The following is a 115,343-nucleotide window of genomic DNA, read 5'->3' as shown; positions in this document are numbered from 1 at the left end:
GCTTCGCGCGGACCCGCTGGCTCGCAACGACAGTGAGTGAGATCAACAAAGAAGGAAGGCAACGTGGCGAATAAAGTCAAAGAGATCTGGAAGTCGGGCAAGGCGGTCGTCAACGCGTGGCTTGCCATACCCTCCGGCTTCTCGGCCGAGATGATCGCGCAATGCGGCTTCGACAGCGTCACCGTCGACATGCAGCATGGCGTGCAGGACTATCTGTCGATGGTGCAGTGTTTCCAGGCCATGGACAAGCATCCGATCACGCCGATGGTCCGCGTGCCCTGGAACGAGCCCGGCATCATCGGCAAGGTGCTCGATGGCGGCGCCTATGGCGTGATCTGCCCGATGGTCAACACGCCGCAGGAAGCCCGGAACCTCGTCTCCTATTCCAAATATCCGCCCAAGGGCGTGCGCTCCAACGGCCCGATCCGCGCCGGCATGTACGGCACCGCCGGCTCCTACCAGAAGACCGCCAACGACGAGATCGTGCTGCTGCCGATGATGGAGACCCGGACCGCGGTCGAGAACATGGAAGCGATCCTCGACGTCGAAGGCATCGACGGCGTCTATATCGGCCCGTCCGATCTCGGCTTCTCCTACGGCCTCGAGCCCAAGCTCGACCGCAGCGAGCCGGAGATCCTCGCGATCTACGAGAAGATCATCAAGGAGTGCGGCAAGCGCGGTCTGAACCCGGGCATCCACTGCAGCGGCGCGGAGGGCGCGGCGCGCGCCATCAACATGGGCTTCAAGCTGGTGACGCTGTCCAACGAGGTCGGCCTGATGACGACCTACGCCAAGATGCAGGTCAACGCGACCCGCAAGGATTCAGGCGGCAAGGCCTGAGCTCCGGGCGAATGGCGCATAGGGAGTGGCGAATGGCGCCGCTCCCTTTTCCATTCGCTACTCGCCGTTCGCTATTCGCCTCCGAAGGAGACTCCCATGACCGTCAGCCCCGTCATCCGCCTGCATCCCGATGATGGCGTGGTCATCGCGCGCGCGAGCCTGCCGCCTGGAACGAGCGTGGCTGACGGCGTGACCACGGTCGATCGCATTCCCTCCGGCCACAAGGTCGCGATCAAGCCGATCGCCGAGGGCGAGCCGATCAAGCGCTACGGTCAGATCATCGGCTTTGCCACGGTGCCGATCGCGCCGGGTCAGCACGTGCACGTGCACAACTGCGGCATGGGTGATTTCGCCAAGGACTACGCCTATTGCGCCGACGTGAAGCCGACGCCGAACTTCGACCTGCCGGCGACCTTCGAGGGCATCCGCCGCCCGGATGGCCGCGTCGCCACGCGCAACTATATCGGCATCCTCACCTCGGTGAATTGCAGCGCGCACGTCGCGAGCCTCGTCGCCGACGTCTTCAAGAAGAATCCCTTCACCGGCGACAACCCGCTGGCCGACTTCCCCAACGTCGACGGCGTGGTCGCGCTCACCCACAAGACCGGCTGCGGCATGACGCAGAACGAGCCCCTGGCGTTGCTCCGTCGCACGCTCGGCGGCTATGCGCGGCACGTCAATTTCTCCCACGTGATCGTGCTCGGCCTTGGCTGCGAGGTGAACCAGATCGGCGGCCTGATGGAAGAGCAGAAGCTCGCCGGCCGCCTCCGTGCGATGGACATCCAGGAGGTCGGCGGCACCCGCAAGACGGTGGAGGCGGGCATTGCCTTCGTGCGCGAGGCGCTGGCTGACGCCAACAAGGTCAGGCGCGAAACGGTGCCGGCCAGCGAGCTCACCGTGGCCCTGCAATGCGGCGGCTCGGACGGCTATTCCGGCGTATCTGCCAATCCCGCGCTCGGCGCGGCGAGCGACCTCATCGTGCGCCATGGCGGCACCGTGATCCTGTCGGAGACGCCGGAGACCTACGGCGCCGAGCACCTGCTCACGCGTCGTGCCGTCAGCCGCGAGGTCGGCGAGAAGCTGGTCGATCTCATGCGCTGGTGGGACGAGTACACGACGCGCGAAGGCGCCGAGATGAACGCCAATCCCAGCCCCGGCAACAAGGCCGGCGGCCTCACCACCATCCTGGAAAAGTCGCTCGGCGCGATGGCCAAGGCCGGCACCACCAACCTCGTGGAGGTACTGCGCTACGCCGAGCCCGTCACCAAGAAGGGCTTCGTCTTCATGGACACGCCCGGCTACGATCCAGTGGCTGCGACCGGGCAGGTCGCCGGCGGCGCCAACCTGGTCTGCTTCACCACGGGCCGCGGCAGCGTGTTCGGCTGCAAGCCGGCGCCCTCGATCAAGCTCGCCACCAACACGCCCATGTACAAGCGAATGGAAGATGACATGGACGTCAATTGCGGCACCATTCTCGAAGGCGAGGAGAGCGTCGCGCAGTGCGGCCAGCGCGTCTTCGATCTCATCCTCAAGACCGCCTCGGGCCAGCCGACCAAGAGCGAGAGCTTCGATTTCGGCGGCGCCGAGTTCGCGCCGTGGGTGCTCGGCGCGACGATGTAATTGAGCCCAGTGCGCCTTGCTGCGCAATTCTGCAGGACGAGCAGGGCCAGTCCGTAAATCTACGGAGGCGCTGCGCGGCCTCGCGGCTTCCAGCGCTCATCTATGATTAATGTTTCCTGTCGTAATCCTAGAGCGATGCGGGCCGCTCCTTCGAGGAGTGCTGCCCTTCGTGAGGATTCGTCAACGATGACGCGTGCGATACGGCCGACTGGCGTGGAAAATCTCCTCGGTGAGGAGGAGCTGATTGTATCGAAGACCGATCTCAAAGGTCGCATCACCTACGCCAATGATGTCTTCATCCGGATGGCGAAGTACTCGTGGAAGGAGCTGATGGGCGCTCCCCACAGCCTGATCCGCCATCCCGACATGCCGCGCGCCGTGTTCAAGCTGCTGTGGGACACGCTCCAGTCCAAGCAGGAGATCTTCGCCTACGTGGTCAATCTGGCGAAGGACGGCAGTCATTACTGGGTGTTTGCCCACGTCACGCCGACATTCGACGAGCGCGGCAATATCGTCGGCTATCACTCCAACCGCCGCAAGCCCGATCCTGCGCAGATCGAGCGCATCAAGCCGATCTACAAGACGCTGTGCGCGGAAGAGGCGCGGCATGCCAATGCCAAGGACGGCATGCATGCGAGCTTCGAGGCGATGGTCGGGCTGCTCAAGCAACAGGGTGTCGGTTACGATGAATTTGTGCTCTCTCTCTAAGGCGCAGGGAGCGACCGCGCTCGCGGGTGTTCTTGCAGTCGGTGCGTTCGTTCTCTCGCTTCTCGGAGTGACCGGAATCGCCGGTGCTGTTTTGCTCGGCGCGACGGTCGTGCTGCTCGGCTATGCCGTGTGGTCCCAGCATCGGACGGCGGTGGCCGTCGACGAGGTGGCTGATGTGTGCCGCAAGGCGGCGCATGGCGACCTCGAAGCGCGCATCATGAGTGAGCGGCAGGCCGGGCGGATCGGAGCGATCCAGAAATCCGTCAACGACATGCTCGACATCACCGACGCCTTCGCCCGCGAGGCCTCGGCGTCGATGGACTATGCCAGCCGCGGCAAGTATTTCCGCAAGATCCTCGCGCGGGGTCTGCCCGGCTCGTTCCGCCGCTCGGCGGTCGTCATCAACGCCGGCACCGACAGCCTCGGCCGCCGCGTTGTGGAGATCGCCGGCCTCGCGCGGGAGTTCGGCACGCATCTCGACGCGGTTGCGGGCGGCCTCATGGGCGCCGCGACCGATCTCGAATCCGACGCCGGCCAGATGGCGGCAGCGGCGGAGAAGACCAGCCGGCAGACCTCCGGCGTGCTCACTGCGTCCGACCAGGCTTCGCGCAACGTCGCCACCGTCGCCGGCGCCGCGGAGCAGCTCGCCTCTTCGATCGCCGAGATCAACCGCCAGGTCGCTGGCTCGACCGCGAGCACCGGGCGGGCGGTGGACGAAGCCAATCGTGCCGGCAGCGAGATCCGCACGCTGGCGGGCGCCGCGATGCAGATCGGTGACGTCGTCAAGCTGATCAGCGAGATCGCCGAGCAGACCAACCTCCTGGCGCTCAACGCCACGATCGAGGCGGCCCGTGCGGGGGATGCCGGCCGCGGCTTCGCGGTGGTGGCCTCCGAGGTCAAGAGCCTCGCCAACCAGACCGCGAAGGCGACCGAGGAGATCAGCGCCAAGGTCGGCGAGATGCAGCAATCGACGACCACTTCGGTTGCGGCGGTCGAGGCGATCGCGCAGACCATCGCCGAGATCAACGGCATCACGGCCTCGATTGCCGCCTCGATCGAGCAGCAGGGGGCCGCGACGCGCGAGATCGCCCGCAACGTTCACGAAGCCTCCGCCGGAACCTCGCAGGTCTCCTCCAACGTCACCGGCATCAGCGAAGCCGCCGCCGATACGGGCCGCGTGGCGAGCCGCGTCAACAGCGCCTCCGAACGCGTCCATGGCGAGGTCGAGACGCTCCGGCGCGAGGTGACGCAGTTCTTGCAGCGGCTGACGTCCGCGGCGTAGGGCCGCCCCATCAGAGGCCGTCATGCCCGGGCTTGTCCCGGGCATCCACGTTTTTGGGGACCGCAGACGAAGGCCGTGGATGGCCGGGACGAGCCCGGCCATGACGCTGTGGATGCTTTGGCGCACCAAACTCTCATGTCATAGATCGCCCCCGGGCTACGGGGCTACGAGGCGGATACTTCCTAGGCACGGCTTGCCCGTTGTTAGTGCTTGATCGCGCTGAGTTCAGGTGTTCTGCTCAAAAAAGCTGCTGGAGCATGCACCCCGTGTCGATCTACGTCGCATTACACCACGTCACGCACTACAAATACGACCGCCCGATCGACCTTGGCCCGCAGACCATCCGCCTGCGGCCGGCGCCGCACACCCGCACGCCGATCCTGAGCTATTCGCTCAAGGTCACGCCATCCAACCATTTCGTGAACTGGCAGCAGGATCCGCAAGGCAACTGGCTCGCGCGCTACGTCTTTCCGGAGAAGGCCACCGAGCTGAAATTCGAGGTCGACTTCACGGCGCAGATGACCGTGGTCAACCCGTTCGACTTCTTCGTCGAGCCCTATGCCGACAGTTTTCCGTTCGAGTACCCGAAGGATCTCAAGACGGAGCTGGCGCCGTATCTCGAGACCGTCAAGCCCGATCGCCTGTTCGCGCAGTATCTCGACGCGATACCGACTGAAGCCCCCAACACCGTCAACTTTCTGGTCGACCTCAACAGGGAGCTTCAGAAGAAGATCCGCTACATCATCCGGATGGAGCCGGGCGTGCAGACGCCTGAGGAAACGCTGTCGTCCTGCGCCGGATCGTGCCGCGACTCTGCTTGGCTCCTGATCCAAACGTTCCGCCATCTCGGCCTCGCCGCGCGTTTCGTTTCCGGCTATCTCATCCAGATCCGTCCCGACATCGATCCGATCGAGGGACCGCCCGAAGTCGAGAACGACTTTACCGATCTGCACGCCTGGGCCGAGGTCTATCTGCCCGGCGCGGGCTGGATCGGGTTCGATGCGACTTCCGGCATGCTCGCAGGCGAGGGGCACATCCCCGTCGCCGCCACGCCGCATTATCGCTCGGCGGCGCCAATTTCGGGCGGTGCCGGCTTTGCCGAGGTCGAATTCGCCTTCGATATGAGCGTGCGGCGCATCCGCGAGGCGCCGCGCATCACCAAGCCCTTTTCCGATGAGGCGTGGGCGCGGCTCAACGATCTCGGCGAGCAGGTCGACGGCGATCTCGCCGCGCAGGATGTTCGGCTCACGATGGGCGGCGAGCCGACCTTCGTCTCGGTCGACGATCTCGAAGCGGCGGAATGGAACACCGACGCCGTCGGCCCGACCAAGCGCGCGCTCGGTGACGATCTGATCCGCCGCTTGCGCACGCGCTTCGCGCCGGGCGGCCTTTTGCATTACGGCCAGGGCAAATGGTATCCGGGAGAGAGTCTGCCGCGTTGGGCCTTCGGCCTTTACTGGCGCAAGGACGGCGTTCCGATCTGGAGGAACGCCGACCTCATCGCCAAGATCGAAAATCCGCGCCGTGCCGAGGTGAAGGACGCCGAGGCCTTCATGGAAGGCACGGCGGCCCGGCTCGGCCTCGATGCCGGCTACATCATGCCGGCCTATGAGGACACCGCGTACTGGCTCCAGAAGGAGGCCGAGCTTCCCGTCAACGTCGATCCCTCCGATTCCAAACTGTCGGATCCGGAAGCCCGCGCGCGGATGGCGCGCGTGTTCAACGAGGGCCTCAACACACCGCGCGGCTTCGTGCTGCCGGTGCAGCGCTGGAACGCGCCGCCGCGCTGGCGCAGCGAGCGATGGCAACTCCGGCGCAATCATCTGTTCCTGATGCCAGGCGATTCGCCTCTCGGTTTGCGCCTGCCGATCGGGTCGCTCGGTTACGTCCCGCCCAACCAATATCCCTACATCGTCGAGCAGGACCCGATGGAGGCGCGGGACAGGCTGCCGGTGTTCACGCTCGCCGCGCGTCCGGAATCTCCGCCGCGGGCCGCGCCCGAGCATCTCAACACCTCCGTCCCGGTTCGCACCGCGATGTCGGTCGAAATCCGCGACGGCGTGCTCTGCGCCTTCATGCCGCCGGTCGAGCGCATCGAGGACTATCTCGAACTGGTCGCCGCGCTCGAAGCCACCGCGGAGGAAATGCAGCTACAGGTCCATGTCGAGGGCTATCCGCCGCCGTTCGATCCGCGCATCGAGGTGATCAAGGTGACGCCCGACCCTGGCGTCATCGAGATCAACGTTCAGCCGGCGAAGAGCTGGCGCGACGCGGTGGAGATCACCTCCGGACTCTACGAGGACGCGGCTAAGGTGCGACTCGGCGCCAACCGCTTCCTGGTCGATGGCCGTCACACCGGCACCGGCGGCGGCAATCACGTCGTGGTCGGCGGTTCGAGCCCACAGGACTCGCCGTTCCTTCGCCGTCCCGATCTCTTGAAGAGCCTCGTGCTGTACTGGCAGCGGCATCCGTCGCTGTCCTATTTCTTCTCCGGCCTCTTCATCGGCCCGACCAGTCAGGCGCCGCGCATCGACGAGGCCCGGCACGACAGCATCTATGAGCTCGATATCGCGCTCTCGCATGTGCCGCCGCCAGGCACCCAGGCGCCGCTGTGGCTGGTCGATCGCCTGTTCCGGCATCTGCTGGTCGACATCACCGGCAATACCCACCGCGCCGAGATCTGCATCGACAAGCTCTATTCGCCGGAGGGGCCGACCGGCCGGCTCGGCCTCGTCGAGTTCCGCGCGCTCGAAATGCCGCCCGATCCGCGCATGTCGCTTGCGCAGCAGCTCCTGATCCGTGCGCTGATCGCCAGATTCTGGCGCGAGCCGCAGGCCGGCAAGTTCGTGCGCTGGGGCACCGCGCTGCATGATCGCTTCATGCTGCCGCACTTCATCTGGGACGATTTTTTGGAGGTGCTCACCGAGCTGAAGCAGTTCGGCTATCCGTTCGAGCCGGAATGGTATCTGGCCCAGCTCGAATTCCGCTTCCCCGCCTTCGGCCGCATCCATCATGGCGGCGTGACGCTGGAGCTGCGTCAGGCGCTGGAGCCCTGGCACGTGCTGGGTGAGGAGGGCTCGGCCGGCGGCACCGTGCGCTATGTCGACTCGTCGGTCGAGCGGCTTCAGGTCAAGGCGGAGGGCTTCGTCGAGGGCCGTCACATCGTCACCTGCAACGGCCGCCGCCTGCCGATGACCCCCACGGGCCGCTCGACTGAAGCCGTGGCCGGCGTCCGCTTCAAGGCCTGGCAGCCGGCCTCCGGCCTGCACCCGACCATCCCCGTTCACGCGCCCCTGACCTTTGATCTGATCGATACCTGGAACGGCCGCTCGCTCGGCGGCTGCGTCTATCACGTCGCCCATCCCGGCGGGCGCAACTACGACACCAAGCCGGTCAACACCTACGAGGCCGAGGCGCGGCGGCTGGCGCGCTTCCAGGATCACGGCCACACCCCGGGTCCGATGCAACCGCCGCCCGAGGAACGCACAAGTGAGTTTCCGCTGACCCTCGACTTGCGGACCCCGCTCCTGCAATGAGTATGCTGCGGGGGCATGGAGACGCGCATGGGCGAGGGCGCAGCCGAACAGGATGACAAGGCGGGGAAGGCGCAAGGCCAGCGTGAAGGCCAGCGCCGCCTCGCGCAATGGGTCCGCGACTATAGCCGGCTGCCCGGCATCCCCGACGAATTCCTGGCGCCGGACGGCACCCCGCGCGCGGTCTGGAGCCGCTTCTTCGACGCCTTCGGCGCGCTGGCGCCCGACGAGATCGAACGGCGCTTCGGCATGGCCGACCGCCATCTCCGCGAGGCCGGCGTCACCTACCGCGCGCCCGGCGACGACGCGGACCGGCCGTGGTCGATCAGCCATCTCCCGCTTTTGATCGACGAGGCCGACTGGCGGCAGCTTTGCGCCGGCATCACCCAGCGCGCCGAGCTGCTGGAGCGCGTGCTGCGCGACATCTATGGCGAGGGCCGGCTCGTTGCCGAAGGCGCGCTGCCGGCGGCCGCGATCGCCGGCAGCCCCGAATATCTCCGTCCCATCTGCGGCGTGCCGCCGCCCGGCGGGCGTTATCTCTCGATCTATGCCGCCGATGTCGGCCGCGGCCCCGACGGCCGCTGGTGGGTGCTCGGCGACCGCAGCCAGGCGCCATCGGGCGCGGGCTACGCGCTGGAGAACCGCCTGGTGCTCTCGCGTGCCTTCTCCGACCTCTACAAGTCGATGAACGTGCCGCGCGTCGCGCCGTTCTTCGAGGCGTTCCGCGACTCTCTTCGCGCGCGCGCCGACCGCGACGAGCCGCGGATCGGCGTGCTCACCCCCGGCAGCTTCAGCGAGACCTATTTCGAGCACGCGACGCTGGCGCGCTATCTCGGCTTCCTGCTGGTCGAGGGCGACGACCTCGCGGTCAGCGACAACCGCGTCCACATCCGCACCGTGGCTGGCCTGAAACGGCTCGACGTGCTGTTGCGCCGGGTCGATTCCAACTCGCTCGATCCGCTCGAGCTCGATGCCTCCTCGCGGCTCGGGGTCCCCGGCCTGATCGACGTGCTGCGCAAGGACGGCGTCGTCGTCGCCAACATGCCGGGCTCGGGCGTCCTGGAGGCGCGGGCGCTGCTCGGCTTCCTGCCGGCGCTCAGCCGCCGCCTGCTCGGGGAAGACCTGAAGATGCCGCACATCGCGACCTGGTGGTGCGGCCAGCGCGCGGCGCGCGACGAGGTGCTGGCGCGGCTCGACGAGGTCGCGATCGAAGGCGCCTACCGGCGCGGCGTGCCCGGGTTCGACAGCAACGGTCCGGTGCTCGCGAGCGAGCTGGATGCCGCCGACCGCCAGCGCCTGGTCGACGCCATCACCGCGCGCGGCATGGACTATGTCGGCCAGGAGGTGGTGCGGCTCTCGACCATGCCGGTGTGGGAGCAGGGCCAGCTCACGCCGCGTCCGTTCGTGCTGCGCGTGTTCGCGGCCGCCACGCCCGACGGCTGGGCCATCATGCCCGGCGGCTTCTGCCGCATCGCCGAGCAGCCGGACGCGCGCGCTGTGTCGATGGGCGACGGCGCGCGCGCCGCCGACGTCTGGGTGGTCTCCGACAAGCAGGTCCCGACCGCGACGCTGCTGCCGGCGACCGACAAGGTGCGCATCCGCCGCATCGCCGGCGTGCTGCCGAGCCGTGCCGCCGACAATCTGTTCTGGCTCGGCCGCTACCTCGAACGCGCCGAGGCGACGCTGCGGCTGGTGCGCGCTTTGGGCTCGCCGAGCGGACCCAACAAGGGCACCGCGGCCTCGCTGCAATCGGCCGAACGCATCCAGCGCCTGCTGGTGGCCTGGGGCGCGATCTCGCAGACGTCGCGGACGGCGCCCGGGCGCATCACGGCCGAAGCGTTGCAGAGCGCGGAGCGTTTCGGCTCGGCACTGTCGCTGGTGCGCGCGGCACAACGCACGGCGACCTCCTTGCGCGAGCGCCTGTCGCCCGATGCCTGGCAGGTCATCACCGAGATGGCCGAGCGTCTTGCCTACGAGGTCGAGGACGAGGACAGTGTGCTCAGCGCAGCCGAGCTGACCTTGCAGGAGCTTGCGAGCTTTGCGGGCCTCGCGCAGGAGAACATGAATCGCGCCGCCGGCTGGCGTTTCCTCGACATCGGCCGCCGCGCTGAACGCGCCATCAACACCACGCGCTTCACGCGCCAGTTCGCCTATGACGAGGCCGGCGACGAGGATCTCGACATCCTGCTGACGCTGGTCGATTGCCAGATCACCTACCGCTCGCGTTACCTGCTGGCGCCGATCCTGGCGCCGGTGCGCGACCTCGCCGTGCTCGACGGCTACAATCCGCGATCGGTGGCGTTCCAGGTGACGACGCTGAACGAGCACATTGCCGCGCTGCCGAGCCTGAAGGAGCACGGCCTGATCGAGAAGCCGCAGCGGCTCGCGGTGGCGATTCAGGCGATGCTCGCGACCGCGGAGGCCGAGAAGCTCGAGGTCAAGACCCTGTTCGCGCTGGAGCAGGATCTGCTCAGCCTTGCCGACGCGATCGGACAGCACTATTTCCCGCACGGTCCCAATGCCAGCCGGCCGGAAAAGCTGACGGGGCTGGCGTGATCTACGACATTCGTCACGTCACCACCTACGAGTACGAGCATCCCGTCAGCTTCGCCCGCTGCACGCTGCGGCTGGAGCCGAGAAGCGGCGGCGGCCAGGAGCTGATCTCGCACGATCTCGAGATCCATCCGCGCCCGGCCGAGCGCAATGTGCGGCGCGATTTCTTCGGTACGCTCACCGAGAGCGTCGTGATCGAAGCCGCGCATCGCAATTTGCGCATCGACTCGCGCTCGCGGGTTTCGGTGTCTCGCAAACCGCCGGCGCGCGATGCGGTCAGCCCGCCCTGGGAGAGCGTCCGCGACATCGCGTTCGAAGCCACCAGCCTCGGGCCGTCCTCGCCCGTCGGCTACGTCTTTGCGAGCCCCCTGGTGCCGGTGCTGCGCCCGGTCAGCGCCTATGCCGCGGAGAGCTTTGCGCCCGGCGCGGGCATCCTCAAGGGCGCGGTCGATCTGATGCATCGCATCCGCAACCAGTTCCGCTACGACCCCAAGGCCACGGTGATCTCGACACCGCTCGACGAGGTCTTCGACAAGCGTCACGGCGTCTGCCAGGACTTTGCCCATGTGATGATTGCAGGGCTGCGCGGGCTCGGCCTGCCGGCGGCCTATGTCAGCGGATATCTGCGCACCATTCCGCCGCCGGGCCGGCCGCGTTTGCAGGGCGCCGATGCCACCCATGCCTGGGTGTCGTTGTGGTGCGGGCCGGAGTTCGGCTGGATCGATCTCGATCCGACCAACGATGTCCTCATCGGCAACGATCACATCGTGCTTGCGGTCGGCCGGGATTTTTCCGACGTCTCGCCGGTTGACGGCGTCATCGTCGGCTCGCAGAAACAGAAGCTCGGCGTCGCCGTCGACGTGCTGCAGGTGGAGTAGGGCGTGTACTCATAAGCGTCGGCCTACCAACGCAAAGCGGAAGCCTGCCATCTAGAATGTGATCGGCAGCTTGTTGACCCGAAGCAGACGTCGTCGTCTTAGCCATCGATGTGGCCGAGCCTCAAGCGCCGCCCGCTTGCTATTTGGAGAGAAACCAGATGGCTGGTGCGGAAATCAAGCCGAGGACCACCAGCATCAGCATGAGGCGGCCGAACTTACCCCAAATGCCAAGTTCAGAGAACTCGCGGTTCGGCATTTTGTCCAGCCAACGGCGGAAGCGAGTCAAGTGCGGTCCCAGTCCGCTTAGATCCATCCATTCCAGCATTCAAACTCTCGCTATCCGAGATATTGGCAGACGCGCGTTAACCCGAGCTTGAATCCACGTTTAGAATTGAGGCCGGTGTCTCCACCCTTTGCGAAATGCCTGCCGAGACCGAGCAAGTCCGATTGGCGGTGCAGACCGGAAGTGTTCGGGACTTAGCGAAAACGGCGCTTGTGACCCAACCCGGACATCCGGGGACTGCGCAACCTCTACCGAGGAGGCTCACGATCAACGAAATATGCCCCCCGGATACGCCTTTGGACTCATCTCGGGCTGACGGTTATTTCACCGGCTCAACCCATTCAAAATTCCGAGTTGCGTGCGCATATTGTAGCGGTAGCGCACCGCGAGGTGACTTAATGAAACGCCGCGATTTTGTCACTCTTCTCGGCGCTGCCGTAGTAGCCTTGCCCCTTGCAGTCCACGCGCAGCAACCAGCGGTGCCGCGGGTCGGCTACGTCTGGAGCGGCGTTCGCGGGACGGACGTGTACTACCAGACCGGATTCCGTCAAGGACTAGCAGACCTTGGATATGTAGTGGGGCGCAACCTGCTGCTCGAAGAACGCTACGCCGACGGAAAGCCGGAGCGCGTTCCTGCGCTGATCGCTGAACTCCTCACGCTCAACGTCGATGTTCTCGTGACCCCAGGCACACCCACTTCGCAGGCTGCGCAACGTGCAACATCCACCGTGCCGATCGTCTGCATGAGCGGAGATCCAGTCAGAGCCGGTCTTGTGGCAAGCCTTGCCCAGCCAGGCGGCAACATCACTGGGCTGTCGCAGCTCTCCGGCGATTACGGCGTCAAGTGGCTGGAGCTGCTGAAGGAGGCGGCACCGAAAATGCGTCGTGTCGCCGTGTTGTGGAATCCTGACAATCCGACGACCGCCAACCAAGTCGAACTCATGCAAAACGCGGCACCCGGGCTCGGTCTCGAGTTGACAGCCCTCTCGGTGCGGCTCGCGGAAATCGAGAACAGCTTCGCCGCGCTGGGAGAGAGCGGCCTCGATGGCGTCGTCGTCACCGACGATCCATCGCTGATACCCCTCGTTCCCCGGCTGATCGCGCTCACCGCAGAACGGCGCTTACCGGCGATCTATCCATTCCGCGATTCGGCTCAGAGAGGAGGACTGATGTCGTACTCGGCCAATCTTTTCAAACTATGGCAACGCGCCGCGGGTTATGTTGATCGCATTCTCAAAGGGGCGCGTCCGGCGGAGCTACCGGTCCAGCAGACGACGGAGGTGACCCTGAATATCAACCTCAAGACCGCTAAGGCGCTCGATCTCGACATTTCAATGACGTTGCTCGCCCGCGCCGACGAGGTGATCGAATAGATGATTGCGGCGGTGCATGAGTCCGTTCCTGGCCCATCTCCGACCTAGGGTGAGGGATGCCAACGAGCCACTATTAGAGGTGGAGCGGAATCTACAAGAGGTGCAGCGCGGGTTTATGAGTGCACTCCCTGGTAATGGTCGGCGCTTCCCTGAGTTCAGCGCACCATGGTCTCGCGATTCCACGCCTTGTAGTCGGGCGAACCTTGGGTGCGGATGGGACCGTCATAGCCGTACTCCACCATGTGCACGGTCACATAGTCCTCCCCAAGAAATGCGACGCCGTAGGATTGCGGCAGGTCGCAGGCGCTCAGCAGGCTCGTCTCGGAGAATAGCGGAAAGCTCGCATGGTTGGTGCCGCGCAGCGACGAGACGGGGACGCCGGCAATCGAGCCTGCAAGAGGCAAGTGACAATGGCCGAAGAAGACGTGGCGGATATTCGCCCGATGGCGACTGATGAGACGCCGGAACGCTGCATCGTCCAGCAGGCCGATCTGGTCGAACGGGACGAGATGCACCGGCATGGGGTTGTGGTGCATGAAGAGCAGGAATGGCCCGTCATGCTCGGCAAGCCGTGCCTCGAGCCAACCAAGACGATCTTCGCAATAGCGGCCGGCGTGGGTTTCCGGGTGGGCGGTGTCGAGGAACAGGCAGCGGCCGGCGGCGGTATCGTGGATGCCCTGGACGAAGCCGTTGTCGTCGGCGAGGTCGGGGAAGATGCTCAGGAAGGCGGCGCGCCGGTCGTGGTTGCCGATGCATAGCCGCACCGGCAGCGGATATTCGTCGAGGCGCTGCTTGAGCCATTGATAATCGGCGAGATCGCCCCAATCCGAGAGGTCGCCGGTGATCACCATCAGTTCGGCGTCATGATGATCCTTCAGCGCGTGCGCCAGCGCCAGCTCGAAATTGACCCGCGGATCGCGGCCGCCGATGGTCGAGCCGGGTGCGGTCAGGTGAATGTCGCTCAGATGAAGCAGTTTCATCGCCATCTCCAGTCATTGGTGCGGCACGGGGCGCCGATGGCGTCCCGTGCCGGCGGATGTCAGGATCTTCAGCGCGCCGCGCCGGTGGTCTTCGGCAGCAGCTTCTGCACGTCCGCGGTCATGTCGGCGAGGACGGCCTCGGGCTCCTTGGCGCGGGCGCCCGAGATGATCGAGTTGAGATGATCCTTGATCACGTCGGTGATCTTCAGGCCGTTGTCGCCGGGGAAGGCGTACCACTTGGTGAGCAGCGCGAGCTGGCTGACCGCGGTGTAGTTATTGGGGTTCTTGACGTAGAAGTCCTTCAGATAGACTTCGTTGGCGACCTTGTTCGGCGGCATGTAACCGGTGGTCTCCGCCATGATCGCGGCGCCCTTGGGGCCGGTCCAGAACTTCACCGCCTCCCAGGCCGCGTCGCGCTTGGCCTTGTCCTTGGCGAGGATCAGCACGACATTGCCGCCGGCCGGCAGCCGGCCGTTCGGAGAGACGACGTCCGGGAACGGGATCGTCTTCAGCGCGAACTTGCCGCCGGTCATCTGCGTGACCTTGTTGAGGTCCGAGGTCGAGGTGATGTGGAAGCCGGTCTTGCCGGCCGCGAACGTCGCGCGCATCGACGGCTGGTCGAGATTGGGCATGCCGGCCTCGTTGACGAGCCGCGCAATCGTGTTGATGGCGAACTTGCCTTCCGCCCCGTCGAACGCGACCTTGGTCTCGTCGGCGTTGAGCATGGTGCCGCCGCGCGCGAACACCGGCGCCTGCCACAGCCAGTTGCCGGTGATGTCCCAGGCATAGGTGACGCCGTTGGTGTCGTTGCCGAGCGCCTTGACCTTCTTGGCAAGCGCGATGAGCTCGTCCCAGGTCTTCGGCAGGTTGTTCACGTCGCCGCCGGCCTGCTTCACGAGGTCGAGATTGACGTAGACGATGGGCAGGGAGATCGCAAAGGGAAGGGCATAGACTTTGCCGCCGGCGGTGCCGATGTCGTACATCGCCTGGTGGAAGCCCTGCTTGTCGAAATCCTTTTCGGCCGCGATATAGCCGTCGAGCGGGGCCGGGATGTTCTTGTCGACCAGGACACGGATGCGGTTCAGTCCCTGGAAGGACACGTCCGGCATCTGGTTGGTGACGGCTTCGCGCAGCACCTTCTGGGTGGCGTCCTCGTAGGACTCGTAAGGCGCCCGCATGGTGACCTTGATCTCCGGGTGCACCTTGGCGAACTCCTCGGCGATGCGCTTGTGGGTCTCTGTGAACAGCTCCGGATAGGGATACTGCATCACGATCTCGGTCTGGGTCTGCGCGAGGGCAGAGCCGGCCGCAAGCGACAGAGCCGCCGCGGCGATGATGGACTTCAGCATGGATAGACTCCTGTTTGAGGTGACGCGGTTACTTGATGCCGGTGAGGGTGATGCCCTCGATGAAACGGCGCTGGGCGAAGAGAAAGGCGATGACGAGCGGCGCGATGATCACCATCGCCGCGGCCATCAGCGGGCCGTAGCTGGTGCCGGCCTCATTGTTGCGGAAATGCGCGACCGCAAGCGGCGGCGTACGCAGCTGCTCGCTGTTGAGCACGATCAGCGGCCAGAAGTAGTCGTTCCAATGCGCGACCACGGAGAAGATGCCGAAGGCGGTCACGGCCGGAATCGCGGCCGGCAGCATCACCCGCCAGACGATACCGAACTCGGAGATGCCGTCCATGCGCGCGGCATCGACGAGATCGTCGGGCACCGTCTTGAAGAACTGGCGCATCAGGAAGATGCCGAACACCGAGATCGTGAAGGGCAGGACGAGCGCGGCATAGCTGTCGAGCAGGCCGGCCTTGTGCAGCATCAGGAAGACGGGAATCGCGGTCGCCTGCGGGGGGATCAGGATTCCGAACAGCACGAGCGCGAACAGCGCCTCGCGGCCGCGGAAGCGAAGTTTCGCGAGCGCGTAGGCCGCCGGCAGCGCCACCATGACCTGCAGCACGAAGATCGAGACCGTGACGATGACGCCGTTGAGCAGGAAGCGCAGCAGATTGGCCTTGGCGAAGGCTTCGTGCAGGTTCTCCGCCAGCGCGAAATGGTGCGGGATCAGGTGCAGCTCGCTGGAAAAGATCTCGGTCTGCGGCTTGGATGCGGTCGAGATCATCCAGATGAAGGGTGCCAGCATGAGCGCGGCGCCCGCGATCAGGAGCACGTGGCGGAGGATCGCCCGGAACGGGATGGGATGCGCGTAGCTCATGTATAGTGCACGCCGCGATCGGCGAGCCTCGATTTGATCAGGGTGAGCAGGAGAACGAAGACCAGGAAGACGACGGTGATCGCCGCGGCATAGCCTGAACGGAAGAACTCGAAGCCTTCCGTGTACATGGTGTGGATCAGCACCTCGGTGGATTTCGACGGGCCGCCCTTGGTCAATACGTGCACGGTGTCGAACACCTGGAAGGACCGGATGCCGGAGATCACGACGACGAAAGTCGTGACCGGCCCCAGCATCGGCCAGGTCACGAGGCGGAAGCGGGCCCAGCCGCTCGACGCGCCGTCGATTTCGGCTGCCTCGTAGAGCTGCTTGGGAATGGAGACGAGGCCGGCGAGAAACAGCACCATGTTGAAGCCGACCGCCTGCCAGATGCCGATCGCGCACAGGGCATAGAGGGCGGTGCTGCGGTCCTGCAGCCAGGAAAAGGCCGGCAGCCCGGCGCCGCGCAACATCCCGTTCACCAGGCCGAATTGCGGGTGCAGCATGAACTCCCACACCACCGCCATGGCGATCAGGGTCGCCATGACGGGCAGGAAATAGATCGTCCGGTAGAGGCTGCGCAGGCTGGTGCCGCTCTGGATCAGAAGCGCGATGGCAAGGCCTGCGATCACGGCGCCGGGCACCACGATTACGACGTAAGCCAGCGTGTTGCGCAGCGCGGTCCAGAACACCTTGTCGGCGAACAGGTCCTGGTAGTTGGCGAGGCCGATCCAGGAGAAATGCGGCGCGCCGAGCTGATAGTCGGTGAAGGAGAGGGCGATCACGCCGGCGAGCGGACCAAGCAGCATGATCAGCATCAGCGCCGCGGCCGGCGTCACCAGGGCGTAAGCGGAGTATGTCCGCCGGCTGCCATGGGCCGGCAGCGTGCGCCGTGTCGCGCCTGCGGGAGCGATGGCCGCGCCAATGGTCATGGAGCCGTCAGACATGGGCGGGCTCACGGACGCGCTCGGGCTGCTCCAGTCTGATCTCGATCCGTTTCCCGGCCGGATCGAAAATCCGCACCGCGTCGGGGGCGAAACCGAAGGTGACGGAGCTCGCCATCGCAGGCAAATGCCTGACGTCCGCGAGCCGCGCGATCAGGCGCAGTCCGGCGCCTTCGATCGCAAGGTGCACGAAAGCTTCCGCACCGAGATTCTCCAGATGGACCACGGTTCCGGAGAAAGGACCCGCGCCGACGTCGATCCGCTCCGGGCGGACGCCGACGCGGCATTCGCCGGCCGCCGCATTGCACGAGAGCTTCAGGGTAGTCCCGAGCACGTCGATGCCGCCGTCCTTGCGGATCCGGCCGGGGAGGACGTTGATCTTGGGGCTGCCGATGAATTCGGCGACACGGATGTCGTCGGGGTCGTTGTAGATCTCTGCAGGCGTCCCGGCCTGAATCAATTCACCGCCCATCATGACGGCGATCCGGCTCGACATCGTCATCGCCTCGGCCTGGTCGTGCGTGACGTAGACGAACGTCGCCTTGAGACGGCGATGCAGCTCGGCGAGTTCTGCGCGCATATGGACACGCAGCTTTGCGTCGAGATTGGAGAGCGGCTCATCGAACAGGAAAGCCAGCGGCTCGCGCACCATGGCGCGTCCGACCGCGACGCGCTGCCGCTGTCCGCCGGACAATTGCCCGGGCTTGCGCCGCAGCAATGGCGCGATGTCGAGCTGCTCGGCGATCCCTTCGACGTCGGCCCGGATGTGCCGTTCCTTGGCGCGCCGGCCGGGCAGCAGCGTGCCGAGCAGCGGCAGCCGTTCGATCGCCGAGAGGCGCCGCATCCGCAACGGCACTGCAATGTTGTCGAAGGTACTCAGATGCGGGTAGAGCGCGTAGGATTGGAAGACCATCGCGAGGTTGCGCGCGCTCGGGCGAATGGCGTCCACGGGGCGGCCGTCGATGTGGACCTGGCCGGAATTCTGCGGCTCGAGGCCGGCAATGATGCGGAGCAGGGTCGACTTGCCGCAGCCGGAAGGACCGACCAGCGAGATGAACTCGCCGTCCTCAATTCGGAAATCAATGCCCTTCAGGACGTCGGTGCCGTCAAAGGACTTGCGGATTGCGGAAAGTTCGATCTGCGCCATGCGCGCTTGGTCCCCTGCTGGCCTTGTTGCGGCGCATGAGGAGTAGGGAGCGCATCTGACATTCACATAACGGTCAATGGCGGTCCCTATGGTCATCCCAGGTTTTGCTTTTGCCGGGTCCAGAAGACGGGGAGTATCGATTTTGGGGGTGTTGTGGTGGCGTTGACGTCGTCGCGCGTCCGGGCCGTCAATGCGGTGTTCGAGACCGGCAGCTTTGCGGCCGGAGCGAGGCGGCTGGGGGTGTCGCAGCCGGCCGTTGCCCAGCTTGTCCGCGATCTGGAGGCCGAGTTCGCGGTTGCGCTGTTCGACCGGCACGGCCAGACTCTGATCGCGACGCCGCTGTGCCGCCGGCTCTACGCAGCGACGAGCCGCATGCAGGCGATCGAGGCGGACGCACTGGCCATCCTGCAGCAGCGCGATGAGCTCACGGGAGGTGAGCTCCGCATCGGGCTCGGCAACGCCATGCCGGGCATGGCGCTGATCGCGGCGTTCCGTAATCTGTATCCGAAGATCCAGATCAACATCGAGATCGGCAGCTGGTCGGCGATCATGGCCGCCGTGGTCGATCAGCGCGTCGACGTTGCCGTCTTGCCCGAGGTGCCGCAGGACAACCGCTTCCGGCGCGAGCCCTGCGTGCAGCAGCGCGTCGTGGCGATCTGTCATCCCGTTCACGAGCTCAGTCGTGAATCGCGCGTGTCCATCGCCGGCCTCGTGCAATATCCGCTGGTCTTTCGGACCCGGGATTCCGCGACCCAGCGCGCCGTGGACAGGGCTCTCCGCGCCGTCAACCTGCGCGCCACTCCCGCGATCATCGTCAATACACGCGAGGGGATGCTGGAGGCGGTCGCCAACCGGCTTGGTGTCGGCTTTGTCTGGGAGCACGGCTCGAGCCGCATCGACCGGATCGCGAAGGTGGCGATCACGGAGATCGAGGCGGAGTCACCCGAATACATCTTCTCGCTGGCCGGCAAACGCGGCAAGCTGGTCGAGCTGTTCTATCTGGCCAGAAGTCTTTCGCGCTCGGCCGAAGGTGCCGCCATGCTGGCCGCGCCCTGATGCGGCAATCGGGCCTGGAGTCGACCCCGGCCCTCCGGCGCCTTGGTTGTGGTGTACTGTGGCGTCAACCATGATGTTGCGCGGCGGGACGGCAAGATATTTACGTATTTTTGCTCCGGAGTTTGGTGACCCGGCCCAAGATGGGCTATGCTTCCCGCTACGTCGAGGACAAGAATGAGACGTCGGGAGATGGCATGGGACACCAGCGGCGGACGGGGCTGCATCCATGATGACGCTACCGAGACTGGCGGCCGAAACCCTCGAGAAGATGCTGGGCTCGTTCATGCGTCGCCGGTACGACGAGACCTCTGCCAGGGTTCTGGAGGGATCGACGCGCACCGCGATGGAATGCATCGGCAACAGCGACGCGCTCTATCACAACATCGAGCATACGATGCTTGTGACGCTCGCTGCCCAGGCGATTCTCACCGGACGCAATCTCCACGCGCATCTTGAGGCGGAAGATTACCTCCACATCCTGATCGCCTGCCTCGCGCATGACATCGGCTATGTCCGCGGCCTGTTTCCGGAGGATGACGAAGACGGTTTCATCGTCGACGAGGCCGGGACCAAGGTGTCGCTGCCGCGCGGCGCGTCGGATGCCAGTCTGATGATGTATCACGTCGATCGCTCGAAGCTCTTCGTGCGGCGGCGGTTGCCGCCCATCCGCGGCCTCGACTCTGAGCGCATCGCCCGCGCCATCGAAGGCACGCGCTTCCCGGCCCGCGAGGGCCAGGAATACGACGAGGAAGCCTCGATCCTGCGCGCAGCCGACTTCATCGGCCAGCTCGGCGATCCCAACTATCTGCGCAAGGCCAACGCGCTCTATTACGAGTTCGAGGAGGTCGGCATCAACCGTCAGCTCGGCTACGACTCGCCCGCCGACATCGTCAACCGCTACCCGCAATTCTATTGGAACAGCGTCGCACCGCACATCCAGACCGAGATCGGCTATCTCAACAAGACCGAGATCGGCCGGCAATGGATCGCCAACCTCTACAGCAACGTGTTCCGTGCCGAACGCGACATCTCGCTGTCCGGTCCGCAGAGATAGGCCGGGTTCCTGCAGCCCGGATGAGCGCCGCGATATCCGGGGGGAGATGACGCCTGATCCCGGATCTCGCTGCGCTCATCCGGGCTACGATCGCGATCAACCGCTGAGCAAATCATGCAACAGAAAACCATTGCCACGGATGTTCTCGACATCGCCTATCGCGAATACGGCGCGCCGGACGGCTGGCCCTGCATCCTCGGGCACGGCTTTCCCTATGACGTGAACGCCTACGCGGTCGCCGCGCCGATCATCGCCGAGGCAGGCGCACGGGTGCTGGTGCCCTGGCTGCGCGGCTATGGCCCGACGCGCTTTCGTTCCGCCGAGACGCTGCGGTCCGGCGAGCAGGCCGCGCTTGGCGCCGATCTTCTAGCGTTCATGGATGCGCTCGGCATCGAGCGCGCCGTCGTCGGTGGCTATGACTGGGGCGGACGTGCGGCTTGCGTGGTCTCGGCGCTCCATCCGGAACGCGTGATCGGGCTCGTCTCCGGCAATTCCTACAACATCCAGAACATCGCCCGCGCCATGGAACCGGCCTCGCCGCCGGAGGAGGCGGCACTCTGGTATCAATATCTCTTCCACAACGAGCGCGGCCGCCGCGCGCTGGAGCGCAACCGCCGCGGCTTTGCCCGTCAGCTCTGGGCGATGTGGTCGCCCAAATGGTCGTTCGACGACGCGACGTTCGAAGCAAGCGCTGTGTCCTTCGATAATTCCGATTTCGTCGATGTCGTGATTCACTCCTATCGCCACCGCTACGCGCTGGTGGCGGGCGACCCCGCCTATGCCGCGATCGAGGCGAAGCTCGCCGCCCAGCCGCCGATCCGCGTTCCGACGATTGCGATCGATGGCGACAGCGACGGCGTCAATCCCGGCACGGCCCACCACGCGCGCAAGTTCGAGGGGTTTTTCGAGCGGCGCGTCTTCAAGGATGCCGGCCACAACCTGCCGCAGGAGCGGCCCGCCGAATGGGCCCAGGCCGTGCTCGACGTTCGCAACGCTGCCGAGCGCGCCTGATCATTGCAGGACATGGCAGACGTATTCGCTGCATTCGATCTTGATTTGCGTCAATGTTGCTGCCGATGAGGAGTGTTCTGCTGGCTGTCGTCCCGGTCCGGTTCATGCTATCTTGAATTGTGCCTCCGGGCTTTGCACAGGAGTGGCGGCCATGACGAGTGCTTCGGATACGTCTCACCAGGCGAGCCTCGGTTCGGGCATCGCCGCGCTGCATGCCAAATGGGGCTGGATCGTCGCGCTCGGCGTCGTCTATGTGATCGCCGGCTTCGTCGCTCTCGGCAGCGTCGTGATGGCGACGGTGGCGAGCGTGATCGTGGTTGGCGCGATGATGATCGTGGCTGGTGTCGCCGAGGTGATCGGCGCATTCCAGGTGAAGAGCTGGGGAAAATTCCTGATCTGGGCGCTGCTCGGCGTGCTCTATATCGTCGCCGGCTTCCTGACCTTCGCGAATCCGCTGCTCGCGGCAGTCCTGCTGACGCTGTTTTTGGGGGCATCGCTGATCGCCTCGGGCGCCGTCAGGCTCTTTCTCGCCTTCAGCATGAAACGCGAGAGCCCGTGGGTGTGGGTTGCGCTATCCGGCGCGATCACGTTGCTGCTCGGCCTGCTCATCGTGGCGCGCTGGCCCGTGAACAGCGTCTACATCCTCGGCCTGTTTCTCGGTATCGACCTGATCATGGCCGGTGCCGGCTGGATCAGCCTCGGCTTTGGCTTGAAGCGGCGAGGCTGAGCGCAGATCCCTCTTCGTCTCTCCCGTCGGGACAGGTGAAGCGAGGGCTTCATGCGCCAGGCCGACGCGGGCCATCAGCAACTCGACGCAAGACCATCTTGCGTAACTCCGCTGATCTGACGCGCTGACAATAAAGCAGCACGCCGCGCAAGCGTTGACCGCTTCGCGCGGGCGATCATCACCGGGGAGAAACCATGAGAGCCGCTTTGGCCCTGGCCGCAGCGCTGGCTGCCGGCTGCCTGTCCACGTCCGTTTCCGCGCAAAAATCCTACGGTCCCGGCGTCAGCGACACCGAGATCAAGATCGGCAACACCATGCCCTATAGCGGCCCGGCCTCGCCGCTCAGCATCACGGGCAGGGTGATCTCGGCCTATTTCGACGAGATCAACGAGAAGGGCGGAGTTGGCGGCCGCAAGCTCAATCTGATCTCGCTGGACGATGCCTTCTCCCCGCCCAAGACCATGGAAGCGGCGCGGCGCCTCGTCGAGGGCGACGGCGTCGCCTTCATCTTCGCGACCATGGGCACCGCGCCGAGCTCGGCCATCGCGAAGTATCTCAACAGCAACAAGGTGCCGCAGCTCTTCTTGATCAGTTCGGCCTCGAAGTGGAACGATCCCGCCAACATGCCCTGGTCGATGGCGCTGCCCTGGGCGCCGAACTACACCAGCGAGGCCGCGATCGACGTCGCCTATGCACGCGCCAAGAACCCGAATGCGCGCTTCGCGGTGCTCTATCAGAACGACGATGCCGGCAAGGAATATCTGCGCGGCGTCAAGGAGGCGCTCGGCGCCGACGCCGACAAGGCGATCGCGATGGCCTCGAGCTTCGAGGTCGCCGACCCAACCGTCGATTCCCAGGTGCTGACGCTGGCCAATACCAAGGCCGACGTCTTCCTGATCTATTCGGTGACGCCGCGCGCCTGCGCGCAGGCGATCCGGAAAGCCCATGAGGTCGGCTGGAGGCCGACGCGCTTCCTCGCGAGCGGCTGTGCCAACAAGGCGACCGTGATGGTGCCGGCCGGCCTCGACGCGGGCAAGGGCGTGCTGTCGCTCGGCTCGCTCAAGCCGTTCGTCGCCGAGCCCAAGGACGATCCGGCGATGACGGCCTATATCGATTTCATGAAGCGCCGCCTGCCCAATGCCGACGTCAACAACGTCGCCGGCCTCTATGGCTATACCGTCGCCGAGGCGCTGGTGGTCCTGCTGAGGCAGTGCAAGGACAATCTGACGCGCGAGAACATCATGGCGCAGGCGGCCAACCTGAAGAACGTTCCGCTGTCGCTCTTGATGCCCGGCATCACCCTCAACACCACGCCGCAGGATTTCCGCCCGATCAAGGACGGCTACATGCTCCAGTTCGACGGCAACGACTGGGTCGTGGCGAGCGAGCTCCTGCGCGGCACGTGAAGGGTAGGCCGCAGAGACGGTGCACCCTCTCCCCTTGTGGGAGAGGGTGGATGCGCGAAGCGCAGCCGGGTGAGGGGTATGGCTCCGCGAGTCGTCTCTACATTTGAACTCGCGGAAACAACCCCTCATCCGGCGCTTCGCGCCACCTTCTCCCACAAGGGGAGAAGGGAACAGGAGACCACCATGGACTTTCAACACTCTCCCCGTTCGCTCGAGCTGCAGGACCGCGTCCGCCAGTTCATGCGGACGCATGTCGAGCCGGTCGAGGAGCTCTATTACGAGCAGGTCAAGCCGGAAGCATCGCGCTACAAGACGCCGGCTGTCTTGCAGGACCTGAAGCGGCTGGCACGCGAGCAGGGGCTCTGGAACCTGTTCCTGTCCGGCGAGCATGGCCCGGGCCTGACCAATCTCGAATATGCGCCCGTGAAGGAGATCATGGGCCGCATCCTCTGGGCGCCCGAGGTGTTCAACTGCTCGGCGCCCGACGTCGGCAACATGGAGGTGCTCGCCAATTACGGCACGAAGGCGCAGCAGGAACGCTGGCTGAAGCCGCTGCTGGAGGGACGCATCCGCTCTGGCTTCTCCATGACGGAGCCGCAGGTTGCCTCCAGCGACGCCACCAACATCCAGTGCGAGATCCGCCGCGACGGCGGCGACTACGTCGTCAACGGCCGCAAATGGTTCACGTCAGGCGCGATGAACGAGGATTGCGAGATCCTGATCGTGATGGGCAAGACCGCGCCGGATCATCCCGACCGCCATCGCCAGCAATCCATGATCCTGGTGCCGAAGAATACGCCCGGCGTGCGCATCGTCCGCGACATGCTCACTTACGGCTATGACGACGCCCCGGTCGGCCACCCCGAGATCGTCTACGAGAATGTCCGCGTGCCCGCGGAGAACATTTTGCTCGGCGAAGGCCGCGGCTTCGAGATCGCGCAAGGCCGGCTCGGCCCCGGCCGCATCCACCATTGCATGCGGCTGATCGGCTGCGCCCAACGCGCGCTGGAATTGATGTGCCAGCGCGCGGTCTCGCGCACGGCTTTCGGCAAGCCGCTCGCCGAGCAGGGCTCGGTGCGCGAGGACATCGCGCACTCCTTCTGCGAGATCGCGCAGGCGCGCCTCTTGACGCTGCAGGCCGCCGACAAGATGGACCGTGAAGGCAACAAGGCCGCGCGCGACCTGATCGCGGCGGCCAAGATCGTGGTGCCCAGCATGGCCGCCCGCGTCATCGACCGCGCCATCCAGATCCACGGCGCCGCCGGCGTCTCCCAGGACACCTTCCTCGCGCGCGCCTATGTCTACGCCCGCTTCATCCGCATCGGCGACGGGCCGGACCAGGTGCATCTCGCCGCTGTGGGCAAGGAGCTGATCCGGCGTGGCGGGGTGATGGGGTAGGGCTGCGACTTTCCTGCGGCAGGCAGTCGCAAGACCCGCTCATGATTATATTGCGATCGTAGCGCAAGCGAGCAATTGCTGTGCTTCGCCTTTTGACCCTGCCGCAGACGTCACACCGTCAAACAACGTTCATGACAGACTGCGCAGCTCTTCCACGCCGATTGGCGGCTTTACGCGCCATCCGACAATGAAAGCGCGCCTTGCGAGCCCGTTCCGAACGCGAGCGATCTGCGTTCGCTCTCGATCGAGCCGAAGCCGCAGCAGGGGATCGCGAGTTCCCGAGACGGCGAGGCTCTTGTTGATGACCCAGCCGTATGGTTCGACGCCGGCGCGTCGCAAATCATCCTGAAGGGAGGCGGCCTCGGAAACCGGCGTCGTCTCCGGCAGCGCCACGAGGATGATCTTTGTGTGGTTGGGATCCTGCAGCCTCATCAACGGGGTAACGATACGTCCTGCACCGGTCGGTGCAACCTGGCTCGTCATCTGGCGGTGATAGGCGCCGGTCGCGTCCAGCAGTAGGAGCGTGTGGCCTGTCGGCGCCGTATCGAGCACGACGAAAGCGCTCCGGGCCTCCGCAACAATGTGTGAGAAGGCGTGGAACACGGCGACCTCTTCGGTACATGGCGAAGCGAGGTCTTCGAGCAGCAGAGCCTTGGCCTGCTCGTCCAGGTCCCGGCCCCGGCTCGCCATTATCTTTGCGACATACCGCTCCGTTTCAACCCGGGGGTCGATCCGGTCGACCGTCAGACCGGGCATGACGCCATCGACGACGAAGCTGACGTGAGCTGCGGGATCGGTCGTGCTGAGATGAACGGCATGACCGCGCTTGGCCAATCCCGCGGCGATGGCCGCGGCGATCGTCGTCTTTCCGACGCCCCCCTTACCCATGACCATGATGAGGCCATGCTTGCCCTGCGCGATATCATCGACCAACCGATTCAGGCCCGGCAGGTCGACCGGTTCAGTGCCGGGCTCGGTGGATACAAGCGGTGGCTGATGGGTCGGCGACAAAAGTGCCCGCAGAGCCACCAGGCCGACGATGTCGAACCCAAGCAGAGGAATTTCGTCGCGCTGCAGTTTCGTGAGCGATGCAGGCATTGCGGCCAGTGCCTCGTCCTGATCCCGCTCGAGGGCAACTGCGACGACATCGGTCGGGTCCGTGGCGTGGAAGCGCCCATTCACCACGAGAAGCTGGTTCGAGAGATTGAGCGCGTCAAGTTCGGCCGCCGTTCTGGCCGCCTCGCGGATCGCACCCCGGTCGGCGCGGGTGACCAGAATGATGGTGGTCTGCTTGGAATTGCCCAAGGCTTGGAGCGCCTTGCGAAAGCGATCCTCCTGCATCTTCAGACCTGAATGCGGCCCGAGGCAGGATGCTCCCCGATCGTTGTCCTTGAGAAAGCCGGTCCATGCCTTTGGCAGGCTCAGGAGCCGCAACGTGTGACCGGTCGGGGCGGTGTCGAATATGATGTGATCGAACCCCGCGATATCGCCGTCCAGCAGTCCCACGAACTCGTCAAAGGCAGCTATTTCGGTGGTGCAGGCGCCGGAGAGCTGCTCGCGCACGGTCGATCGCTCGTCAGGGGGAACCTCCGCTCCGAGTTGCTCGAGCACTTTAATGCGATAGTTCTCGGCCGCAGCCTCGGGATCGATATTCATCGCCGAAAGTCCGGTCGCGTTTGGCACCGGGGTGGGGCGATCGGTCAAAGTGACCTCGAGCATCTCGTCGAGATTCGACGCAGGGTCGGTGCTGACGATGAGGACGCGCAGTCCGCGGTCGGCCAGGCTAACGGCCGTGGCGCACGCAAGAGAGGTCTTGCCCACTCCCCCCTTGCCGGTAAAGAACAGATATGGTGTTGGGGCGGTCAGCGCGCGAAAGTGGGGCAATATAGGCAGTCCTCAGGCCGCAGAGGTCACGCGACATGATCCGATCGGTCCGGATGCCGCGTGAGCACTGCTCAATTCATCGATTCAAGCGCAAGCGCAATCCCCTGACCGCCGCCGATGCAGAGAGTGACGATACCCTTTTGGATACCGTCGCGCTTCATCGAATGCAGCAATCGAGTGGTCAGCACCGCGCCGCTGGCTCCGATCGGGTGACCATGTGCGATCGCACCGCCTTCCACATTGACGATGCTTGCATCGAGACCCAGGTCCTTCGCAACCGCAATTGCGATCGCCGCGAAGGCTTCGTTGATCTCGATGCGCTGGACATCCGATACCTTCCAGCCGGCCCGTTCGAGCGCCTGCTTCACTGCCGGCACCGGCCCCAAGCCGAACATGCCTGGTTCGACAGCGCCTATCCCGTAGGCGACCAGACGCGCCATCGGCAGCAAACCCTTCTTGTCGGCCCAGGCGCGATCGGCGACGATCATCGCCGACGCGCCGGTATTGAGCCCGGGCGCGTTACCGGCGGTAATGGTGCCGTCTTTACGGAAGGCTGGCTTCAGCTTGCCGAGGCTTTCCATCGTCGTATCGGGCCGGTTGTGCTCATCCTTGTCGAAATGTGCTGGACCCTTGCGGGAGGCAATTTCGACCGCAGCGATTTCTGCGGCGAACTTGCCGGCAGCCTGGGCCGCGGAAAATCGCTTTTGCGAGCGTTCGGCCCAACGGTCTTGCTCTTCGCGGGTGATCTGATGCGAGGCTGCGAGATCCTCGGTATGCCATCCGGAATGTTGCCCGGAGAAGGCGTCATTCAGGCCGTCCATCAGCATCGCATCGAAGATCTTCGCATCGCCCATGCGATAGCCCCAGCGCCCGGAACCCATGAGATACGGCGCGCGGTCCATGTTCTCCATGCCCCCGGCAACCGCGCTGTCGACGAACCCGAGCATCACCTCCTGGGCCGCGCTTGCAATCGCCTGAGCACCGGAGCCACAGACCCGGTTGACCGTCAGTGCCGGGACAGCGACGGGAACGCCGCCATTGATGGCCGCTTGCCGGGCTGGATTCATCTTGTTGCCGGCCTGGATCACGTTGCCCATGACGATGGTGCCGACATCGCCGGGCGACAGCTTTGCGCGCTCGAGCGTTGCACGGATCGCCACGGCGCCGAGATCGACAGCCGGCAAATCCTTCAGCGTGCCGCCATACGTGCCGATGGCGGTGCGCACGGGCGAACAGATCACGACTTCCTTGTTGGCCATTGGTCATCTCTCGCTTTCGGCTGCATCGCTCGGCGATGGGGCATCTTGTGGAGTTTATGAACAACTCGGCCGAGGCTCTGTTGAGATGGATCAACGGAGCGGAGGAACCAATCTGAATCAATGGTCCGATCTCGGCCTCAGGCGGGCAAGCGCTTCATCCGGCGACGGGCCGGATCAGGTGCATCTTGCCGCCTGCGCAAGGAGCGGATCAAGCGCGGCGGGGTAGGGCCAGTGGCCTCGGCGGCGCGCCGTCGAGCAGAAGCCCGAGCGGACAGGTCAACCTGGCATGATCTCGTCGAGCGGCCAGATGGGACGGCGGACTCTTCGGTAGGAAAGCTTGGTGTGGTCATTGGTGGCAAGGCCGCCGCTATCGGCCAGGATCACCTCCTTGGCCATGGGTCCGAAGGCAGCTCGGAAGTGGTGCGCAGACTTGACCGCGACGATCCGGAATTGAGCCGGTTCTGCTCCGAGAATTCGGAACATTTCCTGATCGTAGGTCTGCAGCGTGTTGGTCGAAATTGCGATGGAGATGCCGTTGACCTCGAGCAAGGCCGCGGGCCCGAGCGACATGGGCTGACCGGCATTCATCGGCCCCTCGCATACGAAGGCGCCGTCCGACAGGCCGGTCACCCGCCCGGTCAGCTTGAGCGGAGGTCCGTAGCTGGCGGGATGGCGCTTGGCACCGACAACGACATCCAGGCTGGCTCCAAGGCCCGCGGCGTGGCAGCGGGCCGCGGTTTCGGGGTCGCCGAGGACACCGAAGAGCACGCTTCCGACCTCCGCCTGTAGCAGCGCCTCCAATAGACGGACACCATCGCCGTAGGCGCCAGAACCCGGGTTGTCGCTGCAGTCAGCGATCACGAGGGGACGGGTGTCCGCGACATCCGCTGCGGCTGCGACGGCAAGCTTCGTCGCGGTCGGCAAGTCGAGCACCGCTACGGTGGCCTCGGCGCGCCGGTGGTACATCTCGTCGTTGAGCGCGGCCGCGGCCTGCCGCGCGGCCGCCTCGGCGGCGTTGTGGGAGGCATCGTAGGTGACCTGAACGCTGGGGCCGACCTCGGCAATGTCTGCGAGGCTGAAGCCCGCGCAGACATCGACGGACAAGAGGCCGGGCGTTTGCGCCTGCATGTCCGCGGCGCGCGCCAGCAGGTCGCTCATCACGCCGCCCTGGGTCCGGCCGTGATTGCATCCTTCGAGCAGAGGTCCCTGCAGGCGGAAGACTTTCGGGCGGATCGTGCCGTCCATCGCCGACTGCAGCAGTTCAGCGGCGCGGAACGCCGTCTCATACTGGTCGATATGCGGGTAGGTTCGGTAGGGCAGCATGATGTTGGCGAGCCGGCCCATACGTTCGGTGACGTTGGCGTGCAAGTCGAGCGTCACCGCAATCGGGATCGTTTCGCCCAGACGCTTGCGCAATCCTTCGAGCAGCGCACCCTCGGCGTCGTCGTCGGTCTCGGTCACCATCGCGCCGTGCAATGCGAGGATGATGGCGTCGAGCGGGCCCGTTTCGCAGGCCTCGTAGATCAGGCGCTGCAGTTCGGCCCAGCACTCGGCCGTCACCTTCCCGGATGGGGTGGCCGCGGCGGCGACCGGCTGGACCAGGGTCCAGCCGTAACGTTTGGCTGCGGCCAGATGCGCGGCGATCTCCATCCTGGTGTCGGTCAGCGCCGCGGCGATCTCGGCATCCAGGAGAAGCAGCCGCTTGCGATAGTCCTCGATCGTCGTGGGAACGATCGAAAAGGTGTTGGTCTCGTGCGCGATTTGCGCCGAGAGAACGCGTCGCGTCTGGCTCATGGGTTTCCTTCTTGGTCTTGCTTATGCCGTGGCCGGAGATGGCACTCGACGCGCCCATGGTCGTCGCGCAGAGGTTCCGGGCGCTGATGCCGGCAAACGTCCATCATGGCGGGACAGCGAGGATGGAAAGCGCAGCCGCTGGGCGGGTCCATGGGATTCGGATAGGAGATGCCGAGATGCGTGTCCGGGATGCCGAGGCCGGGCTCCGGGGTCAGAACCGATTGCAACAGGGCGGTCGTGTAAGGGTGACGAGCCTCGGCGAAGAGGCGCGTAGTCGAGGACACCTCGACGATGCGGCCGAGATACATGACCGCGACCCGGTTGGCGATATGCTCGACCACTGCAAGGTTGTGGCTGATCAGCAGGTATGTGAGGCCCAGCTCCTTCTGCAGATCGAGCAGCAGGTTGAGGATCTGGGATTGGACCGAGACGTCGAGGGCCGAGGTGGGCTCGTCGCAGATGATCACCTCGGGTTGCATGACAAGGGCGCGCGCAATGGCCACCCGCTGCCGCTGGCCGCCCGACATTTGGCCCGGATAGCTGTCGGCAACGCGACGTGGCAGTCCCACGAGGTCGAGCGTCCTGACGACCGTCCGCTCTCGTTCGGCGGAGGTGCCGATGGCGTGGACGTCCAGCGGCGCGGCGACGATCTGCGACACGGTCTTGCGCGGGTTCAGAGAGGAATAGGGGTCCTGGAACACCGGTTGGATGCGGCGGGCCCGCGCTTTCGGATCGGCTGCGGCGAGCGTCTGGCCGTCGATCAGCACTTCGCCGGACGACGGCGCCAGCAGTCCGAGCAGGATGCGCGACAGTGTCGTTTTCCCGCAGCCGGATTCGCCGACCAGGCCCAGCGCCTCGCCGCGGCGCAGGCTCAGCGACACGTCGTCGACGGCTTTCAGCGTCGCCGTCCCGCGCATCAGTCCGCGGCTGACCCGGAAATTGCGAGTGACACCGCGCAGCTCGAGGATGGGTGACTGTTCGTTCATGCCGGGACCGCTGCGCCGCCATTGGCCAGAACGCAACGCACCGCGTGCTCCGGACCGAGGGGATGGAGCGGCACGGTCCGCCGGCAAGGATCGTGCGCCTGGCTGCAGCGCTCGCGGAAGCCGCATTCCAGCAGGGGGCCGATGAGCGAGGGCACGATGCCCGGTATGCTGCCGAGATGCTTGCCGGGTTGCGTGCGCCCCGGAACCGGAATGCAGCTGAGCAGCCCCTTGGTATAGGGATGCCGGGGCGCGCCGAAGATCTCCTGCGCAGTGCCAGTCTCGACGATCTCGCCGGCATACATCACGGCGACACGATCGGCGACGCGGGCGACGACGCCGAGATCGTGGGTGATCAGGACCAGCGCGAGACCCATCTCGCGCTTCAACTCCAGCAGCAGGTGCAGGATCTGCGCCTGCGTGGTGACGTCGAGCGCTGTGGTCGGTTCGTCGGCGATGATCAGCTCCGGTCCGCACATCAGCGTCATGGCGATCATCACGCGCTGACGAAGGCCGCCGGAAAGCTGGTGGGGGTATTGGGCAAGTCTCCGTTCTGACGCCGTGATGCCAACCCGCTCCAGCAGATGCATGGCGCGCTCGCGCGCCTCTCGGCGGCCGGCGCGGCGATGACACAGCAGCGCCTCCATCAACTGGTCGCCGACGCTGTAGGCCGGGTTCAGCGAGGTCATGGGCTCCTGGAAGATCATCGCCATGCGGTTGCCGCGCAACGCCGCCATGCGTCGGTCCGACATCCGCTCCAGGTTCTGCCCGTCGAAGGTCAGCTGCGCCGCGCTACGTTGGGCCTTGCGCGGCAGGAGGCCCATCACGGCCAACGAGGTCATGGACTTGCCGCAACCGGACTCGCCGACGATGCAAAGCGTTTCGCCGCGCTTGACGTCGAAGGAGATGCCGCGCACGGCGTGCAGCATGCCGTGCTCCAGCGGCAAGTCGACATGCAGATCCTTGACCACGAGGAGCGGCGCGTTGATCGCAGTCCCGGTCGTTGCCATGCTTTCGCTCATGACCGCCCCTCCGGCGCCATGACGTCGCGCAGGCCGTCGCCCAGGAGGTTGATGGCCAGGACCAGCAGGAACAACGCGGCCCCCGGAATGGTGATGAGCCAGGATTTGACGAACATCACCCTGCGTCCCTCTGAAACCATGAGGCCCCAGGATGGAGTCGGAGGCTGCACCCCGAGGCCGAGAAAGGACAGGGCAGCTTCCAGCAGGATGGCGTGCGCCATTTCCAGGGTGGCAACGACGATCAAGGCGCCGAGCACGTTGGGTAATATCTCCGAGCAGATGATGCGCCAGACCGACATGCCCACGGCTTGCGCGGCAATCACATACTCCAGATCGCGCACCTGACGGGTGGCGCTTCGCATGACGACCGCAAAGCGGTCCCAGAGCAGGAGGCCGAGCACCAGCACCACGATGAGCAGGGAGCTGCCCGCAATGGCGACGACCGCCAGTGCGACCAGGATCACCGGCATCGAAAGACGTGTCGTGACGACGAAGTTCACCACGTGGTCGACGCGACCGCCGAAATAGCCGGCCGCGATGCCGATCGCGGTGCCGATGAGGCCGGAAATCACCATCGTCACCAGGCCGATGATCAGCGATACGCGCGAGCCGTAGATCATGCGGCTGAGATAGTCGCGGCCGAGCTGGTCGGTGCCCAGCGGATGCGCCCAGCTACCCTTGGCGGCCCACACCGGGTCGATCAATCGCCGGGTCAGGTCCTGGGCATAGGGATCGTGGGGTGCCAGCCAGGGCGCTGCCAGGGCGACGACGATGCAGACGATCAGCAGGCCGCCGCCAAACATGACGCCTCCGTGGCGGAGGGCTCGGCGGCGCATCCGCGCCCAGGGAGTGAGCGGTACGAATGTCTCGCGGGTCAGGGGTGTCGCAGTTGCATCGCTCATGGCGTCAGGCCACCCTGATCCTGGGGTCGAGCCAGGCATTGAAGAGGTCGGCGAGCAGCGCGAGGAAGATGTAGATGACGGAGAGCATCAGCACGATGCCTTGCACGACGGTGTAATCGGAGCGCTGCAGGGAGATCCAGGCAAGTTCGCCCACGCCGGGCATCGCAAAGACAGATTCGATCACGATCGAACCGCTCAGCATGAAGCCGAACTGCACTGCAGCCAGGGCAACGACCGGGATGACGGCGTTGCGCAAGGCGTGCTTGAACAGCACCTTGCCAGTCCTCAGGCCTTTGGCGCGAGCGGTGCGGATATAGTCGGAATCCAGCACCTCGACCATGCCGGCACGGGTCAGCCGCATGATCGCCGGCGCCGCATAGTAGCCGAGCGCGATGGCCGGCATGATGTAGTGCGCCACACTTCCGGTCCCCGAAATCGGCAGCAATCGCCACCACACGCCGAACACCAGGATCAGCATCAATGCAAACCAGAAGCTGGGCATGGCTTGGCCGAAAACGGCAATCCACAGACACGCGCGGTCGAGCAGGCTGTTCGGCCTGAGCGCGGCGATCACACCGAGCGGGATCGACAGCAGGATCGCGAAGGCGAGGGCGAGCCCGCCAAGCGCCAGTGTCACCGGGAGCCGTTCGGCGATCAGTTCGAGCACGGGAACGTGGAAATACACCGAGCGACCAAGGTCGCCCGACAGCACCTTGGCGGCCCAATCGAGGTACTGGACTGGTAGCGGGCGGTCGAAGCCGAACTGACGACGCACGGTCGCGATGTCGGCTGGCGTCGCCCCTTCTCCGGCCACTGCCACAGCAATGTCGCCCGAGGCGCGCAGCAGGCCGAACGCCACCACCGAAACAGTGATGGCGACCAGCAGGGCCAACCCCAGGCGTTTGACGAGAAAGCCGAACATGTCTGCCCTTCAGATGCTTGCGGCCCCGGCGGAGGCGACCGCGTGTCCCCACGAGACCCGCGCTTCGTTACTTCCAGCTGGCCTGGGCGAAATGCGGAATCTCGTCCGAGGTGGGCGTGAAGTTGAGCTCTGAAGTGTAGGCGTAGGTGTAGGGATAGGACCACAGCGGCAGCCAGTAGGCCTGGTCGGCGATGCGGTGCAGGGCCTTGGAATAGGCCTCCTTGCGCACGGCTGGATCCGTCTGCGTGTCTCCGTTCGTCAGGTCGGCCTTCACCTCGGCGTCGTTGTAGGTGTCTTCTGCATCACCTTTGAAGAACACGCCTGTCGAAGCCGAGACGTCGCCGATCGAGTTCGAGCCCCAGGTCATGAAGGCCATCTGCGACTTGCCACTGCGGATCGCATCGCGGATCGCGGCGTATTTGCCGAAGTTCAGGTTCGTCTTGATGCCGACACGCGCCAGGTCGCTGACCATTGCTTCCGCCAACTCGCGGTCCCGATAGCCATCGAGCGTGACGGAAAAGCCGTTCGGGTAGCCTGCCGCCTTCAGCAGCTCCTTCGCCTTGGCCACGTCGAAGTCATAGCGCTTGATCGTCTGGTCGCAGCCGAACTGCTCGGGGAAGCAGGCGCTGTGAACGACGCGCGCGCCGCCGGCGATCAGGTTGTCGACGATGGCCTTGCGGTTGATCGCATAGGAAATCGCCTGGCGCACCTCGATCTTGTTGAGCGGGCTGGCGCCGGCCTTGCCGGCCGCGTCGAAGGTCAGATAGCCGATGCGCATCGTCTCGGCGTCCTTGACCGTTAGGTTCGGTGCGGAACGTAGGGCGTCGGATTGGTCTTTTTCGACTTTCCAGATCCAGTCGACGCCGCCGGTCATCAGTTCGGCGAGTTGGGTATTCTTGTCGGGTATCGTGCGCATCACGAGCTTGGCGATCTGCGGCTGGCCCTTGGGGCTTTCCTTCCAGTAGTGATCGTTACGCGCGAAGGATATGGACTGCCCCTTGACGATCTCGGTCACCTTGTAGGGGCCGGTGCCGATGGGATGCGCTTCCATGCCCTCCTGGCCGACCTTCTTGGTATATTCGTTCGGATAGATCGGCAGCGGGCTGGAGAGATATTCCAGCGCGGCCGGGAAGGGCTTCTTGAGGACCAGGCGAACCTGATAGTCGCCCAGCTTCTCGGCGTGGTCGATCCACGAGATGACCGACGCGTTCTTCAACTTGGCCTCGGGGCTGGAGAAGTAGTTGATCGTGAAGACGACGTCGTCGGCGTCGAACGGCTCGCCGTTCTGGAAGGTCACGCCCTTGCGCAGGTCGAGATCCAGGATGGTCGGATTGACCCATTTCCATGATGTCGCGAGCGCGGGTTTGTATTCGCCGTGGACGGGATCACGGTAGATCAAGGTGTCCCAGATCAATCGGCTGAGGATCAGGGCGTCACGGCTGGTGCTCTGGTAGAAATTGACTGCTTCGACCTCCTGATCCAGTGCAAAGGTCAAGGTGTTGTTGGCTTTGCCGGCCATGGCGGGCGATGGGCTGAGTGTTGCGGCACCGACGGCGAGCGCGAGGGCCACTCCGGACGCGAGAGGCGGCAGGCGCCGCGAAAGTCGGAGATCCTGAAGCATCCTGTCTGCCTTTCCGTTCGGTCATGCCACCACAAGTCCCGCGTATCGGGCTATTGTATCGGTAGGCGATATTTGATATCGTTATGGCGATACCAAAGCTTCCACATTTGCTGGAACGCGTCAAACATTTGTTGCAGTGCGCTACTTTGGGTCGCAAGCACGAGGCGGGAGGAATCAATGGGACGGCCGGCAGGGAGCAGGCAGGACGATAAGGGCGATGGTCTCTATGTCGCCGCCGTCGAGCGGGCGATGCGAGTCCTGGAAGTCGTGGCCGGTCGCATGGCGCCGATGAGTCTCAGCGAGATCGGCATTGCCACGGGCTTCGGCAAGAGTTCAGCGCAGCGGCTCACGCACACGCTGACGGCGCTCGGCTATCTGGAGAAGAATCCGGAGTCGCGGCGCTACCGCTTGACGGTGCGCGCCCTCGACCTGGCGCATGGCTTTCTCATCACCGACCCGCTGATCAACGACGGTTTGCTGCATCTGATCGATGCCAGCGAGCGTACCGGCGAGACATTCAACATGGGCAAGCTCGACGGCAGCGAGATCATCTACATCGCCCGCCTGCCGGCGCATCGCATGAACGTCGCCGCCGCACTGGTCGGACGGCGGCAACCTGCCTATTGCGCCTCTGGCGGGCGCGCCATCATGTCCCAGATGCCCGTGTCCGAGGTTGAATCGTTGCTGGACTCGCGGGCGCTGCATGCTCTTACGCCCATGACGATCACCGACCGGATGCGCATTCTGGAGATCATCGAACAGGCGCGCCTCGATGGTTTTTGCGTGTCCAACCAGGAAGTGCTGCTCGGCGAGATCGGCGTCGCCGCAGCGATCACGGACGAATGGGGGCGTCCATTGGGCGCAGTGCACAGCTCGGTCTCCACCGCGACATGGACGCTGGACGCAGTGCGCGAGAAGCTGGCGCCACAGGTCATGGAAGCCGCGCGCCTGATCTCACGTCCTCGCAAGGCGCTGGACTGACAGCGTTTGCCTTGAGCGGAGATCGGCAGGCCTGATCGCCGGGGCCAGGCCACGGAGGCGCGCGGGCCGGGAGAGTGCGAAGCGGCACGCCATCACCATGATGAGATCATGCCGGTGTTTTGCCCGACGAGTCAAATCGATTCGTAAAATCCGCAATCGTCAAACCCGGTCGCCAAGCCATTGATAAAGCTGCGCCCGTCTACTGTGCATGGGGTTGTTTTTCAGTTTTTCGTTTGGAGCGTGCCCACAGCCGCTTCGCGGGCGGGCACGCCCTGTCATCCCGCCCTGGCGAGGCGGCTGTCCGCCGACCCCGAGCGCAAGTTCTGGAAGAACTTCTCCACCTCGCGCGACAGCGTGTCCGCCGTCGCCGTCAGGCTGCTCGCCGCCGTCAGCACCGAGGATGCCGCCGTGTCGGTCTCGCCGATGGCATCGCGCAGCGAGGTGATGTTGGCCACGAGCGTCTCGTTGCCCTGCGCGGCCGATTGCGCGTTCGATGAGATCTCGCGCGTCGCGGCGTCCTGCTGACTGACGGCGCCGGCGATCGCCGAGGTGACCTCGTTGATCTCGCGGACCGCGCCGCCGATCTCGCGGACGGCATCGACGGCGTTGCGGGTCGAGGCCTGGATCATCGCGACGTTCTCGCTGATCTCGGCCGTGGCCTTGGCGGTCTGGCCCGCCAGCGCTTTCACCTCATGGGCGACGACGGCAAAGCCGCGGCCGGCATCGCCCGCGCGCGCGGCCTCGATGGTGGCGTTCAGCGCCAGCAGATTGGTCTGCTCGGCGATCGCCTGGATCAGGCTGAGCACGCCGTCGATGCGCTGCGTGGCCGCTGCGAGGCTCTCGATCTCGGAGATCGACTTCTCGGTGCGCTGGCCGGTCTGCTCGACTGCGCCGGCGCTCTGCCGCACCTGGCGGCCGATCTCCACCACCGAGGCCGACAGTTCTTCGGCCGCGCCCGCCACCGCCGTGACGTTGTGCGAGGCCTGCTCGGTGGCGTTCGCCGCCGTGCCGGCGCGGCTGTTCGCATCCGCGGTGACGCGGGTGATGGTCTGCGCGGTCTCGCGCATCACCGAGGCGTTGTCGCTGAGGCCGCGCATGATCGCGCCGATCGCCTCGCGAAATTGCTCGACGGATCGTTCGATGTGGCGGGCGCGCTCCTCGCGCGCGGCGGCGTCGTGCGACACTTGCGAGGCGAGGTTGCGGTTGCGGCCCATGGCGTCCTGGAACACCTGGATCGCGCGGGCCAGTGCGCCGATCTCGTCGGCGCGGTCGGAGTGCGGCACCACGACGTTTTCGGCGCCGTCGGCGACCTGCTTGATGGTGGCGGTGATAGAGGCGAGCGGCCGGGCGATCGAGCGGGCGATGATGACGATGCCGATCGCGACGAGAGCCAGCGCCATGCCGCCGAGGCAGGTCAGCACGAACGACAATTCGCGATTGGTCTCGGTCTGCTGCGCGATCTGCCTGGCGCGCTCGGCATAGACCTTGGACAGCGCCTCGAGGTCCTTGTTCAGCGCCGAGCGCACCGCGCGGTTGGCGTCGTTGTCGCCCCATTCGCGGCCCGCGGCTGCATTGATCTCGACGCCGCGGCGCACCAGCTCCTTGCGGAACTCGACGAACTGCTCGATGCGCTTCTTGAAGGTGGCAAACTGTTCGGCGTCGTCGGCCTTGACGATGGTCTCCCAACGCTTGACGACGTCGAGGATCTGCGCGTTGAACTTGAGCAGGCCCTCGCCGTATTTCTTCACCACGGCCGGCTCGGTCGACATGTAGACGCCGCGCGATTCCATCACCACCGCATAGACCAGCGAGTTGACGCGCTCGACGTTCAGCGCGGCGGCATTCGCCGTCTCGATCGCGCTGGTCAGGTCGGCGCTGCGGCGGCTGTTGTAGTCGGACAGCATCGCGATCGCGGCCGTGAGCAGCGCGAACAGCGCGAAGATCGCGTAGAGCTTGGTGGCAAGCGTGAAACGGCCTGCCAGCTTGGTGGCATTCCCAGATCGGTCTAATGTCATGGTGTGCAGGGGCCCGGAATGGCCTGAAGCGGCCGGTGAGCGGGGTCGTGTAGAATTGATGCAAAACTTTGCAGGAGGAAGGTGGACGCGGCGTTAACGCGCCGGTCGGCATGCTTCGTCTTTGGTCGAACGAAAGGTAAGATATTTCAGCGCCTTGATCCGAAGGAATAGTTTCAGGATAGTCCTCGAGTCGGCCGTTGGCTGACCAACCCCCGGAGAGGCCCCCGTGGTCTACCGTCACAGCATCGACGCCACGACCTACACCTTCCCTGATCTGCGAGACCTGCTCGCCAAGGCGACGCCGCCGCGCTCCGGCGACCGGCTGGCCGGAATTGCCGCCGCCAGCTCCGAGCAGATGATCGCGGCGCGGATGGCGCTCGCGGATGTGCCGCTCGGCCAATTCCTCCAGGAAGCCGTCATTCCCTATGAGACCGACGAGGTCACCCGCCTCGTCATCGACAGCCATGACGCCAGCGCCTTTGCGCCGGTGGCATCGCTCACCGTTGGGGCCTTCCGCGACTGGTTGCTGTCCGATGCCGCAACGCCCGAGATCCTGCGCAAGCTCGCGCCCGGCATCACGCCGGAGATGGCGGCCGCAGTGTCAAAGCTGATGCGCAACCAGGATCTGATCCTGGCGGCGCGGAAATGCGAGGTCACCACCGCTTTCCGCAATACCATCGGGCTGAAGGGGCGGATGAGCACGCGGCTCCAGCCGAACCATCCGTTCGACGATGCCAGGGGCATCACCGCCTCGATCCTTGACGGCATTTTGTTGGGGGCCGGCGATGCCTGCATCGGCATCAATCCTGCGAGTGACGATCCTGCCGTCATCGCCCAATTGCTGCGGCTGCTCGACGAGATCATCGCGCGATTGAAGATCCCGACGCAAGGTTGCGTCCTGACCCATGTCACGACGACGCTGTCGCTGATCGGGCAGGGCGTGCCGGTCGACCTCGTCTTCCAGTCGGTCGCCGGCACAGAGGCGGCCAACCGCAGTTTCGGCATCGATCTCGCGCTCCTGAAAGAGGCGCAGCAGGCCGGGCTGTCGCTGCGGCGGGGCACCATCGGGCAGAACGTGATGTATTTCGAGACCGGCCAGGGTTCGGCGCTGTCGGCGGGCGCCCATCACGGGGTCGACCAGCAGACCTGCGAGGCGCGCGCCTATGCGGTCGCCCGCGCTTTTGCCCCGCTGCTCGTCAACAGCGTTGTCGGCTTCATCGGCCCGGAATATCTCTATGACGGCAAGGAAATCATCCGGGCGGGACTGGAAGATCATTTCTGCGGCAAGCTGCTCGGCCTACCGCTCGGGGTCGACATCTGCTACACCAACCATGCCGAGGCGGACCAGGACGACATGGACAACCTCCTGACGCTGCTCGCCGCCGCCGGCGTCACCTTCATCATGGGCGTCCCCGGCGCCGACGACGTCATGCTGAACTACCAGTCGACGTCTTTTCACGACGCGCTCTATGTCCGCGACGTCTTCGGCTTGCGCCGCGCGCCGGAATTCGACGACTGGCTGGTGCGCTCGGGAATTACAGGCGCCGATTTCCGTCTGGCCGGCGATGCAGGCCTGCTGCCCGATTTTGCCTCGCGGCTGATCGCGTGAGGCGGCCGGCCAGCTCTCCATCCGGTGAAACCATCGGCGCTCCCCGGAATTATGCTTGTGCCACAATATTGAGAAATTCCGGCGACAGCATTACCCTGTGTCTGGCTGGCAATTTCCGCACTATCGGTCGAGCGTGGCGGGGGAGCTTTGATGCGAGCTGAAAGTAACGGAACGTCCCGGCGGATTCTCTGCGTGTTTCCGCGCTACACCTCGTCCTTCGGCACGTTCGAGCATTCCTATCCCCTGACCGACGGCGTCCGCGCCTTCATGCCGCCGCAGGGGCTGCTGCTGATCTCCGCCTACCTTCCGAAAGAGTGGCAGGTCAAATTCGTCGACGAGAACCTGCGCCGCACGACGAAGGAGGAATTCGAATGGGCGGAAGCGGTCTTCGTCAGCGGCATGCACATCCAGCGCCAGCAGATGAACGACATCTGCCGCCGTGCCCATGAATTCGATCTGCCGGTCGCGCTCGGCGGGCCCTCGGTCAGCGCCTGCCCGGACTATTATCCGTCCTTCGACTATCTGCATGTCGGCGAGCTCGGCGACGCTACCAACCAGCTGATCGAGATCCTGTCGCGGGACACCTCGCGTCCCGAGGCCCAGGTGGTGCTGACCACCAGGGACCGCGTGCCGATGACGGAGTTTCCGATCCCGGCCTACGAGCTCGCCGACGTGAAGAAATACTTCCTCGGCAGCATCCAATATTCCAGCGGCTGTCCCTATCAGTGCGAGTTCTGCGACATCCCCGGCCTCTACGGCCGCAATCCGCGCATCAAGTCGCCGCAGCAGATCATCGCCGAACTCGATCGCCTGCGCGAATGCGGCATGACCGACACGGTTTATTTCGTCGACGACAATTTCATCGGCAACCGCAAGGCGGCGCTGGACCTGTTGCCGCATCTGATCGAATGGCAGAAGCGGACCGGCTACGTGGTGCGTCTCGCCTGTGAGGCGACGCTCAACATCGCCAAGAGGCCCGAGATCCTCGAGAAGATGCGCGAGGCTTATTTCGTCACCATCTTCTGCGGCATCGAGACGCCCGACCCTGATGCGCTGAAGGCGATGCAGAAGGACCACAATATGATGGTCCCGATCCTGGAGGGCGTGCGCACCATCAACTCCTACGGCATGGAGGTCGTGTCCGGCATCATCATGGGACTAGATACCGACAAGCCGAACACCTCGGAAGCGCTACTCGCTTTCGTCGAGGAGTCCCGGATTCCGCTGCTCACCATCAACCTGCTCCAGGCGCTGCCGAAGACGCCGCTATGGGACCGTCTGGAGCGCGAGGGCCGCCTGGTCGACGACGACGGCCGCGATTCCAACGTCGACTTCCTGTTGCCTTATGACGAGGTCGTCGCATCCTGGAAGCATGCGATGGCGGTCGCCTACGCGCCCGAGAAGGTTTACGCGCGCTATCAGTATCAATGCGACAATGTTTACGCGCGCCGACTCAAGATGCCGGTGCCGGACGAGATGAAGACCTGGCCGAACATCCGGCGCGGCCTCGTCATGTTGCGCAACATATTCTGGAAGGTCGGCGTGCTCGGCGACTACAGGCGCGTGTTCTGGAAGTTCGCGCTGGGACGCATCAAGCGCGGCGACATCGAAGGCCTGATCGGCTGCACGCTGATCGCGCACCATCTCATCACCTTTGCGCGCGCGGCCTCCAGCGGCAAGCAGAACGCCTCGAACTATTCGATCCGCCTGCGCGAGGCCGCCGTTCCGGCCGAATGATGCGACATGTCTGATCCGGCTCCGCCGCGCAGACCGACCCTCGATTTGCGGGCGTTCACGCCCGCGCGCGTCGCGCTCGGGCGCAGCGGCGCGAGCCTGCCGACGAGGGCGCTGCTTGATTTCACGCTGGACCATGCCCGCGCGCGCGATGCCGTGCATGCCGCCTTCAATGTGCCGCGCCTGGTCGCCGATCTCGGCGCGCTTGGGCTTGCCGTGACCGAAGTGAGGAGCCGGGCGGCCGATCGCAGCGACTATCTGCGGCGGCCGGATCTGGGACGACAGCTTGAACCCGGCTCGGCGCAGCTTCTGGCACGAAGCGCCTCGGCGCCGTGCCAGCTCGCGATTGTGATCGGAGACGGCCTGTCCGCGGCGGCGGTTCACGCCCATGCGGCGGTCGTGGTGAGGCGCCTGGTGCCATTGCTTGCGCAAGGGAATGACGTCGCGATCGGCCATGTCGTTGTCGCATCGGGCGCGCGCGTCGCGCTCGGCGACGAGATCGGCGCCATTCTCGGTGCGCGCATGGTCGCGATGCTGATCGGCGAACGGCCCGGCCTGTCTGCGCCCGACAGTCTCGGCGCCTATCTGACCTTCGCACCGAAGCCCGGCCGTACCGACGCCGAACGCAATTGCGTGTCGAACATCCACCACGCCGGGTTGAGCTGCGACGAGGCCGCCTTCAAGATCGCTTGGCTCGTCCGTGAGGGGCTCGCGCGGGAGACCACCGGCGTGGCTCTGAAGGACGAGAGCGCGGACCGGGCGCCGCGCCAGATTGGCACAGCGTCGCCGGGATGATAGGCGGTCGGGACCCGAAATCGCCGCTTCTTGATCGATTCGGCCACGCTTCGCCTGCTTGCGAGAAGACCTGTTGACCTGCTAAACCCCTCGCGGCGATTTTCCGCGCATTTTCAAAGGGCAAGCCTCCCATTGGTATGGCGTTTTCAAGCCGTTCGCGGGGCGCAATAAGCTCTCAACACCGAGCCGATCTAGGAACTGGACAAGGCATGCTCGAAAAGCACAGCGAGAATGAGGTTCATGTCGACAAGGTCGAGCAGGGACCTGCGTCCTCGATCGCCTTCGGGCTGGAGCGCCTCGGGCTGATCGCCGTCCGGGCGCCGATCGTCTCCTGCATCGTCCTGCTGGCGCTGATCGTCGGCGCCGTGTTCGGCATCCACCGGATCAAGATCGACGATTCGCTGTCGCAGCTCTTCCGTTCCGACACCCGCGAATTCAAGCAGTATGAAGAGGTGACGAAGAAGTTCCCGGCCGAGGAGTTCGACGTCCTCGTCGTGGTCGAGGGCAAGACCCTGCTGGAGCGCAGCAACCTCGAGAAGCTGCGCGATTTCGTCACCGACCTGCAACTGGTCGATGGCACGCGCGGACTGGTCTCGCTGTTCTCGGCGCGTCAGGCGCCGGCCCCGGGCAAGCTGCCGGCGGCACTTTTCCCGGCTGAGCTCCCCGAGGGCGCCGCCTATGACAAGTTCATCGAGACCGTCAAGAACAACGAGATCATCCGCGGCAAGCTGCTGTCGGAGGACGGCACGCTGGCGCTGATCGTGCTCTCGCTCGATCCTGAGGTGGTCGGCTCCAACAAGCTGACCAAGACCGTCGGCGACATCCGCGCGCTGATGAAGGAGGACCTCGGCGACACCGGGCTCAACGTGCAGCTCTCCGGCGTTCCGGTGATGCAGCTCGAGATCCGCAACGCGGTCGAGCGCGACGGGCTGACCTACAACATCCTCGGCATTCTCGCCGGCTGCATCATCGCCATCATCTTCTTCCGCAAGATCTCGTTCATGGTCGCGGCGGCATTCCCGCCGATGATCGCGATCCTGCTGGCGCTCGGCGCGCTCGGCTGGGCCAATTTCAACCTCAACATGTTCCTGAACGTGATGACGCCGCTCATCATGGTCATCAGCTTCTCGGACTCGATGCAGCTCACCTTCGCCGCGCGCGACCGGCTGATCGCAGGACAGGACAAGTTCACCGCGTTCAAGAACGCGGTGCTGGTGGTGGGACCCGCCTGCGTGCTGACGCACGGCACGGCCGGCATTTCCTTCATCGCGCTGCAATTCTCCGACTCCGACCTGATCCGCAAGTTCGGCGAGGCCGGGCTCGCCGCCACCATCATCGCGCTGGTCGCGGTGCTGTCGCTGGTGCCGGTGTTTGGCGTGCTGCTCGTGCGCAACGAGAAGGTGTTCGCCGTCAAGTTCCAGAGCGCAGATGCCGGCGTCCAGGCCTTGCGCAATTTCTGCTACTGGATTGCGGTGCGCATGGTCGGCCGTCCCGGCCTGTTCAGCCTGATCGCAGTGCTGTTCGTTGGCGGCCTTGGCGTCATCTATGGCAATCTGGAGCCGCGCTACCGGCTCGCCGACCAGGTGCCGGACAAGCGCCAGGCGGTCGCCGCCAGCGACCGGCTCGACGCCAAGCTGACCGGCGCCAACCCGGTCAACGTGCTGATCGCATTCCCCAAGGGCGAAACGCTCTATTCGCCGGAGACGCTCCAGACCATCGCCGACGTGCATGCGACCGTGGAGAAGTCGGCCGGTGTCGGCAACGTCTGGTCGCTGGAGACGCTGCGCCGCTGGCTGGCCGAGAAGGCGGGCAGCGCCGACGTCGCGACGTTGAAGGAATATGTCAACGTCATCCCCGAGCATCTGGTGCGGCGGTTCATCGATGCCGAGCAGGATGCCGTCTTGGTCGCCGGCCGCGTACCGGACAAGGATTCCAGCCAGCTCCTGCCGATCGTCGACAAGCTCGACCACGAGCTCGACGCCGTCCGCAAGAAGCATCCCGGCTACGAGATTGCGGTGACGGGTCTTGCCGCCATCGCTGCGCGCAACTCGGCCAACATGATCGAGAAGTTGAACCACGGCCTTACCGTCGAATTCGCGCTGGTCGCGATCTTCATCGGCCTCGCCTTCCGCTCCTGGGTGGTGATGTTCGCCTGCATCCTGCCGGGCATCTTCCCGGTGGTGATGTCGGGAACGGTGCTGTGGGCGATGGGCGAGGGCCTGCAATTCGCCAGCGTCGTCGCGCTCACCGTCTCGTTCGGCCTGGGCTTGAGCGCGACCATCCACTTCCTCAATCGCTTGAGGCTCGAGAGCAAGCCGGGCGTCGGCTCGGCGCTTGCGGTGGAACGGGCGACGGTGCTGGTCGGTCCGGCGCTGATCCTGACGACGGTGGTGCTGGCCTGCGGCCTCGTCGTCACCGTGTTCTCGGACCTGCCGTCGCTGCGGCTGTTCGGCTGGCTCAGCGCCTTCTCGATGGTCATGGCCCTCGTCGCCGACCTCTTCATCCTGCGACCGACGGCGATGTGGCTGATCAATCTGCACGCCAGGCTTCAGGGCCCCGACAAGCCCGCGATCTGAGCGGTTTGTCCATCGGACATGCAGCGGCGCGGTCTGGACGACCGCGCCGGAGTTTTGGCCGAGGATGCGCTATGCGGCACGATAGATCGATCGTGGAGCTTCAGCAGAAGCGGGGCGGCGATTGCGCCGCCTCCGGCGCAGCCTTGAAGGCCTCCAAATGGCCGAGTCAGCAAAGAGCCCCCGGATCGCGAGAGCCGGAGGCTGTATCCTTTCGCAGCGGGAAGGGCGTCAGCCCTTCGTCATCGTGATGTTGACGCCGCGGATCTCGCCCTTGGAGCTGATCTGCACCGTCTGCTTGCTGCCGTTGGTGCGCAGCGAGAGGTTGGCGGCAAAGCCGTTGGCCTCGACGAACACGTCGATCTGGCCGCCGCCGGCGGTGCCCTGCAGATTGCCGAAGATGTTGCGGCTGGACTCGCTCCAATTGCCGGAGATGCGCTCGCCCTGGCTCGTCACGTCGCTGGTGAGGTTGAACTTGTAGCTGTCGGACGCGCAGTGCAGCGCCTGCTTCAGGTTGAGGCCGCTGCCGCCCACCTTGTAGTCCGCCTTGCAGCGAATGCGCTCGGTGGAGCCGTCGGACAACGACACCGTGCCGGTGCCGGTCCACGCGCCGTCGAAACCGGCAAACGGTCCGGACGACTGAGCATGGCTCGCCGGAACCGAGAAGAGCAGCGCCGCCCCGATGCCGGCCGCCTTGATTGCCAATCCAGATCGCCCAAAGAATTTCATCGCAAATATCCCGTTTTGGAACGACGTTCGCTTACCCATTGAGAACGTCTCGCCACATCGAAAGTTTAGTGCTTCGAGCCAGGGTCAGGTTCAAAGCCTGGCCGCCAGAGATGGCGGGTCACGACGCCTCGCGCCAGGCTTGATCCCCCGATTTGCCATGTTTCGGCATGTTTCCGGCGGGAAAGGCAAGCCGGACAGATGCAGCGCTGCAACAGGTATGCAGTAAAACGCAGATCTTCTGAATTATGACGTAGTATCAACCTCTTACATCTGCGAATGAAGGCGCAGGGAAGACCTGATTCGGCGCGTGCGGTGCCAATTTGGCCGCATTTGCCGGTGCTTGTGCCTTCTCTGGGCCGCCACTCCTGCGGCGACTTGCCATCAGAACAATCCGCTCCGGTCGTTCGCCCTGTGCAGCCGGGTCCGGTACGATTCTGCCGTCAGAATGAAGGAATACAATGCGTAATCTTCTCGTCGCTCTTACCCTGCTGTCGGCATCCCTTTCGACGGCGGCGTTCGCTCAGCAAGGGCGTGGCACGGACGCCGAGCAGAAGGCCTGCACGCGCGACGTGCAGAAGTTCTGCCGTCCGGTCATCGATCAGGGCGATTTCACGATCCTGGCCTGCCTCAAGGAGAACCGGACCAAGATCTCGCAGGCCTGCGACCAGGTCCTGAAGAACCACAGCCAGTAAGCTCGGCCACTGGCCCACAAAGGCGGCCCGTGGGCCGCCTTTCCGGGCCCGATCCGCAAGGGGCAGCCATCGAGAGACAGGATTGGTTTTGCGGCCGTATTCCCCTATATGGGGGCCGCGGCGGCATCGCCGGCACGGGCCCGCGCGAGCGAAAAAGCCCCTCCTGTCCAAACGATTGTAAACCAGCCCTCGATGACCTCTGCGAGCGAATTGCGATCCGGCAAGGGTGACCGCGACGAGAATTTTCCCGTCGCGTCCTGGATCATTCATCCGCGTCATCGCGCCCTGATCCTGGCCTACTACAATTTCGTCCGCACCGCCGACGACATCGCCGACCACGCGACGCTGCCGCCCGACCAGAAGCTTAGCTATCTCGACCTGCTCGAGGCGGAACTGCTCGGCAAGGGCGACACCCAGGCCGAAGCCGTCACCCTGCGCCGCGCGCTGGCCGAGCGCGGCATGGCCCCGCGCCATGCGCTCGACGTGCTCATCGCCTTCCGCATGGACGTGACCAAGCTGCGCTATGAGAATTGGGACGAGGTCATCCATTATTGCCGTTACTCGGCGATGCCCGTCGGCCGCTTCATGCTCGACGTCCACGGCGAGAGCACCTCGACCTGGGCCGCATCGGACGCGCTCTGCGCGGCGCTCCAGATCAACAATCACCTGCAGGATTGCGGCAAGGATTTCCGCGAGCTCAACCGCGTCTATCTGCCGCGCGATGCGCTGGCCGCGAGCGGCGCCTCGGTCGAGCAGCTCGGGCTTGCGCAGTCACCGCCGGCGATGCTGGCCTGCCTTCAGGCGCTTGCCGCGCGCAATGAAGCGCTGCTCAAGCAGAGCAAGTCGCTGAGCGCGGAGGTGAGGGATTTTCGCCTCGGCGTCGACATTTCGGTGATCCAGGCCTATGCCGACCGCATCGTGCGCCTCTTGAAGGTGCGCGATCCCCTGCGCGAGCGCGTGCATCTGAACAAGTTCGAGCTGCTCGCCCTCAGCCTCGCCGGGATGATCGGCGAAGTCGGCCGCCGCGCGATCGGACGCAAGGCCATTTCCAGACCGGGGACTGCACATGACGCTTGAGGCGACCACGCCCGGCGCCAATTACGGCTCGGCCGCATCCGGCAGCTCGTTCTATGCCGCGATGCGCATCCTGCCGCGTGACCAGCGCGAAGCGATGTTCCAGATCTACAGCTTCTGCCGCCAGGTCGACGACATCGCCGATTCCGACGGCCCGCGGGAGGAGCGGCTCGCCGCACTTCAGCAATGGCGCAACGACATCGATGCGCTCTATCAGGGCCATCCGCCGCCGCGGCTGAAGGACTACGTCGCCTCGGTGAAGGCCTTCGGGCTCAAGCGCGAGGACTTCCTCGCCATCGTCGACGGCATGGAAATGGATGTGCCGCAGGACATCCGCGCGCCCGACATGGCGACGCTGGATCTCTACTGCGACCGTGTCGCCAGCGCCGTGGGGCGGCTGTCGGTGCGGGTGTTCGGCATGCCCGAGGAAGACGGCATCCTGCTCGCGCACCATCTCGGCCGCGCGCTGCAGCTCACCAACATCCTGCGCGACATCGACGAGGATGCGGGCCTCGGACGGCTGTATCTGCCGCGCGAGGCGCTGCTGCATGCCGGCATCACCTCCACTGATCCGGACCGCGTGATCGCCGAGCGCGCGCTCCCGAAGGTCTGCCTGCCGCTGGCGCAGCGTGCGAAGGTGCATTTCGAGAAGTCGGACGAGATCATGAACCGCAACAAGCGTCGCGCGGTGCGCGCGCCGCGGATCATGTCGAAATACTATCATTCCATTCTGGACCTGCTGATCGCGCGCGGCTTCACCGCGCCGCGCGAGCCGGTGCGTGTGTCGAAGATCACACGCATCCTGATCCTGCTCCGTTACGCTTTCATCTGATGCAAAAGACAGCTCACATCATCGGTGCTGGAATTTCCGGCCTCTCCGCCGCTGTGCGGCTCGCCAATGCCGGCTTCAAGGTGGCCGTGCACGAGGCGACGCACCAGGCCGGCGGCCGCTGCCGTTCCTATTTCGACGGCGCCACCAATCTCACCATCGACAACGGCAATCATCTGCTGCTGTCGGGCAACAGCCATGCGCGCGCCTATGCGCGCGCGATCGGTACCGAGGCGGGTCTCGTCGGCCCCGAGAGCGCGCAGTTTCCGTTCGTCGATATCAAGACCGGGCAGCGCTGGCAGATCGATCTCGGCGATGGCCGGTGGCCGACCTGGGTGCTCGACGAGAGCCGCCGCGTTCCCGACACCGGCCTCACCGATTATCTGAAGCTGGCGCCGCTGATCTGGGCGTCGGAGGAGACGCTGGTCGGCAAGTCCATTCCTTGCGAAGGCATCCTCTACCAGCGTCTGGTGCAGCCGTTGCTGCTCGCGGCGCTCAACGTCGATCCGCCCGAGGGCTCGGCGGGGCTCGCGGGCGCGATCGTGCGCGAGACGCTGCTCGCGGGCGGGCAGGCCTGCCGTCCCTTGATCGCGCGCGACGGTCTCAGCGCGGTGCTGATCGAGCCTGCCGTGAAGTTCTTGCAGGAGCGCGGCCACGCGGTCCAGCTCGGCCATGAGCTGCGAGCGTTTGCGACCAGCGACGGCAAGGTCGGCGCACTGAATTTCGGCGGCGAGGATGTGATCCAGATCGGTGAGGGCGATGTCGTCGTGATGGCGGTGCCGCCGCGCGCGGCAACGAGCCTGTTGCCGGGACTGAAGGCGCCGACCGAATTCCGCGCCATCGTGAACGCGCATTTCCGCTTCGAGCCACCGCCGGGCTCGGCGCCGATCCTCGGCGTGATCGGCGGCGTGGTCGAATGGCTGTTCGCGTTCCCGAACCGGCTTTCCGTCACCATCAGCAATGGCGATCGGCTGGTCGACATGCCGCGCGAGGAGCTCGCGCAGGCGATCTGGAACGACGTCTGCAAGGCGGGCGGTGTCTCCGGCGAGCTGCCCCCCTGGCAGATCGTGCGCGAGCGCCGCGCCACCTTTGCCGCCACACCGGCCCAGAATGCCCTGCGTCCAGGGCCGGTCACTGCGCTGAAAAACCTGTTCCTTGCCGGCGACTGGACTGCTACGGGATTGCCAGCAACCATTGAGGGATCGGTCCGGTCCGGCGATCGCGCTGCCGATCTGGTTCTGGCCGCACAGCGGCCCTGACGGGCAGATGTCCCTGTCAAATTTCAATCGACTATCGGAGCAATCGAGCAACATGGATTCCGTGAACGCGACCAGCCGCGAGACCCTGGAATCGAGCATTGCGTCGGCGAGGGAAGGCGTCCTCGGCTTCCAGCAACCCGACGGTCATTGGGTGTTCGAGCTCGAGGCCGACTGCACGATTCCGGCCGAGTACGTCCTGCTGCGCCACTATCTCGCAGAGCCCGTTGACACGGTGCTCGAAGCCAAGATCGGCAATTACCTGCGTCGCGTGCAGGGAGCCCATGGCGGCTGGCCGCTGGTGCACGACGGCGAGTTCGACATGAGCGCCAGCGTGAAGGCTTACTTCGCGCTCAAGATGATCGGCGACTCCGTCGATGCGCCGCACATGGTGCGCGCGCGCGAGGCGATCCATGCCCGAGGCGGTGCGATCAACAGCAACGTCTTCACGCGCTTCCTGCTGGCGACGTTCGGCGTCGTGACCTGGCGCGCGGTGCCGGTGCTGCCGATCGAGATCGTGCTGCTGCCGTTCTGGTCGCCGTTCCACCTCAACAAGATTTCTTACTGGGCGCGCACCACCATGGTGCCGCTGATGGTGATCGCCGCGCTGAAGCCGCGCGCGAAGAATCCGAAGGGCGTCGGCATCGACGAGCTGTTTCTCCAGGATCCGCGCTCGATCGGCATGACCGCGAAGGCGCCGCACCAGAGCATGGCCTGGTTCCTGCTGTTCCGCTCGCTCGATGCGATCTTGCGCGTGATCGAGCCGCTGTTTCCGAAGCGCCTGCGCAAGCGCGCGATCGATGCCGCGCTCGCTTTCATCGAGGAGCGGCTCAACGGCGAGGACGGCATGGGCGCGATCTATCCGCCGATGGCCAACATTGTCATGATGTATGACGCGCTCGGCAAGGACGAGAACTACCCGCCGCGCGCGATCACGCGGCGGGGCATCGACAAGCTGCTCGTGATCAACGACGACGAGGCCTATTGCCAGCCCTGCGTCTCGCCGGTGTGGGATACGACCCTGACCGCCCACGCGCTGCTGGAGGCGGGCGATGCGCAAGCCGTGCCGGCCGCCAAGCGTGGCCTCGACTGGCTGATTCCCAAGCAGGAGCTCGAGGTGAAGGGCGATTGGGCCGTGAAGCGGCCCGACGTGCGTCCGGGCGGCTGGGCCTTCCAGTACAACAACGCCCATTACCCTGACCTCGACGACACCGCGGTCGTGGTGATGTCGATGGACCGCATGCGCCGGGAGCACGGCGTCGCCGGCTATGACACTGCGATCGCCCGTGGCCGCGAATGGATCGAGGGCATGCAGAGCGACGACGGCGGCTGGGCCGCCTTCGACGTCAACAATCTCGAATATTACCTGAACAACATCCCGTTCTCGGACCATGGCGCGCTGCTCGATCCGCCGACCGAGGACGTCACCGCGCGCTGCATCTCGATGCTGGCGCAGCTCGGCGAAACCGCGACAACCAGCAAGCACGTGGCCGCCGGCGTCGCTTACCTCAGGAAGACCCAGCACCCGGAAGGGTCCTGGTACGGCCGCTGGGGCATGAACTTCATCTACGGAACCTGGTCGGTTCTGTGCGCTCTCAACATGGCCGGCGTCGACCACAAGGATCCCATGATCCGGAAAGCCGCCGCCTGGCTGGCCTCGATCCAGAACGAGGACGGCGGTTGGGGCGAGGACGCCGTCAGCTACCGGCTGGACTACCGGGGATGGGAGGCCGCCCCCTCGACGGCCTCGCAAACGGCATGGGCCTTGCTTGCCCTGATGGCGGCAGGCGAGGTTGATCACCCGGCCGTCGCCCGCGGGGTGGAGTACCTGATTGCAACACAGAACGAAAAAGGACTGTGGGACGAGCAGCGGTACACCGCCACAGGCTTCCCCCGTGTATTCTATCTACGTTATCATGGTTACCCGAAGTTCTTTCCGCTGTGGGCGTTGGCGCGGTATCGGAACTTGCGGAACACCAACAGCAGGGTGGTAGGGGTCGGAATGTGACTTTGGGGACGGGGGACTATTTCACCGCGGGTAATACCATCGACCCGCGGCCAATACTGATCGTGACCGGACTGGTTCAGGAGGCCCGCATTGCGGCCGGGCCCGGAATGGCGGTCATCTGTTCATCCAGCAGCCCGACCCAGTTGCGGGCGCTGCTGACAGTGGTGGATCCCGAGACGATTCGCGGCGTGATCTCGTTCGGCGTGGCCGGCGGGCTCGACCCGACGCTGCGGTCCGGCGACGTCGTGCTGGCGACCGAGGTGCTGTCCGGCGATACCCGCTGGGCCGCCGGCCTGTCGCTCGGCGACGACCTGATCGAGCGCCTGACCTCGGGCCGGCGCCGTGTGGTGCGCGGCAGCCTCGCCGGCGCCGAGGAAGTGGTCACCGGGCGGTCCTGCAAGGCGGCGCTGCATTCGGAGACGGGGGCGTTCGCCGTCGACATGGAGAGCCACATCGCGGCCGCCTACGCCGCCGAGGCCGGGCTGCCCTTTGCCGCGGTCCGCGTCATCAGCGACCCCGCCCACCGCGCCCTGCCGGCGCTCGCCCGCGCCGCCATCAAGCCGAACGGCCAGATCGATCTCGCCGCCGTGCTGCGCGGCATCGTCCGCAACCCGACCACGCTGCATGCGCTGGTCTCGACCGGCATCGACTTCAACCGCGCACTGCGCTCCCTGCGCGGCTGCCGCGACTATCTGATCGGGACCGAGCTGATCGAGAGCGAGGAGCTGGTGTCGAAGGCGGCCTGAGCGGGCTGTTCGAGCTGACGAAGTAAAAGGCCCGGTCGCCATTGGCGGACCGGGCTTTTTGTTCGAAGGATCTGAGTTAATGCACGGACAACGACATGCCGTAGATCGGGATGTTCTTGGCGTTGAATGTCTTGATGCGTGCGGCGAAGACCGTGCCGGCGAAGCACGTAGTATCTGCCGTTTCCGCCACGTAATGATTTGACTGCGCATGCGTTGAGACGGAGGACAGCGTAGCCGTCGCCCAATGTGCACCGTTGTCGCAGGTCACTTCGGCCGTCAAATCGGTGTTGAGGGTGGGGAACGCCGAATTATCGTACTCCATTAGGACGCGTGCATTGCTAAGGGCACCATCTGCTGTTTGCGCTGACGTCACGAGCGTCATGGGGTTGGCAGGGATCCCTGTAAAAAATGAAAGCTCGCCCAACCAGGCATTGCCGCTGGCGGTTCCGGACGCATACATAATCCGCCAGTAGCGGTGCGCTCCGGCACTGGCGATGTCCTTGACAGTCAGCTGTGCCGTGCCGGCATTCACAGTGATCGTGTCCGCCGTTGTCATTCCGGCGGTCAGGCTGGTGTCACTGTACTGAATATTGAAGACAGCCGTGTTCGAAAATCCTGAAGACGGAGCAGTAATCACGCGGACCCGACGAATCTCCTTTGGCGTTCCGAAGTCATAGGCCGCATGCGTATTTGTCGTAAGACCATTGCCGTCAGCCGCCGGCGTCGCGTCGTTGCCATCATAGAGTTGGGCTTGGGCCGCGCCACCGCTGGCGAACGTGAACGACGTGTCTACCGTGGAAGGTGCCTGCACAACGAAGGAAGAGCTGGGCGCAACGTTTCCGACTGCCGAATTTAAAGTGTAGTTCGTTGAGTTAGCTGAATCAATTCCGTCGCCGGCCTTATAGCCATCCGCGAAGGCGTTGATCACTCTGCGGTAGCCTCCGTACGTCTTCGACAGATAGATGCGGTCCAGCAACGCATTCTGCCGAGCAGTGTCGCCGTTTACGCAGCCGACCAGCGCATTGAAGTTGGCCATAACCTGCGTTGCGTCGGCATTAGTCCCGTTTGCCAGATTGTTGGGTATCGAGCAATTCTGCGCAACGGCGTTGCCGCCAAAGGTCATCGCAAGCAACAAAGCGCACCACGTTCTCCGGATCATCTGAATTCCCTATCAGTTGCATCTTGCTTCGATGCGTATATCAGCATAACGATAGGTTCGCCATAAGGATGTTTCAAAGACACATTGCAGTTTTAAATTGTCATGCGTTCTGATGGGATGGTGCGCTCGGTGAGAAGATCGACAGGAGAACGAGCGCATTGTCCTGCAGCCCAGCGCAATCGCCTGTTCGAACGACAAGCAACATAGCAGCCTAAAGATGTATCATTTCAATCTACAGTTTTTGATTGTCAATCGGCTCTTGCGCGATATAGGCTCGCTTTGATCGCTGCGAGTGTCAGTCAAGCGCCATCCTTGCTGGGGTTTGTGACCAGCGTGCGAACGAGGGTATGTTCATGCAATTTCCATCGATCCGTCTTGCGCGTTTTGCTCCGGGCATCTTGGCTATGGGACTATCGCTAACGGCGATTCATCCCGGGCAAGCGGCGAACGGGTCGGTTGCGTATACATACGATGCATTGGGTCGTGTCACGACCGCGAGCTACGATACCGGCGTCTGCATCATCTACACGTATGACGCCAATGGGAATCGGCTTTCGGAAACGATCAATGTGACGGCCGCAGGTGCTACGGGCGTCTGGGGATGTTTCAACTGGAATGCCAGCGGCGGGGCGAAGTGGGGATTGTAGGAATGCGCCGCGGACGGCCGCGGCCGCTTGTGGAGGCGTCCCGGAGAAAAACGTGCATATGTCAGGGCCATGCGCGCGTTTCCTGCTCCGAAGTGGCGTCTGATTGACGCCAGCACGTTGGATGATTGCTGAACTGGGGCATGCTGTCCCGCGAACCCGCTCGTAGCATCGTCTGGTCTCTGACTTCCGGACCTTACCTGTGAGATTCGAAATGAAAAAGTCGCGCATCGATCTCGGCTGGATTTTCGCAGCAGACTGCGGGAGCTCCGCCATCCATAGGTCTACGATATTCGCCGGTTGCCTTTTCGTCCTCACGGCATTCGTATCTGTACCAGCGAAGGCTGATGTCCTGCAGACCCTTGGTCCTGTTTCCATCGAGGAAGCTGACGGCATCCTTCGCAGTCGCATTGCCGCTGGGCAAGCCAGCCAGGCGGCGCCTGCTCAACCCGAGGCCAACGCAACGACGAGCAGCTTGCAGGCTCAGCTTTCTGGCGCTCCTGCTGGTTGCGCCTCCTCGCCCTTCCAGCCTGTCGAGATCACGGCTCTTGCCAGCTCGCTAAAGTGCAATATCGATCTGATCTACGAGTACGTTTACAACAATATCGAATACGAGCCGCTGTTTGGCAGTAACAAGGGTGCGCTCGGCACTCTGCTCGATCAACGAGGCAATGACATTGATCAGGCGCAGCTTTTTGTCGCCCTGCTCAATGCGTCTGGAATTACCCAAACAAGCTTCATTTACGGCTATATCACGGTGACAGGCTCGACGATACCGCCGTCGCCCTGCACGACGACTTCAATCGCATCTGCGGCCGGGTGGCTGGGCGTTAAGAATGACGCCTATGCCATTGTCAATGTACTGGCAAACGGTGGAATACCGCTCCGGCCCGGCAGTGGGGTCGTCGATAGCGGCAATGGCGGTTTGTTGTGCCTCGACGTTGCGCATGTCTGGGTGCAAGTCACGATCGGCGCTACAAATTATGTATTCGACCCGAGCTTCAAACAGCATACCGTCTCTGCAGGCCTCAACAATCTCCCGGCGATCCTCGGCTATACCCAGTCGCAGTTTCTTGCTGATGCGGGAGGCACGATCGACGCAACTTCGATTTCCAACATCAACCGGGCGCAGGTCCGCACAGATTTGACGAAGTATGCCAACAATCTGGTCGCGTACATAAAATCCAACAATCCAGCCTACACGCCAAATGACGTCGTCGGCGGGAAGAGCATCATCCCCTTGACGGGATCGCCGATCCGCCGAACCAGTCTCCCTTATCTAGCGACCACTCAGCCCTCTGGTTTTCCCCAGAATTGGGGATCTAGCGTTCCGAACGCGTATCGAACGTGTCTTGCCATCTCCATGCCGGGCGTCCCCCAGCAATCGTGCGGTACCGCCACCGCTCAGACCGTCGTTCTCTATTCCGACCAGACCTATGGTCAACGTATTACCGTCTTCTCGACGCCGGATCCCTCGATTTCGGGCAATTACATTCCGGCCTTGCTGGTCAATGGCGCAGCGCCGACAAGCGGCACCAATACCGGGTCTTCAGCGGCATCCGGGACGCCTTGGTCAATCTATGCGTCGGTCACTCATCCTTACGCCTCTGCCGGCCACAACGAGTCGAAAACGCTGACCGCCAACGCGGGCGGCTCCTATCTCATCGGTGCGGGCTGGGGACGGGTCGGCCGCGGTATGGTCGCTAAGCACCAGCTGTTGCTCGCACAAGCCCTCGCTGTTCCCGGCGCCAATCCTGCATCTGAGCCGATCCTCGGGGAGAGCCTCGCAGTCATCAGCTATAATTGGCTTGCCGAAAATGCAGCGCAGCAGGCAATCGGCGATGCCCTCGGCCAAGTGACCACTCAATACCATCACGGGATCGGTATCACCGCGCAAACGGCCCTTCAGCAGACCGGCAATCAAGGTCCCTATGTCGATCTGCCCATGAATGCGCTGGCGATCGGACCGCAGACATGTTGGCCGAGCACGGGATGCCCATTTCCCACAGGAATCGTCGGCGCCTTTTTCACGGACTCAGGGACGTCGAGTTCATTTGAGTCGGCGGTCCTCGAGCAGACCCAAGCGCCAGTTCCCGGCATGGTGGCAGCCTCGACGGTAGCACTCGTCGACCAGAACGCAGCGACGGGAGCCAAGACGTTCTTCGCAGATGGCACCACGGCGACGGGGCAGAGCAACTACATCAACACAATCAGGCCGCAGCTTCAGCAATCGGGCATCGGCTATTCGTCGGCGGATCTGTCGGCAATCGATACAGCGGTCACTGGGGCTAGCCCTCCGCCGGCAAGCCCGACCCCGACCCAAAGCCAGGTCTTGGCGCCAATCAACGGCGCTATGTCGGTCGGTCTTTGGAAAGGGGCAGGCTATACGGTCATCACACAGACCAGCACATCGATTGGCATCTTGCAAAAGATCAGCGGTGGCCTGAGCGGCGGCTTCACGGGAACTCCCGTTCCGACGGCGCAATTGGTGCCGAACACAGCCAACACCATGCAGCCGCCTCCTGGTAACAACCAGGTTTCACCACTGGTCAATACTGCGCCGGCCCAGGGCGACAGGCTGACCAACGAACCCATCGACGCAATTACTGGCGCCAACGTTTACCTGCACAACGACCTCACGACGGGCAGCGGCGCCTTCCCCTACGCGCTGTCATTTGGTCGTACATATTTGTCGTCCTCGAATCTAGTCGATGCTGGACTGGGGCGTGGATGGACACATGACTACAATCTCTCCGCCACGGCGGATAGCGATCCCTACGCGGGAATGGGGGCTACGTCGCCGATCAGCAGTGCATCTGCGATTGTGGCCATCTACGTGTTGCACGATCTCCTGAATACGTCGGCGCGAAGCGCGCAATCTCTGACCCTGTCCTGGATCGTCGCCAACTGGTTCACCGATCAACTGACGAACAACGTAGCCGTGATCAAGCGGCCAGACACGGTTGAGCAATACGTCGCCTTGCCGCATCCGGACGGCGCGACCTCGCTGACCTACAACCAGCCGCTCGGATCGTCCATCACGCTGACCGGCACCGGCTCTGGAACGGGTAATCCGACATCTTACGCTTACACGACAAAGGAAGGGATCGCTCTCACCTTTGCGCCGACCGCGAGTGGGGGGCGGAGCCTTCCCGTCTCATCGTGGACCTGGCCAAACGGCATCCAACTCGCGTTCAACTACGACGGCTCCGGCAACCTCGCGAGGATTGCCAACAATCTCGGCCGGCAACTGAACCTCTCCTACGTCGGCGGCCGTCTCACCGCCGTATCCGACGGTCAGCGTTCCGTTGGCTATGCCTATTCAGGCAGCAATCTCGCCAGCATGACCGATCCGCTCGGTTTCATAACCAGCTACTCCTACGACATGTCGGGTGCCTACGACACGGCCGGCCACCTGACCCAGGTATTCTACCCGTCGAATCCGGGAGTGCCATTTGTAACCAACTCCTATGATGGCCTCGGCCGGGTGGTGCGGCAGGCGAATGCGAACAACCAAAGCTGGAGCTTCTATTTTGCTGGCTCGCGCAGCGAGATCGTCGACACTCTTGGTAATCGCGAAATCACGTATCAGACCTCGCGAGGAAAGATCACCAAGGACGCCTTCGTCCTGAACGCGGCCTTCGGCGACGTGTTCAATGACACCGCTCAGAGCAACGGCAATGTCAATGTCTTCTCGAACCAATATGACGGTCAGGATCGACTGGTGTTGTCGACGGCACCGGAGAAGGGCACGACGGCTTTCACTTATTCGCCCGACCTCAAGCAGAACGTCATCACGGTGAAGCAGACGGCGAAGCCCGGTTCGCCGCTGTTACCCCTGACGACCACGCTCACCTACGATCTCGTCTTCAGCAAGCCGACGAGCATCACCGATCCGCTCGGTCTGGTCACGTCGATGAGCTATGACGGCAGGGGAAATCTGCAGAACTTGATCTCGGATTTTGGCGGCTCACCCCATCTCAATGCCCGCAACAGCTTTACCTATGATGGCGTGGGTCAGATTCTGACCGCGACTGATCCGCTCGGCGTACTCACGCAGTTCACCTATGATGGCTCCGGCAATCAGACGTCGATCCTTCGCGATGCAGGCACAGGTCGCCTCAACCAACTGACGTCGTTTGCCTACAATGATCGAGGCGACGCCATCTCCGCAGTCGATCCCAGAGGAAACGTTACGGCCTATGCCTATGACGCTGCGAGGCGCCTGACCGCGACGACCTCACCGCCGACATCCGCTGCTCCTAACGGCCTGGTCACCTCGCTGGGCTATGATCCCGACGGCCATGTTTTGACGACCCAGCAGTCGGCGAGCGGAAATATCCTTCGCACTGTCCGCGCGACCTATTTCCCGACAGGGAAGATCGCCACCTTGACCGATGCCAACAGCAATCCTCCGACTAGGTTTGCCTACAACCAGGTGGACCAGCTGGCGAGCATCACTGACCCGGTTGGACGTGTGACACTCTATGCTTACGACGCGATGCGCCGTCCCGTCAGCGTCAGCAATCCGGCGGTGCAGGCCGCGCCATTGCTCCAACAAAGCTATACGCCGGACGGCCTCGTCGGCAGCCAGACGGATGCCAACAGTCACGTCACCAGTTTCGCCTATGACGGGCTCGACCGGCTGAGCACGACGACTTACCCGCTCGGCAGCACAGAGCAGCTGACCTACGATGCCGACGGCAATGTCCTGACCCGCAAGACCCGCGCCGGCGCAACGATCAGCTATGGCTATGACACGTTGAACCGGCTCAAGACCAAGACGCCGCCGTCGCCGGCCGCGGTGGTCAGCTACGGTTACGATCTCGCGGGACACCTGACCAGCGTCAGCGACACCAGCGCGGCGATCGCCGCGCCGGCAAGCGGCGCGGTGGCGGCGATGAGCTATTCCTACGACGCCGTGAACCGGCTGACAGCGACCAGTTTCAGCCCGGTGCAGCCGCAGGCGCCGCCCGCTGCCGGCAGCGCGACCTTCTCGTTTGGCTACAACGCCGCCAACCAGCGCATCCGCCAATCGGCCACCGACAGTTCGTTCCTGGCCTATCCGCCCGCCACGCCCGGCACCGTCAGCTACACCAGCAATAGTCTCGATCAATATACCGCGGTCGGCTCAATCGCGCCGACCTATGACGGCAACGGCAATCTCACCTCCGACGGCAGCTTCACCTACTGCTACGACGCCGAGAGCCGGCTGATCGCTGCGATCGGCGGCGGGACCTGCGCGGCGCCCGCCACCACGGTCGCCACTTACGCCTATGACGCGCAGGGGCGGCGCAAGTCGAAGACGGTGGGCGGTGCGACCATCATCACCGTCACTGATCCCTTTAGCCGCGCGCTCATCGACTACGACGGCGCAAGCGGCGCGATCCTGCGCTGGTACGCATTCGGCCTCGGTCCCAATAACGTCCTGACCCAGGCCAATGTCGCCGCCGGCACGCGCACCACGTTCGTGCCGGACGTTCAGGGATCGATCGTTGCGACGCAGGATTCCTCGACCGGCGCGCTGACCAAGGCCGGCTTTCTGCCCTATGGCGCGAGCGGCACCACCTCCGGCACGTTCCGCTACACCGGCGCGCGGATCGATGCCGAGACGGGTGGGCTCTACGACTTCCGCGCCCGCATCTATTCGCCGGCGCTCGGCCGCTTCCTGCAGACCGACCCGCTGGGATCTGCGGGTGGTTCAAACCTCTATGCCTATGTCGGTAACGACCCCCTGAATTGGGTCGACCCCTACGGGCTCGTCGCCGAGGATCCTCAGGCCGATGCCGGCGGCGCTGGTCAAGGCAACGGCAACCAGCCGCCGGTGGCAGCGGCAGCGGGCGGGGCCGGCGGCGGGGATGATGGCGGCGATGACTGGCTGAGGAAGCTGATTGCCCGGATATTGGCGCAGCAGGCACCTCAAAATGCCAGAATCGCAGCGAGCGCGGTGCCGCCCGCGCTTAAGGCCGGGCAATTGGCGGAGGTCGAGCAGCTCGATGCTTTAGGCTCAACTGGGAAAGTTTCGTTCACGCCGACCCGAGCTCAAATCGAGAGCGCGACTTTCAAAATCATAGTAGGCGATGCTAAATACACAGCTAGGGGCGTCCCAATTGGGACGGTATACGATGCAACGGTTGGGAACGGTCTTGGAGAAATAAAGACGGGAGTGAGTGTGCTTGACTCGTCATATCAACTGCGCCTTCAGACCTACGGCGCGCTTATCAACGACGCCCCATTTACGATTTACACTAGCCGCCTCGTCAATCCGACCTTCAACGATTGGCTCACGAGATGGGGCGTTAGGGTCAAGCCTCTGCTAAGATAGAGAGATCGCTGATGACCACGCAAACCCAGCATCAGGTACCTAGGGGCACAAGGGCGGATGCTGAGAAGTTCAACCGACTTTACCTAATAAAGAATGTGAAGATGCTTAGAGCGACGTACCAGATCCGGCTGCTTGCATTTAAGGCTACAAGCGAGGGTCTCAAGCTTGTTCTTAAGGTGCCATCTGCTTGTGAATTTGATCGCTCTCTGTCCGAATTGATCGAGGAGACTGATAATACGATCCTCCGCGAGGATTACTGATGGGCCTCTACCTGTGCATATTCGATGGTGACCAGGAATTGGATGGCGTAGAGATTGGTTCATATGCTGACTTTGGAGCTTTCCGCGACTGCGTCGTTCGGGAGCTTGAAGGTGGCATAGCTGGCTCAAAGTTCCCAACGCTGATCCTCCACTCCGATAGTGATGGCCAGTGGTCACCAAGCGAGGCCCGAGAGTTAGAAAAGGAATTGCAATCAATAGGGGAAGAATTCCGCCGTCGCCCCCGCATTCCTATTAACTCGGAATGGCAGAGGCAGGTGGCGAAAACCGTCGGACTTCGAATCGATACTCTCTATGACTGTTTCTTCGACGTTGACGGCGAATCCTTGTTAGAGCGGTTGATCAATCTCGCAAGGCTCAGCCAACGTAGGGGCCTCTACATCCTCTTCCAATAAATTGCGGTGACAAGTTACGGTGACAGTGCTGGACTGCACCCCTGAAGTGAGACACGATAATTGCAGTGACAGGGCATTTCGAGGATGACCTGTGGCAGCAAGAGGACCGAACCGTCAGTTTCCGACAGCGTTCAAGTTGAAGTTATCAAGCTTGCTGGACGATTTTGCTGATCTTTGACGAAGCATGCATGGAATGAAGATCGTGTTGGATTTCGCGAAAGCGGGGAGTTCGGCGCCGTCTGTGGTGGCTAACCGGTAGCGATTTCCGAAAGACGGGCAGCATGCCATACTGCCACTGTTTTGCCCGACGCGTCAAATCGTGTTCGTAAAATACGAAATTCGTGCAAGCCTTGCGCGCTTGGTTGACGGCGTGCCCGGTCGCGAAAACGCCCCCGCACCGCGGATGCCGCGGTCCTTGCCGGTTTGCTGCTGATTTACCCGACGCGGCATGGCTTGACGGAGCCGGCCCTGTGCCGGCCGGCAGCCGTGGTTCTACTGTGCATGGGGTTGTTTTTCATTTTTTGCAGAAGGGCGGCCCCGGTCTGGCAAAGGAGGGGTAGGGCGGCGCATCGTGCTGCTTGTCGCTGCGCTTGCGCTGAACAAGCAAAAGGCCCGGTCGCGATGGCGATCGGGCCTGTTCTGTTTTGTGTTCGTAGATCCGGATGGAGCGGAGCGTAATCCGGGGCTTTGCAACGCGGAGGGACTGTCCCGGATTTCGCTTTCGCTCCATCCGGGCTACAAGGTCGCCCGCGCTTACGCGGCAGTCGATGCCTTCCGCGCGGCCTTCTCCTGCGCGGCAGCCGCCTCGTCCTTGCGGATCTCCGACAGGCGCTTCTGCACTTCCGCCGAGAAGATGTACTGCGCGGGGCGCTGCTTGCTCATGTCGATCTCCGGCGCCATCGGGCCTGAAGTCTTGATGCCGCGCAGCGACACCCACATCGCCTTCAGCGGGTTGTTGAGGGCTGCGGTCGCTGCCGTCGGCTCGTAGCCGCAATGGGCCATACAGTCGGCGCACTTCTCGTAACGACCGGTGCCGTAGGTCTCCCAGTCGGTGGTCTCCATCAGCTCCTTGAAGGTCTTTGCGTAGCCTTCACCGAGCAGGTAGCAGGGCTTCTGCCAGCCGAAGATGTTGCGCGCGGGCATGCCCCAGGGCGTGCACTCGTATTCCTGGTTGCCGGCGAGGAAGTCCAGGAACAGGCCGGAATGCATGAAGTTCCACTTCTTGCCCTTGCCCATCGCGAAGACGTCGCGGAACAGCTTCTTGGTCTTGGTGCGGTTGAGGAAGTGCTCCTGGTCCGGCGCGCGCTCATAAGCGTAGCCCGGCGACATCGAGACGCCGACGCCGAGCTCGACCGTGAGGTCCAGGAACTTCGCGATCTCCTCGGCCGGATGGCCGTCGAAGATGGTGGCGTTGACGTTGACGGTGAAGCCGCGTGCCTTGGCCGCCTTGATCGCGGACACCGCGCGGTCGAACACGCCCTTCTGCGACACCGCCTTGTCGTGGTGGTCGCGCAGCCCGTCGAGATGCACGGAGAAGAACAGGTACGGCGAGGGCTCGAACAGGTCGAGCTTCTTCTCGAGCAGCAGCGCGTTGGTGCAGAGCGAGACGAACTTCTTGCGCGCGACGAGGCCGCGCACGATCTCGCCGATCTCCTTGTGGATCAGCGGCTCGCCGCCGGGAATGGCGACCATCGGCGCGCCGCACTCGTCGGCGGCGTCCCAGCACTCCTGCGCCGTCATGCGGCGGTTCAGGATCGCGTCGGGATAATCGATCTTGCCGCAGCCGACGCAGGCGAGGTTGCAGCGAAACAGCGGCTCCAGCATCAGCACGAGCGGATAGCGCTTGCGGCCAAGCAGTTTCTGCTTGAGCAAATAGCCGCCGATACGCATTTCCTTGAAGAAGGGGATAGCCATTACACGTTTCTTTCTGGGCTTGAAATTCGGGTGGGTCAGCTCGCAGCCAATTGGGCCGGAAGCCGAAATTCGATGTTCTCCTCGCGGCCCGGTAGCACCGAGACCTTGACCGGTCCGAGCCGCCGCATCGCTTCGATCACGTCATCCACGAGTACCTCGGGCGCCGAGGCGCCGGCCGTGATGCCGACGGTCCTGGCATTTTTCAGCCACTCCGGATTGAGCTCGCTGCCGTCGGCAATCAAATAGCTCGCGACGCCGGCCTCGGTGCCGATTTCGCGAAGCCGGTTCGAGTTGGAGCTGTTGGCAGCCCCCACCACCAGGATCACGTCGACCAGCTTGCTCAAGTCCCTTACCGCAGATTGGCGGTTCTGTGTCGCATAGCAGATATCCCGGATATCCGGACCTTGAATGTCTGTAAAGCGGGCCTGCAGGGCCGCGATGATGTCCTTGGTGTCGTCGACCGACAGGGTGGTCTGGGTGATGTAGGCCACCGGCGTATCCGCCGGCAGCGTGAGCGCCTTAACCTCTTCAACACTCTGGACAAGCTGCACGGGGCCGGGGACCTGGCCCATCGTACCCTCGACCTCGGGGTGGCCGGCATGGCCGATCAGGATCAGCGTGCGGCCCTTGCCGATGTAGCGCTTCCCCTGATTGTGAACTTTCGTGACCAGGGGACAGGTGGCATTGAGCACCGGAAGGTCGCGCGCCGCAGCCTCTTCCTCGACGCTGCGGGCGACGCCGTGGGCGCTGAAGACCGTCACAGCCTTCGGCGGAACCTCGGAGAGTTCCTCGACGAAGATTGCGCCTTTGCTCTTCAGGCTCTCGACGACGTATTTGTTATGCACGATCTCATGGCGCACGTAGACGGGCGGGCCGTACTTCTCCAGCGCCCGTTCCACGATTTCGATCGCACGCACCATGCCCGCGCAGAAGCCGCGCGGTTGCGCCAGATAAACTTCCATTGGACGCCCATCACGCAAGTTGCACCAATCCGCTCTCGTAAGTCTCCCGGCGGCACCCCGATACTGACCAATGAGTTGCAATATCCGCACCATTGGTTCGCGCATGCGGTAGCCGCCCACCCTCATGGGGCTCCGGCGCATGGAGGCGCAATACTTTGTGTCAAAAAATCGGCAATAAGGAAAGCCGGGAACGCTGACAGTCCATTGTTTAGGTATTATAGTAGGTTAAGCCCTGTGCGCAAATGCGCGACATCGGTGCATCGTTCTTCGTCACTTTCCCGCCTCAAGTCCCCGGCTATACCGACCGCCCGCATGATTTTGCCACGGTCTCCCGCCGCTCACCTCGAACCTTCGCGCGGCGAGAACCACTTAAAACAGCAATAGGTTTCGCCCGGGAACTCCGATAAACAGCGGGCGTTTCCGGCAAGCTGTTTAACCGCAGAAAGAAAAGAAGTGCTGCAAAGCGTAGTCGTTGCCATCGTCAGGGCCTGCACCCGGTTTGCCTCCCTCGTCGTCGTTCTCGGGCTCCTGTTGTCGGTAGGGGCGGGCTATTACACTGCGCGCCACTTCGCCATCAACACCGACATCAATTCGCTGATTTCCCAGAATCTCGACTGGCGCAAACGTGACCAGCAATTCGACCAAGCGTTTGATCAGAACGAAACGATCCTCGCTGTGATCGAGGCCCGGACGCCGGAGATGGCGAGCGCCGCGGCAGACGCGCTCTATGCCAGGCTGAAGGACGACAAGACCAACTTCCAGTCGATGCAGCAGCTCGGTAGCGGAGAGTTCTTCGAGAAGAATGGACTGTTGTTCCTGCCGACGGAAGAAGTCGCCAAGATCACCGGCCAGTTCGAATCCGCCGCGCCCCTGATCGAGATCATGGCCGGCGATCCCTCGATCCGCGGCCTCACCGGCGCGCTGGAAACCGGCCTCGCCGGCGTCAAGCGAGGCCAGGTCAAGCTCGACAACACCGAGCGGCCCTTCAACCTGATCGCGCAGACCGTCGAGACCGTGCTCAACAAGGGCAACGCCAGCTTCTCCTGGCGCGAGCTCGTCAGCGACGAGCCGTTGAAGGATTCGGACAAGCGCGCCTTCATCGAGTTCAAGCCCATCCTCGATTACAACGCGCTGGAGCCGGGCAAGGACGCGACCAACGCGATCCGGAAAGCGGCGGCCGATCTGGACTTCCCCAACAAATACCAGGCGCGGGTGCGCCTGACCGGCCCGGTCCCGATCGCCAACGAGGAATACGCGACCGTCCAGGAGGGAGCCGTCGTCAACGGCGTCGGCACCGTTCTCGTCGTGCTGCTCATCCTGTGGCTGGCGCTGCATTCGGCGAAGATCATCTTTGCGGTGTTCGTCAATCTCTTCGTGGGCCTCGCGATCACGACCGCGGCCGGCCTGATGATGGTCGGCTCGCTCAATCTGCTGTCGATCGCGTTCGCGGTGCTGTTCGTCGGCCTCGGCGTGGATTTCGGCATCCAGTACAGCGTCCGCTACCGCTCCGAGCGCTACAAGCATGATGACCTCGCGGGCGCGCTGGTGCTGGCGGCCAAGCGCTCGGCGGTGCCGCTGTCGCTGGCTGCAATGGCCACCGCGGCGGGCTTCCTCTGCTTCATGCCGACCGACTACAAGGGCATCTCGGAGCTCGGACAGATCGCCGGCGTCGGCATGCTGGTGGCGTTCGTGTCCAGCATCACCGTATTGCCGGCGCTGCTCAAGCTTCTGAACCCGCCCGGCGAGCCGGAGCCCGTCGGCTACGCCTTCCTGGCGCCGGTCGATCACTTCCTGGAGAAGCATCGCGTGCTGATCGTCGGCGGCACGCTGCTGCTCGCGCTTGGCGGCCTGCCGCTGCTCTACTTCATGAAGTTCGACTTCAACCCGATGAACCTGCGCAATCCGAAAGCCGAATCGATCGCCACCTTCCTCGATTTGCGCAAGGACCCCAATACCGGCGCCAATGCCATCAACGTGATGACGACGTCGGAGGAGCAGGCGAGGCAGGTCGAGGCGAGGCTCGAGAAAGTGCCCGAGGTGCTCAGGGTGATGTCTCTCGACAGCTTCGTGCCGCAGGACCAGCCGCCGAAACTGAAGCTGCTTGCGCAGGGGGCCAAGGTGCTGAACCCCGCGCTGAACCCCGATCAGATCGATGCGGCGCCGTCGGATCAGGAAAATATCGAGTCGTTGAAATCCTCGGCCGACAATCTGCGCCGGACCGCGGGTGACGCGAAGGGGCCGGGGGCGGTCGCCTCGCGCCGTCTTGCAGACGCGCTCGAAAAGCTCGCCAATGGCGACGAGGCCACGCGCAATAAGGCGCAGGACGTATTCGTCACGCCGATGAAGATCGTGTTCGACCAGCTCAGGAACGCCATGCAGGCCGAGCCGGTCACCCTGAAGTCACTGCCGCCCGAGCTCGTCAGCGCCTGGAAGAGCAAGGACGGCATCATCCGCGTCGAGGCGCTGCCCAAGGGCGATCCCAACGACAACGACACGCTGCGCAAATTCGCGGCGGCGGTGCTCGCGGCCGAGCCGACCGCGATCGGCGGACCGGTCTCGATCCTGAAATCCGGCGACACCGTGGTGAAGGCGTTCATCCACGCCGGCATCTACGCGCTGGTCGTGATCGGGCTCTTGCTGTGGATCACGCTGCGCCGGTTCGTCGACGTGCTGATGACGCTGGTGCCGCTTCTGGTTGCCGGCGCAGTGACGCTCGAGATCTGCGTGTTGATCGGGCTGCCGCTGAACTTCGCCAATATCGTTGCGTTCCCGCTGCTGCTCGGCGTCGGTGTCGCCTTCAAGATCTATTATGTCGTGGCGTGGCGCTCGGGCAGAACAAACCTGCTCCAGACCAGCCTCACGCGTGCGATCTTTTTCAGCGCGCTGACGACGGCAACCGCGTTCGGCAGCCTGTGGCTGTCGAGCCATCCCGGCACGTCCAGCATGGGCAAGCTGCTGGCACTCTCGCTGGTGACCACGCTTGCCGCCGTGCTGCTGTTTCAGCCGGCCCTAATGGGCAAACCCCGCAATCTCAGGGAGTAGGCAGATGTCGCCGACGGGGTCGGCGGCGCCCTTCTGACCGGGCTTGGCGGCGCCGGCGGCCTTCGGAGCTGCAGGCGCAGGTGCCGTGGCCCCTGTCGTGGCTTGAGCTTGAGCTGCCTGCGCACCTTGAGCCTTCGGCGGGGTGGCGCCGCCGGATTTCGGCGCGCCCTTGGCCATGGCGTTGACAGGACTCGAGGGGATTGGCGGGCCGACCCGGGTCCAGGTCTCGCCGCCGCAGAGGAAGCCCATCACGCAGCCCTTGATTTCGAGCTGATCGGCACCACCCGGCGTGATGGTCGCGCTGTAGAGCTGTCCATCCTTGGCGTTGTAGACCTGTCCTTCCCACTGATCGATGCCGGGCTTCTTCTTCATGTCGATCAGGGTTGCCATGCCCAGCGTCGGCCTGTTCTTTTTCGAGACATCCGGATTGTTCTCGTCGCGCCCCCCGGGCTGCTTTTCCCAGGAGACCGCACCCCACATGCTGCCATAGCATTGGGCGACACGAATGTTGGCAACGCCGTCGGCGACCCGCCAGTCGCCGGTCGGGTCTGCAGCGAGCGCGGGTGTCAGGCAGGTGTAACCGCCAGCCAGTATTAGTCCGGTGTAAAGGGCTAAACGCATGATGGTTCCTTGGCAGTGCAACATGATCTAAAAGCTGTGCTTGCGAAGATGGTCCGAAAAAGGGCAAAAGGCCGCACAGACCGTTTTCAGCAGCGGTCCGTTTTCAGTTGACGAGACGGCCTCCAATCGAAGTATGTAGCGGATGCACAGCCCAAATCCAGACATGTCTCAGCTATTCGCGGACCGTCAGGCCCAGCGCAGCACCCTGCATAACCGGTATCTGAACGAGCAGTTCGTTCGGGTTCTCAAGACCATCGGCTACGATGTCGGCTTCCAGAAGGGGCAGGGGCAGTACCTTTACGATCGCGAGGGCGCTCGCTACCTCGACCTGTTGTCCGGCTTTGGCGTGTTCGCGATCGGGCGCAATCATCCTGTCATGCGCGATGCACTCAAGAGCGTGCTCGATGCCGATCTGCCCAACCTCGTCCAGTTCGACGTTTCGACGCTCGCCGGCGTGCTGGCCGAACGGCTGCTGAAATACGTCCCCTATCTCGACAAGGCGTTCTTCGCCAATTCCGGCGCGGAATGCGTCGAAGCCGCGATCAAATTCGCGCGTGGCGCGACCGGCCGCCCCGGCATCGTCTATTGCGCCCACGGCTACCACGGCCTGACCTATGGCGCGCTGTCGCTGACCGGCGACTCGAACTTCCGTACCGGATTCGAGCCGCTGCTGCCGGGCTGCACGCCGGTCCCGTTCAACGATCTGGCCGCGCTCGAAAAGGCCCTGGCCTCGCGCGAGGTTGCGGCCTTCGTCGTCGAGCCGATCCAGGGCAAGGGCGTCAACATGCCCACCGACGAATTCCTGCCCGGCGCGGCCGCGCTCTGCAAGAAATACGGCACGCTGTTCGTCGCCGACGAGATCCAGACCGGCATGGGCCGAACCGGCCGCTTTCTCGCTGTCGAGCACTGGAACGTCGAGCCCGACATGGTGCTGCTGTCGAAGTCGCTGTCGGGTGGCCACGTGCCGGTCGGCGCCGTGCTGACGCGCAAGAGCATCTTCGACAAGATCTTCAACCAGATGGACCGTGCGGTGGTGCACGGCTCGACTTTCTCCAAGAACGACCTCGCCATGGCCGCGGGTATCGCCACGCTCGACGTCATGGAGTCCGAGAAGCTGATCGAGTCCGCCGCCAAGCGCGGCGCCGAGCTGCGCCTCGCGTTGACGCGCATGGTGCCTGGCTACGAGCTGATGAAGGAAGTGCGCGGCAAGGGCCTGATGATCGGCGTCGAGTTCGGCCCGCCGAAGTCGCTGCGCCTGCGCGCCTCCTGGAACGTGCTGGAGACCGCCAACAAGGGCCTGTTCTGCCAGCTCATCACCGTGCCGCTGTTCAAGGATCACAAGATCCTCACGCAAGTCGCCGGCCACGGCAGCCACACCATCAAGCTGTTGCCTCCGCTCACCATCACCGAGGAAGACTGCAGCTGGATCGAGCGCGCCTTCGACGACGTCATCGCCGGCAGCCACAAGGTCCCTGGCGCGATCTGGTCGCTCGGCAAGACGCTGGTGGACAACGCGGTGCGACGGTCGGCCTGATTTCTTGCCGGGCCTTTTCGACGATCGTCATTGCGAGCGCAGCGAAGCAATCCAGACTGTCTCCGAGGAGGCGGTCTGGATTGCTTGGTCGCTTCAGCGCAAAGTTGCTGGGCAATTTTGTCGCGAGCTCCATGCAATGACGTGACGACGGGCGCTGCTATCCCTCCACATTCGCCCTCATCGCCGCCTCGAACTCGTCACGTGAACGCGCTTATGGTGTTGCGCCGCGTCCGGGACACGAGAGCTATTTTGCAAACTCCCGCACGGCCTCGACCACGCGTCCCGGCAATTCCTGCGCCACGCAATGACCGGCGCCCTCAAAGACCAATGTGCTGACGCTTGGAATCAGCGACGCGGCCCGTCGCGCCATCTCCTTGTAGATCGGCCCCGAATTCGCGGCTGTCGTGACGCGCACCGGGCAGTCGATCTCGGTCAGCCAGGCAAACGGATTGCCACGGGCATCGCCAGCGTACACCTGCTCCATCGCCTCGTAGATCGGACGCAGGATCGCGGACTCGATCTCGGGTGTGCAGCAGAGTCGGACACGGCCATCGTCGAGCGGCACGAAGCCGTGGCGCACATAGGCGCGCAGCGAGATCTCGGTCCAATCCGCAAAGGCCGGAGCGGCACGATAGCGATCGAACACGGCGTCGGCGCTGTCGAACTCAGCGCGCCGGCGCGTCGTGCTCTCGACGCGGGACAAGGATTCCTCGCTCAGTCCGCCGGAGCGCGTCCTGCGCGGGTCCATCACGGTCGGCTCCATCACGAACAGGCGCGTGAAGCGGCCGGGCAAGAGTTTCGCCGCGAGCAGGAGGTCGGTCGCGCCCGCGCTGTGGCCAATGCCGTAGATGTCGCGGAGATCGAGCGCATCGATCACCCGGCAGACGTCGTCGGCGTAATCCAGGAAGTGATAGGCGCCGGGCTTGTGGCTGGCGCCATGGCCGCGGCGGTCGAGCGCATAGACTGTGTAGGTCGATGCAAGCTCGCGCGCGACCTCATCCCAGACATCGGCAACGAAGCCGGTGCCGTGCAGGAGCAGCGCGGGCGGCCTGCCGCTCTCGCCCCATTGCAACATGGCGATCTGCGCGTCGGTCGGGCCGATGGAAAAACGGTGTGGATTGATCATGGGTAGAGCAGTGATGCGCTGCGGGTTGGTTTACTTCGCGTCCTCCAGGATCATCGCAGCCCCTTTCTCCGCAATCATCGCCGTCGGCGTGTTGGTGTTGCCCGAGGTGATCGTCGGCATGATCGAGGCATCGACGATGCGCAAGCTTCCGAGGCCGTAGAAGCGCAGCCGCTCGTCGACCACCGCCATCGGATCGTTCGCCGCGCCCATCTTCGCCGTGCCGACGGGGTGGAAAATTGTGGTGCCGATATCGCCGGCGGCCTTGGCGAGGGAGGCGTCGTCGTCGCCGACGGAGGGCCCGGGCAGATATTCGCTGGGCCGGTACTTCGCGAGCGCCTTCTGCTGCATCAGGCGCCGCGTGGTGCGAATGGCGTCGGCGGCGACCTGGCGGTCGTCGTCGGTCGACAGGTAGTTCGGCGCGATGATCGGCTTCTCATCAGGTGTCGCCGCGCGCAAGCGAACGGTGCCGCGCGAGGTCGGCTGCAGATTGCAGGCGCTGACGGTGATGGCAGGAAAGCGGTGCAGGGGATCGCCGAACTTGTCGAGCGACAGCGGCTGCACGTGAAACTGAATGTTGGCGCGCCCGCGCGTCGCGTCCGAGCGCGTGAAGATGCCGAGCTGCGACGGTGCCATGGTCAGAGGACCGCGGCGGCGGAAGGCGTAGTCGAGTCCCATCAGGCCGCGGCGGAAAAGGTTGTAATAGGTCTCGTTCAGGGTGCGGACGCCCTCGACCCTGTAGATCGCACGCTGCTGGAGGTGGTCCTGGAGATTGCGTCCCACACCGGGCTTGTCCATGACAATGTCGATGCCGAGCGGCGACAGCCAGTCGGCCGGTCCGATGCCGGAGCGATGCAGCACCTGCACCGAGCCGATCGAACCTGCCGAGAGGATGACCTCGCGTTTCGCGCACGCCTCGACGATCTCGCCGTTCTGGATGAAGCGGACGCCGACGGCGCGGCCCTGCTCGATGACGAGGCGGTCGACCAGCACATGCTTCTCGAGCCGCAGATTGGGGCGGTTCAGTGCGGGCTTGAGGAAGCCGCGCGCCGACGACCAGCGCCGGCCGCGCTTCTGGTTGACGTGGAAATAGCTCGTGCCTTCGTTGTCGCCAGTATTGAAATCCGGGATGCGCTTGATGCCCATCTCCTCGGCGGCGTCGCCGACGGCGTCGAGAATGGCCCATGACAGCCGCGGTGCCTCGATGCGCCAGCCGCCGCCGGCGCCGTGATGCTCGCTGGCGCCGAGGAAGTGGTCTTCCAGCCGCTTGAACAGCGGCAGCACGTCGTCATAGGCCCAGCCGGTCAGCCCAAGCTGGCGCCAATGATCGTAATCGGCGGCCTGCCCGCGCATCGAGATCATGGCGTTGATCGCCGAGCAGCCGCCGATCACCTTGCCGCGGGGATAGGCGAGCGAACGGCCGTTCAGGCCGGGCTCCGCCTCGGTCTTGAACATCCAGTCCGAGCGGGGATTGCCGATCGCGAAGAGATAGCCGACTGGGATGTGGAACCAGATCCAATTGTCGTCGCCGCCAGCTTCGAGAATGAGGACTCGGTTCTTCGGATCGGCCGAGAGCCGGTTGGCGATGATGCAGCCGGCCGTACCGGCTCCGACGACAATGTAGTCAAACTCACCTTCGAGCCGCCTTGGCATTCTGCTTCCACCCGGATGGTCACTTTGCGTTCAGTCTAATAGGCAGACGCAGCGGATCGGGACAAGCCCGGCCATGACGAGAGAACAGAGCTACCCTGGACCCTCCGCCGGTTGGGTGGACCGGCGCTTGCATGGTAGACAGTCCTGTATTGCTAACAAAGCTCGAGACCCTCCATGCCTATCGTGAACCGCGTCGCCGACCTTCAGCCCGACATTCAGGCCTGGCGGCGGGACATCCATGAGCACCCCGAGCTGCTGTACGACGTCCACCGCACCGCAGCATTCGTCGCGGATCGCCTGCGGGAGTTCGGCTGCGATGAGGTCGTGACCGGTCTCGGCCAGACCGGCGTGGTCGGAGTGATCAAGGGCAACAAGCCGGCCGGCGAGGGGCTCAAGGTGATCGGCATGCGTGCCGACATGGACGCGCTGCCGGTCGAGGAGCAGACCAATCTGCCGTACGCCTCCAAGAACCCTGGCAAGATGCACGCCTGCGGCCATGACGGCCATACTGCAATGCTGCTGGGGGCCGCCCGCTATCTCGCCGAGACCCGCAATTTTGCCGGCGATGCCGTGGTGATCTTCCAGCCGGCCGAGGAGGGCGGTGCCGGCGGCGCGGCCATGGTCAAGGACGGCCTGATGGAGCGCTTCGGCATCGACCAGGTCTACGGCATGCACAACGGGCCGGGCATCCCGATCGGCTCGTTCGCGATCCGGCCGGGTCCGATCATGGCCGCGACGGACGAGGTCGATATCATGATCGAGGGCGTCGGCGGCCACGCCGCGCGCCCGCACAAATGCGTCGATTCCGTGCTGGTCGGTGCGCAGGTGATCACGGCACTGCAGTCGATCGTCGCGCGCAGCGTCGATCCGCTTGAATCGGCCGTGATCTCGATCTGTGAATTCCACGCCGGCAACGCCCGCAACGTCATTCCGCAGACCGCGACGCTGAAAGGCACGATCCGCACCCTATCGCCGGAGGTGCGCAAGCTGGTCGAGAAACGCGTGCGTGAAGTTGTGGCTGGCGTGGCGCAGATCACCGGCGCCAAGATCGACCTGCGCTACAAGCGCAATTATCCCGTCGTGAACAATCATGCGGCGGAGACCGAAGTGGCGCGGCGCATCGCCGAGCAGGTCGCGGGCGAAGCCAATGTGCACGACATGGCGCCGCTGATGGGCGGCGAGGATTTCGCCTACATGTTGGAAGCGCGGCCCGGCGCCTTCATCTTCTGCGGCAACGGCGACAGCGCCGGCTTGCATCACCCCGCCTACAATTTCAACGACGAGGCGATCGTCTACGGCACGTCCTACTGGGTCAAGCTGGTCGAGGAACAGCTAGCGGCGTCGTAACGCTCCGTCGTCATTCCGGGATGGTCCGAAGGACCAGACCCGGAATCTCGAGATTCCGGGTTCGGTCTTGCGGCCCGCCCCGGAATGACAGCCTGGAATGCAAATGGCCGGGACAAACCCGGCCATCCGCGTTCATGGAGTGTCGTTCTGCTCAGAAGACTCGCGAGAAGATCACGTAGAGAGTGGCCGACAGCATGATCGCACAGGGCAGCGTCAGCACCCAGGCCATCAGCAGGTTGCGGATCGTCGACCATTGCAGGCCCGAACCGTTCGCCGCCATGGTGCCGGCGACACCCGACGACAGCACGTGCGTGGTCGAGACCGGCAGGCCGAACACGTCGGCGGCGCCGATCGTGGCGGCGGCCACGAGTTCGGCCGAGGCGCCTTGCGCGTAGGTGAGATGGGACTTGCCGATCTTCTCACCGACCGTGATCACGATGCGCTTCCAGCCGATCATGGTGCCGAGGCCGAGTGCGATGGCGACCGCGATCTTCACCCAGTTCGGGATGAACTTCGTGGCGGCGTCGAGCGAACCCTTGTAGGCATTCAAGGTCGCGATCTCCTCCCTGTTGAGATCGTTTTCCTTGTCCTTCATCAGGAACCGGATCGCTTCCGAGATCATGTACATGTCGTTGCGGGTGTTGCCGACGGCTTCCGCCGGCACCTTGTTCAGCGTGCCGTATTTGGCGACCTGGTCGCCGACATCCTTCACCAGCACGGCGAGCGAGGGATAGGTGCCCTCGTTGATGTGACGCAACGTGATGTACTGCGTCACGGCCGGACGGGGATCGCCGATGATGCTGTGGCCGGTGCCCTTCGCGGCGATCACCTGGGCGGCGGCATCCGAGGTATTCTGGAACTGGACGACCTGGGATTCCGGCAATGCGCGGTTGAGCGCGTAGGCCGTCGGCACGGTGCCGATCAGGATCAGCATGATCAGGCCCATGCCCTTCTGGCCGTCGTTCGAGCCGTGCGCGAAGCTGACGCCGGTGCAGGTTGCGATCAGCAGGCCGCGAATCCAGAGCGGCGGCGGCTTGTTGCCTTCGGGGGCGGCATAGAGGGCCGGGTTGCGCACGATGAACTTGAGCAGCAGCAACAGCACGGCGGCGCAGATGAAACCGAACAGCGGCGACAGCAGCAGCGCATAGCCGATCTCGGTCGCCTTGCTCCAGTCCACGCCCGAGGTGCCGTCGCGGCCGCGCATCACGGCGTTGGCGACGCCGACGCCGATGATCGAGCCGATCAGGGTGTGCGAGGAGGAGGCGGGCAGGCCGAAGAACCAGGTGCCGAGATTCCACAGGATCGCGGCGATCAGCAGCGCGAACACCATGGCGAAGCCGGCGCTGGAGCCGACCTGGAGGATCAGCTCGACCGGCAGCAGCGAGACGATGCCGAAGGCGACCGCGCCGGAGGACAGGAGCACGCCGAGGAAGTTGAAGAAGCCGGACCACATCACCGCCACCTCCGCCGGCAGCGAATGGGTGTAGATGACCGTGGCCACTGCATTGGCGGTGTCGTGGAAGCCGTTGACGAATTCGAAGCCGAGCGCGATCAGGAGCGCAACGAACAGGAGGATGTAGGGCAGGTAGGTCGTCACCCGCACGCCCGTCGCGTTGACGTCGACATAGATGCTGTAGGCGACGAACAGCAGGCCGGCGGCGAGGATGCCGAAGAACAGGATCATCGTCAGCGGATTGAAGCCCTTGTCGAGATTTGGCCGCGAGGCTGGCTGGATCGGTGCGGGATCGGCTATCGCTCGGTCGAATGCAACATCGCTCATGTCTGGACGCCCCTTAACTTTCAGGTAAGGGTATTGTCCGCGATGGATTTGAAGGCCGGATGACACCTCAGGCGTGAAAGCCGCCCGCCTTCCAGTGTTCAGGCAGCCCGGGCGGCCTTCTTCTGCAAGGCAGCGGCGATCTTCAAATCCTCGACAAAGCGCCGATACTCCAGCACCTTGGCTTCCGGATCCGGCAGCCGCAGCAGATAGGACGGATGCACCGTCACGAGTGCTTTGCGTCCGTCGGGAAGGTCTATGAGCCGGCCGCGGTTCTTGCCGATCGGGGTGATCTTGCCGAACACGCTTTGCGCGGCGGTCGCGCCCATCGCCACGATGAGATCGGGCTGGATTGCCGCAACTTCCCGCTCGTACCATTGCCGGCAGGCCCGGATCTCAGGTGTGTTCGGCTTCTGGTGCAGGCGGATTTTTCCGCGCGGCACGAATTTGAAGTGCTTGACCGCGTTGGTGACATAGACCTTCTTGCGGTCGACGCCGGCTTCCTCCAGCGCGCGGTCGAGCATCTGGCCGGCGGGACCGACAAAGGGGTGTCCGGCGAGGTCTTCCTTGTCGCCGGGCTGTTCGCCGACCAGCATGATGTTGGCGGACTTCGGGCCTTCGCCGAACACGGTCTGGGTCGCGTCCTTGTAGAGATGGCAGGCGCGGCAATGCGCGGCCTCCTCGCGGAGCGCTTCGAGATCGTCGGCAGCTGGCTTGCGTTTCATCGGAGCCTCCGGCCGCTTCTGAGGCTTGCGCGGATCGGTTGCGGCATTGGCGATCATAGCACCGGTCATGCGCTCGGCGTCCTCGATCAGAGGCTTAATGATCGAGGCCTCGGGCAGGTTCCTCCAATATTTCTTCGGCATCTCGGCCTGCATCGCCTTCACCTTGAGCCGTGCCGGATTGAAGATGCTGGCGTAGTAGCGCCGCCAGGTTTCTTCCAGCCGGTCTTCGCTCGGTGCTTCGCTCCTGCTGACGCCGGATGTGAACGAAAGTGCGTGGCCATCCCAATGCGCGCAGAGGTCCGGTGTCAGGATCGACCAGGGCATGTCGGCAAAGCGCTTGGCGAAGAACGGCGCAGCGAGCTCGACGATGTGATGCTCCGGCTCGAACCAGGCGACGTAATGCGCCTGGCGTTCCCGGCCGATCTCGCGGAAGCGGACGAAGGCGTGCATCTTGTGCTCGTCGCGATGGACCGCCTTTGCCAGGGCCGTGACTTGCGCGACGTCAGGATCGGTCGCAACCTCGATGAGGTCGTGATTGTCCTTCAATCGCCAGAGCAGGCGATAGAGGATCGCAAAACGCTCGACATCGCGGTGCAGGATGGCGGCCTTGGCCAGCTCGACGAATTTTGCTGACACGTTGAAGGTGCCGTCGTTCACCTCAAGGATCGGAGACGGCGCGGGTGGCGCAAACAACTCCGCTTCGCCACCTCGCACGCTCCAGGTGATATCACGCGGCTCCACATGACGTAGAACGAGCGTACGGGCAGCTTTGCGCCAGCCGTCGAAATCAGTTTCCGTATCGAGGGTGATGTACTGCATCAGAAGCCAAATCCGAGTTGCGTTGCCTTCGGCTTGAACCGGTCGATCAGCCGCGCTTCGTCGAGCCGATGGAGCGAGGGGCGATGATCGCTGAGGACGATGAACGGCAGCGCCTTGTGCCGGGGCACGTGCAGCCGCGCGAGATCGGCAAGACGGATCGTAGTGGTGCGCCGCGTCGCGATGATGCGTTCGACCGCCTTGGTGCCGAAGCCTGGCACGCGCAGCAATTCCTCGCGGCTGGCGCGGTTGACGTCGAGCGGAAAGCGGTCGCGGTGGCGGAGCGCCCAGGCCAGCTTGGGATCGATGTCGAGCGGCAGCATCGCGCTGTCGTCGACGATCTCGCCGACGTCGAAGCCGTAGAACCGCATCAGCCAGTCGGCCTGGTAGAGCCGGTGCTCGCGCAGCAGCGGCGGTGCCCGCAGAGGAAGTGCACGGCTGGCATCGGGGATCGGGCTGAAGGCGGAATAATAAACGCGCCGCAGCCGGTAGGCGCCGTAGAGATTGGCGCTGGTGTGGAGAATGGTGTGATCGGAGGCCGCGTCGGCGCCGACGATCATCTGTGTGCTCTGGCCGGCCGGTGCGAAGCGCTGCGGCTTGGCCTTGGTCTTTGCGCTGCGGCTGTCCTCGGCCTCGTCCAGCTTCAGCCGCAGCCGGCCCATGGTGCGGCGGATCGCGCGGACATCCTTCTCCGGCGCGAATTGCTGCAGGCTCGTCTCCTCAGGCATCTCGATGTTGATGGAGAGGCGGTCGGCATATTTGCCGGCTTCCGCGATCAGCGCGTCGTCGGCTTCGGGAATGGTCTTCAGGTGAATGTAGCCGCGGAAGTGATGCTCCTCGCGCAGCTTGCGCGCGACGCTGACCACCTGCTCCATAGTGTAGTCGGGGCTGCGGATGATGCCGGAGGAGAGAAACAGGCCCTCGATGTAATTGCGCCGGTAGAAGTCGAGCGTCAGCTTGACGACCTCGTCGACGGTGAAGCGGGCGCGCGGCACGTTCGAGGAGGCGCGGTTGACGCAATAGAGGCAATCGTAATTGCAGGCGTTGGTCAGCAGCACCTTGAGCAGCGAGATGCAGCGTCCGTCCGGCGCGTAGGAATGGCAGATCCCCATGCCGGGCGCGGTCGAGCCCATCCCCTTGCCGTCGCTGGAATCCCGCTTCTCGGTGCCGCTGGAGGCACAGGACGCGTCGTATTTGGCGGCGTCCGCCAGGATTTCCAGCTTGCGTTGTACGTCCATCCTTGAATCCCTTTGATTCAGCTCACGAATCCGATCGAGCGCCAATTCGATTGACTCTTCTGGCCCCGTTAGCTTTATATTAGAACATATCATGAACAAATGAGCCAGCCGTTGGTTCTTCTTTTGAAGGCCACGGCACCAATTCCTGAAGGAGCGGCGAGCATGAGCGGCGCACGCAACAGCGCGCTTGCGACCTTGCGCGGCCAGATCGAACGCATCGAGACGGCGGAAATCGTGCATCAGCACGATCGCGTCGCGCTCGGCCATCACGAAGCCGATGGCGCGCTGAAGGGCGGGCTCGCGCGTGCGGCGGTCCATGAGGTGTTTTGCGAGGGGCGTCAGGGCGCTGCCGCGACCGGCTTCGCCATGGGCCTTGCGGGACGCGTGAGCGCGCGTCGGCCGCTGCTGTGGGTGCGGCAGGATTTTTCGGAGATAGAGACGGGCGCGCTGTCGATGAGCGGGCTAGCCGAACTCGGCCTCGATCCGCGCCGCGTGGTGATGGTGCGCGCCGCCGATGTCGAGAGCGCGCTGCGCACCTCGGCCGATGCGCTCGCCTGCGATGCGCTGGGCGCCGTCGTGCTCGAGCTCTGGGGCGAGATCAGACAGTTCGATCTCGTGGCAAGCCGCAAGCTGACGCTCGCCGCGCAATCTTCCGGCGTCACCGGGTTGCTCCTGCGCATGGCCGCACAACCTTTGCCCTCGACTGCGGAGACGCGATGGATGCTGCGCGCGGCACATTCACCGCCGGGGCAGGCATGGAGCACATGGGGCGCGCCGCGCTTCGATGCCGAACTCTTGCGCAATCGTCATGGCCCATGCGGCCGGTGGATCATGGAATGGAATTGTGATGAGTGCCAGTTCAGTGAACCGTCGACGTATCCTCAGCCTGTGGCTGCCGCGCCTGCCCATCGACCGGATCCAGCGGTTTTTCGGCAGCGCCGGGCTGGGTAAAGCCAATCATGAGCCGAGCATCGTCGTCATCAAGGACAACAATGCGCTGGTGATCCATGCGCTGGACGAGGCCGCCGAGCGCCTCGGCCTGTATATCGGCCAACCCCTGGCCAATGCGCGGGCGATGTGTCCCGACCTGAGGGTGTTCGATGCCGATATCGTGGCCGATGCGAAGACGCTCAGCGATATCGCCGACTGGTGCGACCGCTTCACGCCGCTGGTGGCGCTCGACGCGCCGCACGGGCTGTTCCTCGACATCACCGGCTGCGCGCATCTGTTCGGCGGCGAAGCCGCGCTGTTGCGGACGCTGGTCCGGGCGCTCGACCGGCAGGGCTTTGCCGTCAGCGCCGCGATTGCCGGGACCTCGGTCTGCGCGCGCACGCTGACGCGGCAGGCCACGGGAACCATCGTTGCAGATGGAGGGGAGGCGGCTGCGATCGACCGGTTTCCGGTGTCCGCACTCGGGGCGGGCGAGGCGATCACGACCGGTTTGCGCCGCGCCGGTCTGAAGACCATCGGCGATGTCGCCTCGCGCAGCTCCCACGAGATCACGGCGCGGTTTGGCGCGCGGTTCTCCACGCTGCTCGCGCATGCGCTGGGACAGGGCGATGCGCCGATCAATCCGCGCAAACCGCTGCCCGATTACATCGTGGAGAAGCGCTTCGCCGAGCCGATCGCGACCGACACCATGATCGCGATGACGCTGTCGCGGCTGGCGGACACGCTGATCGCATCCATGGAGAAGCAGGGCAAGGGCGCACGACGACTTGAGGCTGCCTTCTTCCGCACCGACGGCGTGGTGCGCGCGATCACGGTCGAGACCGGACGCCCCGTGACGCGAAGCGTCGTGATCGACCGGCTGTTCCGCGAACGCCTCGATGCGCTCGCCGATCCCCTCGATCCCGGCTTCGGCTTCGACATGGTGCGGCTGTCGGCGAGCCGCACCGAGATCGTGGTGCAGGAGCAGCGCGATCTCGATGCGCATGTCCACGACAATGACGAGATTGCTGCGCTGATCGACCGCATCGCCGCGCGCATCGGAGGCAAGCGCGTCGTCGTGCATCTGCCGCAGGACACCCATATCCCCGAGCGCGCGGTTTTGTCCGCCCCCGCCCAGCATCATCTCGCTGCCGCCATGCAGGCCGAATGGCCGGCGCGCACCGAGAGCGAGCCACCGCTGCGCCCCTTACGGCTGTTCGACAAGCCGGAGCCGATCAAGGTGCCGTTCGCGACCGTGCCGGATGGTCCGCCGCATCAATTCACCTGGCGCCGCGCGCTGCATGCGGTGGTGCGGGTGGAGGGGCCCGAGCGCATCGCGATGGAATGGTGGCAGCAGGACGGCAGGCAACTGACGCGGGACTATTTCCGCATCGAGGACGCCGAAGGTCTGCGCTTCTGGATCTTTCGCGACGGGCTCTACGAGGGAGAGACGTTCGACGGCGAAGGCAGGCCCGTTTCCCCCAACTGGTATGTGCACGGTCTCTTCGCATGACCACGCCTCCCTATGCCGAGATCGGCATCACAACCAACTTCTCCTTCCTGCGCGGCGGCTCGGATCCGCGCGCCTATGTGCATCAGGCCAGCATCCTCGGCATCCCCGCGATCGGCATTGCCGATCGCAACACGCTCGCCGGCGTGGTGCGGGCCTACAAGGAACTCGACAATGCCGAAGTGCTACACAAGCCGAAACTGCTGATCGGCGCGCGCATCGTCTTCGTCGACGGCACGCCCGACATCCTGGTCTATCCGCGCGACCGCGCCGCCTATGGCCGTCTGTGCCAGCTTCTCACCCGGGGCAAGCGCGGCGACGACATCACGCGGATCGAGAAGGGCGAATGCCATCTCGCCTTCGCTGATCTCCTGGAGTTTTCGGAAGGCCAGCTGCTGGTCCTGACGTTGCCGCATCGCTTCGAGCCCGCTCAGGCGCTGAATGTTCTTTCAAAGCTCAGGGATAGCCGCGCCGAGGGCGTGTGGCTGGCGGCGAGCCTGATCTATCGCGGCGATGACAGGCGTCGCCTGACGCGGCTCGATGATCTCGCGGCAAAAGCCCAAGTGCCGCTGCTTGCGACCAACGAGGTGCTCTATCACCATCCCGCGCGTCGTCCCCTCCAGGACGTGCTGACCTGCATCCGGGAAAAGACCACGATCGATGCGATCGGACGGAAGCTGGAGGCCAATGCCGAGCGGTTCCTGAAGCCGCCGCGAGAAATGGCGCGGCTGTTTCGCGATTTCCCCGATGCGATCGCGGAGACCATGCGTTTTGCGGACAAGATCGACTTCTCGCTCGATCAGCTCAAGTATCAATATCCCGACGAGCCGGTGCCGCCGGGCAAGACCGCGCAAGGGCATCTGGAGGATCTGACCTGGGCCGGTGTCGACAAATATTTCGGCGGCAAGATCGACGACAAGCTGCGCGCGACGCTGAAGAAAGAGCTCGCGCTGATCGCCGAGCTGAAATACGCGCATTACTTTCTCACCGTGCACGACATCGTGCACTATGCACGCAGCCAGAACATCCTGTGCCAGGGGCGGGGATCGGCGGCGAACTCGGCGGTCTGCTACGTGCTCGGCATCACCTCGGTCGATCCGACCAAGGTCGATCTGTTGTTCGAGCGCTTCATCTCCAAGGAGCGGCTGGAGCCGCCCGACATCGACGTCGATTTCGAGCATTCGCGGCGCGAGGAGGTGATGCAATATGTCTATCGCCGCTACGGTCGCCATCGTGCCGCGATCATCGCCACCGTCATCCATTATCGCCCGCGCAGCGCCATTCGCGACGTCGGCAAGGCGCTGGGCCTGACCGAGGACGTCACCGCCGCGCTCGCCGATACCGTTTGGGGCAGCTGGGGCAAGGGCCTCAACGACATGCAGGTCAGGCAGGCCGGGCTCGATCCGAACAATCCCATGATCAACCTCGCGGTCGAGCTTGCGACCGAGCTGATCGAATTTCCGCGCCATCTCTCCCAGCATGTCGGCGGATACGTGCTCACCCAGGACCGGCTCGACACCTATGTGCCGATCGGCAACGCCGCGATGGACGATCGCACCTTCATCGAATGGGACAAGGACGACGTCGATGCGCTCAGCATGATGAAGGTCGACGTTCTGGCGCTCGGCATGCTGACCTGCATCCGCAAGTGTTTTGATCTGATCGATCGGCACAAGGGCGAGCGTTTTGTGCTGGCGAGTGTTCCGCAGGACGATCCCGGAGTCTACGACATGCTGTGCCGTGGGGAGTCGCTCGGCGTGTTCCAGGTCGAGAGCCGCGCGCAGATGAACATGCTGCCGCGCCTGAAGCCGCGGACCTTCTACGATCTCGTCATCGAAGTCGCGATCGTGCGCCCCGGGCCGATCCAGGGCGACATGGTGCATCCTTATTTACGGCGGCGGAACGGGATCGAGAAGGTGAGCTATCCCTCGCCGTCGCCGGAGCATGGCGACAAGGACGAGCTCTACAAGGTGCTGCACAAGACGCTCGGCGTCCCGCTGTTCCAGGAGCAGGCGATGCGCATTGCGATCGAGGCTGCCCATTTTACCTCCGAGGAAGCCAACGGTCTGCGCCGCTCGATGGCGACCTTCCGAAATGTCGGCACCATCGGCCAATACGAGGAGAAGCTGATCGGCAATATGGTGGCGCGCGGCTACGATCCCAATTTCGCCAGAAGCTGCTTTGACCAGATCAAGGGATTTGGCTCCTACGGTTTTCCTGAGAGCCATGCCGCGAGCTTTGCGCAACTGGTCTACATTTCGTCGTGGCTGAAGCACTACCATCCCGACGCCTTCTGCTGCGGCTTGTTGAACTCGCAACCGATGGGCTTTTATGCGCCGGCGCAGATCGTCGGCGATGCCCGCAAGAACGGCGTCGAGGTTCGCGACATCGACGTGTCCTACAGCTTTGCGCAGAACACGCTGGAGGAAGGGAGCGGCAAACATTGCGCCGTGCGCCTCGGCTTTCGCCAGATCGACGGCTTTCACTGGCTCGATGAGGATGAGGAGAGCTTGAAACGCTCACAGTCGTCATTCCGCGGCGACGCGTCAGCGTCGAGCCCGGAATCCATAACCCCGATCGGGAGTATGGATTCCGGGCTCGCGCCAAGAGGCGCGCCCCGGAATGACGACATGGAGAGAGTGCCCGACTGGGCCGATCGCATCATTGCCGCCCGCAGCCGTCGTCCCTTCACCTCGCTCGAGGACTTCGCCCGCGACACCGGCCTGCCCAAGCGCGCGCTGATCCTGCTGGCGGATGCCGACGCGTTCCGCTCGCTCGGGCTCGATCGCCGCGAGGCGCTGTGGCAGGTGCGGCGGTTGCCCGACGACGTGCCGCTGCCGCTGTTCGAGGCGGCGATCGCGCGTGAGCAGCCGGACGAGCACGCCAAGCCGCTGCCGGTGATGCCGCGCGCCGAGCAGGTGGTCGCGGACTACCAGACCATCCGGCTGTCGCTGAAGGGCCACCCGATGGAATTCTTGCGCGAGATGTTTTCGCGCGAGCGCATCGTCGCCTGCAAGGAGATCAGCCACGAAAACGAGCGGCGCCGCGTCCGCTGCGCCGGCGTGGTCCTGGTGCGGCAGCGGCCGGGCAGTGCCAGCGGCGTCGTGTTCATGACGCTGGAGGACGAGACCGGCATCGCCAATGTCGTGGTCTGGCCCAAGATCATGGAACAGTACCGCAAGGAGGTGATGGGCGCGCGCCTCATCCTGGTCGAAGGTTATATCCAGAGCAGCCCCGAAAAGGTGACGCATCTCATCGCCCAGCGCATGATCGACCGCTCGCACGATCTGGTCGGCCTCGCAAACGATGCGCTCGGTCGCAAGCATCCGGTGCCGGCAGGCGCCACCGTCGTCGAGCCGCTCAACGAGGACCCCCGCGCTCTCGCGGACATGCCAGCCCAAAAAATCCGCCACCCCCGCAACGTTCGCATCCTGCCGCCCTCGCGGGATTTTCATTGAGGGATTATGAACAACCGCAGGAATCGGCCGATCCTGCCCAACGATCAATACGATTTGAATCGAGTCTCTAAGCAACCTGAAAGCGAGGCGTGCCTATCATTCGTAGTGCCCATTTTGACACGGCGGGAGTCAATATTTGCAGCTGGAAGCGCCGCAACGATCGCGCGGCCTCGCCGTCGCCGTAAAGCCGGAGCGAAGGCCCTTCCGCATCGACAGGCTGGGCCTCTGGTTCTCCAAGAGCAGCATGATCGACGGGCTTTGGATCGGGACAACCGAAAGCAAGCCTTACTCGGCGTTGCGCCGCGTGGAAGAGGCGCTCCAACTCATCAAGCGTCACGACACACTCAACTATTCACGTATCTCCCGCAATCTCGATCGAATATGGGTACATCTGCTCCCCAGCGCCCAGGCGCACTATGATCGGTCACTAAACGCCTGCGCCCTCGATGAACGTTACGTTCTCAACGAGACAATGACGCTTGAGCGGATCGCCTCTACCATCGTCCATGAAGCGACCCATGCACGGTTAGACGGATGGGGGATCATCTATGAAGAATCGAGCCGCTATCGAATCGAGGCGGCCTGTCTTCGGCGCGAGCTCAGCTTTCTCAAGAAGCTGCCCGACACCGGGCTCATGCTGGAGGAAATCGTTCGTACATTGGAGTGGTGTGAAAGCGACGAGACCTACCTTACCGACGCCAGCTTTCGGAGCCGCGAACGCCAGGGCCAGATTGATACATTGCGCTATTTGAACGCACCGGATTGGCTCATACAATTTGCAATGTGGCTCATTCGCAAGCGACGTTCGCGCGTATCCGCCCCATAAGCGTCTGTGCCTCTGCGAGGAGAGAAGCGGCGAAGCATCCAGACTGTTCCCCGGAAAGATTCTGGGTTTCTTCTCTGAGCCCGTCATCGAGCCGCGCTACGCGCAATCCGTTGGCTCGCAAATGCCGAGTTTGTCGAGAGATCGCGCACCACACTCTCAGTCGTCATTCCGCGCGAAGGCGGGGAATCCAGTACGCCGCGGCTTCTCGGCTGAACCACAACTGTCTCGGAGTACTGGATCGCCCGGTCAAAGCCGGGCGATGACAGTGTGCCCCCTCAAAAATTCACCCGGTTCGAGATCGCGCCATCCACGACGAGATTGGATCCCGTCGTGAATCCCGACACGGGGCTCGCCAGAAACACCGCCGCGCTCGCGATCTCCTGGGGCGTTGCCATGCGTCCCGTCGGGTTGCGGCTCATCGCATCCTTGTAGCGCTCGGGCATGTTCTGCTCGATCATCTCCCAGACGCCGCCCTTGAAATAGACCGTGCCGGGCGAGACCACGTTGACCCGGATCTTCTTCTTCGCATATTGCCGGGCCAGCCCCTTGGCCATGTGGATCAGCGCGGCCTTGATCGGGCCGTAGGAGCTGGCCGTGTCGGCCTGCGCCGCCGCGATCGACGAGATGATCACGAAGGCCGCATCGCCGCGGCTCGCGCCGCTGGCTTCGAGGAACGGTCGCGCGGCATCGAACGCATGCACGGCACCGAGTACGTCGAGCCGGAAATTCTGCTCCCAAGACGCAGGGTCGCCGCCTTGCGCCATCGCGCCCGCATTGGAGAACAGCAAGTCGACGCCGCCGAGCTCCTTCGCTGCATTCTCGATCCAGGATTGCAGCGCCGCGCCGTCGGTGACGTCGACCGGGCTGCCGGTGGCCTTGATGCCGCTCGCTTTCAGCTCTGCGACAGTGGCCGCAACCTGATCGGCGTTACGCGCGCACACCGCGACATTGGCGCCTTCACCGGCCAGCGTCGTCGCAATCGCCCGCCCGATGCCGCGCGTGCCGCCGAGGACGATGGCGTTCTTGCCTTTGAGACCGAGATCCATTGTTGGTTTTCCTTGTGTTGGTCGCAGTGAGTGTAACCGTTTCAGACGATACGCAGAAGCCTCGACATCGTCATTGCGAGGGGCTCTTGCGACGAAGCAATCCAGCTGCCTTGGATCGATTCCGGATTGCTTCTGCCTTCGCCAAGGGCCTCGGCGGACAAGTTGCTGCGCTCGCAACGACGCCGCCGCAGCGGACGCCTACTCCGGTGCCGCCCCCACCGGCGGACCGCCGGGCGGGCGGTGCAGGAAGGTCAGCGACGCATAGGCGCCGGCCCAGGAGCCGATCGCCGCGAACGCGACATAGAACGCGTTATCGGTGTAGCTGATCACCGCGTAGGAGGAGAGCAGGTACCAGACCGCGCTCCAGTTCGCCGCCGGCACGCGCTTGCGCGCGATCACCGCCGAGGTGAACATCACATAGACCGCGTCGGTGGCCGCCGTTGCGACGAACACGGCGCCTGCGGTGAGGGGATCGATGGCGGCCATTGCATTCCTTCTTGTGCTGATGAATGGTCGCGAAAATTAGAGCATGATCCGGAAAGGTGTGCAGCCGTTTTCCATCGCGACAAACGCGGACCGCGTTTGCGCGGAGATCATGCTCAAGCTTCAAGGGAGGGCACCGGCCATGCAAAGCCCCGCCGACATTCTGAAGGGTATCTGGACTTCCGCCGGCGGCGATGCGGGTCCGCTCGATCGCGTGCGGCTGACCGGCGCCGAGCCACAAATCCCATCCTCGTTTCGTGTCGCCGTCGCCGGCCAGACGACGATAGCTGCCGCCGGGCTCGCCGCCGCCGAAATCTGGCGACTGCGCAGCGGCGAGGTGCAGGACGTCTCCGTCGACATGCGCCACGCCGTCGCCGAATGTCGTTCCGAGCGCTATTTGCGCGTCGACGACAAGCCGCCCCCGCCGGCCTGGGACGCGATCGCCGGCGTTTACAGGACCGGCGATCGCCGCTTCGTCCGCTGCCACACCAATTTTCCGCACCACCGCGACGCCGTCTGCGAGGTGCTCGGCTGCGAGGCGGAGCGCGAGAAGGTGCAGGCGGCGTTGATGCATTGGAACGGGGAGGATTTCGAGACTGCGGCTTACGCCGCAGGCGGTGTCGTCGCCCTGCTGCGATCGTACGACGAATGGTCCGCCTTGCCGCAGGCGCGTGCGCTCGCCGGATTGCCGCTGGTCTCGATCGAGAGGATCGGCGAGGCCCCGCCGAAGCCGTGGCCAAAAGGCGATCGTCCGCTCTCAGGTCTTCGTGTGCTCGATCTCTCTCGCGTCATCGCGGGCCCCGTCGCCGGTCGCACGCTCGCTGCGCACGGCGCGGACGTGCTGCTGGTGTCAGGACCGGAACTGCCCGCCATTCCCTGGCTCACCATCGACACCGGCCGCGGCAAGCTCACCACCTTCATCGAGTTGAAGAGCGAGTTCGGGCGGGCGCAGCTGCGCGAGCTGCTCAAGGACGCCGACATCTTCTCGCAGGGCTATCGCCCGCATGCGCTCGCCGCCCTCGGCTTCGCGCCGGAGGACGCAGCGCAAATCAATCCCGGCATCGTCCATGTCACGCTGTCGGCCTATGGCCACACCGGCCCCTGGGCCGAGCGGCGCGGCTTCGACTCGCTGGTGCAGACGACGACCGGCTTCAATCATGCCGAAGGCCAAGCCGCCGGCATCGATGCTCCCAAGGAATTGCCGGCGCAAATCCTCGACCACGCCACCGGCTATCTGATGGCGTTCGGCGCGATGATGGCCAGGGCGCGCCAGGCCCGCGAAGGCGGCAGCTGGCACGTGCGCGTCTCGCTGGCGCAGACCGGGCGATGGTTGTGGAATCTCGGTCGGCTCGACACCGGACTGAATACCCCGGATCTTACGGGCGAGGCCGTACATGCTGCGTTCATCGAAGGCATGCCATCTGGCTTCGGCACGTTGAAGGCGGTGCGTCATTCGGCAGTGCTGTCGAAGACGCCGGCACAATGGACCCGTCCCGCGATGCCACTCGGCAGTCATCCTGCACAATGGCCTGCGCGAAGCTGACATGAAGCTGACACGTCGCAAAACTTTAACGCAAACCACAAGAGGCTCAGCGTTTTTTAGGTTGTTTGAAATCCTAATTCGGCACTATTAGCGCGACCGATGAGGCAGTCATTTGCCGAGATCGTCGCAGACACGACCGGGGCCCATGGTGGTTGAAAAGACCAAGCGATTGCAGGTGCTTACAAAACAACGGGTGATCGCATCCGTAGTTTTACTCGCTTTTGCCGGTGCCGGTGCCTACGGCTTCCTTTCTTCGGAGCCAAAGCAAAAAAAGCACTCCGAGATCTCCAGCCAGTCGCGCAGGAATGCGCAGGCCTTCACGCCCACGCCGTCCGAATGGGCGACGCTGACGATCGAGCCGGTCAAGGCCAAGAGCTTCCGAGCCGAGTATGTCACCGAGGGCAAGGTCGCGGTCGACGAGGACCGCTCGACGCCGGTGTTCTCGCCTTATGCGGGCCGGGTCACCAAGCTGCTGGCCAAGCCGGGCGAGATGCTGAAGCAAGGTCAACCGCTGTTTACGATCGAGGCCGCCGACACCGTGCAGGCCCAGAACGATTTCATCGCGGCGATGACCTCTCAGAACAAGGCGAAGTCGGCGCTCGAGCTTTCCGACATCCAGTTCAAGCGTGCCAAGGATCTTTATGAGGGACACGCCATTCCGCTGAAGGACTATCAGCAGGCGGAAACAACCCAGGTCCAGGCGCAGAACGACATGCGCTCCTCGGTGACGGCGCTGGAAGCCGCGCGCAACAAGCTGCGCATCCTCGGCTTCACCGACGAGACCATCAAGGCGTTCCAGGACAAGGGCACGATCAATCGGGAGGTCACGATCTATTCGCCGATCTCCGGCACGGTCGTGCAGCGAAAGATCGGCCCCGGGCAGTACGTCAATTCCGGCGCCAGCGACCCGGTCTTCGTCATCGGCGATCTCTCCACGGTCTGGCTCACCGCCTTCGTGCGCGAGAGCGACGCGGCCGCGGTGTGCATCGGGCAGGACATCACCGTCAACGTGATGGCACTGCCGGGCCGTCCGTTCACCGCCAGGATCAACTACGTCGCCGCCGCGATCGACCCCGCCACCCGCCGCCTTCTGGTTCGCGCGACCATCGACAACAAGGACGGCCTGTTGAAGCCGGAGATGTTCGCCAACGTCACGATCTATTCGGCCGGCGACCGCGCCGCGCCGGCAGTGCCGAAGCAGGCGTTGATCTACGAAGCCGACAACGTCCGCATCTGGGTCGCGCGCGAGGACAAGTCGGTCGAGCTGCGCAAGATCAGGATCGGCCTCATCAACGGCGACCTCGTCGAGGTCACCGGCAATCTCAAGCCCGGCGAGCAGATCGTCACCAAAGGCAGCCTGTTCATCGACCGTGCAGCCTCCGGCAGCTGATCGACGACCCCAAGAAATTGAAGACCTGAATGGATCGTCTCGTTGCCCTCGCCGTTGACCGGCGTTTCCTGATGGTCGGCATGTTCGCCGCCGTGCTGATCGGCGGCCTGATCGCGTTCAACCAGCTCAACATCGAGGCCTATCCCGATCCGACCCCGCCGATGGTCGACATCGTGACGCAAAGTCCGGGCCTGTCGGCGGAGGAGATCGAGCGCTACATCACGATTCCGATCGAGACCCAGGTCGCGGGTCTGAAGAATCTCACCACCATCCGCACCATCTCGCTCTACGGCCTCTCCGACGTCAAACTCCAGTTCTCCTTCGCCTACACCTATGACGAGGCGTTGCAGCAGGTGCTGAACCGCTTGGCGCAGCTCGCGCCGCTGCCGGGCAACGTGCAGCCGCAGATCTCGCCGCTCAGCCCGATCGGAGAGATCTTCCGTTATCGCTTGGTCGGCCCGCCCAATTACAGCGTGCTCGACCTCAAGACCATCCAGGACTGGATTCTCCAGCGCCGTTTCCGTGCCGTGCCCGGTGTCATCGACGTCACCGGCTGGGGCGGCAAGAGCAAGACCTACGAGCTCCAGGTCGACTTCAACAAGCTGGTCGCCAACGGCCTGACGCTGCCGCAGCTGCTCCAGGCAGTCGGCAATTCCAACGTCAATGTCGGCGGTAATACCGTCGATATCGGCCAGCAATCGGCCGTGGTGCGCGGCGTCGGCCTGATCCGCTCGATCGACGACCTCGCCAACACCATGGTGGCGCAGACCGGCGGCAATCCGGTGCTGGTCAAGGACGTCGCAACGGTCACCGTCGGCCACAAGCCGCGTCTCGGCATCGCCGGCCTCGACGAAACCGACGACATCGTGCAGGGAATCGTCCTGATGCGCCGCGGCGAACAGAGCTCGCCGACCATCAAGCGCGTCCACCAGCTCGTTCAAACCATCAACAACTCCAGCATCCTGCCGCCCGGCGTGCGCATCGAGCGCATCTACGACCGCGGGGACCTGATCGAGCTGACGACCCATACCGTGCTGCACAACATGGTTGTCGGCATCTTGCTGATCGTGCTGTTGCAGTGGATGTTCCTCGGCAATCTCCGCAGCGCGCTGATCGTCGGCGCCACGATTCCGTTCGCGCTGTTCTTCGCCGTGATCATCCTGGTGCTGCGCGGGGAATCGGCAAACCTGTTGTCGGTCGGCGCCATCGATTTCGGCCTGATCGTCGATGCCACCGTCATCATGGTGGAGGCTATCTTCCGCCGCCTGACGCAGACGACGCCGATCTCTGAATCCGAGCACATGTCGCCCGAGACGCTGTTCGGCATGAAGAGCCATGCCATCCTCAGTGCGGCCGCCGACGTCTCGCGCTCGATCTTCTTTGCCGCGGCGATCATCATCGCGGCGTTCCTGCCGCTGTTCACGCTGTCCGGGGTCGAGGGCAACATCTTCGGGCCGATGGCCCGCACCTATGCCTATGCGCTCGCCGGTGGGCTCCTTGCGACCTTCACCGTCACGCCGGCGTTGTCCGCGATCATTCTGCCCGCGCATGTCGAGGAAACCGAGACGAAGGTGATGCTGATCCTGCACCGGTTGTACTCGCCGCTGCTGCATTGGGCCGTCGCCAATCGCAATATCGTTCTCGGCGGTGCGGTCGGCCTCGTGCTGACGACGGTGGCGCTCAGTCGGCTGCTCGGCCTCGAATTCCTGCCGAAGCTGGAGGAGGGCAATCTCTGGATCCGTGCCACGCTGCCGCCGACCATCTCGCTCCACGAAGGCAACAGCTACGTCAACGAGATGCGTAAGTTGATCCGCGCCCGGCCGGAGGTCGAGTCCGTCGTGTCGCAGCACGGCCGTCCCGATGACGGCACCGACGCCGCCGGCTTCTTCAATGCCGAGTTCTTCGCGCCGCTCAAGCCCGTGAGCCAGTGGCCCGGCACGCGCGACAAGGAAGAGCTGACCGCGCAACTGCTCAAGCAGCTCGACGACCGCTTTCCCGGCGTCGAGTTCAACTTCTCGCAATATCTCCAGGACAACGTCTCCGAAGCCGTCTCCGGCGTGAAGGGCGAGAACTCGATCAAGCTGTTCGGCAGCGACCTCCAGGCGCTGACCGACACCGCCAACAAGATCAAATCGGTGCTGGCCACCGTACAGGGAGTCACCGACCTTGCGGTGTTCACCTCGCTCGGGCAGCCGACCATCCAGATCGACATCGACCGCGCCAAGGCCGCGCGCTACGGCCTTGCGCCGGGCGACATCAACGCCACCATCAAGGTCGCAATCGGCGGCGACACCGCCGGCGACCTTTATGAACCCGGAAGCGACCGCCATTTCCCGATCATCGTGCGCCTCGCGCCGGAATACCGCCGGAGTGCCGAGGCGATCCAGAATTTGCGGATCGGCGCGCCCGGGCCGAACGGCACCGTCACGCAGATTCCCCTGAGCGAGGTCGCCACCATCAGCCTCGTCTCCGGCGCGGCCTATATCTATCGCGAGCAGCAGGAGCGCTATCTGCCGATCAAGTTCTCGGTGCGCGAGCGCGATCTCGGCAGCGCCATCCGCGAGGCCCAGGACAAGATCGCCGAGCAGGTGCAGCTGCCGCCGGGCTCGCACATGGAGTGGGTCGGCGAGTTCGGCAATCTCCAGGATGCGATCCGGCGGCTGTCGATCGTGGTGCCGATCTCGCTGGCGCTGATCGGCGTGCTGCTCTGGTTCAATTTCGGCTCGATGACCGACACGCTGCTCGCGATGAGCGTGATTCCGATGGCGATCTTCGGCGGCGTGCTGGGCCTGCTGATCTCCGGCACGGCGTTCAGCGTCTCCGCGGCGATCGGTTTCATCGCGCTGTTCGGCATCGCCGTGATGGACGGCATCATCATCCTGTCGCAGTTCAACCAGCTCATCGATGAGGGCATGGACCGCATGAGCGCGGTGGTGCGCACCGGCGAGCTCCAGCTTCGGCCCGTGCTGATGACCTGCGTCGTCGCGGGCGTCGGCCTGTTGCCGGCGGCGCTGTCGGAAGGCATCGGCTCGCAGGTGCAGAAGCCGCTCGCGGTCGTCGTCGTCACCGGCATGATGCTGGCGCCGCTCGTGATCCTGGTGACCCTGCCGGTCCTGATCTCGTTCTTTTCCCGCCGCGCGCGCTGACCGTCAGAACCCGTAGAGCCGCGCCGGATTGTCGACCAGGATCTTCTTGCGCACGTCCGCATCCGGCGCCCACACCGGAAGCTGGTTGAGCAGGCGGCCGTCGTCGATCTGATAGAAAGGCGCGATGTCGGTGGGCTTGCGTCCCTCGACGCGGCTGGAATCCGGATGCGGCCAGTCGGTGCCCCAGACGATGCGGTCCGCATTGGCCGCGATCAGCGCGCGGGCATAGGGCACCATGTCCTGATAGTCGGGCGCGAGCTTCGAAGAGCGATAGGCGCCGGAGATCTTCACATAGGCCTTGCCGGACTTGACGAGGGCGATCAAGTCGGCAAATCCCGGCTGCTCCAGCCCAAGTGAGGCCTCGAGCCCGCCGAAATGGTCGAACACGGCGGGCACGGGCGACGCCAGCACGAGGTCCTTGATTGCGGAGATCATCGCCAGCGTCGTGTAGAGCTGCACATGCCAGCCGCGCGCCTTCATGCGCTCGACGGCTGTGGTGAAGCGAGCGCGGCCGACATTGGGATCGTTGATGCCCCCGGTCGCCAGATTGATGCGGATGCCGCGGAAGCCATCCGCCTGCATCGTATCGAGCTCTGCTTCCGTGGTCTTGTCGTCGATCACGGCGACGCCGCGCGCGGTCGCGCCACGCGCCTTCATGCCGAACAAGGTGGAGGAATTGTCGGTGCCGTAGACGCTCGGCGTCACGATCACCACGCGCTCGATATGCAGCGCCTTGTGCAGCGCCGCCATTTCTTCGGGGCTCGCAGGCTCCGGCGTATAGACGCGCCCCGCGAAGAACGGAAATCTCTGGGGGTCGCCATGAATGTGGGTGTGGCAGTCGCAGGCATGCGCCGGGACGTCGAAATTGATCGGCGTTGCGGGTTGCGCCGCACGGGCGCGGGCTTTGCTGGTCATGGCTACTCCGGCGGCAAGGGAGGCAAGCAGAACGCTGCGTCGGCTGTGCATGGCTTCTCTCCCTGTTTTTGTTATTGGCAGAAGTGCCGGGACACTATCACATCAGCCGGACAGCCACTCCGCTTCGTTGCATAGCTGCTCGACAAGGTCCGCAGGCGGACGTGAGCCGTCAACGCGCACGACCGGGCAGGGCAGGCCCGCGAGCCACGCTTCATGCTTGGCGAGACTGCGACCTTCGCGATCACCGGCTTCGTAATGGGAGGCCCATTCGACGAAGTCTTCGGTCTCGTCATGGCGCCAGCCGCCCGGCGCGACCGCATCGGCGCCGAAATGGGCGGCCTCGCGGGCGCGCAATCGCGCCATCCGGGTTTCGCGCGACGCCGTCACGAAGACGACGAGATCGAAATACGGAACGAGCTCCTCGCCCCAGCCTGTGACGGATCCGCTCAGCACCCAGTCGAGCCGCGGCAGAAACATCTCGCGCATCAGGCGAAGCCGCTCGGCGGCGGGGCGCGTCGTCTGGTAGGGCGGCACGGTCGGAAGCCAGAAATAGTCATCGCTGTCGTGATGCGGCAACGCAAGCCGGCCCGCGACCGCGCGACCAAGCGTCGTCACCCCGGAGCCCGAAGCTCCCATCAGATGGATGCGGCGGCTTTTCATCGGCACCGACCCAAGAGATTTGAGCCTATTGCCCCGACGGCGTGCGCAGGCCGTGCCAGGCGTCGCGGACCTGGTGGTAATGCACCTCGGGCAGATAGTCCGGCGTGTTCAGGTTCAGCGTCTTGACGTCGAGATGGCCGATGGCGCTGAGCAGCGTATAGGACGCGATCACGCGGTCGCGTTGCGCGCCGATGAGGCGGGCCTTGGCCTGGATCAAATCGGCTTGCGAGTTCAGGACGTCCACGGTCGTGCGCTGTCCGCCGGAGGCCTCGCGCTGCACGCCCTGGAGCGCGACGGTCGCCGCCTTCACCTCGGACTCCGAGGCCGAGACCGTGACCTTTGCTCCTTCATTCGCAACCCATGCGCTGACCACCGCCGTGCGCGCCTGGTTGCGCACCTGGTCGAGCACGAGCCGGCTCTGTGCCGTGATCTCCTTGGCCTGCCGCGTCTGTGCCGCAGCCTGACCGCCGTCGTAGATCGGAGCGGTGACGTTGGCGACGATCGAGGCCTGGTCTTCGGCTAAGGTGCCTAGCGTCGGGTCGTTGTTGCGGCTCTTGCTTGCGCTACCCTGGATGCTGGCGCTCGGCAGCAGCGTGCCTTCGGCGATACGGATGTTGGTGGAGGCGACATCGACGTCGAAGCTTGCGGCCATCACCGCCGGATGCTGTCGGATCGCCATCGTCACGGCGTCTTCGCGGCTCTTCGGCAAATAGCGGTCGACGGCCTCGGCGGGCCGAAGCTGCGACGGCGCATTGCCGATCACCTGCGCATAGGTCGCCTGGCTGACGGCGAGCGCGACCTCGGCCGCGTTGAGATCGGCAAGGCCGCGGTTGAGACGGGCCTCGGCCTGCGCGGTGTCGGTCGGCGTGACATCGCCGGCGTTGAGGCGGCGCTGGGTGACCGACAGTGTTTCGCGCAGGAAGGCGACGTTGGAGCGCTGTGCCTCGACCAGCGACTGGTTGGCGAGCACGTTGGTGTAGGCGGTGACCGCATCGAGCAGGACGCCCTGGCCGACATTGCGCAGCGCCTCACGGCCCGACTGCACCTGGAGTTCGGCGGCCCGCACGCTGTTGGCGGTGCGGAAACCGTTGAACAGGGTCTGCGTCACGGTGACGCCGATGATCCAGGGTTTCAGGTTGGCCGTCTGGATGGTGTTGTCGGGCAACAGATTGCGCACCGATTGCAGGCCGGCGCTGAGGCTGGCCACGATCTGCGGCCGGTAACCGGCGAGCGCCTGCGGCACGTTCTCGTCGGTCGCGCGCTGGCGCGCGCGCTCGGCATTGAGCTGCGGGTTGGTCTGGTAGGCCTTGGCCAGCGCTTCCGGCAGAGCTTCGGCCCAGGCGGCGGAGGGCAGGGCGCACGAGAGCGCCAGCGTGGTCCATGTCGCAAACGCGGGACCCACGCCCGATCGATGTCGCGTCACCCCGCGACCAGCTCTGGCGATACGCCCAATCATATGTTCCCGCGAAATTCCCGGCTGTCCGCCCCCGCCGACGGCGGTCTCTTAACTGTTAAACCAGCCGAGGTCCCGCAGGCAAACTGCCGCGGGGAAAACCCCCATGAAATCCGTGCTTGTTGCAGCTCCGTCACAGGGTTCCGCGGGAATGCGGCAGGGCCTTACACCAGCCTGACCGCCTTACCGGTTCTTGTTCACCGGCTTGCGCTTCTCGATGAACGCAGCCATGCCCTCGGAGCGGTCCTCGAGCGCGAAGGTCGAGTGGAACAGGTTGCGCTCGACGCTCATGCCCTCGGCGAGCGTGGTCTCGAAGGCGCGGTTCACCGCTTCCTTGGCCATCGCTGCCGCAGGGCGCGACATCGCGGCGATCTTCTCGGCTGCCGCCATCACTTCGTCCATCAGCTTATCAGCGGGTACGATGCGGCTGACGAGGCCCGAGCGCTCGGCTTCCGCCGCATCCATCATCCGGCCGGTGAGGCAGAGGTCCATTGCCTTGGACTTGCCGATCGCGCGCGTCAGGCGCTGGGTACCGCCGATGCCGGGAATGGTGCCGAGCGTGATCTCGGGCTGGCCGAACTTTGCGGTGTCGGCGGCGATGATGAAATCGCACATCATGGCGAGCTCGCAGCCGCCGCCCAGCGCATAGCCGGCAACCGCCGCGATCGTCGGCTTGCGGCAACGCGCGATGCGGTCGCCGCCGATCGCGGCGAAATCCTCCGAGAACATGTCGATGAAGCCCTTGGGCTGCATCTCCTTGATGTCGGCGCCGGCGGCAAAGGCCTTCTCGTTGCCGGTCACGACGATGCAGCCGATGGCGTCATCGGCCTCGAGATCGTCGACCGCCGCGGCGATCTCGCGGAAGACGCCGAAAGAGAGCGCGTTGAGCATCTTCGGCCGGTTCAGCTTGACGATGCCGACCGCGCCTTTGCTTTCGACGATGATGTGTTCGAACGTGCTCATGCTCCACCCACGCTTTTGATCGGGTGGGCAATGTGCCCGCTGGCGCGATGGGCTTCAAGGGGGCTACGGGCCGCCGGAACGCGACGAGGGGCGCGTTCCGGACGAGGTCCGTCAGGCCGGTGCTCGGGCCGGGAAGCGGCCGGCAATCACGCCATGAACATCCGCGCGGCGGATGCCAGCGTCAGCAGCGTGCCGACGCCGATGAAGATCTTGCCGATCAGGGAGCTCTGGTCCCAGGCCGAGCTCTGGTGGCTGCTTGCCATCACCGGCGCAGGCCGCGGCTGTGCCTCGGTTGCGGCAATCACCGCCTTCTGCCCCGGCGCCTCCTGTTGCAGGGCGCGATCGATGTCGTTGAGCTGATCGGGCGCCACGACCTGGCTTTCGGCTGGCGCGACGTTGGTATTATCGGCCGCAGCCTGGACATTGTCGTTGGCGCGGTTCGTCATCGCGGAGGCGGCAGCCGCAGTCGGCGTATCAGTGGCGAGCTGCGCGTTGGCGTTGGCGACCTCGGGCGGCATCTGGCTCGACACCGGCGCCTCACTGCCTGTCTTGTTGTCGTTCTTGTTGCCGTTCCTGGCCTCGTCCGCCCGTGCCGTGGCGCCCTTCTTGTCGGCCTTGTCGTCGGATTTCTGCGTCGTCTTGCTGCTGCTGGTGCGGCGCGAGTCTTGACGCCGGTGCTTGGCCGTGTCGGCCTGCTGGTCCGCGCTGTCCGCTTTATTGCTTGCGGCCGAATTCGGCGCCGCCTGTGCAATGCCTCCGGACAGCAAGAAAAGCCCGGCCAAGACAGTCAGGGCCGCGCGTGCGCTGGCTTTCATCATGTTGACGATCTCCCCAATTCCGCCCGTCCCGGCAGCGAACAGAGACCCCGGGGCGTGACGACAGCGGGGCAGAAAATGGGAATCTTCGGGCTGGACCCGGCAAAAACGGGGCAAACTGCGTTGCAATGTTGCCGCCGGATGCGGTACGGGCCGATCGGTGTTATGAGCCGTCAGGGATCTCTGTGGCCGCATTGATCGCGTCGTTCGGCCGTGCATCACGAATTCGTGATGTTATGGGTGTCCGCGTAACAAATTGAAAGAGCGGCCGAATTGCATGGTGAGGGGCGCGGGTGCGCGGACGTGAGGACGAATGGACCGGCCTGATGCGGTCGGCCATGGCTGGCGATGACGCGGCCTATCATCGCCTGTTGAAGGCAATCACGCCGGTGCTGCGGGCTTCCGCGAGGCGCGGGTTGGCGCGGGCAGGGCAGCCTCCCGACCAGGCCGAGGATATCGTGCAGGAGATTCTGTTGGCGGTGCATCTGAAGCGGCACACCTGGGACAGCGAAGCCCCCTTCGCGCCCTGGCTGTTTGCGATCGGCCGCAACAAGCTGATCGACGCGCTCCGCCGGCGCGGCAAGCGCGTGTTCGTCAACATCGACGATTTCGTCGAGACGCTGCCGGGCGAGATGCCGCAGGAGACCGCATCGGCCGGTGAGGTCGCCGCCCAACTGGGCACGCTGCCGCAGCGTCAGCGCGACGTGCTGCAATCGATCGCGGTCGAGGCCGCCTCGATCAAGGATACGGCGGCAAAGTTGTCGATGAGCGAGGGTGCGGTGCGGGTCGCGCTGCATCGCGGACTTGCTGCGCTGACGGCCAAACTGCGGGACCATTAGTCATGGACACCGATCAACTCATTCGCTCGCTCGCAGCCGACAACGCGCACCGCGCTCCACGCGTCGGCGCCGTGCTGACCATGGCGCTGCTGGTGGCCGCGCCCTTTTCGATCCTGTTTTTTGCGACCTTCCTCGGCGTGCGCGCCGACGTGATGAGCGCCATGCACAACCCGTTCTTCGACATGAAGTTCGCGGTGACGCTGTCGCTCGCAATCCCCGCGATCATCATCAGCCTGCATTTGTCGCGTCCCGAAGCCCTGCTGCGCGGCTGGGCCTGGCTGCTGCTGCTGCCGGTCGGGCTGTTGGCGGTTGCGATCGGCAGCGAGGCGATGATGGCCCCGGCCATGCCGATGACGATGCGCTTGATGGGCAAGAACTCCAGGATGTGCCTGGTCGCAATCCCTGCGATGTCGCTGCCGCTGCTTGCGGGGGCGCTGTTCGGCCTGCGGCACGGCGCGCCGTCAAGCCCCGCGCTCGCCGGAGCGCTCGCCGGGCTGGTGTCGGCCGGCCTCGCCGCGACCCTCTATGCCTCGCACTGCACCGACGACTCGCCCCTGTTCGTCGCGACCTGGTACACGCTCGCGACCGCGGTGGTGACCGCGATCGGCGCGCTGGTGGGATCGAGGGTCCTGCGCTATTAAAGAATGACCCGGAAAAGCGTGCAGCGGTTTTCCGAAAAGATCGTGCTCAATCAACCAAAAGCGCGATGACGATTTATTCCGATCTCATTGCTCTCTAGCGCCGGCTTCACGCCGCCGGCGTCGCGCCCAGCTGCATGCGGTGGAAGCGCAGCACCTGCTGCGCAGTCGATGGGCGAAGCGCCTCATAGCTGTCGCGCAGCGTCAGAATGTCGGTCTGCGACCCGCCGGATAGCTTCTCGCGCATGGCGATGATGGCGCGCACGCTCGACCATTGCATGCCAGCGACCTTGGCGAGGATCATCACGCCTTCGGTACGGCTCTCGATCATCATGGTCTCGGCGGTCTCGACCGCGACGCCCGCGAGTGCAGCCAGCCCCGCATTGGTCTCGTCGAACTTGCCCTGCTCGGCGAAGGTGGTGACCTGGAACTCGTTGAGGCGGCCGTCGTCGTGCAGCGATTTCACCAGCGCGCGGGCCATCTCTGTCTGCTTCGTCATGGCGGCGGCGCGAACCCGTTGGGCCGCTTGCTGGACTACGCTCGACACTTCGTCCGCAAGCTCGGGATGCGCGGCCGCAAGCTTCCTGCGCACGCTCAAGGATGCCTTGGCGACCAGCCTCAAATAGTGATGGCGCGGCAGGTCGGACCGCAGGCCGATGCAGTTGGCGAGGTCGTCGTCGCGCTCGGCGCGGATGACGAGCTCGGCGAGACTTTCCTCGGAAAGCCGCGCGCCCGGATTGCTGACGGTCGACTGCACCACGTCCTCGTTGCCCCGCATCACCAGCACGTCAGTCAGCGCTTCCGACAGCATCCGCCGCAGCGAGATCGCCTTGAGATGGGCCTGGCCCCTGGTGCGCGCGATCTCGATCAGCGTCGCCTCGTCCAGCCGTTCCGATTTCGACAGCACCGGGCCGGAGACCTCGATGACCTCGTCGAGCGCGAGCGTGCGGATGATTCTCGGCGGCGCGGCCGCGATCGGCGCGAGGCGTTCGGCGAGCAGCGCCCTGGCCGACGTCTCGATCTGCCCGATCAGGCATTGGAACACGTCGTCGAACACGCGGATGTGGTCGTCGGAATAGTCCACTGCGTTGCCCACGAAGAGATCGGTGACGCGGCGCAGCGTCTCGACCCGGCGCGCAACGGTGCCGTGCGTGAGGGCAGCCTGCAATTCCTCGAGCAGGTTTTCGGATGGTCTTGCGGATTTGGATCTCATTGCCCTGTCCTGGAGCGTTCGGCCCGGCAACGGCTTCTGCCGCACCGGGAGAAAATGGATTGGTCAGCTCGTCACAATAGAGTTGCGCCCTTGCGCCTTGGCGGAATAGAGCGCGCGGTCGGCGCGCGCGAGAAATGTGTCGGCAGTATCAATGTCGCGCAGCGTCGCGACGCCCGCGGAAATGGTCACCCGCATGCCCGGAGAGAACGCGCTCCAGTCGAGATCGGCAACGATGCCGCGCAACCGCTCAAGCGTGCGCTGCGCGGCGTCGCCCGGCATGCCCGGCAGCAGCAGCAGGAATTCCTCGCCGCCGTATCGGCCGAAACTGTCGGCCGGGCGGATGTTGGCGAAAATGGTGATCGCGAAGGTGCGCAGCACCTCGTCGCCGACGGGATGGCCGTGGGCGTCGTTGATGCGCTTGAACCAGTCGAGATCGATCAGCGCGATCGCGCAAGGCGTGGATGCCTGCCGCGACTTTTCGATTTCGGCGTCGAGAAGCCGCATGATGCAGCGGCGGTTGTAGGCGCCGGTGAGTTCGTCGAGCTCGGCGAGTTCCTCGATACGCTGATAGGCAGCCTTCAGTTCGATGCTGCGCCGGTACAGGATCTTGCGCAGGGTGGCGCCGAACAGGCCGAGGAAGGCGCACTGGCCGATCACCAGCACGAAGCAGAGCATCGAGGCGGTTCGCTGCAGCCGGGTCGTAACCGGCAGTCCGATCGGCAGGTCCGATCCCAGGAAAACCGTAGCGAGCCCGCAGGTGGCGAGGCCCCAGGTGAGCATCGCCTGGCTCGACGTCATACGTAGCGTGCCGAAGGCGAAGATCAGGAACAACACGGCCAGGAACGCGACCCCGACGGTCGGCACCGCGAGCAGGAACACCAGTTGCAGCGCCATGTGCGCCGAGATCTGATAGACGGTGAGGTAATGATCCTCGAACCGGTCGCCGAAACCGGCTTCGGACAGCACCGTGAACGTACCGATGATGATGAGGCCGCCGAGCCAGAACAGCGACGGAACGCCCATCGAGATCGTGCCGTCATGGGCGTAGAGCAGCAGGACCGAGGCGCCGAGCGAGTAGCTCGCGACCTGGCCCATATACATCTGGCGGCGCTGCCGGGCCCGGCGCGCCCTGACTTCGGGGGCGGCCGTCTCGGGCGCGAGGACGAGGTCCGCGACCTCTGCGGCATTCCTCTCGGGAAAGGACGTCGCGGCCGTGCTCATGGTCCCGCCAATGGTGGATGTCAGCGCAAAAATCTACGTGGCAAGCCTTTAGGTTTGGTATCCTTTGGAGCCGAATCCGAACCCTGCAGCACGGAACAAGATGATCAGCCATCGTGCGATCTTACTGGCGATCATGCATCGTGTGTGGTGCGGTCGAGCCAAAGCAGGACTTGGTGCGACAAACCTGATGCAGGGGCTGCTATGGAACCGGACCCGGCCGGCGACTATGCCGGACAGGGGGCTTCTGCAGGGAAAGTATTATGTTACCGATCTGGATTGACGCCGCTGACCGCCACGGATGGGACGAAAAAAATGCGCTTATGTGGGGTAGCTCACACCGGCCCCCGCATGATTGCGGTAATTTGAACAATTTTGCACCCCCCGTCGAACCGCGCGCCGCATCGACCCGACCAACTTTGCGAGACGGCCATTGAGCGCGACACAGGCGGCTTCCGACGAGGTCCTGATCGCCAGGATCGCCCAAGGTGACCGGCTCGCCATGCAGGTGCTGTACGGGCGGCACCATGTCAGGGTTTACAGGTTCGGACTGCGGCTCGTGCGGGACGAGCAGGCGGCGGAAGACCTCATCAGCGAGGTGTTTCTCGACGTCTGGCGTCAAGCCGGCAAGTTCGAGGGCCGATCAGCAGTTTCGACCTGGCTGCTGGCAATCACCCGATTCAAGGCCCTGTCTGCGCTCCGGCGCAGGAAGGATTTCGAGTTGGACGAAGAAGCCGCCAACGCGATCGAGGATGCGTCCGACGATCCGGAAACGGTGGTGCAGAAGAAGGATACCAGTGAGGCGTTGCGGGAGTGTCTGACGGGCCTTTCGCCGGAGCACCGGGAAATCGTCGATCTCGTCTACTACCACGAGAAGTCCGTGGAAGAGGTGGCCGGAATCGTCGGAATTCCCGAGAACACTGTGAAGACGCGCTTGTTCTATGCGCGCAAGAAATTGGCCGAACTGCTGAAGGCAGCCGGCGTTGAGCGAGGCTGGCCATGATGGCATTGAGCAAGAAGATGCTGGAGCAAGAGCCCAGTGAAATTGAACTGCTGCTGCCATGGCACGCCGCCGGCACGCTGAGCGCGCGCGATGCGCGCCGCGTCGAGGAAGCGCTGGCGCGCGATCCCGAGCTTGCCAGGCAGTATGCCGCGGTCCGCGGCGAGTACGAAGAGACCATCCATCTGAACGAGAGCCTGGGTGCTCCGTCGGCGCGCGCGATGCAGAAGCTGTTCGCCGCGATCGACGCTGAGCCGGCGCGGGCGAGCGGCTCGCCGCCGCTGTCGGCGCGTATCTCGACGTTCTTCGCGAGCCTGTCGCCCCGTACGCTGGCGTGGTCGGCGGGCCTCGGCGCCGTCGCACTCGTGCTGCAAGCCGGAATCATCGGCGCCGTGCTGATGAAGAACCAGCCGGCGACCTTCCAGACGGCTTCGGTCTCGACCAGCGCACCGATCACGCGCGAACTTGGCAGCACGGCAGCGCCGGCGCGCGCGCTGGTGCGCTTCACGCCCGAGGCACGCGTCGCCGACATCACCGCGCTGCTCGACAGCTACCAGGCTTCGATCATCGGCGACGCCAAGGGCGGCATGTTCCGCCTCCAGTTCGACAAGGCGATGAGCCAGGACGAGCTCGCCTCGCTGCTCGGCAGGATGCAGCGCGAGAAGTTCGTCAACCTCGCCGTCGCGGTGCCCTAGGCGCGCCGCTGAGCCGATGACGGGCAAGTCCGAGAGCTGGATGCGTGCCGGGGCCTGCGCTTCATCCATCGGAGCCGCCCTTCTGGTCGCCTCTTGTCTCGGCGTCGAGGTTGCGCAGGCGCAGGCGATCATGCGTACGCCTACGATCAGCGTTCCCTCGCGCACCCCGACGATCTCCCCGAGCATTGCCCCGCGGGTCAACCCGACCCTATCCGCCAGGGCGGTGTCGGTCGACCGCGGCCCGCGTCCGATTACGACCGCCCGGATTCCTTCGGCGCGGATCGGATTGACGCCGGTGCTGCCCTATGCGCGGTACTCCCCCAACCTCTATCCGGCCTGCACCGCGCCCTATCGGGCTGCCGACGGCGAATGCCTGGCGCAGGCGAACGCGGGCGGCGAGGGCAGTGGAAAATCGGGCAACAAGAAGAGCGCCCGCAAGGGGCGCGGCAACAACACGCCGGTCGCGGTGAACCAGCGCAGCTTCGGAGGCGAATTCGTCGCCGAGATCGACGGCAGTCTGTCGGTGACGGAGGCCGACGAGCTTGCGCGTCGCCACGGCCTCGCGCGCGTCGCATCCGAGAATTTTCCGCTGATCGGGGCGACGTTCGGCCTGTTCCGCATCACCGACGGTCGGCCCGTTGAGACGGTACGGCGCGAGTTCGCGGCCGACGGCGGCGTGCGCTCGGTCCAGCCGAACTTCCGCTACGTGCTCCAGGACCAGAAATCGTCCGTACCGGTCGAGGGCGATCCCGCGCAATATGCGCTGGCAAAACTCCGCCTGCCGCAGGCGCATGCGCTGGCGCGCGGAGCCAACGTGACAATTGCCGTGATCGACTCCGGCATCGACGCCAAGCATCCCGAACTCGCCAATTCCGTCGCCGATCATTTCGACGCGCTCGGCAGTGCCGAGGGGCCGCACGTCCACGGCACCGGCATCGCCGGTGCCATCGTGGCGCATGCCCGCCTGATGGGCAGCGCGCCCGAGGCGCGCATCATCGCCATCCGGGCCTTCGGCGGCGCCAACGGTGGCGCCGAGAGCTCGTCCTACATCATCCTGCGGTCGCTGAATTATGCCGCCGAGCACGGCGCGCAGATCGTCAATATGAGCTTTGCCGGCCCGAAGGACGCGATCATCGAGCGCGCGATCGCGGCGACGGCCGCACGCGGCCTCGTGCTGATCGCGGCCGCCGGCAATGCCGGCGCGAAATCGCCGCCGCTCTATCCGGCTGCCAATCCCAATGTGATCGCGGTCAGCGCGACGGATCAGCAGGACAGGCTGTTCACCGCCTCCAACCGCGGCAACTACATCGCGGTCGCAGCCCCCGGCGTCGACATCTTCCTGCCGGCACCCGCCGGCAAATACCAGATGACGTCGGGAACCTCGTTCTCGGCCGCCCATGTCTCCGGCGTCGCGGCGCTGCTCCTCGAGCGCAACCACGCCTTGAAGCCGGAGGCGCTGCGCATGACGCTGGCGAAGACCGCGCGCGATCTCGGCTCCCCCGGACGCGACGACCTTTTCGGCGACGGTCAGGCCGACGCCTTTGCCGCGGTGATGGCGGTGCCCGCCGACAGCGCGACGCCCGTTGCGGCTGCGTCCGGTACAACAAAACGTGAAGATGCCGAGAAGCGTCGCGGCGAGCCCGGCACCCGTGCGGTCGAGCAACCGTCGTTGTCGGGCTCGGACGAAAAGTCCGCGGTTTCTCAGGCAGATAGACCGGCGGCGCGATAGCGGCTGCGACAAGGATGCGCGCAGGCCGAAGCTCAAAAAAGCGAATCCTCGCATTGAACGTTCAGCCAGCTGCCACGACCAAATGATGTGGGAGCGGTCATCCCTCCCCATCAGTCATATCAGGCGCGAGCGCCCATCCACCCCAAGCGCCCATATGGCTCGACCCGTCCGGTTGTCCCCCCGGACGGGTCTTTTCTTTTCAGAGCGTTTTTGAGCGAAGTGGACGCCGGTTCGCGTGAAGAAAACGCGTCAAGACAGGAATCCAGAGCTTCGGTTCTGATTCAATCAGAACCGAAGCTTTGGGCATCCGATCTTTTGAAGCTTCGCGTTCGTTCAGCTTGCGGTTGAGGATCGCCGGGGCGTCCGTTGCCGTCGCTCACGCAACGCGCCGCAACTCCGTTATGCTTGTGCGAAGCTTGACTCGAAAACGCAGCAAATTTCCGGAGGACTACGGTATTTGATGACGAATGCCGTGTCGCTGCTGGACAAGTCAAATCTTTTCCACAAAATATTCATGTCGCGTCTAAATTGATTCGTGTGCGTTGCGTCCCCCGCGTCCGTATTTTTTCCTGACGGGCTGGTTCATGACACATCGCCAAGAGTTCGTTCGCGACGCAGCCGCTGGCCGCGCCATCGCGGCGCGCTGGTGCGCTCTCGCCGAACAGCGCCTGCAACATCTCTCCGAGATGTTCGAGACCGGCCGCTGGCGCCGGTATCATTCCGAGATCGAATTCCTTGAAAACATTCAGGAAGCCAAGCGTGCGGTCCAGACCTGGCGCGCGCTCGCAACCGGCGGGGACGTCGCCGAGGCGGCTGCAAGCGTGACGCCCGCATTCGGTTGGTCGCCGGCGACGATGCCCCGCATGGCACCGCGCGAGCAGCAGGCGCAGACCGTCCAGCCCAAGGCCGTTCACATCGCGCCTGAGACCGCTGTGGCGGTCAGGCTCGATCAGAAGCCGGACGTGCTCGCGGAGATCACCGAGGCGCCGATCGCGGCGGTGTTGCCATCTGTCGCGATGGCGCCGCCCACTGCACCTGTCGCCGTGGCTTCGTTTACCGCTCCCGCCGAGATGCCGCCGCTCAAGGCTCCCGCCGCGAGGGCGCCGCTAAGCGCACCTGCCGTGAGACGGCAGGTCCCCACGCCGGCCGCCATGGCAACGCTTCTGCCGCAGTTCGCTCCGCCCGCCACCGAAATCGTCGCAGCCCCCGAGCGCGTCGTCGAATTCACCTTCAGCCTCGACGGCCTGGAAGCGAAGTACCCCCTGCTGCGGAACGCGTTCTAACGTCGCACCGCATTGCCGCCGACCACCACCTGCGCGAAGCGTTGCGCCCCTTCGGCCGACAGATCCGACGTCACGGGGCGGGCGTGGTCGAGGCCGACCACGGCGCCGCGCGGGGTCTCGGAGATCATGTTGTTGTTGACGAGCGCGGTGCCGGCCCCCGGCATCACCGACACCCCGACGCCGGCCAGCGCCTTGCGGATCACGTTGCCTGTGATCGCGACGTCGCGCAGATATCTACCCCAGCCGGCCACGATGCCGTAGGACGGCGCGTTCTCGATCACGTTGCCGGTGACCGATGTGTCAGCCTCGATGTAGATGCCGACGCCGGCATCGTCGTCCGGCGAGGTGCCGATCGGCCGCTTCGGGATCAGGTTGCGGATGATGTTGCCCTGGACCACGGCGATGCGGCCGCCTTCGTTGAAATTGCAGACGGAGACGCCGACGGCGGCGCCGTCGACCGTGTTGTTGGCGATCACGGCCGCCTCGAACGCGAACTCGGAGTAGAGCGCGACCTCGCGCACGTCACTGACGCTGTTGCCGCTGATGTGAATGTTCGAGGCCGAGTTGCCGCGCACAGCCGAGTAGTCGCAGTTCCTGATGCGGTTGCCGCGCACGATCACGTTGCCGGCGCGAAACGCGTTGATGGCATTCCCGTACTGGCCCGAGCCGCCGGGTCCGGCCTTGATGTCCTCGATACGGTTGTCAGCAACCAGCGTACCGTCATCGCCGATCGCGGTGCGCAGGATCTCGATGCCATTGTCGTTGGTGCCGATGATGGTGTTGCGGGAAACGCTGAGGCCCCTGGCGTCGAACGAGACCACCGCGGTCACCGCGATGTTGGTGAAGATGTTGCCGGAGATGTCGCCCGCGACCTGCTCGAGCCAGATGCCGCTGCCGCCGGATCCGGTAACCGCGCAATCGGCGACGCGGATGTCCCGACCGCCGAGAACATGGATCAGACCCCGCCGGGTTGGCAGCGGAATGTTGCCGCCATCAAAGGTGATGCCGGTGAGGCCGATCGCATCGGAGCCGTCGCTCTGGACCATCGAGGTCCCGCCCGTGAAGACCAGCTTGGTCGCACCGCGCACGCCGATCAGTTGCGCGCCGTTCGGTAGCCGCAACAGCCCGGTCCGGTAGATGCCCGGCGGCAGCGCCAGCGGCATTTGCGCACGCGCAGCCTCGTCGATCGCGCGCTGCAGCGCGCGTGTCTGATCCTCGCTGCTGCCAGGGCGAACGCCATATTGCGTGGCGTCGCGCCCGAGCAGGGACGTCAGCGGCGCCGCGCGCGCAGCGTCGGCCGGCATGGCGAGCGCGCCGGCGATGCCCGCGGTCGAAGCTCCGATGAGATAGCGGCGATTGAGGTCCATGACGCGTCCTCCGGCGGACGCGGGGGTGTCCGCGGAGACTAGGTAGCGCAGGGCGGCGAAGGCGGTGAGGATTGTTCGCGGTAGGGTTAAATGTTTACCGCAAAGACGGTGCCGAAGGGTGGGCAAAGCGAGGCGTGCCCACCCTTATCGCCACAAATGCGGATGCATGGTGGGCACGGCGCAAGCGCGCCTTTGCCCACCCTACGAGACCGAGGTGTTCCGCGCCTTCCTTGCCAACGCTACCATCTCGATCAGCATGGCCTCGCCCGCATCGACGAGTTCCTCCAGCGCGATCCGGGCTGAGCCCTTGCGCCGCACGGCGCCGCCGCGCGCAAGCAGCGGAATGTGGATGAAGGCCGCAAGCTTCGGTCCGCCGGCCTTCACGTTCTCGATCGCGCGCCAGCTCAGGTAATTGCAGAGATAGGCGCCGGCATCGCGCGAGGGGCGCGCGTCGATGCCGGTGAGGCGCGCGGCGCGCAGCAGCCTTGCGGTGTGCGGGCCGAACGTCATCGCATCTGCATGGCCGGCGATGCCGCGCTTGCTCGAGCGGGTGTTGGCGGCATCCGGCCACAGCATGGTCACGGCATTGCGCGCGCGGGTCTCGATCCGCAAATAGGGCGTGCGCGCCGCGAGGCCGAACATCAAGAGTGCATCCGGCTTCGCCGTCGCGAGCACTTCAGGCAATTGCCGGTCGACGGCAGCATAGGTGACCGGGAAGATGTGGCTCGACAGCTCGACATCGTCGAGCGCCGGCCGGAGCAGCTGCGTCAGCCGCGCGACCAGCGGCTGAGTCGGATTGTAGGGCGCGCCGGGAAATGGCCCGAAGCCGGTGAGGAGAATGCGGGGCCCCGTCATTGCAGCAACTCCAGAATGCGCTCGGCGGCGAGCGCCGGCGTGAGATGGCCCTCGGCGACTTCGGCCTCGATCTTCCGGACCTTCGTCCGCACCGACGCTTCGCTCCGCAACCTCGCCAGCATGCGCTGCTCCAGCATCGACCACATCCATTTCACCTGCTGGTCGCGCCGCCGCGCGGCGAAATCGCCGGACGCGTTCATCGCCTTGCGATGGTCGAGGACCTTCTGCCAGAGCTCGGCGATGCCGGTGCCGGCCAACGCCGAATAGGTGACAACGGGCGGATGCCAATGCTCGGACCTCGGCGCCAGGATGTGCAGCGCGCCGCGATAGTCGGCGGCGGTGATGTTCGCGCGCTTGAGATTGTCACCGTCCGCCTTGTTGATGGCGATCATGTCGGCGAGCTCGACCAGGCCCTTCTTGATGCCCTGCAGCTCGTCGCCGCCGCCCGGCAGCATCAGGGCCAGGAAGAAATCCGTCATGTCGCACACCGCCGTCTCGGACTGGCCGATGCCGACGGTCTCGACCAGCACGACGTCGAAGCCGGCCGCCTCGCACAGCAGCATCGCCTCGCGCGTCTTGGCCGCGACGCCGCCGAGCGTGCCCGAGGACGGCGAGGGGCGGATGAAGGCATCGCTCGAGGCCGACAGCCGCGCCATCCGCGTCTTGTCGCCGAGGATCGAGCCACCGCTGCGTGCCGAGGATGGATCGACCGCGAGCACCGCGACCTTGTGGCCCTGCTCGATCAGATACGTCCCGAGCGCATCGATGGTGGTGGATTTGCCGACGCCGGGCGAGCCGGTGATGCCGACGCGAAACGCCTTGCCGGTGTCGGGCAGCAGCATCTGTACCAGCTCGCGCGCCAGCGCCTGATGATCGCCGCGCCGGCTCTCCACCAGCGTGATGGCGCGGGCGAGCGCCGCGCGGCTGCCCGCGCGCAAGTCGCGGGCGAGGGATTTGATGTCCAGCGGGGCCTTCTTCTCAGTCATGCCCTGCTTTACAACGCCGCGGCAGGGCAGGCGAGGGCCGCCCGCGGCATATCACCGGGATGTTGCTGCCGCCGTCTGCGCCGGTTTCAGCTTCCGCCACACCCACACCATCACCGGCCAGAGCAGCGCGCCGATCGCCATCGCGGCCAGGATGGCGGCGACCGGCCGCTCGAAGAACGGCAGGATGCTTCCGTCGGACTTGATCAGTGATGTGACGAAGGCCTGCTCGACCATGGTGCCCATCACGATGCCGAGCACCATGGCCGCGACGGGATAACCGTTCGCCTCCATGACGTAGCCGATCACGCCGAAGGCGGCGACCGTGACGACACCGAACATGTTGTTGCCGATCGCGAACGAGCCGACCGCGCAGCACAGCATGATGACCGGCATGATGGCCGAGCGCGGCGCGAGCAGGATGTAGGCCGCGACCCGGATCATGGCGATGCCGAGCGGGATCATCATGATGTTCGCGATGATGAACATCAGATAGATCGCGTACATGCTCGACGCCTTCTCGGTGAACAGCGTCGGGCCGGGATTGAGGCCCTTCATGTAGAGCACGCCGATCGCGATCGCGGCGATGGTGTCGCCGGGGATGCCGAACAGCAGCGAGGGCACCCAGCCGGAGGCGATGCTGGCATTGTTGCTGGCGCCGGCTTCGACCAGGCCCTCGACATGGCCGGTGCCGAACTTTTCCGGTTCCTTGGAGAAGCGCTTCGACATCGCATAGGACACCCACGCGGCCATGTCGGCGCCGGCGCCGGGCAGCACGCCGATGATGATGCCGACGATGTTTCCGCGCGTCATCTGCCAGTGATAGAGCTTGGTCAGCTTCCACTGGCCGGCCATGATGCTTCCGAACTTGCGCCGCGGCAGCGGCGGCGGCTCCGGCGTCAGCATCGCGCGCATCACCTGCGCCACCGCGAACACGCCGACCAGCGCCGGGATCGGCTCGATGCCGCCGAACAGATCGGTGAGGCCGAAGGTGAAGCGCGGGACGCCGCCGGGATTCTCGATGCCGATGCAGGCGACGAGCAGGCCGATGAACATGCCGGCGATCGCCTTTACCGGAGAAGAGCGTGCGACCAAGGTGGCGCACATCAGGCCGAGCAGCGCCAGCCAGAAATATTCGAAGGTCGAGAACGACAGCGCGATCTCGGCCAGCGGCGGCGCCAGGATCATCAGCGACAGCACGCCGGCGATGCCGCCGACCGCCGAGAACCAGACGCCGGCCCCGAGCGCGAGCTCGGCCTGGCCCTTGCGCGTCATCGCGTAGGCCTCGTCCGCATAGGCGGCGGAAGCGGGCGTGCCGGGAATGCGCAGCAGCGCGCCCGGAATGTCGCCGGAGAAGATCGCCATCGAGGAGGCCGCGACGATGGTCGCAATTGCCGCGATCGGCGAGAGATAGAAGGTGACGGGGACGAGCAGGGCGGTTGCCATCGTCGCCGACAGGCCCGGCAGCGAGCCGATCACGAGCCCGTACACGGACGCTGCGAACATCGCGATGATGACCTCCCAGGTGGAGATCAGCGCGAACGCATCGATCAGGGTTTTCAGCATGGGATTACCAGGGCGCCGGCAACAGGCCGGCGGGCAGCGGCACGCGGAGCAGCTTGCCGAAGATGAGGTGGATGGCGAAGGGCGAGAGGGCCGCGAGCGGCAGGGCCAGCTTCCACCTGGCCCCGAGCGCGGTCGAGGTGACGGAGACCATGATCGCCGCGGTGATGATGAAACCGAGCCGGTCGGCCGCGACGACGTAGAACAGCAGCAACGCCGGCGGCAGCAGCGCGCGCAGGCCGTAGAGCTTGCCCTGCGGCGGCGGGGCAGCGGCCTGGCCGTCCTCCATCGGGACCAACGCTTCCTCCTCCTCGAAGGAATGCCCGATGCCGAACACGATCGCGAGCCCGCATAGCGCGAGGCCGCAGCCGATCACCAGCGGAAACACGTTGGGGCCAACCGGCTGGCCCGGCACCGGCGGCAGGATCCAGCCGCCATAGGCAGCTGCTGCGCCGAGCACGACGAGAAACGATCCCGTCACGGAGTCGGGAAGACGCATGGGTGGGGTCCTGTGGAGTTTCTTCTTCCCATCCACGTTCTTACGGAGAGAGGGTTCGGGTGAGGGGACTTTCCGCGCGCATGGTGAGAGTTGGATTCGCGGAGAATCCCCTCACCCGAATTCGAGCGGAGCTCGAATTCGACCTCTCCCCGCATCCGCCTTCGTTGAAGCTTCGGCGGAAGAGCGCGGGGAGGGGTGAAACATCACGCCTTGCTCAGGCCCGCCGCCTTCATGGCTTCGCCCATCTGGGCGTCGCCCTTGTCCATGAAGCTGGCGAAGTGAGCGGCGTCGCCCCACACGGTGCCGAAGCCGCGATTGCTCATGAAGTCCTTGTACTCGGCGGAGTCGTAGACCTTCTTCAGTGCCGCGGTGAGCTTCGTTGCGATCTCCGGCGGAAGGTTCTTTGGCCCGGCAATGCCGCGCCAGGCGCCCGTCGCGTAGTCGATGCCCATCGCCTCCTTCAGCGTCGGCACGTCCTTGAAGATCGGGTTGCGGGCCGGCGCCATGATGGCGAGGCTCCTGGCCTTGCCCGCCTCGATGATGGCACGCGCCTCGGGCACCGAGCAGGTGGTGAGGTCGAGGCCGCCGGCGGCGAGATCCTGCATTGCCGGCGCCGCACCGTTCGAGGGCACCCACGCGACCTGATTGGCAGGCAGGCCCATGGCCTGCATCCAGCCGACCAGGGCCAGATGCCAGATGCCGCCCTGGCCGGTGCCGGAGGCCTTGAACTTGCCGGGAGGCGCCGCCTTGATCGCATCGGCGAGTTCCTTGACCGTCTTGTAGGGCGAGGAGGACGAGACCTGGATGCCCGGAGGGTCCTCGTTCATCAGCGCCAGCGGGGTGTAGCTCTTCGGCGTCAGCTCGGTCAGGCCCTGCCAGTGCATCATCGAGATTTCGACGGTGAGCATGCCGATGGTGTAACCGTCGGGCTGGGCGGTCGCGATCGCGCTATGGCCCACCACGCCGGAGCCGCCGGTGCGGTTGACCACGTTGAAGGGCTGGCCGAGGTCCTTTTCCAGCAGCGCCGCGACAATGCGCGCCGTCGCGTCGGTGCCACCGCCAGCGCCCCAGGGCACGATCACGGTGACCGGCCGGGCCGGATAGGATTGTGCGAGCGCGGGCTTGAAGCCGAAGGCGGCGGATGCTGCGACTGCGGCGGTTGAGGCCGCAAAGGTGCGGCGCGTAATCTTGGACATGAATCCTCCCAGCGGCACCCGTGACGCCGGGCGCTCTTGTCAATGGCGGCATTCTAGTCGGCTTTGCGGAGCCGCCGCAAGATAGCGCTACCAACGAGATCGCCGCATTGTGCGCGAAAGTTAGACGGGCAGCGGATGGGCAGTCGGAAACCGGGTGGGTTTTGCCCGCGTGAGCAGCCAACCTCAGCTCGTAACGGAAACCGAAGGAAAGCCACCGATGACCCGAGCCTATTACAGCGCCGTGCTGGACCACCCGCTGGACGAAGTCTGGTCGCTGATCCGCGATTTCAACAACTACCCCGCCTATATCGACGGGGTGAACGAGAGCGTGATCGAAGACGACAAGCGCGGCGATGAAGTCGGCGCCATCAGGCGTTTCTGCTATCTCGGAAACTGGATCCGTCAGCGCCTGGTCGATCACTCGGACCGGCAGCACACCTTGACCTATGCCGGTCTCGAAGCGCTGCCATATCCGCAAGATGACGGCGGCCGGAGTCCGGCGCCGGCGCGCTACCAAGGCACCATGCATCTGCGTCCGGTCATCGCGGGCGATCGCACCCTCATCGAATGGTCGGTTGCCCTCGAGACGGAGCCTGCGGATGCCGATCGCTGGCAGGCCCTGTTTGCCTCCTGGATTCCCGATTGGACGGATTCACTGGCGCGAACACTGGCTCGGGCCCGTCCGCGATCCAGTTAGCGATCGCTCACGGCCCGTCCGCGTCGCCCTTCGGCCGCGCGCCGCCGAAGATGCGGGTGCCTTCCGCGGTCAGGTAGGGTTTCAGCGTTTCCCAGGGCACGAAAGCAACATATTCGCCTTCAGCGTAGGGGCCGACAGCATACGGCGGGTAGTGGAAAGTCAGGCCGGAGCTTTTGCCAGCTTCGGTCGAGGGCGCGAGCGTCACCGCGCCGATCCTGAGCAGGCTCGGCTTCAACTCCTTGAACCACTCGTCAGTCGCGGTCTCGCTGGTGCCACGCTTTGTCTTCTCGGCCTTGAGTGAGGCGATCACGGCCTTCACCATCGCCTTCATGGTCGCCCCGTTGTCGGCGGTCTCGGTGAAGAACGGGCGGATCGAGATGCGCTTGTTGTCGGTCTTGTCCCACAGGATCGTGTTCACGTCCGAATTGGGATGGGCGCCGCGGGTGTTCATGTAGTCGTTGCGGAGGATGCTGACGTAGCGGTCGGCGACCACGGAGCGTATCTCATATTTGCGCTCGAAGTCCCAGCCACCGTCCTTGAAGAACTGCGGATCCTCCTTGCGCGAGGCCGCGGCCTCGGCCGCATTCTTGTCGAGCCATTTCCTGCCTTCAGCAAGGCAATCCGCCGCCAGCGCCGCATCCGCCTTGATCCTGTCGTCGAGGAAAACGCGCGCCTCGATGCTCTTGGTCTTGACGACGGCGTCGGGCTTGGGGTCGGCGGCGTGGGCGATGCCGAACAGCGCGCTGCAAACTGCGGCCGCAGCCAGCGCGCGCATGAACGTTGGCACGAGAAGCATTGCGCAAAGATCCTTCTTGCCGGAAGATCGACGGCTACTCCGCCGCCTCGCTATGGCCGAGCCGGGCATTCAGCTTGCGGATCAACTCTTCAGCAGCGTCCGCGATGACCGTGCCCGGCGGAAAGATCGCCTCCGCGCCGGCGGCGTAGAGCGCGTCGTAGTCCTGCGGCGGCACCACGCCGCCGACGATGATCATGATGTCGTCGCGGCCCTGCTTCTTCAGCGCGGCCTTCAATTCCGGCACGGCGGTGAGGTGGGCGGCGGCGAGCGAGGAGACGCCGAGAATGTGGACGTCGTTCTCGACTGCCTGCCGCGCGGCTTCGTCGGCGGTGGCAAACAGCGGCCCGATGTCGACGTCGAAGCCGATATCGGCAAAGGCAGACGCAATCACCTTCTGGCCGCGATCGTGGCCGTCCTGGCCGATCTTGGCGACCAGGATGCGCGGGCGGCGGCCTTCCGCCTCCTCGAACGCGTCGATCAGCGCCTGAACCTTCTCGACTTGGTTACCCATGCTGGACGCCTCCCGCTTGTAGACGCCGGTAATGGACTTGATCTCGGCGCGGTGCCGGCCGAACACCTTCTCCATCGCGTCCGAAATCTCGCCGACGGTCGCCTTCGCCCGTGCCGCGTCGATGGCGAGCGCGAGCAGATTGCCGTTGCCTTCGCCAGCCGAGCGCGTCAGCGCGGCAAGCGCGGCATCGACGTCCTTCTGGTTGCGCTCGGCTTTCAGCCGCTTGAGCTTGTCGATCTGAAGCCGGCGGACATTGGTGTTGTCGACCTTCAGGATCTCGATTCTGTCCTCGTCGGTCGGCTTGTACTTGTTGACGCCGATCACCGCCTGCTTGCCGGCATCGATCCGCGCCTGGGTCTTGGCCGAAGCTTCCTCGATGCGCAGCTTCGGCAAGCCGGCCTCGATCGCCTTCGCCATGCCGCCGAGTTCCTCGACCTCCTGAATGTGGCTCCACGCCTTCGCCGCGAGGTCGCGCGTGAGCCGCTCGACGTAGTACGAGCCGCCCCAGGGATCGATGATGCGGGTGGTGCCGCTCTCCTGCTGCAGGAAGAGCTGGGTGTTGCGGGCGATGCGCGCCGAGAAATCGGTCGGCAAGGCGAGCGCCTCGTCGAGCGCGTTGGTGTGCAGCGACTGGGTGTGGCCCTGCGTTGCGGCCATTGCCTCCACCGTGGTGCGCATCACGTTGTTGAAGACGTCCTGCGCGGTCAGCGACCAGCCCGAGGTCTGGCTGTGCGTGCGCAGCGACAGCGAGCGCGGGTCCTTCGGGTTGAACGGTTTCAGCAGCTTCGCCCAGAGCAGGCGCGCGGCGCGCATCTTGGCGACTTCCATGAAGAAGTTCATGCCGATCGCCCAGAAGAACGACAGGCGCGGAGCGAAACGATCGACGTCGAGCCCTGCGGCAAGGCCGGCGCGCAGATATTCGACGCCGTCGGCGAGCGTGTAGGCGAGCTCGAGGTCCTGCGTCGCACCGGCCTCCTGCATATGATAGCCGGAGATCGAGATCGAATTGTACTTTGGCATCTTCTGCGAGGTGTAGGCGAAGATGTCCGAGATGATCCGCATCGAAGGGGCAGGCGGATAGATATAGGTGTTGCGCACCATGAACTCTTTCAGAATGTCGTTCTGAATGGTGCCCGAC

88 protein-coding genes (1 of these 88 running past the window's edge) are annotated in these 115,343 nt (G+C 64.6%); 46 read left to right on the top strand and 42 right to left on the bottom strand.

All coding sequences use genetic code 11. The features are described 5' to 3' along the window. Positions 1-63: 63 nt before the first annotated feature. The 7 genes from ACM42_RS14975 to ACM42_RS14945 all read left to right on the top strand — a co-directional run bounded on the left by ACM42_RS14975 (position 64) and on the right by ACM42_RS14945 (position 11,414). Positions 64-840: an HpcH/HpaI aldolase family protein gene (locus ACM42_RS14975; RefSeq protein WP_061020197.1), complete on the top strand. Its 777-nt coding sequence runs from the start codon at positions 64-66 to the stop codon at positions 838-840. A gap of 96 nt (positions 841-936) precedes the next feature. Then, positions 937-2,460 (top strand): UxaA family hydrolase, encoded by a 1,524-nt coding sequence (locus ACM42_RS14970; protein WP_271528645.1) that lies wholly within the window; start codon positions 937-939, stop codon positions 2,458-2,460. A 186-nt stretch (positions 2,461-2,646) separates the two neighbouring features. Continuing rightward, positions 2,647-3,168, top strand: a complete 522-nt coding sequence (locus tag ACM42_RS14965) for a PAS domain-containing protein (protein ID WP_271528644.1) — start codon at positions 2,647-2,649, stop codon at positions 3,166-3,168. After that, the gene (locus tag ACM42_RS14960) at positions 3,146-4,450 is read left to right on the top strand and encodes a methyl-accepting chemotaxis protein (RefSeq protein WP_271528643.1); all 1,305 of its coding nucleotides are present in this window, start codon (positions 3,146-3,148) and stop codon (positions 4,448-4,450) included. Before ACM42_RS14965 ends, ACM42_RS14960 begins: the two co-directional genes overlap by 23 nt. Positions 4,451-4,716: 266 nt before the next feature. After that, positions 4,717-7,986, top strand: coding sequence for a transglutaminase family protein (locus ACM42_RS14955; protein WP_271528642.1), 3,270 nt, complete (start codon positions 4,717-4,719; stop codon positions 7,984-7,986). Positions 7,987-8,013: 27 nt separating this feature from the next. Beyond that, positions 8,014-10,539, top strand: a complete 2,526-nt coding sequence (locus ACM42_RS14950) for a circularly permuted type 2 ATP-grasp protein (protein ID WP_271528641.1) — start codon at positions 8,014-8,016, stop codon at positions 10,537-10,539. Continuing rightward, a complete protein-coding gene (locus ACM42_RS14945; RefSeq protein WP_271528640.1) occupies positions 10,536-11,414 on the top strand; it encodes a transglutaminase family protein in 879 nt (292 codons plus the stop codon). Before ACM42_RS14950 ends, ACM42_RS14945 begins: the two co-directional genes overlap by 4 nt. Before the next feature lie 139 nt (positions 11,415-11,553). Here the strand turns inward: ACM42_RS14945 and ACM42_RS14940 are convergent, their stop codons facing one another. Further along, positions 11,554-11,739, bottom strand: a complete 186-nt coding sequence (locus tag ACM42_RS14940) for a hypothetical protein (RefSeq protein WP_271528639.1) — start codon at positions 11,737-11,739, stop codon at positions 11,554-11,556. A 356-nt stretch (positions 11,740-12,095) separates the two neighbouring features. Between ACM42_RS14940 and ACM42_RS14935 the strand changes: the two genes are divergently transcribed. After that, on the top strand, positions 12,096-13,070 hold the full coding sequence (locus ACM42_RS14935; RefSeq protein WP_271528638.1) for an ABC transporter substrate-binding protein: 975 nt from the start codon (positions 12,096-12,098) through the stop codon (positions 13,068-13,070). Positions 13,071-13,225: 155 nt separating this feature from the next. On the opposite strand, the gene ACM42_RS14930 is transcribed toward ACM42_RS14935, so the two are convergent. The 5 genes from ACM42_RS14930 to ACM42_RS14910 form a co-directional block, all read right to left on the bottom strand. Next, positions 13,226-14,050, bottom strand: a complete 825-nt coding sequence (locus ACM42_RS14930) for a phosphodiesterase (protein WP_271528637.1) — start codon at positions 14,048-14,050, stop codon at positions 13,226-13,228. Positions 14,051-14,118: 68 nt separating this feature from the next. Next, a complete protein-coding gene (locus ACM42_RS14925) occupies positions 14,119-15,399 on the bottom strand; it encodes an ABC transporter substrate-binding protein (RefSeq protein WP_271528636.1) in 1,281 nt (426 codons plus the stop codon). A gap of 28 nt (positions 15,400-15,427) precedes the next feature. Next, entirely contained in the window at positions 15,428-16,264 is an 837-nt protein-coding gene (locus tag ACM42_RS14920) for a carbohydrate ABC transporter permease (protein ID WP_271528635.1), read from the bottom strand. Beyond that, positions 16,261-17,208 carry a carbohydrate ABC transporter permease gene (locus ACM42_RS14915; protein WP_271528634.1) on the bottom strand — a complete coding sequence of 316 codons (948 nt, stop codon included), beginning with the start codon at positions 17,206-17,208 and terminating at the stop codon, positions 16,261-16,263. Before ACM42_RS14915 ends, ACM42_RS14920 begins: the two co-directional genes overlap by 4 nt. Then, the gene (locus tag ACM42_RS14910) at positions 17,201-18,352 is read right to left on the bottom strand and encodes an ABC transporter ATP-binding protein (protein ID WP_271528633.1); all 1,152 of its coding nucleotides are present in this window, start codon (positions 18,350-18,352) and stop codon (positions 17,201-17,203) included. The genes ACM42_RS14915 and ACM42_RS14910 overlap by 8 nt, the downstream gene beginning before the upstream one ends. 156 nt (positions 18,353-18,508) lie before the next feature. Here ACM42_RS14910 and ACM42_RS14905 point away from each other — a divergent pair, with 156 nt between their 5' ends. The 6 genes from ACM42_RS14905 (at position 18,509) to ACM42_RS14880 (ending at position 25,004) form a co-directional block, all read left to right on the top strand. Further along, the gene (locus ACM42_RS14905; protein ID WP_271528632.1) at positions 18,509-19,408 is read left to right on the top strand and encodes a LysR family transcriptional regulator; all 900 of its coding nucleotides are present in this window, start codon (positions 18,509-18,511) and stop codon (positions 19,406-19,408) included. Between the two features lie 226 nt (positions 19,409-19,634). Then, the gene (locus ACM42_RS14900; protein WP_271528631.1) at positions 19,635-20,462 is read left to right on the top strand and encodes an HD domain-containing protein; all 828 of its coding nucleotides are present in this window, start codon (positions 19,635-19,637) and stop codon (positions 20,460-20,462) included. A 114-nt stretch (positions 20,463-20,576) separates the two neighbouring features. Further along, positions 20,577-21,473, top strand: coding sequence for an alpha/beta fold hydrolase (locus ACM42_RS14895; protein ID WP_271528630.1), 897 nt, complete (start codon positions 20,577-20,579; stop codon positions 21,471-21,473). Positions 21,474-21,624: 151 nt separating this feature from the next. Further along, positions 21,625-22,200, top strand: a complete 576-nt coding sequence (locus tag ACM42_RS14890) for an HdeD family acid-resistance protein (protein WP_271528629.1) — start codon at positions 21,625-21,627, stop codon at positions 22,198-22,200. A gap of 194 nt (positions 22,201-22,394) precedes the next feature. Then, entirely contained in the window at positions 22,395-23,606 is a 1,212-nt protein-coding gene (locus tag ACM42_RS14885; RefSeq protein WP_271528628.1) for an ABC transporter substrate-binding protein, read from the top strand. A gap of 183 nt (positions 23,607-23,789) precedes the next feature. Next, a complete protein-coding gene (locus ACM42_RS14880) occupies positions 23,790-25,004 on the top strand; it encodes an acyl-CoA dehydrogenase family protein (RefSeq protein ID WP_271528627.1) in 1,215 nt (404 codons plus the stop codon). Between the two features lie 129 nt (positions 25,005-25,133). On the opposite strand, the gene arsA is transcribed toward ACM42_RS14880, so the two are convergent. The 8 genes from arsA to ACM42_RS14840 all read right to left on the bottom strand — a co-directional run bounded on the left by arsA (position 25,134) and on the right by ACM42_RS14840 (position 35,391). Further along, positions 25,134-26,888, bottom strand: a complete 1,755-nt coding sequence (gene arsA / locus ACM42_RS14875) for an arsenical pump-driving ATPase (RefSeq protein WP_271528626.1) — start codon at positions 26,886-26,888, stop codon at positions 25,134-25,136. A 71-nt stretch (positions 26,889-26,959) separates the two neighbouring features. Beyond that, the gene (locus ACM42_RS14870) at positions 26,960-28,147 is read right to left on the bottom strand and encodes an acetyl-CoA C-acyltransferase (protein ID WP_271528625.1); all 1,188 of its coding nucleotides are present in this window, start codon (positions 28,145-28,147) and stop codon (positions 26,960-26,962) included. A gap of 276 nt (positions 28,148-28,423) precedes the next feature. Then, complete coding sequence (locus tag ACM42_RS14865; protein WP_271528624.1) at positions 28,424-29,941, bottom strand: M81 family metallopeptidase; 1,518 nt, start codon at positions 29,939-29,941, stop codon at positions 28,424-28,426. Beyond that, positions 29,938-30,927, bottom strand: a complete 990-nt coding sequence (locus ACM42_RS14860) for an ABC transporter ATP-binding protein (protein WP_271528623.1) — start codon at positions 30,925-30,927, stop codon at positions 29,938-29,940. The genes ACM42_RS14865 and ACM42_RS14860 overlap by 4 nt, the downstream gene beginning before the upstream one ends. Beyond that, entirely contained in the window at positions 30,924-31,946 is a 1,023-nt protein-coding gene (locus ACM42_RS14855; RefSeq protein WP_271528622.1) for an ABC transporter ATP-binding protein, read from the bottom strand. Before ACM42_RS14855 ends, ACM42_RS14860 begins: the two co-directional genes overlap by 4 nt. Continuing rightward, complete coding sequence (locus tag ACM42_RS14850; protein ID WP_271528621.1) at positions 31,943-32,848, bottom strand: ABC transporter permease; 906 nt, start codon at positions 32,846-32,848, stop codon at positions 31,943-31,945. The genes ACM42_RS14855 and ACM42_RS14850 overlap by 4 nt, the downstream gene beginning before the upstream one ends. A gap of 4 nt (positions 32,849-32,852) precedes the next feature. Beyond that, complete coding sequence (locus tag ACM42_RS14845) at positions 32,853-33,770, bottom strand: ABC transporter permease (protein ID WP_271528620.1); 918 nt, start codon at positions 33,768-33,770, stop codon at positions 32,853-32,855. A gap of 67 nt (positions 33,771-33,837) precedes the next feature. After that, complete coding sequence (locus ACM42_RS14840; RefSeq protein ID WP_271528619.1) at positions 33,838-35,391, bottom strand: ABC transporter substrate-binding protein; 1,554 nt, start codon at positions 35,389-35,391, stop codon at positions 33,838-33,840. A 177-nt stretch (positions 35,392-35,568) separates the two neighbouring features. On the opposite strand from ACM42_RS14840, the gene ACM42_RS14835 reads away from it, so the two are divergent. Then, positions 35,569-36,372: an IclR family transcriptional regulator gene (locus ACM42_RS14835; RefSeq protein WP_271528618.1), complete on the top strand. Its 804-nt coding sequence runs from the start codon at positions 35,569-35,571 to the stop codon at positions 36,370-36,372. A 275-nt stretch (positions 36,373-36,647) separates the two neighbouring features. On the opposite strand, the gene ACM42_RS14830 is transcribed toward ACM42_RS14835, so the two are convergent. Then, positions 36,648-38,387, bottom strand: a complete 1,740-nt coding sequence (locus ACM42_RS14830) for a methyl-accepting chemotaxis protein (protein ID WP_271528617.1) — start codon at positions 38,385-38,387, stop codon at positions 36,648-36,650. 226 nt (positions 38,388-38,613) lie between these two features. Here ACM42_RS14830 and ACM42_RS14825 point away from each other — a divergent pair, with 226 nt between their 5' ends. From ACM42_RS14825 to ACM42_RS14810, 4 genes are all read left to right on the top strand, one after another. Further along, a complete protein-coding gene (locus tag ACM42_RS14825) occupies positions 38,614-39,996 on the top strand; it encodes an ethanolamine ammonia-lyase subunit EutB (RefSeq protein WP_271528616.1) in 1,383 nt (460 codons plus the stop codon). Between the two features lie 150 nt (positions 39,997-40,146). Further along, entirely contained in the window at positions 40,147-41,733 is a 1,587-nt protein-coding gene (locus ACM42_RS14820) for a B12-binding domain-containing radical SAM protein (protein WP_271528615.1), read from the top strand. A 6-nt stretch (positions 41,734-41,739) separates the two neighbouring features. Continuing rightward, positions 41,740-42,525 (top strand): ethanolamine ammonia-lyase subunit EutC, encoded by a 786-nt coding sequence (gene eutC, locus ACM42_RS14815; protein ID WP_271528614.1) that lies wholly within the window; start codon positions 41,740-41,742, stop codon positions 42,523-42,525. A 209-nt stretch (positions 42,526-42,734) separates the two neighbouring features. Then, the gene (locus ACM42_RS14810; RefSeq protein ID WP_271528613.1) at positions 42,735-45,101 is read left to right on the top strand and encodes an efflux RND transporter permease subunit; all 2,367 of its coding nucleotides are present in this window, start codon (positions 42,735-42,737) and stop codon (positions 45,099-45,101) included. Positions 45,102-45,329: 228 nt separating this feature from the next. Here ACM42_RS14810 and ACM42_RS14805 read toward each other — a convergent pair whose 3' ends face one another. Continuing rightward, positions 45,330-45,827: a hypothetical protein gene (locus tag ACM42_RS14805; protein ID WP_271528612.1), complete on the bottom strand. Its 498-nt coding sequence runs from the start codon at positions 45,825-45,827 to the stop codon at positions 45,330-45,332. Positions 45,828-46,285: 458 nt separating this feature from the next. Here ACM42_RS14805 and ACM42_RS14800 point away from each other — a divergent pair, with 458 nt between their 5' ends. The 6 genes from ACM42_RS14800 (at position 46,286) to ACM42_RS14775 (ending at position 52,432) form a co-directional block, all read left to right on the top strand. Then, positions 46,286-46,519 carry a hypothetical protein gene (locus ACM42_RS14800; protein ID WP_271528611.1) on the top strand — a complete coding sequence of 78 codons (234 nt, stop codon included), beginning with the start codon at positions 46,286-46,288 and terminating at the stop codon, positions 46,517-46,519. A 192-nt stretch (positions 46,520-46,711) separates the two neighbouring features. Further along, positions 46,712-47,596 carry a squalene synthase HpnC gene (gene hpnC, locus ACM42_RS14795; RefSeq protein ID WP_271528610.1) on the top strand — a complete coding sequence of 295 codons (885 nt, stop codon included), beginning with the start codon at positions 46,712-46,714 and terminating at the stop codon, positions 47,594-47,596. After that, positions 47,586-48,425 carry a presqualene diphosphate synthase HpnD gene (gene hpnD, locus ACM42_RS14790; RefSeq protein WP_271528609.1) on the top strand — a complete coding sequence of 280 codons (840 nt, stop codon included), beginning with the start codon at positions 47,586-47,588 and terminating at the stop codon, positions 48,423-48,425. Before hpnC ends, hpnD begins: the two co-directional genes overlap by 11 nt. After that, positions 48,425-49,681: a hydroxysqualene dehydroxylase HpnE gene (gene hpnE / locus ACM42_RS14785; RefSeq protein WP_271528608.1), complete on the top strand. Its 1,257-nt coding sequence runs from the start codon at positions 48,425-48,427 to the stop codon at positions 49,679-49,681. Before hpnD ends, hpnE begins: the two co-directional genes overlap by 1 nt. A 52-nt stretch (positions 49,682-49,733) precedes the next feature. Continuing rightward, positions 49,734-51,686 (top strand): squalene--hopene cyclase, encoded by a 1,953-nt coding sequence (shc, locus tag ACM42_RS14780; protein WP_271528607.1) that lies wholly within the window; start codon positions 49,734-49,736, stop codon positions 51,684-51,686. After that, the gene (locus tag ACM42_RS14775; RefSeq protein ID WP_271528606.1) at positions 51,683-52,432 is read left to right on the top strand and encodes a phosphorylase; all 750 of its coding nucleotides are present in this window, start codon (positions 51,683-51,685) and stop codon (positions 52,430-52,432) included. The genes shc and ACM42_RS14775 overlap by 4 nt, the downstream gene beginning before the upstream one ends. Positions 52,433-52,508: 76 nt before the next feature. Here the strand turns inward: ACM42_RS14775 and ACM42_RS14770 are convergent, their stop codons facing one another. Beyond that, positions 52,509-53,564, bottom strand: coding sequence for a hypothetical protein (locus tag ACM42_RS14770; RefSeq protein WP_271528605.1), 1,056 nt, complete (start codon positions 53,562-53,564; stop codon positions 52,509-52,511). 380 nt (positions 53,565-53,944) lie between these two features. Here ACM42_RS14770 and ACM42_RS14765 point away from each other — a divergent pair, with 380 nt between their 5' ends. The 4 genes from ACM42_RS14765 to ACM42_RS14750 all read left to right on the top strand — a co-directional run bounded on the left by ACM42_RS14765 (position 53,945) and on the right by ACM42_RS14750 (position 61,233). Then, positions 53,945-54,238 (top strand): RHS repeat domain-containing protein, encoded by a 294-nt coding sequence (locus tag ACM42_RS14765; protein WP_271528604.1) that lies wholly within the window; start codon positions 53,945-53,947, stop codon positions 54,236-54,238. A gap of 211 nt (positions 54,239-54,449) precedes the next feature. Beyond that, positions 54,450-60,560 (top strand): RHS repeat-associated core domain-containing protein, encoded by a 6,111-nt coding sequence (locus ACM42_RS14760; RefSeq protein WP_271528603.1) that lies wholly within the window; start codon positions 54,450-54,452, stop codon positions 60,558-60,560. A gap of 11 nt (positions 60,561-60,571) precedes the next feature. After that, positions 60,572-60,820 carry a hypothetical protein gene (locus ACM42_RS14755; protein WP_271528602.1) on the top strand — a complete coding sequence of 83 codons (249 nt, stop codon included), beginning with the start codon at positions 60,572-60,574 and terminating at the stop codon, positions 60,818-60,820. Continuing rightward, on the top strand, positions 60,820-61,233 hold the full coding sequence (locus ACM42_RS14750) for an Imm70 family immunity protein (protein ID WP_271528601.1): 414 nt from the start codon (positions 60,820-60,822) through the stop codon (positions 61,231-61,233). The genes ACM42_RS14755 and ACM42_RS14750 overlap by 1 nt, the downstream gene beginning before the upstream one ends. 753 nt (positions 61,234-61,986) lie before the next feature. On the opposite strand, the gene hpnH is transcribed toward ACM42_RS14750, so the two are convergent. Further along, a complete protein-coding gene (gene hpnH, locus ACM42_RS14745) occupies positions 61,987-63,147 on the bottom strand; it encodes an adenosyl-hopene transferase HpnH (RefSeq protein ID WP_271528600.1) in 1,161 nt (386 codons plus the stop codon). Between the two features lie 35 nt (positions 63,148-63,182). Next, positions 63,183-64,109 carry a 4-hydroxy-3-methylbut-2-enyl diphosphate reductase gene (gene ispH / locus ACM42_RS14740; RefSeq protein WP_271528696.1) on the bottom strand — a complete coding sequence of 309 codons (927 nt, stop codon included), beginning with the start codon at positions 64,107-64,109 and terminating at the stop codon, positions 63,183-63,185. A gap of 453 nt (positions 64,110-64,562) precedes the next feature. Between ispH and ACM42_RS14735 the strand changes: the two genes are divergently transcribed. Next, positions 64,563-67,151, top strand: coding sequence for an MMPL family transporter (locus ACM42_RS14735; protein ID WP_271528599.1), 2,589 nt, complete (start codon positions 64,563-64,565; stop codon positions 67,149-67,151). Here ACM42_RS14735 and ACM42_RS14730 read toward each other — a convergent pair. Continuing rightward, a complete protein-coding gene (locus ACM42_RS14730; protein ID WP_271528598.1) occupies positions 67,119-67,772 on the bottom strand; it encodes a DUF2147 domain-containing protein in 654 nt (217 codons plus the stop codon). The two genes, ACM42_RS14735 and ACM42_RS14730, sit on opposite strands and share 33 nt — an antisense overlap. 142 nt (positions 67,773-67,914) lie before the next feature. Here ACM42_RS14730 and hpnO point away from each other — a divergent pair, with 142 nt between their 5' ends. Continuing rightward, positions 67,915-69,306 (top strand): aminobacteriohopanetriol synthase HpnO, encoded by a 1,392-nt coding sequence (gene hpnO, locus ACM42_RS14725; RefSeq protein WP_028176727.1) that lies wholly within the window; start codon positions 67,915-67,917, stop codon positions 69,304-69,306. A gap of 244 nt (positions 69,307-69,550) precedes the next feature. On the opposite strand, the gene ACM42_RS14720 is transcribed toward hpnO, so the two are convergent. Both ACM42_RS14720 and ACM42_RS14715 read right to left on the bottom strand, forming a co-directional pair. Beyond that, the gene (locus ACM42_RS14720) at positions 69,551-70,432 is read right to left on the bottom strand and encodes an alpha/beta fold hydrolase (protein WP_271528597.1); all 882 of its coding nucleotides are present in this window, start codon (positions 70,430-70,432) and stop codon (positions 69,551-69,553) included. Positions 70,433-70,462: 30 nt separating this feature from the next. Further along, positions 70,463-72,082 (bottom strand): GMC family oxidoreductase, encoded by a 1,620-nt coding sequence (locus ACM42_RS14715; RefSeq protein WP_271528596.1) that lies wholly within the window; start codon positions 72,080-72,082, stop codon positions 70,463-70,465. A gap of 174 nt (positions 72,083-72,256) precedes the next feature. Between ACM42_RS14715 and ACM42_RS14710 the strand changes: the two genes are divergently transcribed. Beyond that, positions 72,257-73,429 (top strand): M20 aminoacylase family protein, encoded by a 1,173-nt coding sequence (locus ACM42_RS14710; RefSeq protein ID WP_271528594.1) that lies wholly within the window; start codon positions 72,257-72,259, stop codon positions 73,427-73,429. A 151-nt stretch (positions 73,430-73,580) separates the two neighbouring features. Here the strand turns inward: ACM42_RS14710 and ACM42_RS14705 are convergent, their stop codons facing one another. The 3 genes from ACM42_RS14705 to ACM42_RS14695 all read right to left on the bottom strand — a co-directional run bounded on the left by ACM42_RS14705 (position 73,581) and on the right by ACM42_RS14695 (position 77,985). Next, positions 73,581-75,209, bottom strand: a complete 1,629-nt coding sequence (locus tag ACM42_RS14705; protein WP_271528593.1) for an inorganic phosphate transporter — start codon at positions 75,207-75,209, stop codon at positions 73,581-73,583. Positions 75,210-75,307: 98 nt separating this feature from the next. Then, the gene (locus ACM42_RS14700) at positions 75,308-76,750 is read right to left on the bottom strand and encodes a UdgX family uracil-DNA binding protein (RefSeq protein WP_271528592.1); all 1,443 of its coding nucleotides are present in this window, start codon (positions 76,748-76,750) and stop codon (positions 75,308-75,310) included. Then, positions 76,750-77,985 (bottom strand): putative DNA modification/repair radical SAM protein, encoded by a 1,236-nt coding sequence (locus ACM42_RS14695; RefSeq protein ID WP_271528591.1) that lies wholly within the window; start codon positions 77,983-77,985, stop codon positions 76,750-76,752. The genes ACM42_RS14700 and ACM42_RS14695 overlap by 1 nt, the downstream gene beginning before the upstream one ends. 162 nt (positions 77,986-78,147) lie before the next feature. Between ACM42_RS14695 and ACM42_RS14690 the strand changes: the two genes are divergently transcribed. The 4 genes from ACM42_RS14690 to ACM42_RS14675 all read left to right on the top strand — a co-directional run bounded on the left by ACM42_RS14690 (position 78,148) and on the right by ACM42_RS14675 (position 84,709). Next, positions 78,148-78,936: an ImuA family protein gene (locus tag ACM42_RS14690; RefSeq protein ID WP_271528590.1), complete on the top strand. Its 789-nt coding sequence runs from the start codon at positions 78,148-78,150 to the stop codon at positions 78,934-78,936. Continuing rightward, positions 78,833-80,428 (top strand): Y-family DNA polymerase, encoded by a 1,596-nt coding sequence (locus tag ACM42_RS14685; RefSeq protein ID WP_271528589.1) that lies wholly within the window; start codon positions 78,833-78,835, stop codon positions 80,426-80,428. Before ACM42_RS14690 ends, ACM42_RS14685 begins: the two co-directional genes overlap by 104 nt. Next, entirely contained in the window at positions 80,425-83,883 is a 3,459-nt protein-coding gene (locus ACM42_RS14680) for an error-prone DNA polymerase (RefSeq protein WP_271528588.1), read from the top strand. Before ACM42_RS14685 ends, ACM42_RS14680 begins: the two co-directional genes overlap by 4 nt. A 136-nt stretch (positions 83,884-84,019) precedes the next feature. Further along, complete coding sequence (locus tag ACM42_RS14675; RefSeq protein ID WP_271528587.1) at positions 84,020-84,709, top strand: hypothetical protein; 690 nt, start codon at positions 84,020-84,022, stop codon at positions 84,707-84,709. Positions 84,710-84,984: 275 nt separating this feature from the next. Here the strand turns inward: ACM42_RS14675 and ACM42_RS14670 are convergent, their stop codons facing one another. Together ACM42_RS14670 and ACM42_RS14665 are read right to left on the bottom strand one after the other, a co-directional pair. Further along, a complete protein-coding gene (locus ACM42_RS14670) occupies positions 84,985-85,755 on the bottom strand; it encodes an SDR family NAD(P)-dependent oxidoreductase (RefSeq protein WP_271528586.1) in 771 nt (256 codons plus the stop codon). A gap of 198 nt (positions 85,756-85,953) precedes the next feature. Further along, positions 85,954-86,241 carry a hypothetical protein gene (locus ACM42_RS14665; RefSeq protein WP_124160822.1) on the bottom strand — a complete coding sequence of 96 codons (288 nt, stop codon included), beginning with the start codon at positions 86,239-86,241 and terminating at the stop codon, positions 85,954-85,956. A 139-nt stretch (positions 86,242-86,380) separates the two neighbouring features. Here ACM42_RS14665 and ACM42_RS14660 point away from each other — a divergent pair, with 139 nt between their 5' ends. The 3 genes from ACM42_RS14660 (at position 86,381) to ACM42_RS14650 (ending at position 92,317) form a co-directional block, all read left to right on the top strand. Next, positions 86,381-87,781, top strand: a complete 1,401-nt coding sequence (locus tag ACM42_RS14660; RefSeq protein WP_271528585.1) for a CoA transferase — start codon at positions 86,381-86,383, stop codon at positions 87,779-87,781. Positions 87,782-87,926: 145 nt separating this feature from the next. Beyond that, complete coding sequence (locus tag ACM42_RS14655; protein WP_271528584.1) at positions 87,927-89,171, top strand: efflux RND transporter periplasmic adaptor subunit; 1,245 nt, start codon at positions 87,927-87,929, stop codon at positions 89,169-89,171. Positions 89,172-89,200: 29 nt separating this feature from the next. Continuing rightward, on the top strand, positions 89,201-92,317 hold the full coding sequence (locus tag ACM42_RS14650) for an efflux RND transporter permease subunit (RefSeq protein WP_271528583.1): 3,117 nt from the start codon (positions 89,201-89,203) through the stop codon (positions 92,315-92,317). A gap of 3 nt (positions 92,318-92,320) precedes the next feature. Here ACM42_RS14650 and ACM42_RS14645 read toward each other — a convergent pair whose 3' ends face one another. From ACM42_RS14645 to ACM42_RS14625, 5 genes are all read right to left on the bottom strand, one after another. After that, on the bottom strand, positions 92,321-93,283 hold the full coding sequence (locus tag ACM42_RS14645) for an amidohydrolase family protein (RefSeq protein ID WP_271528582.1): 963 nt from the start codon (positions 93,281-93,283) through the stop codon (positions 92,321-92,323). Between the two features lie 51 nt (positions 93,284-93,334). Next, positions 93,335-93,892 (bottom strand): hypothetical protein, encoded by a 558-nt coding sequence (locus ACM42_RS14640; protein WP_271528581.1) that lies wholly within the window; start codon positions 93,890-93,892, stop codon positions 93,335-93,337. Between the two features lie 25 nt (positions 93,893-93,917). Continuing rightward, a complete protein-coding gene (locus ACM42_RS14635) occupies positions 93,918-95,348 on the bottom strand; it encodes a TolC family outer membrane protein (protein WP_271528580.1) in 1,431 nt (476 codons plus the stop codon). Positions 95,349-95,528: 180 nt separating this feature from the next. Then, positions 95,529-96,308, bottom strand: a complete 780-nt coding sequence (locus ACM42_RS14630; RefSeq protein ID WP_271528579.1) for an enoyl-CoA hydratase — start codon at positions 96,306-96,308, stop codon at positions 95,529-95,531. Between the two features lie 146 nt (positions 96,309-96,454). Next, the gene (locus ACM42_RS14625) at positions 96,455-97,126 is read right to left on the bottom strand and encodes a hypothetical protein (protein WP_271528578.1); all 672 of its coding nucleotides are present in this window, start codon (positions 97,124-97,126) and stop codon (positions 96,455-96,457) included. Positions 97,127-97,416: 290 nt separating this feature from the next. On the opposite strand from ACM42_RS14625, the gene ACM42_RS14620 reads away from it, so the two are divergent. After that, positions 97,417-97,962, top strand: coding sequence for a sigma-70 family RNA polymerase sigma factor (locus ACM42_RS14620; RefSeq protein ID WP_271528577.1), 546 nt, complete (start codon positions 97,417-97,419; stop codon positions 97,960-97,962). A 2-nt stretch (positions 97,963-97,964) separates the two neighbouring features. Beyond that, positions 97,965-98,603 (top strand): DUF1109 domain-containing protein, encoded by a 639-nt coding sequence (locus tag ACM42_RS14615; protein WP_271528576.1) that lies wholly within the window; start codon positions 97,965-97,967, stop codon positions 98,601-98,603. A gap of 106 nt (positions 98,604-98,709) precedes the next feature. Here the strand turns inward: ACM42_RS14615 and ACM42_RS14610 are convergent, their stop codons facing one another. After that, positions 98,710-99,813: a DUF2336 domain-containing protein gene (locus tag ACM42_RS14610; RefSeq protein WP_271528575.1), complete on the bottom strand. Its 1,104-nt coding sequence runs from the start codon at positions 99,811-99,813 to the stop codon at positions 98,710-98,712. A 63-nt stretch (positions 99,814-99,876) separates the two neighbouring features. After that, complete coding sequence (locus ACM42_RS14605; RefSeq protein WP_271528574.1) at positions 99,877-101,034, bottom strand: GGDEF domain-containing protein; 1,158 nt, start codon at positions 101,032-101,034, stop codon at positions 99,877-99,879. A gap of 430 nt (positions 101,035-101,464) precedes the next feature. On the opposite strand from ACM42_RS14605, the gene ACM42_RS14600 reads away from it, so the two are divergent. The 4 genes from ACM42_RS14600 (at position 101,465) to ACM42_RS14585 (ending at position 105,738) form a co-directional block, all read left to right on the top strand. After that, a complete protein-coding gene (locus ACM42_RS14600; protein WP_271528573.1) occupies positions 101,465-102,034 on the top strand; it encodes a sigma-70 family RNA polymerase sigma factor in 570 nt (189 codons plus the stop codon). Next, a complete protein-coding gene (locus ACM42_RS14595) occupies positions 102,031-102,726 on the top strand; it encodes a hypothetical protein (RefSeq protein WP_271528572.1) in 696 nt (231 codons plus the stop codon). Before ACM42_RS14600 ends, ACM42_RS14595 begins: the two co-directional genes overlap by 4 nt. A gap of 16 nt (positions 102,727-102,742) precedes the next feature. Then, complete coding sequence (locus ACM42_RS14590) at positions 102,743-104,455, top strand: S8 family serine peptidase (protein ID WP_271528571.1); 1,713 nt, start codon at positions 102,743-102,745, stop codon at positions 104,453-104,455. 584 nt (positions 104,456-105,039) lie between these two features. Then, positions 105,040-105,738, top strand: a complete 699-nt coding sequence (locus ACM42_RS14585; protein WP_271528570.1) for a TIGR03809 family protein — start codon at positions 105,040-105,042, stop codon at positions 105,736-105,738. Here ACM42_RS14585 and ACM42_RS14580 read toward each other — a convergent pair. From ACM42_RS14580 to ACM42_RS14555, 6 genes are all read right to left on the bottom strand, one after another. Next, a complete protein-coding gene (locus ACM42_RS14580; protein ID WP_271528569.1) occupies positions 105,735-107,105 on the bottom strand; it encodes a TIGR03808 family TAT-translocated repetitive protein in 1,371 nt (456 codons plus the stop codon). The genes ACM42_RS14585 and ACM42_RS14580 overlap by 4 nt on opposite strands. Before the next feature lie 201 nt (positions 107,106-107,306). After that, a complete protein-coding gene (locus tag ACM42_RS14575) occupies positions 107,307-107,960 on the bottom strand; it encodes a pyroglutamyl-peptidase I (protein ID WP_271528568.1) in 654 nt (217 codons plus the stop codon). Beyond that, positions 107,957-108,946, bottom strand: coding sequence for a methylmalonyl Co-A mutase-associated GTPase MeaB (gene meaB / locus ACM42_RS14570; protein ID WP_271528567.1), 990 nt, complete (start codon positions 108,944-108,946; stop codon positions 107,957-107,959). The genes ACM42_RS14575 and meaB overlap by 4 nt, the downstream gene beginning before the upstream one ends. Positions 108,947-108,997: 51 nt before the next feature. Further along, positions 108,998-110,509, bottom strand: coding sequence for a tripartite tricarboxylate transporter permease (locus ACM42_RS14565; protein ID WP_271528566.1), 1,512 nt, complete (start codon positions 110,507-110,509; stop codon positions 108,998-109,000). Positions 110,510-110,513: 4 nt separating this feature from the next. Next, a complete protein-coding gene (locus ACM42_RS14560; protein ID WP_271528565.1) occupies positions 110,514-111,005 on the bottom strand; it encodes a tripartite tricarboxylate transporter TctB family protein in 492 nt (163 codons plus the stop codon). 203 nt (positions 111,006-111,208) lie between these two features. After that, positions 111,209-112,201 (bottom strand): tripartite tricarboxylate transporter substrate binding protein, encoded by a 993-nt coding sequence (locus ACM42_RS14555; RefSeq protein ID WP_271528564.1) that lies wholly within the window; start codon positions 112,199-112,201, stop codon positions 111,209-111,211. 154 nt (positions 112,202-112,355) lie between these two features. Here ACM42_RS14555 and ACM42_RS14550 point away from each other — a divergent pair, with 154 nt between their 5' ends. After that, positions 112,356-112,898, top strand: coding sequence for an SRPBCC family protein (locus ACM42_RS14550; protein ID WP_271528563.1), 543 nt, complete (start codon positions 112,356-112,358; stop codon positions 112,896-112,898). A gap of 7 nt (positions 112,899-112,905) precedes the next feature. Here the strand turns inward: ACM42_RS14550 and ACM42_RS14545 are convergent, their stop codons facing one another. Together ACM42_RS14545 and scpA are read right to left on the bottom strand one after the other, a co-directional pair. Then, entirely contained in the window at positions 112,906-113,694 is a 789-nt protein-coding gene (locus ACM42_RS14545; protein WP_442868930.1) for a DUF3298 domain-containing protein, read from the bottom strand. 34 nt (positions 113,695-113,728) lie between these two features. Next, positions 113,729-115,343, bottom strand: partial view of a methylmalonyl-CoA mutase gene (gene scpA, locus ACM42_RS14540; RefSeq protein WP_271528562.1) — the 3' portion only. The gene runs 542 nt beyond the window's last position; 1,615 of the gene's 2,157 nt are visible here — the last part of the coding sequence; the start codon falls outside the window, past its right edge; it ends in the stop codon at positions 113,729-113,731.

Origin of the sequence: Bradyrhizobium sp. CCBAU 25338, from assembly GCF_028128965.1 — a bacterium.
Taxonomy (GTDB): domain Bacteria; phylum Pseudomonadota; class Alphaproteobacteria; order Rhizobiales; family Xanthobacteraceae; genus Bradyrhizobium; species Bradyrhizobium liaoningense.
The sequence above is the reverse complement of the archived record's forward strand: the minus strand, read 5'-3'. Positions and strand labels throughout refer to the sequence as shown.

Coding starts and splice junctions, on each gene's coding strand:
- ACM42_RS14970 (WP_271528645.1), top strand. CDS start 937: ATGACCGTCAGCCCCGTCATCCGCCTGCATCCCGATGATGGCGTGGTC.
- ACM42_RS14965 (WP_271528644.1), top strand. CDS start 2,647: ATGACGCGTGCGATACGGCCGACTGGCGTGGAAAATCTCCTCGGTGAG.
- ACM42_RS14960 (WP_271528643.1), top strand. CDS start 3,146: ATGAATTTGTGCTCTCTCTCTAAGGCGCAGGGAGCGACCGCGCTCGCG.
- ACM42_RS14950 (WP_271528641.1), top strand. CDS start 8,014: ATGGGCGAGGGCGCAGCCGAACAGGATGACAAGGCGGGGAAGGCGCAA.
- ACM42_RS14940 (WP_271528639.1), bottom strand. CDS start 11,739: ATGCTGGAATGGATGGATCTAAGCGGACTGGGACCGCACTTGACTCGC.
- ACM42_RS14935 (WP_271528638.1), top strand. CDS start 12,096: ATGAAACGCCGCGATTTTGTCACTCTTCTCGGCGCTGCCGTAGTAGCC.
- ACM42_RS14930 (WP_271528637.1), bottom strand. CDS start 14,050: ATGAAACTGCTTCATCTGAGCGACATTCACCTGACCGCACCCGGCTCG.
- ACM42_RS14925 (WP_271528636.1), bottom strand. CDS start 15,399: ATGCTGAAGTCCATCATCGCCGCGGCGGCTCTGTCGCTTGCGGCCGGC.
- ACM42_RS14920 (WP_271528635.1), bottom strand. CDS start 16,264: ATGAGCTACGCGCATCCCATCCCGTTCCGGGCGATCCTCCGCCACGTG.
- ACM42_RS14915 (WP_271528634.1), bottom strand. CDS start 17,208: ATGTCTGACGGCTCCATGACCATTGGCGCGGCCATCGCTCCCGCAGGC.
- ACM42_RS14910 (WP_271528633.1), bottom strand. CDS start 18,352: ATGGCGCAGATCGAACTTTCCGCAATCCGCAAGTCCTTTGACGGCACC.
- ACM42_RS14900 (WP_271528631.1), top strand. CDS start 19,635: ATGATGACGCTACCGAGACTGGCGGCCGAAACCCTCGAGAAGATGCTG.
- ACM42_RS14895 (WP_271528630.1), top strand. CDS start 20,577: ATGCAACAGAAAACCATTGCCACGGATGTTCTCGACATCGCCTATCGC.
- ACM42_RS14890 (WP_271528629.1), top strand. CDS start 21,625: ATGACGAGTGCTTCGGATACGTCTCACCAGGCGAGCCTCGGTTCGGGC.
- ACM42_RS14885 (WP_271528628.1), top strand. CDS start 22,395: ATGAGAGCCGCTTTGGCCCTGGCCGCAGCGCTGGCTGCCGGCTGCCTG.
- ACM42_RS14880 (WP_271528627.1), top strand. CDS start 23,790: ATGGACTTTCAACACTCTCCCCGTTCGCTCGAGCTGCAGGACCGCGTC.
- ACM42_RS14870 (WP_271528625.1), bottom strand. CDS start 28,147: ATGGCCAACAAGGAAGTCGTGATCTGTTCGCCCGTGCGCACCGCCATC.
- ACM42_RS14865 (WP_271528624.1), bottom strand. CDS start 29,941: ATGAGCCAGACGCGACGCGTTCTCTCGGCGCAAATCGCGCACGAGACC.
- ACM42_RS14860 (WP_271528623.1), bottom strand. CDS start 30,927: ATGAACGAACAGTCACCCATCCTCGAGCTGCGCGGTGTCACTCGCAAT.
- ACM42_RS14855 (WP_271528622.1), bottom strand. CDS start 31,946: ATGAGCGAAAGCATGGCAACGACCGGGACTGCGATCAACGCGCCGCTC.
- ACM42_RS14850 (WP_271528621.1), bottom strand. CDS start 32,848: ATGAGCGATGCAACTGCGACACCCCTGACCCGCGAGACATTCGTACCG.
- ACM42_RS14845 (WP_271528620.1), bottom strand. CDS start 33,770: ATGTTCGGCTTTCTCGTCAAACGCCTGGGGTTGGCCCTGCTGGTCGCC.
- ACM42_RS14840 (WP_271528619.1), bottom strand. CDS start 35,391: ATGCTTCAGGATCTCCGACTTTCGCGGCGCCTGCCGCCTCTCGCGTCC.
- ACM42_RS14835 (WP_271528618.1), top strand. CDS start 35,569: ATGGGACGGCCGGCAGGGAGCAGGCAGGACGATAAGGGCGATGGTCTC.
- ACM42_RS14830 (WP_271528617.1), bottom strand. CDS start 38,387: ATGACATTAGACCGATCTGGGAATGCCACCAAGCTGGCAGGCCGTTTC.
- ACM42_RS14820 (WP_271528615.1), top strand. CDS start 40,147: ATGCGAGCTGAAAGTAACGGAACGTCCCGGCGGATTCTCTGCGTGTTT.
- eutC (WP_271528614.1), top strand. CDS start 41,740: ATGTCTGATCCGGCTCCGCCGCGCAGACCGACCCTCGATTTGCGGGCG.
- ACM42_RS14810 (WP_271528613.1), top strand. CDS start 42,735: ATGCTCGAAAAGCACAGCGAGAATGAGGTTCATGTCGACAAGGTCGAG.
- ACM42_RS14805 (WP_271528612.1), bottom strand. CDS start 45,827: ATGAAATTCTTTGGGCGATCTGGATTGGCAATCAAGGCGGCCGGCATC.
- ACM42_RS14800 (WP_271528611.1), top strand. CDS start 46,286: ATGCGTAATCTTCTCGTCGCTCTTACCCTGCTGTCGGCATCCCTTTCG.
- hpnC (WP_271528610.1), top strand. CDS start 46,712: ATGACCTCTGCGAGCGAATTGCGATCCGGCAAGGGTGACCGCGACGAG.
- hpnD (WP_271528609.1), top strand. CDS start 47,586: ATGACGCTTGAGGCGACCACGCCCGGCGCCAATTACGGCTCGGCCGCA.
- hpnE (WP_271528608.1), top strand. CDS start 48,425: ATGCAAAAGACAGCTCACATCATCGGTGCTGGAATTTCCGGCCTCTCC.
- shc (WP_271528607.1), top strand. CDS start 49,734: ATGGATTCCGTGAACGCGACCAGCCGCGAGACCCTGGAATCGAGCATT.
- ACM42_RS14765 (WP_271528604.1), top strand. CDS start 53,945: ATGCAATTTCCATCGATCCGTCTTGCGCGTTTTGCTCCGGGCATCTTG.
- ACM42_RS14760 (WP_271528603.1), top strand. CDS start 54,450: ATGAAAAAGTCGCGCATCGATCTCGGCTGGATTTTCGCAGCAGACTGC.
- ACM42_RS14755 (WP_271528602.1), top strand. CDS start 60,572: ATGACCACGCAAACCCAGCATCAGGTACCTAGGGGCACAAGGGCGGAT.
- ACM42_RS14750 (WP_271528601.1), top strand. CDS start 60,820: ATGGGCCTCTACCTGTGCATATTCGATGGTGACCAGGAATTGGATGGC.
- hpnH (WP_271528600.1), bottom strand. CDS start 63,147: ATGGCTATCCCCTTCTTCAAGGAAATGCGTATCGGCGGCTATTTGCTC.
- ispH (WP_271528696.1), bottom strand. CDS start 64,109: ATGGAAGTTTATCTGGCGCAACCGCGCGGCTTCTGCGCGGGCATGGTG.
- ACM42_RS14730 (WP_271528598.1), bottom strand. CDS start 67,772: ATGCGTTTAGCCCTTTACACCGGACTAATACTGGCTGGCGGTTACACC.
- hpnO (WP_028176727.1), top strand. CDS start 67,915: ATGCACAGCCCAAATCCAGACATGTCTCAGCTATTCGCGGACCGTCAG.
- ACM42_RS14720 (WP_271528597.1), bottom strand. CDS start 70,432: ATGATCAATCCACACCGTTTTTCCATCGGCCCGACCGACGCGCAGATC.
- ACM42_RS14715 (WP_271528596.1), bottom strand. CDS start 72,082: ATGCCAAGGCGGCTCGAAGGTGAGTTTGACTACATTGTCGTCGGAGCC.
- ACM42_RS14710 (WP_271528594.1), top strand. CDS start 72,257: ATGCCTATCGTGAACCGCGTCGCCGACCTTCAGCCCGACATTCAGGCC.
- ACM42_RS14705 (WP_271528593.1), bottom strand. CDS start 75,209: ATGAGCGATGTTGCATTCGACCGAGCGATAGCCGATCCCGCACCGATC.
- ACM42_RS14700 (WP_271528592.1), bottom strand. CDS start 76,750: ATGCAGTACATCACCCTCGATACGGAAACTGATTTCGACGGCTGGCGC.
- ACM42_RS14695 (WP_271528591.1), bottom strand. CDS start 77,985: ATGGACGTACAACGCAAGCTGGAAATCCTGGCGGACGCCGCCAAATAC.
- ACM42_RS14690 (WP_271528590.1), top strand. CDS start 78,148: ATGAGCGGCGCACGCAACAGCGCGCTTGCGACCTTGCGCGGCCAGATC.
- ACM42_RS14685 (WP_271528589.1), top strand. CDS start 78,833: ATGAGTGCCAGTTCAGTGAACCGTCGACGTATCCTCAGCCTGTGGCTG.
- ACM42_RS14680 (WP_271528588.1), top strand. CDS start 80,425: ATGACCACGCCTCCCTATGCCGAGATCGGCATCACAACCAACTTCTCC.
- ACM42_RS14670 (WP_271528586.1), bottom strand. CDS start 85,755: ATGGATCTCGGTCTCAAAGGCAAGAACGCCATCGTCCTCGGCGGCACG.
- ACM42_RS14665 (WP_124160822.1), bottom strand. CDS start 86,241: ATGGCCGCCATCGATCCCCTCACCGCAGGCGCCGTGTTCGTCGCAACG.
- ACM42_RS14660 (WP_271528585.1), top strand. CDS start 86,381: ATGCAAAGCCCCGCCGACATTCTGAAGGGTATCTGGACTTCCGCCGGC.
- ACM42_RS14655 (WP_271528584.1), top strand. CDS start 87,927: ATGGTGGTTGAAAAGACCAAGCGATTGCAGGTGCTTACAAAACAACGG.
- ACM42_RS14650 (WP_271528583.1), top strand. CDS start 89,201: ATGGATCGTCTCGTTGCCCTCGCCGTTGACCGGCGTTTCCTGATGGTC.
- ACM42_RS14645 (WP_271528582.1), bottom strand. CDS start 93,283: ATGCACAGCCGACGCAGCGTTCTGCTTGCCTCCCTTGCCGCCGGAGTA.
- ACM42_RS14640 (WP_271528581.1), bottom strand. CDS start 93,892: ATGAAAAGCCGCCGCATCCATCTGATGGGAGCTTCGGGCTCCGGGGTG.
- ACM42_RS14635 (WP_271528580.1), bottom strand. CDS start 95,348: ATGATTGGGCGTATCGCCAGAGCTGGTCGCGGGGTGACGCGACATCGA.
- ACM42_RS14630 (WP_271528579.1), bottom strand. CDS start 96,308: ATGAGCACGTTCGAACACATCATCGTCGAAAGCAAAGGCGCGGTCGGC.
- ACM42_RS14625 (WP_271528578.1), bottom strand. CDS start 97,126: ATGATGAAAGCCAGCGCACGCGCGGCCCTGACTGTCTTGGCCGGGCTT.
- ACM42_RS14615 (WP_271528576.1), top strand. CDS start 97,965: ATGGACACCGATCAACTCATTCGCTCGCTCGCAGCCGACAACGCGCAC.
- ACM42_RS14610 (WP_271528575.1), bottom strand. CDS start 99,813: ATGAGATCCAAATCCGCAAGACCATCCGAAAACCTGCTCGAGGAATTG.
- ACM42_RS14605 (WP_271528574.1), bottom strand. CDS start 101,034: ATGAGCACGGCCGCGACGTCCTTTCCCGAGAGGAATGCCGCAGAGGTC.
- ACM42_RS14595 (WP_271528572.1), top strand. CDS start 102,031: ATGATGGCATTGAGCAAGAAGATGCTGGAGCAAGAGCCCAGTGAAATT.
- ACM42_RS14590 (WP_271528571.1), top strand. CDS start 102,743: ATGACGGGCAAGTCCGAGAGCTGGATGCGTGCCGGGGCCTGCGCTTCA.
- ACM42_RS14585 (WP_271528570.1), top strand. CDS start 105,040: ATGACACATCGCCAAGAGTTCGTTCGCGACGCAGCCGCTGGCCGCGCC.
- ACM42_RS14580 (WP_271528569.1), bottom strand. CDS start 107,105: ATGGACCTCAATCGCCGCTATCTCATCGGAGCTTCGACCGCGGGCATC.
- ACM42_RS14575 (WP_271528568.1), bottom strand. CDS start 107,960: ATGACGGGGCCCCGCATTCTCCTCACCGGCTTCGGGCCATTTCCCGGC.
- meaB (WP_271528567.1), bottom strand. CDS start 108,946: ATGACTGAGAAGAAGGCCCCGCTGGACATCAAATCCCTCGCCCGCGAC.
- ACM42_RS14565 (WP_271528566.1), bottom strand. CDS start 110,509: ATGCTGAAAACCCTGATCGATGCGTTCGCGCTGATCTCCACCTGGGAG.
- ACM42_RS14560 (WP_271528565.1), bottom strand. CDS start 111,005: ATGCGTCTTCCCGACTCCGTGACGGGATCGTTTCTCGTCGTGCTCGGC.
- ACM42_RS14555 (WP_271528564.1), bottom strand. CDS start 112,201: ATGTCCAAGATTACGCGCCGCACCTTTGCGGCCTCAACCGCCGCAGTC.
- ACM42_RS14545 (WP_442868930.1), bottom strand. CDS start 113,694: ATGCTTCTCGTGCCAACGTTCATGCGCGCGCTGGCTGCGGCCGCAGTT.